The organism is Kineosporia sp. NBRC 101677, from assembly GCF_030269265.1.
Lineage (GTDB): Bacteria > Actinomycetota > Actinomycetes > Actinomycetales > Kineosporiaceae > Kineosporia > Kineosporia rhizophila.
In genome coordinates, this window is record NZ_BSTA01000011.1 from 173015 (window position 1) to 287185 (window position 114171).

Consider the following 114171-nt stretch of genomic DNA (forward strand, 5'->3'; position numbering starts at 1 on the left):
AGGAGCGCCCGGTCGGCCCGGTCGGCGGGTGAGCCCGTCTCGTTGGCGAGGGCGAGCTGCCGAGCCGAGACCATCTCGAAAGCCTGGGCCCGGGCCTTGCCGATGCCTGCGAGGGCCTGCGCGAGCTCCACCCGCAAGGCAACCTTCCCAGCCCGCTTCTTCTCTGCCCCAGCGCCGTCGGCCTTGGTCTGACCATCGTCCCCGCCAACCCTGGCCTTCTCAGCAACCGGGCCACGATCGGCCGCCCTTGCAGCCACCTCTGCCGAACCACCACCCGGGCTCGGTGAACGCAAGAGACGCCACCCCACACCCACGGTCACGGCCCCCACCAGCCCGATAGCGACGAGAAGCACCAGCAATCGCGAGGCCGGAACGGTACGCCGCCTCGGATCCCGCGTCTGGGCAACCGCCGCGTTCTGGACATCACCGCCGTTCAACGAGCCACTCCAGGAGCCGGTCGACGACACCGGAGCAGTTTGCGTAACTCGTTTCGTGGTCTGCATTTCCAGCGACGACAGACGGGAATCGCCGGACCCACCAGGCCCTCGCTCCAGGCGGATCGGGACCGGCCGGGCCGCCCGCCAGGCCAGATCCGCGAACTCGGCCAGATCGGGCCGGTCTTCCACATCGGCCGACAGACTCCGGACCAGCAGGGTCTGCAGCTCGTGCCGCTGCCCCTCGACCTCCGACTGCCCCTCGACCTCTCGCTGCCTCCCGACATCCGGCTGCGCTCCAACCCCCAACTGCCCTTCGACCCCCAACTGCCTTCCGACCTCCGACTGCCTTCCGACCCCCGGCTGCCCTTCGACCTCCGACTGCGTCGGCGCACGACCGGTGAGTGCGAACCAGCAGCAGGCGGCCAGCGCCCACAGGTCCGCGGCCTGCAGCACCTCGGCCGGCACAGGAGGGGCCTGGGCTGCCGTGATCAGTCGGGGATCGGTGAAACCGGGAGTGCTCCAGGCCTCCTCGTGCCGCTCACCGAGGACGCGGGCGACGCCGAGGTCACCCAGTTGTGGACATCCGTCGGCCGCGAAAAGCAGGTTGCCCGGAGAGACGTCGCCGTGGGTAAGACCGCTCATATGCAGATGCTCCAGGGCGGACACGATGGGGATGGCCATCGTCACCACCTCTTGCGGTGTGAGCGGGCCGCGCGCAGCCACTAGGGCGGCCAGACTGCCACCCGCCGCGAGATCCAGGACTAGAGCGAGATTCTCGTCGGGTAGGGCGACGACCCGGCGCAACCGCACGATGTGCGGATGCTCGATCCGGCTGAGCAGCGCCGTCTCCCGATCGGCCCGCTCGCCCACCCCGCCTTCCGAAGCACCACCGTCATAGGGGTTCTCGTCGGGGCCCGGCTCGCAGCGGCGGCCGATCTTCAGGGCCACCTCGTCGCCGGTGATCAGGTCTTCGGCCCGCCAGACCTCGCCGTGGGCGCCGAATCCCAGCAACTCGTACAGCCGGAAGCCCGGCACCTCGGGCGGTGCCGCGGGCGGTCCGGGGAACGGGGTGAGGTCCATGTCCCAACTGTGCCGCGAAGTACCGACAAGCCGTTCTGGTTATCCACAGGCCGGGTTCTCCACAGATCCGGGTCGTCGCTCTTGCCTCACCCGCCGAACCTGACATGCTTTCGAACGGAAGGGCGTCAGAGTTCGACCGCACCGGAGGCAGCCGTGACCGAGCAGGGCCCACCCCAGAGCACGGCTCCCCGTGAGCTCCCCCGGGCGGCCGACGTCGTCGTGGTGGGCGCGGGCCTGGCCGGTCTCGCCTGCGCCCGGCAGCTCGCCCGGCGCGGCATCGACGTGGTGGTTCTCGAGGCTGCGGATGCTCCGGGCGGGCGGGTGCGCAGCGACACGGTGGGCGGTTTCGTCTGCGACCGCGGGTTCCAGTTGCTCAATCCGGCCTACCCGGAGGTCCGGCGGGTGCTCGACGTGGGCGCGCTGCGGCTGCAGCCCTTCCCGGCCGCCGTCGTTGTAGCGGGCGCCCAGGGCCGTCAGGTCCTTGCCGATCCGCGCCGGTCTCCCGGCCTGCTGCCGCTCACCGCCCGCAGCCTGCTGCGGGAGGCCAGCGGATCATGGCGCGAACAGGCCGCTTTCGCCCGGTGGGCGCTGCACGCAGCCCGGGAGAAGCCGGAAGGCATTCTGTCCGAGTCAGATCTGCCCTGGGGTGAGGCGCTCACCCGGCGCGGGGTCGACGGCGCCCTCAGGCAGCGCGTGATCGAGCCGTTCCTGGCCGGGGTTCTCGGAGAAGACGAGGGCGTCAGTTCTCACCAGTTCGTGCAGTTCCTGGTTCGTTCCTTCGTGCGGGGTACGCCTTCGGTGCCGTGGCGGGGGATGCGGGCCGTTCCCGAGCAGCTGGCCGCCAGCTTGCCGGGCATCCACTACGGCGTGCGGGTGGAGTCGGCCGAGCCGGGCCGCGTGCGTTCCGATGCCGGCGAGATCCAGGCCCGCGCGGTGGTGGTGGCCACCGACCCCAAGGGCGCCTCTGCCCTGCTCGGGCTGCCTCCGGTGCAGACCCGGGGGCTGACCACCTACTGGCACGCGAGCCCCGAGCCTCCTACCCGCTCAGGTGCTCTCCACGTGGACGGAGACCGGCGGGGGCCGGTGATCAACACCGTCGTGATCAGCAACCGGGCCCCCAGTTACAGCCCGGACGAGCGAGCCCTGATCGCCACCACCGTGCTGGGCGGCAGCCCCGACCTGGCCACCGAGCGCGCCGTCACGGCCCAGCTCGCCCTGATCTACGAGCAGCCCACGCACTGGTTCGAACTGGTCCGGCGCGACGCCATCCCCGACGCCCTCACCGCCATGCCCGCCCCGCTCGAGATCCGCAAGCCGGTATCGCTGGGCGAGGGCATGTTCGTCGCCGGCGACCACCGGGACACCGCCTCCACCCAGGGCGCCCTCGTCTCCGGCCGCCGCACCGCCGACGCCGTCCTGGCCGAACTGGGTCTGCCCGCCGTGCCCCGGGAACCCATCTCGGCACGGTAGGAGTCGGCCGCAGGCTGGACAACAGGTTGCGATCAGAAGCCGTCAGGTAGCGCCCCTGCCCCGGTCGGGCGCGAGACAGCAGTTGCGCCTTGGCCAGGCACGAGACGACAGCTGCGCCCTTGGCCGGGCCGACCTGCGACGCTGCCCGCGAGCGTGACGTTGACCGAGGTCCCGGCAAGAGACGGGAGCGAGAGCCGACCAGCACAACGTCGGCCTGGCTCCGACTCCAGCCCGGCCCCAACTCCAGCCGACGAGGCACGGAAATGCCGACGGCGTCGAGGCGATGGTCTGGGACCTCGTTTCTGACGTCGGCCCGGCTCTGACTCCGGTCTCGCCGCTCACCTTCGGGCCGTGGGCAGCGCGACCAACCGGGCGGCCAACGCGTCCCACTCGTCTACCTCGGCCTCGGGGTCTCACCTGTGAGCTGGGCAGCGATCGGCCAGCCCGTACCCCCCACCCCCACCCTGCGCCCCACCCCCTGCCCCAAGCCCAGGAAGCCTGAGCTACTCCACCACCATCCGGCGGACCAGGCCGTCCCTGAACGAGTAGCGGTGCCGGACCTCGCGCCGGTCCACCAGCACCTCACCGCCCAGGCCACGCACCTCCTGCTCGACCACGGCCACGATCTCGTCCTCGTCGCTGCCGGGCTCGAAGTCCGTGGGCACCACCTGCGGGTCGGTGATGGCGAACTGGCCGAACCAGTACTCCCGGATCTCGTCCTTGCTCCTCAGCACGGACTGGTTCGGCACGTCGGGCCACTCCACGTCGTCCGTCATCATCGACAGCAGCCCATCGACGTCCCGGCCGTTGAACCGGCGGTACGCGTCGATCAGCAGCGCCTTGCGCGCGTCCATGGTCAACAAGCCTAGAGGGTGTTCTCCGTCTCCTCCCCGACACGTGTGGGACCGCAGACCGCACCTGCGGGTGCCCGCGCTCACAGGCCACGCGCCCGCTGCCCACCCGCATCCGGCGTACGCTCCCAGGCATGGGTTCGCTGCGGATCGAGCATCTGGGATTCGGCGCCGACGCCGTCGAGTACACGGCCGGCTGGGCACGCCAGCGGGAGGTCCACGCCGAGGTGGTGGCGGGCGCTCCGGACACCGTGCTCCTGCTGGAGCACCAGCCCGTCTACACGGCCGGCAAGCGCACCGAACCGCAGGAGCGGCCGGTGGACGGCACGCCGGTGGTCGACGTGGACCGTGGCGGCAAGATCACCTGGCACGGGCCCGGGCAGCTGGTCGGCTACCCGATCGTGCTGCTGGCCAAGCCGGTCGACGTGGTCGCCTACGTCCGCCGGCTGGAGCAGATGCTGATCGACGTGTGTGCGCAGATCGGCATCGAGGGCACCCGGGTGGACGGCCGTAGCGGGGTCTGGATCCCGGCGGGCGGTGGGCGGCCCGAGCGCAAGGTCGCGGCCATCGGGATCCGGGTGGCGCAGGGCATCACCATGCACGGCTTCTCCCTGACCTGCGACTCCGACCTCGGCGCGTTCGGCCAGATCATCCCCTGCGGGATCGCCGACGCCGGGGTCACCACCCTCAGCGCCGAAGCCGGGCGCACCGTGTCCGTCCAGGAGATCCTGCCGCTGGTCGAGGCCGCCCTGCCGGAGTACGACCTGCCCGGCCACCATCACAAGCGCCGGCGTCCGGCGCCGAAGCAAGTGGCAACGGCGCAGCCCCGGCCGATCGAAACGGTCAGCGGCGCGATCCAGGACCTGGCGCGCGAACTCAGCCGCACCAACTAGCAGCAGCAGGGCTCCTGGATGTCACCTCGTCCGCTCGCTATCATCGGCGTGTGGCGATACCAACCGGGCTGACCAATGCCGAGCGCAGGCGCACCGCCGAGGCGAGCACGGCACCCGAGGGCGAGGAGAACGTGGCTGCGGCCGCCATCCTCTTCCGCACCCTCGGCGATCCCACCCGGTTGCTGATCCTGCGCCATCTGGCCCGGGGGGAGCACCGGGTGGTCGATCTGATGTCCCACCTCGGTCTGGCCCAGTCCACGGTCTCCGGCCATCTGGCCTGCCTGCGCGACTGCGGCCTGGTGCGGTCGCGAGCGCAGGGGCGCGCGTCGCTGTACTCCCTCGCCCGGCCGGAACTGCTCGACCTGTTCCACGCCACCGAGTCCTTCCTCGAGGCCACCGGCGAGCGGGTCGTGCTGCACCACACCGGGCACGACCACGGCCTGCCGCACGAGCACGAGAGCCCGCGCCCCCTCACCCACCGCCGCGCCCAGCGGCCCGGCCTGGAACTCACCCACCCGGCCGGCGACACGCACCAGACCAGGGAGCCCCAGGCATGAGCACGCGCCCCCACACCGGGCACGCGCACGAGCACACCGGGCACGACCACGGTGGGCACCCGCAGTCGTCTCCCAAACGCCCGACCTGCGCCCCCACCGAACCCGGTGACCAGGCCGACCCGACCGACCAGACCACCTCGTCCGCCGATTTACAGGCCCCCTGCGCCCCCTTCACCTCCCGCCGCACCACCCAGGAAGACCACGGGCACGGCCACTCCCACGACCTGCCCCAGGGCCCGGGCGCCCGCCGAAGGCTGGCGATCGTGCTGGCCATCACCCTCACCGTGCTCGTGGTGGAGGTGGTCGGCGCCGCCGTCACCGGCAGCCTCGCCCTGCTCGCCGACGCCGGTCACATGTTCACCGACGCGGCCGGTCTCACCCTGAGCCTGGTCGTCGCGATCCTCGCCGACCGCCCGCCCACCGCCCGCCTGACCTGGGGCTGGAAACGCGCCGAGGTGCTCTCCGCCGCCCTCCAGGCCACCGCCCTGCTCGCGATCGGGCTCTACATCCTGGCCGAGGGCGTGCACCGGCTCGTCGACCCGCCCGAGGTGGCCGGCCCGGGCATGATCCTGTTCGGCGCCATCGGCCTGGCCGCCAACGCCGTGGGCATCTGGATCCTCACCCGCGACGGCGGCCACAGCGAGAACATGAACACCCGCGCCGCCTTCCTCGAGGTGGTCAACGACGCGCTCGGCTCGGTCGCCGTGCTGGTCGCGGCCGCCACGATCTGGCTCACCGGCTGGCACCGCGCCGACGCCGTGGCCTCGATCCTGATCGGCGCCCTGATCCTGCCCCGCTGCTGGCTGCTGCTGCGCCAGGCCGTCACCGTCCTGCTCGAGGCCACCCCCGGCACCGTCGACCTGGAAGAGGTGCGCACCCACATCCTGGCCGTCCCGCACGTGGTGGGCCTGCACGACCTGCACGCCTCCACCGTCGCCACCGGTCTGCCCGTCCTGTCCGCGCACGTCGTGGTCGAGGACGGCTGCTTCCTCGACGGCCACCTCACCGTCATGCTCGACCAGCTCCAGGGCTGCCTGGCCGGGCACTTCGACGTCGAGCACTCCACCTTCCAGTTCGAGGCCGCCGGCCACGCCGACCACGAGCACCCCACCCACGCCTGACCCAAGAACTGAAGGGCCGCACGTGATAGCGCCCACGTCCACCCCCTTCCGGAATGAGTCACCCCCACCCGGACGCTTAGAGTGGGCAGGGCGACGGCGGCCGACCGCCGCCGCGGAACCAGGCCGGCGAACCCGCCGGTGCTGCCGACCCGGGCGTGATCCCGGGCCCGGAGAGATCCGGGACCAGCGTGCGGACAGGGAGCACAGGTGACGATCGCACCGGAGGGCAGGCGGTTGCTGCGGGTCGAGGCCCGTAACGCCGAGACGCCGATCGAGCGGAAGCCCTCGTGGATCCGTACCACCGCGAAGATGGGCCCGGAGTACACCTCCCTCACCGGCCTGGTGAAGAAGGAGGGCCTGCACACGGTCTGCCAGGAGGCGGGCTGTCCCAACATCTTCGAGTGCTGGGAAGACCGTGAGGCCACCTTCCTGATCGGCGGCGACCAGTGCAGCCGCCGCTGCGACTTCTGCCAGATCCACTCCGGCAAGCCGCAGCCGCTGGACCGCGACGAGCCCCGCCGGGTCGCCGAGAGCGTGGCCACCATGGGCCTGCGCTACGCCACCGTCACCGGCGTCGCCCGCGACGACCTGGAGGACGAGGGCGCCTGGCTCTACGCCGAGACGATCCGGGCCATCCACCAGGCCTCGCCCGACACCGGCGTCGAGATCCTCACCCCCGACTTCTCCGGGCACCCCGAGCTGCTGCAGCAGGTCTTCGACGCGCAGCCGCAGGTCTTCGCCCACAACCTGGAGACGGTCCCGCGGATCTTCCGGCGCATCCGGCCGGCCTTCAACTACGAGCGCTCGCTCGACGTGCTGCGCCTCGCCCGCAGCAAGGGCCAGGTCACCAAGTCGAACCTGATCCTGGGTATGGGCGAGACCCGCGAGGAGATCTCGCAGGCGCTGGCCGACCTGAACGAGTACGGCTGCGACCTGATCACCATCACCCAGTACCTGCGGCCCTCCCCGCTGCACCACCCGGTCGAGCGCTGGGTCAAGCCGGAGGAGTTCGTGGAGCTGAAGGAGGAGGCCGAGGAGCTCGGCTTCGCCGGCGTGATGTCCGGGCCGCTGGTGCGCTCCTCCTACCGGGCCGGCCGGCTCTGGGCCCAGGCCAAGGCCAAGCGCGGCGAGGAACTGCCGGCCAACATGGCCCACCTCGCCGTGGAGACCAGCGCGCGGCAGGAGGCCACGAGCCTGCTGAGCCGCCCGTCACACTGAGACTCGGCTGGGAAGTATCCTTCGCTCATGGCTCGCAACACTCCCTCACAACCCGTCGACCCGGAAAAGATGGGCCGCTTCGCCCAGTTCCGCGCGGTGTTCAGCATGCTGCGCAAGGCCGACCCGATGGCGGTCGTCTGGATGGTCGTCGCGCTGGTCGGTTCCACCGCGGCCGGCGTCGGTATCGGCCTGGCCGTCGATCACCCGATCTACGTGGGCATTCTCGGCTTCATGGTCGGCCTGCTGATCGCGATCATCATCATGGGCCGGCGGGCCGAGCGAGCCGCCTACACCCAGATCGGTGACCGCAAGGGCGTGGTCGGCTACGCCCTGAAGGGTCTGCGCCGCGGCTGGAACGTCGAGGAGCAGCCGGTCGCCGTCGACCCGCGCACCCAGGACCTGCTGTTCCGCGCGGTGGGCCGTCCGGGTGTCGTCCTGGTCAGCGAGGGTCCGCTGCCCCGGGTGGCCAAGCTCGCCGAGAACGAGCGCAAGCGCACCGCCCGGCTGATGCCCGACGTGCCGGTGCTGGTGGTGCACGCCGGTGACGGGCCCGACCAGGTCCCGGTGCAGAAGCTGGTGCGTCACCTGATGCGCAAGCGCCCGGCGATCACCAAGCAGGAGGTCTCCGAGGTGAGCAAGCGCCTGCGCGCGCTGGGCAACGCCCGCCTGCCGATCCCCAAGGGTGTCGACCCGATGCGGATGCGTCCCGACCGTCGCGCCACCAAGGGTCGCTGACCCCAAGAGCCAAACCACAAATGGTGGACGTTCGTGGGCACCGAGCCCACGGACGTCCACCATTTGGTTTGTACCCCGGCTTCGACAGCGGCCGACCGTTCACCGCAAAGCCATGAGCAAGCGGATCAGGTGCGGACCACCACGGAGCCGGAGAGCAGATCGTGCAGCCCCCGGCGATCGGCGTCCCAGCCCATCGTGATCGGGGGCACGACCAGAATCATCAGAACGGCACGGATCAGGCTGCGGTAGAGCCCGATCGGGCCCCCCACGGAGACCCGCTCGACGCGCAGGCCCAGCACCCGCTGGCCGATCGTGTAGCCCGTCGTACCGGCCAGCAGCAGGTTCTCCACGAAGAGCACACCCAGCGGGATGAGCGCCCCGGCCGTACCCGGATCCATCTGCTCGGGGAAGAAGCTCCGGGCGATGACCAGGCAGATCACCCAGTCGATGAGCAGGCTGAAGAAGCGCCGGCCGGGCCGGGCCAGCGACCCCCGCCCGGTCTCGGGGAACCCGAGCCGCTCCCCCGGGTACCCGGAGACACCCGTTACCGACTCCGGCCCCTGGAGCCACGACCCAACATCACGCCTGTTCACCACACCGTAGAGACTACGGCCCCACCCGACCGGCCCCCGGCGGAGGCGACCGCTGGGCGCTGCGGGCCCACCGACGTCCACCGACGTCCACCGACGTCCACAGGTAATTGGCCGCACTTACCACGCCGGTAGCCGCACAGTAAAAGTGAGAAACCTGCCATCGCCGCGCAATTGTTTCCGGCTTGTCACACAGCCATTTCCTGTCGATGACAACCCTACGGATCCAGCAGGGAAAGTGACCGACAGAGCCCCATTTCGAAGCATTACGCAGCTCGGGCGATCATGCTCCGACCGGTGAACACAACGCACTGCCCGCGGGGTAGGGTCAGCCCCAGTAGCCCCGCGATCAGCGCCGATCGTGGAGTTGGAGACGACGGCGGTCCCGCCCGGAATCATCGGTAAACGTCTGGAACACTCGCGCCCGGACGTTGACCGGCGGTATAAGGCAGTGCACCACCGGCGGTTCCCGCCCGGAATACCCGCGACCGTTCCCGACCGTGGAGGTTGGATGTTCAACAACGCCGAAGAGGTGACCAAGTACATCGCGGAGAACGACGTCAAGTTCGTCGACGTCCGGTTCTGCGACGTTCCCGGTGTGATGCAGCACTTCAACGTGCCGGCGTCCACCGTGAACGAGGACTTCTTCACCGAGGGCCAGATGTTCGACGGAAGCTCGATCCGCGGCTTCCAGGCGATCAACGAGTCCGACATGAAGCTCATCCCGGACCTGACGACGGCCTACATCGACCCGTTCCGCGTTGAGAAGACGCTCAACGTGAACATGGACATCGTCGACCCGTACACGAACGAGCCGTACAGCCGCGACCCGCGTCAGATCGCGAAGAAGGCCGAGGCGTACCTCCAGTCGACCGGGATCGCCGACACCGCGTTCTTCGCCCCCGAGGCCGAGTTCTACATCTTCGACGACGTCCGCTTCATCACGAAGCCGAACACGTCGTTCTACGAGATCGACTCGATCGAGGCCGCCTGGAACACCGCGCGCGCCGAGGACGGCGGCAACCTGGGGCACAAGACCCCGTACAAGGGTGGCTACTTCCCGGTCCCGCCGGTCGACCACTACTCCGACCTGCGTGACCAGATGGTGCTGGCCCTGGACGCGCTCGGCCTCGAGGTCGAGCGCAGCCACCACGAGGTCGGCACCGCCGGTCAGGCCGAGATCAACTACCGCTTCGACAGCCTGGCCAAGTCCGCGGACAAGGTCATGCTGTTCAAGTACGTGATCAAGAACGTGGCCCACGCCGCGGGCAAGACGGTCACGTTCATGCCGAAGCCGATCTTCGGTGACAACGGCTCGGGCATGCACTGCCACCAGTCGCTGTGGAAGGACGGCGAGCCGCTGTTCTACGACGAGAGCGGCTACGGCGGCCTCTCGGACATCGCGCGCTGGTACATCGGCGGTCTGCTGCACCACGCCCCGTCGCTGCTGGCCTTCACCAACCCGACGGTGAACTCGTTCCACCGTCTGGTGCCGGGCTTCGAGGCGCCGGTCAACCTGGTCTACTCGGCCCGTAACCGCTCCGCCTGCGTGCGGATCCCGGTCACCGGCTCGAACCCGAAGGCCAAGCGCGTCGAGTTCCGCGTGCCGGACCCGTCGAGCAACCCGTACCTGGCGTTCTCGGCGATGCTGATGGCCGGCATCGACGGCATCAAGAACCGGATCGAGCCGCCGGCCCCGGTCGACAAGGACCTCTACGAGCTGCCGCCGGAGGAGCACGCGGGCATCGCGCAGCTGCCGGCCTCGCTCGACGAGGCGCTGAACAACCTCGAGAAGGACCACGCGTACCTGGTCGAGGGCGGCGTCTTCACCGAGGACCTGATCGAGACCTGGATCCAGTTCAAGCGCTCGGCCGAGATCGACCCGATCCGGCTGCGCCCGCACCCGCACGAGTTCGAGCTGTACTACGACGTCTGATCGTCGGACCAGCGGCCGCCGCTCTCGCGAAAGCGAGGGCGGCGGTCGTGCTTTGCGGAACACCTAACGGGTGCGACTGATGGCCGCCCTCAGGTCCGCATAGGTGACGCCCTTGCCGGAGGTCAGCGTCCGATCGTCCAGCCAGGCGAGCCCCTCGTAGCCGTGAGCGAGGGCCTGGTGCCGGACCACCCGGTCGAGGTCCGCGAGCGACTGCCCACCGGTGTTCTCCCCCCACAGCCGCCCCGATCGTCCGTGCTTTCGGGCCGCTACCAGCAACGCCCACCAGGGAGCCCCGTTGCCGTCGTGCACCAGCGAATAGCCCGCCTGGGCGCGGAAGTGGTCGGAATCGATCCAGGTGGTGTACGGCCGGACGCCCTCGTCGGGATAGGCCGCGATGGTGGCGTCCCAGTCCAGGCCGGACCCGAGGTTGACCTGGTAGTTGTACGCCTGCCGGGGGGACGTCGGGGTCTGACTGACCGGCCGGATGCCGGCGCCCGGGTGCATCATGTAGACCGGTCCGCTGAAGTGCTCGCGGAACCGGCTGACCAGCCACGTCATCCAGTTGATCAGCGACTGCACGTACCAGGTGGCGAAGGCCTCGTCGCGGTCCGTCCAACCGGCGGCGCCCCCGGTCTGGCGGTTTGCGGGGGTAGGCACATGCCCCGGCACTGGGCAGGGACTCATCTGTGGGGCCAACTCCTGCTTGCCCTGGGCAGCCGCCGAATAGGCCCAGAACTGAGGACGATTGTGCGATGACGGGTACTGGAGCTCACCTTTGGTGAGCCCGCCGGTCTTCACCCGCTCGATCTTCGACCAGTCGAGCCGGCCGAAGAGCTGGTCGAGGAAGTCGGTCACGTAGCCCCGGCCGGGTGCCGACCAGATCCAGTCCCGGATGTTGTCGCCGGACTCCTGGGTGGGCGACCACTGCGTTCCGTACTGGTCTTTCAGCTTCGGCAGGTGGTCGGTCACGAACGGCGGCGGGTACTGCAGACAGACCTCCAGACAGACCTTGAGCCCGGCTGCCCGGACCGCTTCGACCTCGCGCAGCACCGGTTCGGCGTCCACCTCGCCGCCCGCGGCGTTCTGCAACTGGTCCCAGAAAGCCCGGACGTGGCCATGAGTCGCACCGGCCCGCTTCGCCCGGGCCTTGGCGCCCTCCCGCTCGGTGGCCAGGACCATCCAGGCCGGGCCGAAGTGCTCCGGGGCGGCAGTGGGCATCACCGTTTCCGGCCGGACACCGTGCGCAAGGCCTGTCCCACCCGCTCCGACCAGCAGGCCGGCTGCAGTCCCGGTCGCACCGATCAGCAGATCTCTGCGGGTCAGCGGACCCGCCACCGAAGGACTGCCGGTCCAGCCGGGCTTCGGACGTGTCATCGCCCGCTCCTCTCCGAGGGCACCGTGAGTCTATCCAGCCCCTCAGGCCGCAGCCCGGGGCAGATACACGTATTCCTCCAGATGCGGAACGGTTTCGGTACCGAAGAGCGCGGTGACCTGGGTGCCGTACCAGCTGATCAGCTCAGTCTTGACCCCCCGATCCACCTCGTGCACCACGCGTTCGGTGTTCGTGGGGGCCTCCCCGGGGGCACCCGCCCGCAGGACGTACGGCTGGTCGGCGTACCAGCCGATGCTGCGATGGCGGGACAGCCGGGCCCCGAGTTCGTGGGTGAACACGTGGTCGACGTGACCGCCCAGGCCGAGCGGGGCCAGGACAAGGTCGCCCTTCCCGCTGGCCAGCAGGATCCGCTTCTCCAGCGCGTCCAGAAGGGGCCGGTCGTGCGGGGAGACCCGGCCGGCGTCGATGTGGCGGCGGAAAGTCGGGTAGACACAGCTCAGTTCAGGCACCAGGCGGCTGGCGATGCGCAGGAGGCGGGACTTCTCGCGCTGCCGGAACAGGGCGTCGGCCAGGCCCAGATGCACACCGGTCACCCCGATCGAGCGCAGGGCCACGCGGTCCTCGGCGCGCCGCTGCTCGAAGAGCAGTGAGGCGGAACGAGCATTGCACTGCCGCAGAAAGGCTCTTGCGGAGAGTGAGACCCGACCCGCCGTGGAAGAAGTGAACAGAGTCATTACTGTGACCGGTTGGGAAATCGCCGCCCGGGCTATCAGAGAGCCGCAGGAAAGCGCCGCGTCATCCAAGTGCGGGGAAAGGACGATGATGGAGTCGTGATCCTGCAGAGAATCCGATCCGGTCATGTCGGCTTCCTTTCTCGACATTTAGCCATTGTCCATCAGACGCAGAATGCCACCCGCCAGTGGCAACTCGGTCGGTCAATTCTGAGGGCCGGCTGAGAACGGTGATCAAAACCGCAGGCCACGATCGCCTACTGAGGAGTTTCGCAGGTCATCGGGTCAGAAGCGGGCGAAACGGGCTCGGTCCGCAGGCTGCACCCTCAGGGAAATCGATCCGAATCAGGACAGCCTTAAGCTAGTTTAAAGACCTTTTGTCAGGACGGAACAGGTCGACGCCCCCTCGGTCTCGTGGACGACTGCACCGACGGCGAAGCCGACATTACCAGGCGGTTTGCCACCTACGGGTGTCATTGAATAACGGAAAGTCGCTCCGCCGGCTGATAAAACCATCCCTGCCTGCCGGCGACGACGAGGTTCGCCGGGCAGCGCAATTCTGGTTCGCGTATTGGTCAGTCACGCCCCCTGATGACTTCGTGGAGCTTCGCATGCCTGGTTTCACCCCACCACCGGTGCCTGTCGACCTGGTCATTCCCGTACTGAACGAGGAACTCCGGATCGGCCGGACCCTCACGGCGCTGGCCGCCCACGTCGCCGCCGGAGGACTTCCGGTCCGCCTGATCGTGGTCGACAACGGCAGCGTCGACGCCACCGTGTCCGTCGTCGAAAGGCACTGCCGGGGAATGGACATCGAGGTGATCAGCTGCCGCCAGCGGGGCAAGGGCGCCGCGGTCCGGGCCGGCGTGCTGCATTCGCGGGCGCCCCGGGTGGGCTTCTGCGACGCCGACCTGTCCACCCCACTGAGCACTTTTGCCACGGCACTGAGCCTGCTGGACGACGGGTACCAGGCGGTGATCGCCTCGCGCCGGGTGGCCGGGGCGAGCTACCAGGTGCGGCAGCCGATCGTGCGCCGGGCCGGCAGCCAGGCCTTCAGCCTGGTCGCCGGGTCACTGGTCGGGCCGATCCGGGACACCCAGTGCGGTTTCAAGCTCTTCGACGGGGAACTGGCCCGCCCGGTGTTCGCCGACCTGCAGCTGCACGGCTTCGCCTTCGACGTGGAACTGCTCGCCCGTCTGCGGCGCCGCGGTGTGGAGGTGGCCGAGGTGGCGGTGGCCTGGACCGACGACGCCGACTCCACGTTCAGCCCGGTCCGCGACGGCTACGAGGCCTTTCGCGACCTGCGGCAGATCAGGCGGGCCCTGAGGCATGTCTGAGGCACCCGGCCCGACCCACATCGTCGTCACCAACTGGCGCGACCTGAGACATCCCCAGGCCGGGGGCGCCGAACTGGTCTGCCAGGAGTTCGCCGCCCGGGCCGCGGCCTCGGGCCACCGGGTGACCCTGTTGTCCGCGAAAGTGCCGGGCCGACCGCGGCGGGAGGTGATCGACGGCTACACCGTCCGTCGCGCGGGGGGTCGCTTCACCGTCTACCTACATGCCCTGGTCTGGCTGTTCCTGCACCGGCGCGCGGTGGACGCGGTGCTGGACTCGCAGAACGGCATCCCGTTCTTCACTCCCCTGGCAGTCAGCCGTCGCACCCCGGTGATCCTCCTGCTGCACCACATCCACCAGCAGCAGTTCGGCCAGTACTTCCCGGCCCCGGTAGCGGCGGTGGGCCGCTTCCTGGAGTCCCGAGGGTGCCGGTTCGTGTACGGGCGCCGCTCGATCGTGGCAGTCTCGCCGTCCACCCGACAGGGTGCCCGGCGTGAGCTGAAGCTGAGAGGCGAGGTCCGGATCGTGCCTCCCGGCTGGCGGGTCACCCGGCCGGTCACCGACAAGACGACCAGCCCTTCCATCGTCTGTGTCGGCCGTCTGGTCCCGCACAAACGCACGCGGCTGCTGATCGAGGCGCTGCCCAAGATCCTGGTCGAGCATCCGGACACCCAGGTCCACGTGGTCGGCGTCGGGCCGGAGCACGCCCGGCTGGCCGCGCTCGCGGCCGAGCACCAGGTGATGCACGCGGTCACCTTCCACCAGCAGGCCGGCGACGCCGAGCGGGACGCTCTGGTGGCCGCCTCCTGGCTGGCGGTGAGCTGCTCCGCCGGTGAGGGCTGGGGCATCTCGGTGATCGAGGCGAACGCGCTGGGCACCCCGGTACTCGCCTTCGACCGGCCGGGCCTGCGCGACTCGATCAAGGACGGCGAGACCGGCTGGCTGATCCCGGAGGGCAGCGACCTGGGCGCGGCGCTGGCCGAGAAGCTCGATCTGCTCGGCCCCCGGCGGCGCTCCACGACGCTGGCTCAGGTGACCGTGCGCTGGGCCGACCAGTTCACCTGGGAGCGGATGACCGCGAAGCTCCTCACCGTGATCCAGCTGGAGCACCGGCGGCTGGGCCTGACCCGCCCGGAACGCCGGCACCTCAGCGATGTGGCCACGGTGGTCCGGATCCCGGCCGCCGACCTGCCCGTGGGCTGGACACCGGACCGACTGCGCCGCGGTGACTCGGTCAGCCACACCGACCGGGAACTCACCCTGCTGCTCGCCGGGGTCGACATCCCCGGTGCCCAGCAGGTCCTCAACCGCGTCGGGCTCACCCGGGGGGAACCGGTGCTGAGAGTCGCCCGGGGCAGCGACCATCTCTTGCCGTTCGGCCCGTGACCAGCCGCCCGAAGACAGCGACCTACCAGAGCCCAGGAGCCGGGATGCAAGCGACCGTACTGGCCGCGGCGGAGCACCGTGCCCCGTCCGAGGCCGGGGAGCGTCCCCGGCGGGACGCGCTGTGGTGCGCAGGCCTGTTCGTCGTGGCCCTCGGGCTGCGGCTGTTCCACATCGTGCCGGCCTACAACCTGTTCATCGACGAGGTCACCTACGCGGAGATCGCCCGCAACATCGCCGACGGGCGCGGGGTCACCCACCACGGCCAGACATTCGCTCTGCACCCCCCTTTCGTGCTGGGCACTTACGGCCTGGTGATCCGGGGGTTCGGGCTGGACGGCGACCTGGCCACGCTGGCGTTCGCGCTGCGGCCGGTGGCGGCGGTGTTCGGGGCCGGAACGGTGGCCCTCACCTATCTGATCGGCCGCCGGGCCGGCTTCGGCACCGCCTTCGGCGTGGCCGGGGCCGCGCTGGTGGCCCTCGACCCGTTCCAGATCCGCTACGACAGCCAGGTGATGCTGGAGGCCCAGACCCAGTTCTTGGTGGCCCTCACCATCCTGCTCGTGATGGGGCTACGGCCGGCCGGAACGCCCCCGTGGCTGCTGGTCGTGACCGGGCTCAGCGCGGGGGCGGTGTTCTGCAGCAAGGAGACCTTCGGTCTGGTGCTCGGCGTGGCGTTGATCCTGATCGGCCTCTCCGGCCGGCTCGGACGGCGGAAGGAGCTGGCCGCCGTCGTCGGGATCGGGCTCGGCGTATACCTGACCAACGTCGGGCTGACCATCGGCCTGGGCGGGCTGGACGCCTGGCTGCAGGCCCGGGGCAACGGCCTGACCCGACTGATCGGGACGAACCAGGAGACCGGTTTCAACTCCGACGCGGTGAAGGTGTCGCTGGTGTCCCGGCTGACCGCCAACTTCGACCGGCTGGCGGTGACCTACGCGGTGCTGCTGCTCGGTGGTCTGTGTTGTCTCCTGCTCCTGTACCGGCTGCGTCGGCCGCAGAGCCTGCCCCGGCCGCTGACCGCGCTCGTGGCCTGGGCCCTGGCCGCCTGCGGATACCTGGTCTACGCGACCGCCTTCGGGTCGATCGAGGAGCAGATGTACTACATCCCGCTGGTGCCGTGCGTCCTCTGCTTGGTCGCCGTCCTGGCCCAGGCCCGGGGCACCCGGACCGCTTGGGCCGGGATCGCGCTCTTCGTGGTGCTGAACAGCCTGGTGTGGGCGCGGGTCCACACCACCGACAGCAACATCTACCGCCAGTTCTTCACCTGGGCCAGGACCGGTGTGCCGCAGGGCAGCCGGGTGGCGCTGACCGAGGACTCGGCCCAGTTCGTGCTCAGCGGAATGGATCTGGGCCAATGGCACACCGCTCAGGCTCTGCAGAGCAACCACGTCGACTACGTACTGATCAACCCCCGGCTCGTGGAACACGGCTACGGACTGGGTGATCCCGCCTTCCTGGAGCATCTGAGAAGCACCGGCAGACCGGTCTTCAGCGCCTTCTCGTCAACGGACGGCAGCCTGATCCTGTTCGATGTCCGCCCGAGGGGCGAGGAACGATGACGGCAGTCGCGGCGAGCCCGAAGCAGGAACTCGTCGTCGGCGCAGGCTGGCTGACCGTGAGCACCCTGACGGTGGGCGGCCTGAACTACGGCTATGCCCTCGCTCTCACGCATCTGCTGCCCGCCGACCGCTACGCCCAGTTCGCGGCCGCCCAGGCCCTGCTGCTGACTGCCGGAACGGTCGCCTCGGCATCCATCCCCTGGGTACTGGCCCAGCAACTGGCCCGGAACCCGGACCCGGCCGACCGGGCGGCCCTGACCCGGATGGCTCTGCTCGGCAACTGCATTCAGGGCCTGCTCGCAGCCGCCGTGATCCTTGCTGTGGCCCAGTCGTTCGCCGATCCGCAGACCTCCTTCACCCTGGCGGTGTGCGTCTTCCTGATCTTCGTCAGTTCCACCACCCCGGGCTGGCTGCAGGGGCAGCAGCGGTTCGGCGCCCTGGCCGCGGTCAAGGTGGTCGAGGTGCTGGTGAAGTGCGCCGCCGGTCTCGTCCTGGCCCTGGCCACCGCGACCGCCGCCGCTCCGCTCGGCGCGTTCGGGGCGGGCGCGGCGGTCGTGCTGCTGTTCGGTCTCGGCTGGTTCCGGCGCGAGTTGTCCGGCGGCGTAGCCCTGAGCCGGATCGGGAGCCTGTGGCGCGACACCCTCGGTGTGGCCTCCGTGCAGGGCCTGGTCTCGGTGCTGGCCGCGCTGGACGTGGTGTTGGTGGCGGTGCTGCCGATCGCGTCCCCGGCCGCCGCCGGCTACCAGGCCGCCATGATCGTCGCCCGCATACCGCTGTACCTCGCTACAGCGGTGGCCATGGTGGCCCTACCGCTGGCGGTCCGGGCCGCGGCGGGCGAGGCGGCCCGGCAGTACCGGGATGCGCTACGGCTGTATGCAGTGATCGCGGTGCCGTTCGCGGTGATGCTGTCCACTGCTCCGGAAGAGCTGGTGTACCTGGTTCTTCCGTCCCAGTTCGCGGACATCACCGCGATCCTCCCCTACGCCGCGGCCTCCGGCCTGATGCTCGGAGCGGTCGAGCTGATCACCACCTTCTACCAGGGCCGCGGTCTGTACCGGCCCGGCCTGGTCCGTCAGCTGCTGGCCGCCACGCTCTCGGTCGCCGCGGTTCTGGTGGGTTTCCGGATCGGCGGCATCGTCGGGCTCTCGGCCGGTGCCCTCGCCGGAACCGCAGCTACAGCCGGGCTTCTGCTGGCCGACTCCGGAAAGCGTTGGCCCGGCGCGGTGCATCTGCCCCTGGCCGGCCTCGGCCTGAGTCTCGTGCTGGCCGCCGGGCTGGTGCTGGCCGCCGGTAACCCGATCGCCTGGATCGGCGGCTGCCTGGCCACCTCGGTCTGGGTGGCCCGCCAGGTGCTGGTGCTGCGGGCGGCGCCGTGAGAATCCTGCACCTCGGGTTCGAGGACCACCGCCGCCCCGGCAGCGGCGGCGGGTCGCTGCGCAACGCCGAGATCAACCGCCGGCTCGCCGAACGGCATCGGATCACCGTGCTGGTGGCCAACTATCGCGGCGCCCGGCGGCGGGTCGAGGACGGGGTGGAGTACATCCCGGTCGGCCTCCCCCTCGGCTACTTCCCGAGCCTGATCAGCTACTTCCTCCTGGTTCCGCTGGTCGCCCGGGGCTGCCCGGCCGACCTGGTGGTGGAGGAGTTCGCCGCCCCGATGTCCTCGGTGCTGACCCCGCTCTGGACCCGGCGGCCGACCCTGGCCGTGGTGCAGTGGATGAACAGCTGGGAAAAGTCCCGGCAGTACCACCTGCCGTTCTTCCTGTTCGAGATGCTCGGGGTGCGGCTGCACCGCAGGTTCGTCACGGTCTCCGAGGACATGCGCGACCGGATCCGGGCGGCCAGCCCCAGGTCCGTGGTGGACGTCGTCCCGAACGGCGTGGCCGTCCCCGAACTGGCCCCGGGCCTGCGGCGAGGCCGCGACATCGTCTACCTGGGCCGGCTCGAGATCGCCCAGAAGGGCCTGGACCTGTTGCTGGTCGCCTTCGCGCGGATCGCGCTCCGGATCGACGGCAACCTGGTCATCGCCGGCGACGGGCCGGACCGCCGGGCCCTCGAGAAGCAGGCCGCCGGGCTGGGGATCGGCCACCGGGTGCGGTTCGCGGGGCGGGTCGGGGGCGCGGCCAAGTTCGAGCTGCTGGCCCGGGCCCGGGTCACGGTGATGCCCTCGCGCTTCGAGACTTTCGGGATCGTCGCGGTAGAGGCCCTGTCGGTGGGCACCCCGGTGGTCGCGTTCGACATTCCCTGCCTGCGCGCGGTGGTGCCACCGGACTGCGGGCGGCTGGTTCCCCCGTTCGACTCCGGGCGACTGGCCGAGGCGGTACTGGACCTGTACGACGACGAGCCGCGCCGCGCCCGGATGGGCGCGCAGGGAAGAGAATTCGTGCGGCAGTTCGACTGGGACCAGATCGCGGCTCAGCAGGAACAGACCTACGAGGACGTGGTCCGCGAGGGGCGGGCCGCGCGGCCGGAGCCAGGGAGGGCACGATGAAGAGCCGCCGGGTGATCATCTCGATCTACGACGACGAGGAGAACCCGTACTACGCGGGCGGTGGTCCGGCCGTGGTCCGCCGGGTCGCCTCCGCCCTGGCCCAGGACTACGACGTGGTGGTGCTCACTGCGGGGCGGCGCCTGGCCCGCCGCGAGGCCGGTGCCGTCACCTACGTGTACCTGCCGGTGCTGCTCGCCGGGGCCCGGGGCAGCCAGCTGTTGTGGGCCCTGGTTCTGCCCTTCGTCGCCCTCTTCGCCTCGTACGCGCTGTGGCTGGAGAGTTTCACCCCGCCGTTCTCCTCCAACCTGGTGCCCCTGTTCACCCGCCGCCCGGTGATCGGCGTGGCCCAGTCACTGTCCGGCCGGGTGATGGCGGCCCGGTACCGGGTGAACTTCCCGCTCCGGCTGGAACGGCTGCTGCTGCGCCGCTACCGGGATGTCGTGGTGCTCAACGAGTACGATGCCGAAGTGGTGCGGCGCTGCTCTCCCCGGACCGACGTGCACGTGATCACCAACTGGGTGGAGATGCCGACCACCGCGGTCACCGACGCCAAGGACGGCGAGTACGCGGTGTTCCTGGGCCGGATCGACGTCCGGCTGAAGGGCCTGGACCTGCTGCTGGACGCCTACCGCAAGCACCCCGAGGACCTGCTGCCGCTGGTCATCGCGGGCGCCGGGCCGAAACCGCAGGAGCAGTCGCTGGCCCGGCTGATCGAGACGTGCGGCGCACCGGTGCGCTGGGTCGGCAAGGTCGACGACCTGGGCCGGACCGGGCTGCTGGACCGGGCGGCCCTGGTGGTGGTGCCGTCGCGGGAAGAAAGCTTCAGCCTGGCCGCGCTGGAGGCCCTGAGCCACGGCCGGCCGGTGGTGCACTTCGACCTGCCTCAGCTGTCCTGGATGCCGCCCGGCGCCCACCTGAGCGTGCCCAGCTTCGACGTGGGCGCACTCGCCGGGGCGATCGCCGACTACTCGCGCGACCCGGTGCGTCGATCCGCGGCCGGCCACTGCGCCCACGATTTCGCCGAGAACTTCAACCAGCGCAACCGCAGCCGCTACCTCTCGCTGGTCAGAGCCCGGCTGTCCTGACCCGGCAGCATCCCCACCAGCTCGTCCTCCGCCAGCTCACCGGCCCGACGACGGGCCGACGCCAGCAGTTCCGGCTCCAGCGCCTCGATCTCAGCGCGGATGGCCGCGGTGGTGATCGGGTCGGAGTTGTCCAGCCGGATCCCCCGCTGCTGCGCCCGCTGGTAGGCCGCGGTGTGCAGGGTGGCTGCCTCCAGCGGATGCCCGAGGTGCAGCAGGGCCCGCGCGCCGTACACCAGGCAGGCCAGAACCTCGGCTGCGTCGTCCTCCTCGCGGAACAGTTCGATCGCCCGGTGCAGCGGCGCCAGGGCACCGCGCGGGTCGTCGTTCAGCATCGAGCGCGCCAGCGTCAGATTGCCCAGCCCTCCGGCCCAGCCGTAGGCGTTCTGCTGCGCCTCGGCGATCGCGGCCCGCAGCACCCGCTGCCCCTCGGCCAGCGATCCCAGCCCGACCAGGGCTGAGCCGAGCACGATCTGGGGCACCGTGCCGAACCAGGCCCGGCCGATCTGTTCGGCCAGTTCGATCGAGGCCCGGGCACTGTCGGCGGCCCGCTGGAACTCGCCGCGGTAGGTCCAGAACATGCCCTCGTAGTACTGCAGCTGGGCCAGCAGCCGTCGTTCGTCGTCGTCCGTAGGTCGACCGAGCTCAGCCATGGCCCGCTGCACCAGCTCCCAGCCGGTGTCGATGTCTCCCCCGATCCAGTACAGCGTGCCCCAGGCCGAGAATGCGCGAGCGCGGTCGACCGGGGCGGCCTCAGGGGCGCCGTCCAACGCCTGCTCGAGCAGACGCACCCCTTCGGCGACATGGCCCGCCCGGAGCCAGAACCACTCCAGGAGGCCGGCGGTGCGCAGGGCGTGGATCGGGGCGGCGGCCAGGTCGTGCACCAAACCCGCGCGGATATTTGGCAGTTCGCGGTTGAGCACGCGGATGGATCGGGCCGACCGTTTCCCCCTGAGGTCGGGAACGGTCCGGGCGACGAGATCACGGCTCCACGCGGCGTGCGCGGCGCGACTACCGGCCTGGTCTGGATCACGGTCTCGGCAGTAGGCCCGGATGATCTCCAGCATGCGATAACGCGCAGGGGTAAGCGTGGTGTCGGCGCTGACCACCGAACGCGAGACCATCGACGAGAGCGCGTCCAGGTCGCAGCCCAGGGCCTCGGCCGCTTCCAGGGTGAACCCGCCCTCGAAAGGCCACAGCCGCAGCAGAATCTGGCGCTCCCCCGGCGGCAGCAGGTTCACACTCCAGGCCACGGTGGCCTCCAGCGTGGAGTGGGGGTTGAGCGCGTTGCGGGGAACTGGGCCGAGAGCAGGGAAGCGCGATCCGAGCAGCCCCGTCAGATCGGCCAGACTGAGCACCCGGGCCCGTGCGGCGGCCAGCTCCAGTGCCAAGGGGATGCCGTCGAGAGCCTCCGCCAGCCGGGCCAGCTCGCGGCTGTCTGACTCGTCCGGCCGCCAGCCCGGCCGTACGGCGGCGATGCGGTCGCTGAGCAGCACCACCGCATCGGTCTGGGGCAGCGGATCAACGGGCAGCAGGCGTTCGCCGTCTACCCCCAGTGCCTCGCGGCTCGTAGCCAGGATGCGTAGTTCCGGGTTGTCAGCGAGCAGGGTGACCGCCAGATCCGCCACCGCGCTGGTCAGGTGTTCGCAGTTGTCCAGGATGAGCAGCCCACGCAGGCCGGTGAAACGCCCCGGCGTTTCCGCCATACCCAGGGCCTGAGCTATTACGGAGGGCAGATCGAGCGGCGAGTGAACGTCGGCAAGCCGGGCCAGGGGCACTGTTCCGGCCCACTCCAGGGCCAGCCGGGTCTTACCCGCGCCTCCCGGGCCCACAAGCGTCATCAATCGGGTCTCTGCCATTGCTTCTGAGAGCAGGCGTTTTTCGTTCTCCCTGCCGACGAAGTGAGTCAAAGGACGTTGGAGCGCCGGAAGGCGAGCACCGGCGTCCAAAAGCAGTGAGGGGTCTTGGGCGAGCAGGCGCCGCTCGAGGTTCTGCAGTTCCGGGCCGGGGTCTACGCCCAGGTCATCGGCCAGCAGTGCGCGCACCTGCCGCAGCGCCGAGAAAGCTTCCGCCTGGCGGGCACTGCGATACAGCCCCAGGATGAGCAGCTCCCAGCCACGTTCGCGGTAGGGCTCGTCGCGTACGGCCGTACGGAGCTCGGCTACCGCGGCGGGAGCATCGCCCACAGCGAGCAGTGCCGCTGCTTGGTCTTCCAGTGCGGCGGCGTGCTGTTCGATCAATTGATGACGTTCCTGGTCGCCGAACGCCTCCAGGTCGGGATACGGACGTCCCCGCCAGAGTTTCAGAGCACCACGGAAGTCGCGCAGTGCATCAGCTGGCCGCTGGGCTGCGCGAGCCTGGGCGACAAGGGCTTCGAAATTGAGGACGTCCGACTGGGCGATGAGCGCGTAACCGCCGGGTCCGCGGGTGAGGGCTTGGGCGCCCAGCAGCTTGCGCAGCCGGGATACGTAGGCCTGCAGCGATGCGGCGGGATTGGCGGGCGGGGAGTCGCCCCAGATGGCCTCGGCCAGTTGTTCCTCGGTGAGCGCACCGCCCCGGGCCGTGACCAGCGCCTGCACCAGCCGGCGCGGCTGCGGTCCTCCGACCTCGACCCGGGTGCTGCCCAGTACCACTTCCAACGGTCCAAGGACCCGGCAGATCAGCACGACCGGAGAGCATAGGGCCAGTGCCGCAGACAGCCCGCAAGCGGCTGCAAGGGGTCTGCAAGAGGTCGGCAAGGACGCCCGGGCAACCTGGCCGGCATGACGACAAGCACGCAAACCCCGGTGGACACCTGGGAAATGGTGTTCGCCCACCGGATCTACCGCCGCGAGTTCCGGATCCTGCCCGGCATCATCCGGGCCGTGGCCGACGGCGACCGGGCCCGCTCCGAACTGGTCGGCGCCCACCTGCACCGCATCGCCCAGGCCCTGCACCACCACCACGAGGCCGAGGACGACCTGCTCTGGCCGATCATGCTGCAGCGGGTGATCAGCCCGGACGCCGAGATCGTGCTGCGGATGGAGTCGCAGCACGAGCGCCTCGAGGGCCTGCTCAAGCGGGTCGACGAACTGAACACCGACTGGCGGGCGACGGCCGCGGCGCAGGTGCGCGACGACCTCGCGGACGTTCTGGCCCAGGCCTCCTCCGCGCTCGACGAGCACCTCAGCGACGAGGAGCGCGACCTGCTGCCGCTGGTGCCGGGCAACGTCTCCCACGAGGAGTGGGACGCCCTGAACACCCGGGCCCGCAACGGGATGGCCGCGAAGAACCCGAAGACCGCCCTGGTGCTGTTCGGCTTCGCCATCGAGGACGCCACCCCGTTGGAGAAGCAGCGCATCATGGCCGACCTGCCGGCGCCGCTGCGGCTGGTGTGGCGCCTGCTCGGCCGGCGGATGTTCGTGAAGGCCCGCGACGAACTGCGTCACGGGTAAAACCGGTTCACCAGCCGGGGTAGCGCTCGTTCCAGCGGGGATCGTGCGGCGCAGCCTTGGCCGAGCCGCCCGGGTTGGCGGTGAGCTGGCGAACCAGGTCGCGGGCCAGCGTGTCCAGCACCCAGACCAGCTCGTGCCGCGCCAGCACCCCGGCGGGCCAGATCTCCACGCCGTGCAGCGACCCGATCACGGCGCCGGTCATCGCCGACACCCCGTGGGCTTCCGGGGCCGTGGCCGCGAACCGCATCGCTTGGTAGATGCCTTCTCGCCCAGGGAAACTCGTTGCCGCGTACACGCCACCCATCAGTACCGAGGCCGCGCTGTCGTTGGACGCCAGGCTGTACAGCACGTCCCGCTCCCCCGGGCGGGTGCCGGCTGCCCACAACGCTGTGCGCAGCCCGGCGGCCAGCTCCTCGTCCAGCCCGGGGAGGGCCTCGGTGATCACGGCGGGCAGATCTTCCCGCCCGGTACGCGCGGCCAGCACGTTGTTGAGAAGCCGTACCCCCGCCGCGGCCGTGCTCCAGGCCCGGGGATGGCCGTGGGTGAGCGCCGCGCACTCCGTCGCCATCAGGACGTCGGACCAGTGCGCCTGCCCCGACAGCGCTGCGAAGGGCAGCCCCCGCACCAGGGCCTGCCAGTCCATGCTGCCGGTGGTGGGCGCATCCCGGGTGCCCGGCCCGGTGTCCTGGATCGCGGTGACCGTGGCCTCGGCCGCTCCCCTGCGCTCACGCAACGTGGGCACCGTGACCAGCCAGCCGTCGAGCTCGGCCGCGTCTTCCGGCAGCAGCCCCTGCAGCTGACCCCACCGGCAGTAGGCGGCCCACACCACCGAAGGCGGATGGCAGCTGCCCTGCTGCAGCGAGCGCACCGCCGCCCGGACGACGCCCTCCACCGTGAAGGCGGCCAGCTGGGTGGCCGGCCCGGCCTGGATCAGGCCGGAGGGTTCGGAGGGTTCCGAGAGTTCGGTGGGCTGGAAGGCCAGGCTCTCGCCCAGCGCGAGGCCGAGCAGGCATCCGCGGACCCGGCTCTCCCAGACCAGCGGATGTGGATCCAGGGCGTTGGTCACCGGCCGATCTTCTCGCAGAAGCGCCCTGATCAGCGCATCCAGTCGATGACCGAGTCGCTCAGGCCGGGCCGCTCCTGCTCGACCAGCCGGATCAGATCGGCCAGGTGCTCCCGCATCCGGAGCTCGGCCCGGGCCGGGTCACCCGCGCCGATCGTCTCGGCGAGGTCCCGCTGGGCCCGCGTGACCTCGGCCGACTGCAGGAGATCGCCCACCTGCGCCTGGCAGATCTCGTTCAGGGCGACGGTGAACAGACCCAGCACCTCGTTGCCGGCCAGCTCCGCTACCGACGCATGGAACTCGCGAGCCGAACCGGCCAGCGCAAGCAGGCCCATCGCGTCTTCAGATGTGCACCGTTGGGCCGCCGCGGCGGCCGAGATCGGCTCGAGCACCAGCCGGGCCTGCAGGGTCTCGCCCAGCGTGAGCCCGCGGGCCTGCAGGAACAGCGTGAGGGCGCGGGCGAAGTCGGCGGTGGAGGCCTCCCGCACCACCGGCCCCCCACCCGGCCCGGGCCGGATCGCGATCAGCCCGCTGACCTCGAGAATGCGTAGCGCCTCGCGCAGCGTGCCCCGGCCTACCTGGTACTCGGCCAGCATCTGCGCCTCGCCGGGCAGCCGGGTACCCGGCGCCAGACCTTCCTCGGTGATCCGGGTGACCAGGGCGCGCGCCAGCCCGTCACCGACCTTGCCCGCGTGGGACATGCCGCGGATCGTAGGCGAGCAAGCGTTACGGGCACCTGAAGTCCAGCTCCGGAATCCGGGCCCGGCTCTTGACGTGACCTCGGGAATCAGGAGCGTTCCCTTCCTGATGCCGCACTAGCGTCGCGGCATGTCCTCACCGATCAGCACCCGCAGCCTGGGCCGCGCCACGCTCGCCCGCCAGCACCTGCTGGAGCCGGCCCGGATGAGCGCGCTGGAGATGATCGAGCACCTGGTCGGCCTGCAGTCACAGGAACCGCTGAGCGCCTACGGAGGCCTGTGGACGCGTCTGGTGGACTTCCGGCCCAGTGAACTGTCCGACCTGATCGAGTCCCGTCAGGTGGTCCGGATCCTGGCCATGCGGGGCACCGTGCACCTGCTCAGCGCCGCCGACTGCCTGGGCCTGCGGCCCCTGATGCAGCCGGTGCTCGACCGGATCTACCGGCAGACCCGGGTGCGCCGGGCGATCGGCGACCTCGACGGCCTGACCCGCCGGGCCCAGGACCTGCTGCGCGCGGGCCCGATCGCGGCCACCGACCTGTCCCGGGCGTTGCTGGCGCACTACCCCGACGCCGATCTCGAGGTGGTGGGGATGGCCACCCGCGGCTCGCTCGCGCTGGTGCAGGTGCCGCCCCGCGCCCTGTGGGGCCGCAGTGGGCGCACCACCTACGTCCCGGTCGCCGACTGGCTGGGAAAACCTCTGCAGGCCGCCGACATCCGCGACGTGATCCGCCGCTACCTGGCCGCCTACGGTCCCGCCACCGTGGCCGACGTGCAGGCCTGGTGCAAGCTCACGAAGCTGCGCGAGATCACCGACACCATGCCCGGGCTGCTGCGCCTGAAGGGTGAGAACGGCGCCGACCTGCTCGACCTGCCGGACGCTCCCCGCCCGGCGCAGGACGTCATCGCGCCGGTGCGGATGCTGCCCGACTTCGACAACGTGCTGCTCTCGCACGCCGACCGGTCCCGCTTCATGAGTCCCGACGACCAGCGGCGGCTGTCCACCCGGATCGTCGTGGTGCCCAGCATCTTCCTGGTCGACGGCACGGTCGGCGGCTGGTGGCACCTGGACCGTAAACGCCACCTGGTCACCGTCACCCCGTTCCGCCGGTTCTCCGCGCGACAGCGGCAACAGGTGCTGGAGGAGGCCGTCCGCGCCGGGAATCTCTACCTCGAGCACACCCGGCTCGACGTCCGGGAAGCCGATCTGTCTACTTGAGCAGCACTTGCGGTCCAAGTAGACCAGGCGCATGATCGCCACTATGACCACGATCACACTGACCTTCGACCCGGACGACCCGGCCGAGGTGGAGAAGGCCCGGGCCGTGCTCGACCGTCTGGTCCCCCAGCCCGAGGCCCCCGACCCGGAGGTGGTCCGGCAGAAGGTGATCGCCCTGCTGCGGGGCTACGGCGAGAAGCGCACCGAGTACATCCGGCACGTCGCCCAGGCCTCGCCGGGGGCCGCCGAGTACGACGACCTGGTGGCCATCGTCGGCTCGCCCAAGGCGGTCGGCGGCACCCACTCGGCGATCGAGCGGGCCTGGCGGGCCAAGAACATGCCCGGCCCGTTCATCGCCACCGACGACCTGGGCGGCGCCCGCATGGATCAGCCCCTGGCCGACATCGTGCTCTCGGTGCTGCACGACGTCATCGACGAGCCGGATCCGCTGCGGGCGGCCACCCAGTGAGTTGCCGGGACCTCAGCTGTCCTCGCCGGCCAGCGCGGCGCAGCAGGTGGTGATCAGCATCCGCGAGACCACGTACGGGTCGACGTTGGCGTTCGGACGGCGGTCCTCCAGCCAGCCCTTCTTGGCCTTCTCCACGGCCCACGGGATGCGGATCGAGGCCGAGCGGTCCGAGGCGCCCCAGCTGAAGGTCTGGTAGCTGGCGGTCTCGTGCGCGCCGGTCAGGCGGTCCTCGATGCCGGCGCCGTAGGCGGCGACGTGCTCGGCGGCCTTCTTGCCGAGCGCCTCGCAGGCGGTCACGATCGCGTCGTAGCTCTCCATCGTGGCGGCGGTGGAGAAGTTGGTGTGCGCCCCGGCGCCGTTCCAGTCACCCTTCACCGGCTTGGCGTCGAACGAGACCTCGACGTCGTAGTCCTCGGCGATCCGGGCCAGCAGCCAGCGGGCCACCCAGATGTGGTCGCCGATGAGCGGGGCGGGGAGCACGCCGATCTGGAACTCCCACTGGCCCATCATCACCTCGGCGTTGGTGCCCTCGATGGCCAGACCGGCCTTCAGGCACGCCTCGGTGTGCTTCTCCACGATCTCGCGGCCGACCATCTTCCCGCCGCCGACACCGCAGTAGTACGGGCCCTGCGGGGCCGGGTAGCCCACCGCCGGCCAGCCCAGCGGGCGGCCGTCCTGCATGAACGTGTACTCCTGCTCGATGCCGAACATCGGGCTCTGGTCGGCGTACTTCTCGGCCGCGGCGACGTTGGCGGCGCGGGTGTTCGTGGGGTGCGGGGTGAAGTCGGTCAGCTCGACCTCGCAGAGCACCAGCACGTCGTTCTCGCCGCGCAGCGGGTCGGGGCAGGTGAACACCGGGCGCAGCACGCAGTCGGAGTTCTCACCCGGCGCCTGGTTGGTGCTGGAGCCGTCGAAGCCCCAGATCTCCGGCTCGGTGCCGTCGGCGACGATCCGGGTCTTGCTGCGCATCAGCGGCGTCGGCGCGGTGCCGTCGATCCAGATGTACTCGGCGCGGTATGGCATGGGGTTCTCGCTCCTCGAGGACGAAGACCGGCCACCAGGTTCCGCACCTGGTGGCCGGTCGTACAACCGTTCCTGCCAGTACCTTCTGCCGAAGATGCTGCGCAACGGTTGCCGGAGCGTGAAGAACTGATTTCCCCGGTTTCCGGGATGTTTCAGATCAGCTCCGGTCCGGCGGCGAGGAGCTCGAGGTCACACTCTGCAGATCGCGTTCTCCCGAGTTCGCGCGCTCCGGCAGCCACCTCCCGACGGCCTTCTCCAGCCCCCGGGCGAACAGGTCCGAGCGGCTCACCGCCAGCGGGCCGAGGATGGCCAGGATCAGCACGTAGCCGGCCACGAACGAGGTGATCCGCCCGTCCAGCCCGGCGGCGGCCGCCATCGAGGCCAGGATCAGCGCGAACTCACCGCGGGCGAGCACGGTCAGCGACACGAAACTGGCTCTCTCCGGGCCGAATCCGTAGATCCGCGAGGAGAGCGTCCCGGCCAGCAGGTTGCCGAACACGGTGACCAGCACGGCCAGCAGGATCGGCACCCAGACGTCGGCCACGTCGCCCGGGTCGATGGTCAGCCCGAAGGTGAAGAAGAACAGTGCGGCGAACGCGTCGCGCAGCGGGTGCACCAGCTTCTGGATGCGTACCCCGGCCTTCCCCGAGCCCAGGATCAGGCCGATCATGAACGCCCCGATCGCGTCGGAGACCCCGAGCCTCTCGGCCACCCCGGCGCTGAGCACCGCCAGACCCACGAAGGTGACGATCAGCAGCTCGTCGTCGCGGGTCTCGACCAGCCGGCCGACCAGGCCGGCGCCCCAGCGGGCGATCGCGGTGAGGGTGATCAGGAAGGCGAACGCGATGCCGAACTTCTGCGCGGCCTCGGCGAACCCGCTGGCGTCGCTCAGCACCGGCTGGAGCAGGGCCAGGTAGAGCGCCAGGAACACGTCCTCGACCACGATGATGCCGAGCACCAGCTTGCTCTCCGGCCGGCCCAGGCGGCCGGTCTCGACCAGCACCTTGGTCACGATCGCGGAGCTGGAGATGCCGATCACGCCGGCCAGGACGAACGCCTCCCGGCCGCCCCAGCCCAGCAGGTACCCGAAGCCCAGGCCGAGACCGACGTTGATCAGCAGGTAGAGCCCTCCGGCGGCGAGCAGTTTGCGCCCGCCGCCGAGCAGGTCGTCGAGGTGGAACTCCAGGCCCAGGTAGAACAGCAGCAGGATCAGGCCGAGCGAACTCAGCAGGGCGAACTCGGTGGGGTCCTCGACCAGGGCCAGGCCGGGGGTGTTGGGGCCGAGCAGGAGCCCGGCCAGCATGAACAGCGGAATGGTGGGCAGGCCGACCCGCCGCCCCAGCCGGGCGGCCAGCCCGGCGGCCAGAAAGGCGCCGCCGAGCGCCATCAGGATCTCAGCGTGGTGCACTGCTGTCCTCCGACCCCTGCCCGGAGGGAATGTGGGCGTAGGGGTCGACCGAGTCGCGCCGCACCGGCCGGCGCTCGGGGCGGGGGCCGGCGCCGGGGCGCTCCGGTTCGTCCTCGGCGCGGTCCGGGACCGACTCGTCCGGCCAGAACCGCTCCATCAGGATGGCCAGCGGCGAGGCGGTGAAGACGCTGGAGAGCGTGCCCACGACCAGACCGATCAGCAGGGCCAGGGCGAAGTCGGTGAGCGAGTCCCCGCCCAGCAGGGTCAGCGCGGCGAGGATGAACATCGCCCCGAGGCCGGTGTTGATCGTGCGCGGGACCGTCTGCAGGACGGCCCGGTTCACCACCGTGCCGAACTTCGCCTCCGGGTGCTCCCGGCGCATCTCCCGCACCCGGTCGAACACCACCACGGTGTCGTTGACGCTCAGGCCGATCACGGTCAGCGCCGCCGCCAGGAACACGCCGTCGATCGGCTTGCCCAGCCAGGCGAACACCCCGACCACCGCCAGCACGTCGTGGAACATGGTCACGGCGGCCGCGATCCCGAAGGTCCAGCGGAATCGCACCGCCAGATAGAGCATCTGGGCCAGGATCGCCGCGGCCAGCGCGATCAGCGCCTTGGTCCGCAGCTCGTCGCCCAGGCTCGGGCCGATCAGCTCGTCGGTCTCCTTGCTGACCTCTCCGCCGATCTCACCGAGGGCCTGCTCGATCGCCAGCGCCTCGTCGTTGCTCAGTTCCTCGGTGCGCACGCTGATGCTCTCGGCCGCCCCGCCGGTGGGCGAAGAGGTCTGCACCACGGCCCGCGGGAAACCGGCCTCGCTGACCGCCTCCCGGGCCTGGTCGGCCGAGATGGCCTGCGAGGTGCTGAAGGTCAGCAACCGGCCGCCGGTGAACTCGACGCCCAGGTTGAGCCCGCGCACCAGGATGCCGGCCACCGAGACCACCACGATGGCGGCCGACACGGCCAGCCACAGGCGTCCTCTGCTCATCAGGTCCGGGCCGCTCTCGCTGAGCCAGCGCCGCAGCCGGCCGTTCCCGGCCAGACCGCTCAGGGCGGGACGGTTGCGCACGAAGCTGCGCCGGACCGCCCACTCGCTGAGCACCCGGGCGACGATCAGGGCCGAGACCATCGAGGCGATCACACCGATCGACAGCGTCACCCCGAAGCCCCGCACCGGCCCGGTGGCCAGGAAGAACAGCAGGGCGGCGGCCAGCAGGGTGGTGACGTTGGTGTCGATGATCGCGGTCCAGGCCTTGTCGAACCCGATCTTCAGGGCCCCCGGCAGGGTGCCCTTGTTGCGGCGGCGCTCCGGCGCGACCGCGCCGAACTCTTCCCGGGCCCGCTCGAACACCAGCACGTTGGCGTCGATCGCCATACCGATGGCCAGCACGAAACCGGCCAGGCCGGGCAGGGTCAGGGTGGCTCCGAGAGCCACCAGGAAGGCGTAGGCGATCAGGGTGTAGCCGGCCAGGGCGACCGTGGCCAGGAAGCCGACCAGGCGGTAGACCAGGGTGATGAACAGGCCGGTGAGGACCAGGCCGATGATCGCGGCCTGGATCGAGGCGTCGATCGCGTCGGCGCCGAGCGTCGGGCCGACGGTGCGCTGCTCGATCACCTCGACCGGCAGCGGCAGCGCCCCGCCCTTGATCAGGACGGCCAGGTCCTGGGCCTGCTGGGGGCTGAACTGGCCGGTGATCTCGGTGCTGTTGCCGGACATCCCGACACCGCAGCCGATCGAGGGGTCGACCTGCGGAGAGGAGATGACCTCGTCGTCCAGGACGATCGCGATCCGGCGCTGCGGGTCACCGGGGGTGGCGCAGGCCGCGTCGGCGGTGAGCTGACGCCAGGTCTCGCCCCCGGCGTCGCGGAAGTCGATGGTGACGAACCAGGCACCGCCGCGGGCCGGATCGGTGGTGCCGGCCGCGTCGCTGACGCCCTCGCCGGTCATCACCGACGCCCCGATCACCAGCGGCTGGCCGTCCTCGTCGACGAGCCGTTGCTGACCCTCGGCGAGCTTCTCCTCCTCCGGTTCCTCTCCCTCCGCCGCCACCGGTGGCGGGTCGGCCGAAACCACCGGATGGAAGGTCAGCTGGGCGGTCCGTCCGATCACCTCGGCCGCCTCCCGCGGGTCCTGGACCCCGGGGAGCTCGATGATGATCCGGTTCTCACCGGAACGGGTGACGGTCGGATCGGTCACGCCCAGGGCGTCGATCCGGTTGCGCAGTACTCCCAGGGCGCGGTCGGTGGACTCGGCGTTCGCCTCCACCACGTCGGTGCTCTGGGTCTGCAGAACGATCTGGGTACCACCGCGCAGATCGAGCCCCAGTCGGGGGGACATCGTCAACGCCACGTAGAGCGATGCGGCAACGACGACCAAGGCGGCCAGCGCGCGCACCACGGGAACAGCTTTCATGGCTCCTCCGGGCAAAAGGGATGGGGGGAGCAACGCGACGGCTCAGAAAGGCTTCTTCAAACTGTGGACGTCGGCGCTGGGCAGCGTTCGCGGATGCGCCGAACGCTGCAGGCCGGGTTTGAGAAGAACGAACCGCTTTCGCGGATGCTCCGGGAAGAACGAGACCTAGATGTCGTACCCGGACGCCGGAGGCGCGCGGCCCCGGTGCGAGACGCTGACCGTGGTCGCAACGACCTCGGCATAGGCGTCGACGGGCAGGTCAGCCAGGTCTACGAAGAACTGTCGGCCCGGGGGCAGAACGGCGACGGGGAGGTCGGGAGAGCCACCGGGACAGTGGTTCTCGGCGCTCTGACCGAACCCGGCTACGGGGATCCGACGTTCGGCCGAATGCGCAGACGTGCGGTGCGAGGCCGGGGAAGCCGTAGATGTAGGACGCTGGTGGGCACCGGGGCGGGCCTGGTTCGGCGAGGCCGACGGGCCGGGTTGCGGCTGACCGGACCGGGCAGCGAACTGCAGCACCTCGGTACCGCGGCGCAGCGCCAGGCTGCTCACGCCCAGCAGGCTGCCGAGCAGGCTCAGGACGACGGCGACAAACGTGATCAGTGCGGCGGCGGAGGCCGCCGGGCGCAGGCTGATACGTCGCGTCATCGCGGTCACTCTACCTGTGACTCAGCCGTGAACCCTCGCTCTGCGTTCAGACGTCCCAGCCGTAGAACAGCCGCTCCACCACGGTCCGGGCCCTCCGGGTCACCCGCTGGTAGTCCTCGTCCAGCTGCCCGGCCGATCCGGGCGGGTAGCCCATGATCCGCGCGACCCCGTCCAGCGAGGTGTGGTTGGTCGGCGGCACGTCCGAGGCGTTGCCCTTCCAGAGCATGATCGCGTTGCGGAAGCGGGCCGCCAGCCGCCAGGCCTCGGCCAGCACCTCGCCGTCGCCCTCGGTGACCAGGTCCGCCTCCACCGCCGCGGCCAGCGCCTCCATCGTGCCGGTGACCCGCAGGCCGGGAACCTCGTGGGCGTGCTGCAGCTGGTACAGCTGCACCGTCCACTCCACGTCGGCCAGCGCGCCCCGGCCCAGCTTGAGGTGGCGGTGCGGGTCGGCGCCGCGCGGCAGCCGCTCCGACTCCACCCGGGCCTTGATCCGGCGGATCTCCTTGAGCGCGGCGTCGGGCAGACCCCCCTCCCGCCAGCGCAGCGGATCGATCAGCTCGACGAACTGCTCGCCCAGGTCGGTCTCCCCGGCGATCGGCCGGGCGCGGGTCAGGGCCTGTGCCTCCCAGGCCACCGACCAGCGCGCGTAGTAGTCGCGGTAGGAGGCCAGCGAGCGCACCAGCGGGCCGTTGCGCCCCTCCGGCCGCAGGTTCGCGTCCACCGCCAGGGCCGGCTCCGGGCCGGTCATCGACAGCAGGCGGCGTAGCTCGGCGCACAGGTCGGTGGCGGCGGCCTGCGCCTCGTGCGGGTCGGCCCCCGGCAGCGGATCGGCCACGAACAGCACGTCCGCGTCGCTGGAGTAGCTGATCTCCCGCCCGCCGAGCCGGCCCATCGCGATCACCGCCATCCGCACCGGCAGGTCGCCGCGCCGGGCCCGGACCGAGTCGGCCGCGGCCACCAGGGCCCCGTCCAGCGCGGCCACCGCGCAGTCGCTGAGCGCCCGGCCGACCGTGTCGATGTCGCTCAGCCCGACCACGTCGGCCACCCCGGTGCGGATGATCTCGCGCCGGCGCACCGCCCGGGCCGACATCGCCGCGGCCACCGGCTCACCCTCGTGCCGGGCCGCGCCCTTGCGCACCCCGGCGATCATCGACGACAGCGGCTGGGGCCGGAGCACCTCGTCGGTCTCCAGCAGGGCCACCGCCTCCGGCGCCCGCTGCAGCAGGTCGGCGACCAGCTGGCTGGACGACAGCACGTGGGCCAGCCGCTCGGCGGCGGCCCCGGAGTCGCGCAGCATCTTCAGGTACCAGTGGGTGGAGCCGAGGGCCTCGGACAGCCGCCGGAAGTCCAGCAGCCCGGCGTCCGGGTCGGCGCCGTCGGCGAACCAGCCGAGCATCACCGGCAGCAGCTGACGCTGGATCGCCGCCCGGCGGGAGACGCCGAGGGTGAGCGCGGTCAGGTGCCGCATCGCCCCGGCCGGGTCGCGGTAGCCCAGGGCCGCCAGCCGGGCCCGGGCCGCCTCCGGGGTGAGCCGGGCCTCGTCGCTGGTCAGCTCGGCCGCGGCGGCCAGCAGCGGCCGGTAGAAGAGCTTCTCGTGCAGCCGGCGGACCTCCCGGGCCTGCCGCCGCCAGAGCCCGGTCAGGGCCGCCCCGGGATCGGCCCGGTAGCCGAACTCCCTTCCCAGCCGCCGCAGATCGGCCTCACCGCTGGGCACCACGTGGGTGCGCTGCAGCCGGAACAGCTGGATCCGGTGCTCCAGCGCCCGCAGCATGCGGTAGGCCCGGTCCAGCTCGGCCGCGTCGGCCCGGCCGACATAACCGAAGGTGCTCAGCGCCTCCAGGCCCAGCAGGGTGTTGGCGGTGCGCAGCCGGGCGTCGATCCGGCCGTGCACCAACTGCAGCAGCTGCACCGAGAACTCGACGTCGCGCAGGCCCCCGGCGCCCAGCTTCAGCTCGCGGTCGGCGTCCGGGCCCTTCAGGTGCTCCTCCACCCGGCGGCGCATGGCCTGCACGTCGGCCACGAAGTTCTCGCGCTCGGCCGCCTTCCAGACCATCGGCTCGATCCCGGCCAGGTAGCGCGCCCCCAGGTCGGCGTCGCCGGCCACCAGCCGGGCCTTGAGCAGGGCCTGGAACTCCCAGGTCTTGGCCCAGCGCTCGTAGTAGGTGAGATGACTGGCCAGGGTGCGCACCAGCGGGCCCTGCCGGCCCTCGGGGCGCAGGTTCGCGTCGACCGGCCAGAGGGTGCCCTCGGGAGTGGCCTTGGAGCAGACCAGGCCCAGAGTGCTGGCCAGCCGGGTGCCCTCGGTGATCGCCTTCTGCTCGTCGGCCCCCTCGACCGCCTCGACCACGTAGATCACGTCCACGTCGCTGACGTAGTTCAGCTCCCGGCCACCGCACTTACCCATGCCGATCACCGCCAGCCGGCAGTTCTTCCCGTGGCCGGGCAGCGAACCGCGGGCCACCGCCAGGGCGGCCTCCAAGGCGGCGGCGGCCAGGTCGGCCAGGATCGCCGCGACGGTCGGCACGATGGCCAAAGGGTTGTCGGCCGCCAGGTCTCGGGCCGCCAGACCGAGCAGACGACGCCGGTAGGCCACCCGCAGCGCATCGGTCGCCGCGTCCTGCGGGAGCTCGCTGACCGGCACCTGCGCCTGCGGGTCGGCCCCCACCGCGCGCAGCAGCTCGGCCCGCAGCTCGTCGGCGGTGAACGACGAGAAAGGCCGCGGCGGAACACCTTCCAGAAACTTCTGGGCATGGCCGTGATGGTCGGCCTCGTGGTCGCCCGGCCTCCCCGGCGACTGCACGGGCCCGTCGTCCCCACCCAGTTCGCCGTCGATCACCGGCCACTGCCCGGGGTGGCGCACCAGATGGTCGCCCAGGGCACCGGAACCACCGAGCACCGCGAACAGCCGGCGGGCGGTCAGGCCGTCACGGTGCAGGACCTGGCCCAGCTGCGCGACCGGCCCGCCTTCCCCGATCTCGGGCACCTCGGCCGCGGCCAGCGACTCGGTCAGCCGGCCGAGCGTGGCCAGGGCCAGGTCCGGATCGGGGCTGTCGGCCAGCGCGGCCAGCAGCTTCTCCCCCGGCGGGGGCAGCTCGCGGGTGAAGGTGTCCGGCTCCCCCTCCGGCTCGGCCGCCATCAGCTCGGTCATCCCCGGGGTGCTGAGTACGCGTTCGGCGCCGGAAGGGTCGGCGAAACCGAACCGGGCCAGCCGGGCGGTCAAACTTGCCTGACGCGCAGTCGTCACCCGCCCCACCGTAAAGGACGATGCCGGTCAGCCGGAGGCCGCGGCGTACAGCGAGGCGATCTCGGCCGGGGTGAGGACCCGGTTCCACACCGCCACCTCGTCCACCTGCCCCCGGAACGACTCGCTGAACGAAGGGGCCCCGACGGCCACCTTCGTCGCGGTCGAGACCAGCTGGCCGGGCCCGGTCACCGTCGGGCTGGTGCCGCCCACCACGCCGTCCCGGAAGATCCGCACGGTGCTGCCGTCCCAGGTCCCCACGTAGAAGTGCCAGGCGTCGTCGGCCGGAGCCGGGATCGCCGCCGTCGGGCGGGACGGGGTCCCCGCGGTGAGGTCGAACAGGAAGCGCATGTGGGTGGTGCTGGCGTCCAGCGCCAGCAGGTAGCTGACCCCGCCCGCGCCGGAGTACATCAGCTTCGACACCACCCGCCCACTGGCCTGGTTGGTCACGTTCGACGGCAGTTTCACCCAGGCCATGACGCTGATCGGCCCGCGGATGTCGAGCGAGGCCGGACCGGTGGCCACGGTGGCCGCCCCCTGTGCGTTACTGTTCAGGCCGATGGCCCGTTTGACCCCGCCGGTGACGGCCCCGGCCAGGTCCAGGGTGGGCGGTCCGACGAAGGACATCGGGGTCGTACCGGCCACGTCGGCCGCGGTCGGCCCCGAGCTCTCGTCCAGGGGCCAGTAGGCGACCGGGCCCAGCGCCTGGGTCCGGTCGGCAAAGGCCGACCGGTCGGTGGTGGCGATGCTGAACGTGGTGGAACTGGTGGCAGTGAACTGGGCCGAGGTGGCAGACGTGGGCACCAGGACACCGGCCACCAGCGCGCCGCTCACCAGGGTTCCGGCCAGGAGCCCCCGCCTGGCCCGGCGACCGCCCGCGACCCCGAGCCCGACCCCCACACCGACCGCCGCCAGGCAGAGGACGACCCCAGCACCCGGGAGGGGCAGTCTGCCCAGCGGAACCACCATCCGCACCGACCCCACCACTGCCTCGGCCGGCACCGGTACCGGGTCGGCCGCCGGATTGGCGTCGCCCTGAGTGGTGTACTCCCGCCGGACCGGATCGACCCCGACGACGCGATGCGTCACCAGTACTCCGGTGCCCGGCTGTCGGTAGGTGACCACCGTGCCGATCGGGACCCACCGGCGTCCGTCGTTCTTGATCACCACCACGTCACCGGACCTGACCGCCGGCTCCATCGACCCCGAAACGACCGTGTACGACTGCCAGTCCGTCAGCCGGGGCAGCCCTGACCCCAGCCCGACCAGCACCGCGGCGAACCCCAGCACCAGCCCCAGCACGATTCCCGCTGCAACCCGGCCCGCCACCCCGCTCAGCTCCTGGCTTCCCAGGTAAAAGACCCTGATGCGGAGGCATTCTGAGCAGCCGGGGTGCTGCGCACGGTGATCGTGAACCGGTAGCTGCGAGAAGCCGGAGTCGCGGTCGGCGACCATGCCCCGACGCCGGTGGCGAAGGACGCCGCGGCCGTCGCGAAGGCCGCCAAGGTGCCGCTGTACAGGGTGCTGGTGGCGGTGAAGCCTGAGCAGTCGCCGAACGCGCCCCCTGTCCCTTCGGCCACGGTCAGGTCCAGCTGGTCGGCCAGGGCACCGCCCGCGCTCGCGTAGAGCCGCACCTGCGTACCCGACACCAGCGACCCGGTGTAGGTCACGGTGATGCACCGGCTCCGCGTCTGCCCGCTGGCCAGGAGCCCGTCCGAGCCGGTGCTGAACGTCGCCTGGCCGTGGTCGTCGTCCGTCACCGAGACGGTTCCCGCCGACCAGCTGCCGGTGGCCGGGGTGGAGCCGCTGAAGGCCGCACCGGTGGTGTGCCAGACCAGCGAGCCGCACGCCAGGGCCCCGATCAGCGCCCCTCCCCCGACCGCGGGCCAGAACCCACGCGCCGACGCACGGGCAGCGGCGTCGGGCATCGCACGGGCTCCTGGTCGAGGCTGGTTGTTCGTGGAAAGACGGGTCTCTTCCCACGAACAGTCGCCCGCCGGGCGCCGCAGGCACAGCCGCAGCTCCCAGAATCAGCCGATCGCCGGGTGGCGCCGGCTCACAGCAGCGGCAGGTACCGCTTCAGCTCGAACGGGGTGACCTGTGAGCGGTACTCCTGCCACTCCGCCCGCTTGTTGCGCAGGAAGAAGTCGAACACGCCCTCGCCCAGGGTCTCCGCCACCAGCTCGGAGTCCTCCATGATCGAGATCGCCTGGTCGAGGTTGCTGGGCAGCCGGGTGATCCCCATCGCCCGGCGCTCGGCCTCGGTCAGCGACCAGACGTTGTCGTCGGCGCCGTCGGGCAGCTCCAGCCCCTCCTCGATGCCCTTCATGCCTGCGTTCAGCATCAGGGCGAAGGCCAGGTAGGGGTTGGTGGCGCTGTCCAGGCCGCGGTACTCGACCCGGGTGGACTGGCCCTTGCCGGGCTTGTACATCGGCACCCGGATCAGGGCCGAGCGGTTGTTGTGCCCCCAGCACACGTAGGCCGGGGCCTCGGCGCCGCCCCAGATCCGCTTGTACGAGTTCACCCACTGGTTGGTCACCGCGGTGATCTCGGCGGCGTGCTTGAGCAGGCCGGCGATGAACTGCCGGGCGATCTTGCTGAGCTGGTACTCGGCGCCGGCCTCGTGGAAGGCGTTGGTGTCGCCCTCGAACAGCGAGAAGTGCGTGTGCATGCCCGAGCCCGGGTGCGCGTTCAGCGGCTTGGGCATGAAGGTGGCGTAGAGCCCCTGCTCCAGCGCCACCTCCTTGATCACGCTGCGGAACGTCATGATGTTGTCGGCCATGGTCAGCGCGTCGGCGTAACGCAGGTCGATCTCGTTCTGCCCCGGGCCGGCCTCGTGGTGGCTGAACTCGACCGAGATGCCCATCGACTCCAGCACGCCGATCGCGGCCCGGCGGAAGTCGTGGGTGGTGCCGCGCGGCACGTGGTCGAAGTACCCGGCCTGGTCGACCGGCTCGGGCTCCTGGCCCTCGAAGGTCGGCTCCTTGAACAGGTAGAACTCGATCTCGGGGTGGGTGTAGAAGCTCAGCCCGTGCTCGGCGGCCTTGTTCAGGGCGCGCTTGAGCACGTTGCGCGGGTCCATCAGGGCGGGCTCGCGGCCGGGGGTGAAGATGTCGCAGAACATCCGGGCGGTGCCCTGGGACTCCCCGCGCCAGGGCAGCACCTGGAACGTCGAGGGGTCGGGCTTGGCCAGCATGTCGGCCTCGTGCACCCGGGCCAGGCCCTCGATCGCCGAGCCGTCGAACCCGATGCCCTCGGCGAAGGCCCCCTCCAGCTCGGCCGGGGCGATCGAGACGCTCTTCAGTGAACCGAGGATGTCGGTGAACCAGAGCCGGATGAACCGGATGTCCCGCTCCTCGATCGAGCGGAGGATGAACTCCTGCTGCCTGTCCATGCCGGTCCTTTCCTTCTCCCTGCCCACGGACGGTTCCGCCGGTAGTGCCGAGCCTGCCAGATCGCGGGGTGCCCGGTGCACCCGCCGTCCCGCTCCGTCGCGGTTCACCAGGCCAGGGTGTCGCACCTAACACCCCCACGGAGCGGCACAAGGCGCTCCCCTGTGACGGCCCGCACGCCCAGCGCCCGTGGTGGCCCCGAACAACGGGTGGACGATGGGTGGGTGGACATTCGCGAGGAGGCAGGGCGATGAGCCAGCAGCCGGAAGAGACCGCCCCCTACGGCGGCGACCAGGGTGGACCGAAGAAGATCCGGATCCACCATCTGCAGCAGATGAAGGCCCGCGGTGAGCGCTGGGCCATGCTGACCGCCTACGACCAGCTCTCGGCCTCGGTGTTCGACGCCGCCGGGATCCCGGTGCTGCTGGTCGGCGACTCGGCCGCCAACAACGTGCTCGGCCAGGCCACCACGCTGCCGATCACCACCGACGAGATGATCCCGCTGGTGCGGGCGGTGTCCGGGGCCGCGCGGCGCGCCCTGGTGGTGGCCGACCTGCCGTTCGGCAGCTACCAGGCCTCACCCCAGCAGGCGTTCGGCACCGCCGCCCGGATGCTGAAGGAGGGGCTGGCGCACGCGGTGAAGCTCGAGGGCGGCGCGGTGATGGCCCCCACGGTGAAGCTGCTCACCGACTCCGGCGTGCCGGTGATGGCGCACATCGGCTTCACCCCGCAGAGCGAGCACGCGCTGGGCGGCTACCGGGTCCAGGGCCGCGGCGAGGCGGCCGAGCGGCTGCTCGAGGACGCACTTGCGCTGCAGGCCGCCGGGGCCTTCGCGGTGCTCATGGAGATGGTCCCGGCCCCGGCCGCCGCCGCCGTGACCAAGGCGCTCGACGTGCCCACGGTGGGCATCGGCGCCGGCCCCGACTGCGACGCCCAGGTGCTGGTCTGGACCGACATGGCGGGCCTGACCGAGGGCCGCACCCCGCGCTTCGTGAAGAAGTACGCGGACCTGCGCGGGGTACTCACCCAGGCCGCGCAGGAATACGCCCGCGACGTCCGGCACGGCACCTTCCCCGCGCCGGAACACTCGTTCGAGGAGTAGCTCTCAGTCCTCTTTCCAGCGGCGGTCCTCCTCGTCCCAGGCCTCCGTGCGGGCCCGGGCCGACTCGAGGGCCGCCTGGGCGGCCTCCCGGGTGGGGTAGGGGCCCATCACGTCCTTGCCCTGGCCCTTGTGGTCGCTCACCTCGACCTGCCCGGTCGAGAGGTTGTACCAGTACTGTTCGGCACCGTCACTCATGATCACGACGATAGCCCGCACCGCCCGGGCCCGCCCCCGCAGCGGACGACGGTTCAAGGCCAGGCAGACACCGGCCGATGTCAGGTGCGTCACCTTCCCCGCTCTCACCGTTCGAGAGCGCCCTGGAATTCCTGCTCGGGGGCATCAGTCATGGACGTACGCGTCAACACCGCGCCGTCAGCACCGTCTTTCGGCCGGATCCGGCCGGCCTCGCTCGACCCGGACACCGGAGCGGGCGGCTCGGCCGGTTCCGGCTGGTCGCTGGACACCGGCAACCCGGGCCAGAACCGCCAGCCGGGAAAGGGTTTCGGGGCCATCGTCGACGGCTCGGCCGACATCCGGCAGGCCGGTTCGGACGCCTACCTGACCGCGATGTACGTGCAGTACGTCGACTACCGGGGCCCGGGCCGGGGCACCGTGGAGAACCCGCTGGCGCCGCGCGGTGTCCGCGCCGCCCAGACCGTGCCGATGTCCCTGGCCGTGGGCCTCCAGGTCGACTACACAGTCTGAGCTCGCCCCCGGAGCAGTCAGCCCGAGGTCTGGACCGGCTCGTACCGGCACGGGGACCTAAACTGGGCGACCATGAGCACAGGTACCTCCGCACCACTGGGCACGCTGGTGCCCGGAGTGGTGGGCCCCCGCCGGGCCGTCCCTGCCGGCATCGTGCGCCCGGAGTACGTGGACAAGCCCGCCCCCGCCAAGTACACGGGGCCGGAGGTCAAGGACGCGGCCACGATCGAGCTGATGCGCGAGGCCGGGCGGATCGCCGGGTCGGCGCTGGCCGAGGTGGGTAAGCACGTGCAGCCCGGCGTGACCACCGACGAGCTCGACCGGATCGGCCACGAGTACCTGCTCGACCACGGCGTCTACCCCTCCACGCTGGGCTACAAGGGCTTCCCGAAGTCGTTGTGCACCAGCCTGAACGAGGTGGTCTGCCACGGCATCCCGGACTCCACGGTGGTCCGGGACGGCGACATCCTCAACGTCGACATCACCGGCTACCTCACCCGCGACGGCCTCGGCGTGCACGGCGACTGCGACGCCACGTTCCTGGCCGGCGACGTCGACGAGGAGTCCCGGCTGCTGGTGGAGCGCACCCACGAGGCGATGATGCGCGGCATCAAGGCCGTGCGCCCGGGCCGGCAGATCAACGTCATCGGCCGCGTGATCGAGGCCTACGCCAGGCGTTTCGGCTACGGCGTGGTGCGCGACTTCACCGGCCACGGCATCGGCACCGGCTTCCACACCGGCCTGGTGGTGCCGCACTACGACGCCGCCCCCGGTTTCGCCACGGTGATCGAGCCGGGCATGACCTTCACCATCGAGCCGATGCTCACCCTCGGCACGCACGAGTGGGAGATGTGGGACGACGGGTGGACGGTGGTGACCAAGGACCGCCGGCGCACCGCCCAGTTCGAGCACACCGTCCTGGTCACCGAGTCCGGCGCCGAGATCCTCACCCTCCCCTGAGCCCCATTCCTGAACGATCACAACTAGGGACGTGTATGAGCACCGACCAGCCCCCTCTCACCGCTGAGATCTCCGCCCTCACGGGCGGTTTCGGGATCGACATCGGTGGCTCGGGGATCAAGGGCGCCCCGGTCGACCTGACCGAGGGCCGGTTCGCGGCCGAGCGGCTGCGCATCCCCACCCCGCAGCCCTCCACCCCCGGCGCGGTCGCCGACGTGGTGGCCGAGATCGTCGAGAGCTTCGGCGAGGCCGCGGGCACCGGGCCGGTCGGCGTCACCTTCCCCGCGGTGATCCAGCACGGGGTGGCCCGCACCGCCGCCAACGTGGACAAGACCTGGATCGACACCGACGTGGACACGCTGTTCACGGCCCGGCTCAACCGCAGCGTGCACGTGGTCAACGACGCGGACGCGGCCGGGGTGGCCGAGGCCCGGTTCGGCGCCGCCCGCGACACCAAGGGCCTGGTCGTCGTGGTCACCCTGGGCACCGGGATCGGGTCGGCGGTGCTGCTCGACGGCAAGCTGATGCCGAACACCGAGCTGGGGCACCTGGAGATCGATGGTCACGACGCGGAGAGCCGGGCGGCCGACAGCGCCCGCGAGCGGGAAGACCTGTCCTGGGAGAAGTGGGCGCACCGGCTGCAGAACTACTTCTCCACCGTGGAGAACCTGTTCTGGCCCGACCTGTTCGTGGTCGGCGGCGGGGTGAGCAAGAAGAGCAGCAAGTTCCTGCCCCTGCTCGACCTGCGCACCCCGATCGTGCCGGCCCAGCTGCTGAACGACGCGGGCATCATCGGTGCCGCGGTGCTGGCCGCCGAGAGCCCCGACGCTCCCCGGCCGCCCGCCCACTGACCTCCGACGGCGGCCTGGCCGGGCGCCCTCAGTCGAGGGGTTCGGCCAGGCTGGCGCTGGTCTCGGCGACCATCCGGAAGTAGTCCATCGCCTGCTCCTCGCCCATGTGCTTGCTGGCCAGCGTGGCCGACAGCGAGGCGAGGGCGGTCACGAACGTGAGCTGGGCACTGCCCTGCAGGTCGCGCAGGATGAAGCTCATGGCCTCGTGGTCGCCGAGCATCTGGAAGCGGATGAAGGCGGCGGCCCGCTGGTTGGCGAGGGCGGCGGCACGTTGCTCTGCGCTAAACACGAGAACCTTTCTGGTCGACTCCCCCGGTTCTCCCAGTATCCGCGCCGACGACGTCCAGACCTCACTCAAGGTGCACCAAACCCCCGGTGGGGTGAACCGGTTCGGTCACATTCGGTGATCAGTGAGGCGGACGAGCTGGACTGTAAGCCGGATTCTGTGCCGAACGGGTGAACCCGCCCGGCGGCGACCATCCATCTAGGGGCGCCGTTGCCGGCGTCCTCGTGCGGCCTACCCGGATGCTCGGGCGAGCAGCCCTCGAGCGCATCCTGTCTGGCCTTGCTCCGGGTGGGGTTTACCTAGCCGCTCCGGTCACCCGGCGCGCTGGTGGTCTCTTACACCACCGTTTCACCCTTACCCATGGTCCTTGCGGGCCATCGGCGGTCTGTTCTCTGTGGCACTGTCCCGCGGGTTTCCCCGGGTGGGCGTTACCCACCACCCTGCCCTGTGGAGTCCGGACTTTCCTCGGCGGGCGGCAAGCCGCCCGACGCGGTCGCCCGTCCAGCTCGTCCGCGAAAGACATCCTAGGGCCTCGCGGCGTTCACCCGGTGCAGGCCTCGACGTGGCCCCCTGCACCGGGGCAGCACGGGTGGGACAGCAATGCCGCCCCACGCGACCTGTTGCACCCGTCGCCGCACGCGTTCACCAGCCCGCCAGCCACTGGACATCACTCTCCGGGACGTCATTCGTCCGTTTATCACCTCATCCTTCCCTTTGCTTTCCGGTTGCTCACCGCACACGTTCGTTCACCTTCTGCGTAACGGCGTTGGGGAAGCTTGGGCCGTTCAGCGTCTGGAACAGCCCTGGAGGTGCGCGGAGATGAGCGCTGCGAAGAACCCGAGCAGATGGGCCACGCGCGCCCGGATCGGCACGGCGGTGGCGGTGGCCGGCCTGGTCGCCGTCCCCAGTTGGATGGTGACCACCGCCCAGGCGGACTCGCCGACCAAGGCGAGCACCCCTGGGGGCACCTCCCAGCCCCCTTGGGGCTGGGGGACCTCAATTTCCGGCACCACCACCCCGCAGGCCGCCGCCGGGAAAAAGGTGACCGCCCAGCTGCTCGCGTTCAACGACCTGCACGGGCACATGACGTCCGACGGGCTCTCGATCAGCGCCAAGACGTCCACCTCGAAGGGGTCGGGCTACGTGGCCGCAGGGGGCACGCCCTGGCTGGCCGGGAAGATCGCCGCCGCCAAGAAGGACAACCCCAACTCGCTCGTGCTCTCCACCGGTGACCAGATCGGGGGTAGCCCGCTGATCTCGGGGTACTTCCACGACGAGGGCACCATCGAGGCGATGAACAAGTTCGTCGACGTGGCGGTGGTAGGTAACCACGAGTTCGACGAGGGAACGGCCGAACTGCGGCGCCTGATCAACGGCGGCTGCCACCCGGTCGACGGCTGCTCCCCCGCGTCGCCGAAGTTCTCCGGCACTCAGTTCGACATGCTCGCCGCAAACGTCATCGACCGTAAGACAGGTAAGTCGATGCTCCCGGGGTACGTGATCAAGAAGGTCGGGGGTGCCCGGATCGGCATCATCGGCACCGTCACCCCGGACACCGTCGACCTGGTGCCCCTGCAGGGCATTGCCGACGTGAAGTTCGTTCCCGAAGCCCCGGTGATCCGCAAGCTCGCCAAGCAACTGCGTGGTCAGGGGGTGGACGCGGTGATCGCGATGACCCACTCCGGCGCCGACCCCACTCCGCGCAGCCCGATCAACTCCTGCCGCAATCTCGCCGGACCGGCCCGGGACCTCACCGCCCGCATCTCCGGCCACGTCGACGCCGTGCTCAGCGCGCACACCCACCAGGCCTACATCTGCAAGGTCAACGGCACGCTGCTGACCAGCGCGGCCTCGTACGGGCGACTGCTGACCAAGATCAAGATCACGATGGACACCGGCCGGCACGAGGTCACCCGGATCAGCGCCGGCAACGTCGTGGTCACCCACACCGGCCGGCGGGACGCGAGGGTGACGGCCGTGGTCGAGCGTTACCGCGAGGTCACCGACCCGATCGCGGGCAAGAAGGTCACCACCCTGAACCAGGACCTGACCCGCACCCTGACCCGCAACGGCGAGTCCTACCTGGGCCGGGTGATCGCCGACGCCCAGCAGGCCGCGACCCGGCCGAAGAGCAAGGGCGGGGCCCAGCTCACCATCGTCAACCGCGGTCTGGCCCGGATGAACCTGGAGAAGGGCCGGGTCACCTACGGCGACGTCTTCGACGCCCAGCCGATGGGCAACCGCCTGGTCACCATGACGCTGACCGGGCGGCAGATCGATGCCGCCCTGGAGAGCACGTTCTGCCACCCGGGCGCGGTGGACAACGACGGCCGCATGCCGATCGAGGTGAGCCGGAGCTTCTTCTTCAGCTTCGACATGGACAAGAAGTGCGGGCACAAGATCCGGATCCGGGACATGCGGCTGAACGGTGAGCGGATGTCCGCGGACAAGAAGTACCGGGTCACCACCATCGACTTCTTCTCCGACGGGGGCAGCCGGCTGGACGGGTTCCCGGTGGGCAAGAACAAGGTCACCGGCGTGCTGGAGCGCGATGCTCTGGCCCAGTACCTGAAGAAGCACCCCGGGCTGGGGCTGCCGCGGGGTACCCGGATCCGTTCTCTGTAAACGGGGTCGGCGGCAGCGGGACGTACACTCCCGGAGTGCTCGTCCTGCTGCCCCCCTCAGAATCCAAAGCCGCTCCGGCCAAGCGGGGTAAGCCCGTCGAACTGGCGCAGCTGTCGTTCCCCGAACTGGCAGACCTACGCAAGCAGGCTCTGGAGGCGCTGATCGAGGTCAGCGCCCGGCCCGATGCCCTCGAACTGCTCGACGTGGGGGCATCACTCGCCGACGAGGTAGCGCGCAATCTGACGTTGCACACCGCCCCCACCCGCCCGGCGCACCAGGTTTACACAGGGGTGCTTTACGACGCTCTCAGCTGGGATTCGCTGTCCCCGGCGGCTCGGCGACGGGGTAACAACCGAGTGCTCGTCATTTCGGCGTTGTGGGGAGCACTGCGCCCCGGCGACCGGGTTCCCTCCTACCGGCTTTCGATGGACGGGGATCTGCCCGCGCTCGGCCCGCTTGCCAGACACTGGCGTTCGGAACTGCCGAATGTGCTGACCGCCGCCGCAGGCAAGCGCGGCGTTGTCGTGGACTGCCGCTCCGGGCCGTACGTCGCCGCTGCCCCGGTCTCCTCGTTCTCCGACGATGTGGCCGCCCGCACGGTGGCCGTGCGGGTGCTGCGCGAGACCAACGGCAAGCGCTCGGTGGTGAGCCATCTGGCCAAGCACACCCGGGGCGAGGTCACGCGCTATCTGCTGGAACAGGAAGCAGATCCTCGTACCCCCGAAGCCCTTCGTGACCTGGTCGGGGCGCGCTGGCCTGCAGAACTGTCCGCCCCCACCCGCCCCGGCACCGGCTGGATCTTGGATGTGATCCTGCACCAGCAGTAGCAGACTGGGCGGCGTGACCCCCGAAGAGTTCCGTATCGCAGGCCATCAGCTGATCGACTGGATCGCCGACTATCGCGCGGGAATCCCCGACCGCCCCGTGCAGTCCGCGGTCAAGCCCGGTGACGTGGCCGGCGCCCTGCCCAGCACTCCCCCCTCCGAGCCCGAGGAACTGGCCGCGCTGTTGCGCGACCTCGACGAGATCATCGTTCCCGGTCTGATGCAGGTGCAGCACCCCCGGCACACCGGCTGGTTCCCCTCCAACGCCTCGCTGGCGTCGGTGCTCGGCGACATCACCTCCTCCGGCATCGGCGCCCTGGGTATCTCCTGGCAGTCCGCCCCGGCGCTGACCGAGCTGGAAGAGGTGGTGTGCGAGTGGATGCGCCAGCTCACCGGTCTGTCCGAAGGCTGGCACGGAGCCATCCAGGACACGGCCTCCACCGGTTGCCTTGTCGTGATGCTGGCCGCCCGGGAGCGCGCCGCCGACTACGTGAGCGAGCGCGGCGGCCTGCAGTCACTACCGGCCCCCCTCACCGTGTACACCTCCGAACACGCTCACTCCGCTGTGCCGAAAGCCGCGCTGCTGGCCGGTTTCGGGCGTTCCAACATCCGCACGCTGAGCACCGACCCGGTGACCCACGCGCTCGATCCGGCAGCCCTACGGGCGGCGATCGAGAAAGACGTCAATGAAGGACGAGTGCCCGCGGCGATCGTGGTGAGCATAGGTACCACGGCCACCACCGCCGTGGATCCGCTGGCCGAGATCCTGGAAATTGCCGCGGGCTACGGGATCTGGGTGCACGTCGACGCGGCCATGGCCGGCTCCGCCCTGCTCCTGCCCGAATACCGTTGGCTGGTCGAAGGGATCGAAGGATTCACCACGCCGGACGGGGTGCGCGTACCCCCGGCGGACTCGCTGGGCTGGAACCCCCACAAGTGGATGGGCACCATCCTGGACACCTCTCTGCTCTACGTCCGCGAGCCCGAGCGCCTGATCCGGGTGATGTCCACCAACCCCAGCTTCCTGCGCAACGCCGTGTCGGACGCCCGCACGGCAACTGAGTACCGGGACTGGGGCATCCCCCTGGGCCGCCGCTTCCGCGCCCTGAAGCTCTGGTTCCACCTGCGCCTGGACGGCGTGGAGGCGATCCGCGAGCGACTGCGCCGCGACCTGGCCAACGCCCAGCGCCTGGCCCGCCTGGTCGCCGCCGAGCCGGACTGGAACGTGGTCGCCCCCGTGGCCCTGCAGACCGTGTGCATCCGCCACGAGCCGCCCGGCCTGACCGGCGAAGCCCTCGACGCCCACACCCTGGCCTGGGCCGACGCCCTGAACCACAGCGGCGTGGGCACCGTGACGCCGGCCGTGGTGCAGGGACGCTGGCTGGTCCGGATCTCGATCGGCGTGGAGAGCACGGAATGGCCCGACGTGGAAGCCGTCTGGTCGGCCGCGAAGGACCTGGCCGCCCGCGAGGCGAACGAACGCCGCCCGGAGTAGGCCGTCAGGCGCGGGAGCTGAAGGGGTGCCGCCGCAGGAAGGCGGCGGCCACCCTGGCGTTACGCTCGATCCGGATCGCCGCCACCAGGTAGAAGGCGGCCAGCAGGACCACGACGACCTTCATCCAGACCGCCACGTCCTGGAAGAGCCAGCACGCCTGGGTCAGGACACCGGCGATCGTCAGCAGGGCCGTCGGACGACGCGACGCCAGCGACTCGGCCACCATCTGCAGCACGAGAAGCCGCCCACCGTCCAGCTCTTCAGCATCGGCAGACTTGAGCATCTGGATCGTCTGCGCGTCGCCCTCCGGCACGTAGTCGCTCATCCCGGCGTCCCGCCGACGCTCGGCCTCGGCAATCGTCGTGCGGTACAGCCAGATCCCGCCGCCCACCGCGAGCAGGAAGCCGACGCTCTGCACACCGACCAGGATGGGCAGCCACACGCCCGAATCGTCCATGCCAGAACCCTCAGCCCGCTGACCCCGCTCTCGCAACCCGAGAACCGACCCGGCTCAAGAGCCAAGCCAGGCCGACCCGGCGGGGTTCCGCCCAGGGCGCATGTGTACACATGGTCCACAACCGACCCGGCCCACCAAACCCGGTGCGCCACAGTCCTGGGCAAGCGGGTGGGTCCTTACGGATGCGTACACGGGCCGCACAGCGAACCCTGGCCGGCCGGACGCGGCCCCGCCCGTCGGCCCAGGCGAACGGGTCAGTGCCGGCCCCGCGGCACTCAGCCCAGAGCGCTGTCCAGGTCCTCCAGCAGGTCTTCGATGTCTTCCAGGCCGACCGAGATGCGCACGGTGCCGTCGCTGATTCCGGCCGCCGCGCGGGCCTCGGGGGTGAGCCGGCGGTGGGTGGTGGTGGCCGGGTGGGTGACCATCGACTTGGCGTCGCCCAGGTTGTTCGAGATGTCGACCACCCGCAGACCGTCGAGAAGGGCGAAGGCCCGGTCCTTGTCGCCCAGCTCGAAGGTGACCACCGTGCCGCCCGCGCTCATCTGGCGCTTGGCCAGCTCGAACTGGGGGTGGCTGGGCAGGTGCGGGTACTTCACCGCGCCGACCCGGGCGTCGGCCTCGAGGAACTCGGCGATGCGCAGCGCCGAGGCGCACTGGGCGTCGACCCGCAGGCGCAGCGTCTCCAGGCCCTTGAGCAGCACCCAGGCGTTGAACGGGCTCATCGAGGGCCCGGTGTGGCGCATCAGGTTCTGCACCTTCTCGTTGACGAACTCCTCCGGGCCGAGGATCGCCCCGCCGAGCACCCGGCCCTGGCCGTCGATGTGCTTGGTGGCCGAGTAGACCACGATGTCGGCGCCCAGCTCGAGCGGCTTCTGCAGCAGCGGGGTGGCGAACACGTTGTCCACCACGACCTGCGCGCCCGCGGCGTGGGCGAGCTCGCTGACCGCGCGGATGTCGACCAGTTCCTGCGCCGGGTTGGAGGGCGACTCGAAGAACACGGCCTGGGTGGGCTTGCTCAGCGCCTGCTCCCACTGGGCCAGGTCGGCCCCGTCGACGAAGACCGTCTCGACCCCCCAGCGCGGCAGGATCTCGTCGAGGATGACGAAGCAGGAGCCGAACAGGGCCTTGGAGGCCACCACCCGGTCGCCCGCGCCGAGCAGGGCGGCCAGGGCGTTGAACACCGCGGACATGCCGGTGGCGGTGGCGAAGGCGGCCGGGGCGCCCTCGATCAGGCGCAGCCGCTCCTCGAACATCGACACCGTGGGGTTGCCGTAGCGGGAGTAGACGAAGTGCTCCAGCTCGCCCTTGAACGCCGCCTCGGCCTCACCGGCCGACTCGTAGGTGTAGCCCTGGGTGAGGAACAGACCCTCGGACATCTCGGCGAAGTTCGACCGCACGGTGCCACCGCGCACGCTGAGCGTGGCCGGGCGGCGGGTGTCGGGGGTGCCTGCGGGGTCGGGGGTCTCGCTGCTCATGGGGCTCGTTCCTCGAGTGGTGGGGCAGAGGTGGGCGGTGCCGACAGAGGCACTCCTACCAGGGGCGGGGCGACCAGGGGCGGGGCAGCCGGGGAAGGGCCGGCCTCAGCCCTGCTTCCAGGGCAGGCCGCGCACCTTCCAGCCGGCCTTGCGGCCCCGGTGGTTCTGCTCGTCGGGCGGGCCCTCGAAGCCCTCCAGGATGTTGTAGGCGGACGTGTACCCCGCCGCGGTGGCCGCCTCGGCGGCGGCGATCGACCGCACGCCCGAGCGGCAGAGGAACACCACCGGCGCGGACTTGTCGGCCGAGGCAGCGCCGATCTGGTCGAGGAAGGCGGGGTTACGGGCACCGTCGGGGAACGACGTCCACTCGACCAGGGCCACGTCTTTCGCGACCGAGGTCAGGTCGGGCACCCCGACGTACGACCACTCGGCCCGGGTGCGCACATCGACCAGCACCGCCTCGGGGGTGGAACTGATCAGCTCCCACGCCTGCTCGGGGGAAAGGTCTCCGGCGTATGCCACGGCTCAGGCCTCCAGGATTCGGGGAGTGGTGGTCGGCGGCTGCGCGGTGAGCACCTCGGGCAGCACCAGCGCCTGCCCCGCGATCACCCGCTGACCGTCGAAGGTCAGGGTGGGCGGACCGTGCAGCACGTAGCCCTCGGCCAGGGCGGCGCTGACCCGCTCGCAGAAACTGCGGTCGTCGGGACCCGTCAGGAACCTGTAGCGCAGGGGCTGCTCGGTCTCGGCCATGTGATCAGTTCTACCTCAGGCCGCCGACAGTCTTAAGAGCAGGACCACCGCGCTCTCGCGCCGATGCCGGACTTTCACCTGCTTGGCCCGTTCAGGTCCGTTCAGGTGCGATTGACGGTGACCACCTCCACGCCGCCGTCGGCCCAGTAGCGCAGGGTGGTGACACTGGCCGGATCCACCCGCAGCCGCCAGTACGCGGCCGGGCCGGCCGCCAGGGCACCTGCGACCACGGCCCGGACCGGGCCGGTGTGCGTGACCACCACGACCGAACGCCCGGCGAACCGGGCCCGCAATCGGGACCCGGCCTCGTCCGTACGCTCTTGCAGGTCCGAGAGGGACTCGCCGCCCGGAGGCCGGGCCGCCGCGGACTCGCGCCACCGCGCGAACTCCTGCGGCCAGCGGCGGGCGATCTCGCCGTAGCCCAGACCGTCCCACTCCCCCAGCCGCAGCTCGGCCCACTCCGGCGCGACCTCGGGTTCGCACCCCACGGCCTCACGCACCGCCCAGGCCGTCTGCCAGGTGCGCAACAGCGGTGAAGTGATCAGAGCATCGGCCGGTCCCAGACGCGAGGCCAGATCCAGCGCCTCGGCCACGCCCTGGTCGCTCAGCGCCGGACCATGCCGGTCCCCACCGCTGGGCACCGACCCGGTCAGCGCCGTACTGGCGTGCCGGACCAGGTGCAGGGTCAGCGGCGCCCCGAGATCAGCAGGGCCGGTCAGAGCCCGGACTCGGCCGTACGCACCAGGATCCGGCTGCATTCCTCACAGCGCACCACCTGGTTCTCCGGCGCGCTACGGATCCGGGCCAGGTCGTTGGGCGGCAGGGTCATCCGGCAGCCCTCGCAACGCCGCTGGTAGAGCTTGGCCGCGCCGACCCCGTGGTTGCTCTCGCGGATGCGCTCGTACAGAGCCAGCAGCTCCTTCGGGATGCCGCCGGCCGAGGTGTCGCGCTCGCGGCGCACCGACTCGGCCTCCTCGTCGAGCGCCGCGATCTGCTTGTCGCGGGCCTGGGCGGCCTCGGCGATCTCGGCGGTGACCGCGTCCCGCCGGGCGGTGGCGGCCTCGACCAGGGCCTGCGCGGCCTCCTGGCGCTCCATCACCTCGAGCTCGGTGTCCTCCAGCACGCTCTGCCGGGTGGCCAGGCTCTCCAGCTCGTGCTGGATCGCCTGCAGATCCTTCGCGCTGCCCTGACCCGCGTCGAGCCGGGCCTGGTTGCGGGCCGCCCGCTGGCGGACCTGCTCGACGTCGGCCTCGGCCTTGGTCAGCTCCCGCCCCGCGTCGGTGAGCGCGGTCCGGGCCACCACCAGCTCGTCGTCGACACCCTGGAGCTTCTTCTCCAGCTCGACGATCTTCGCGTGCTCGGGCAGCGAGCGCTGCCGGTGCGCGATCTGGGTGAGCCGGATGTCGTGCGCCTGCACGTCCAGCAGCCGCCACTGATCCTGAGCCGCCGCCGTCACCACAGCAATGTCCTCCTAGCTAAGTCCCCCCGTGGGAAACCCCCAGCCTAGGTCATCAGCGAACCTCTCAGCGGACCATGCCGCCGGGGCTGGGCACCCGGAACACCCACGGGTCGGTACTGCGTGCCGAGACCAGGACCTCGACCGCCTGCCCGGCATCGGCCAGGGCCCCCTCCAGCCGGTTGGAAACCCCGTTCAGCCAAGGCCACTCGCTGGCCCAGTGGGCCACGTCGACCAGGAACGGCGGGCCCTCCCCGGCCGCGTCCCGGGCCTCGGAGGCCGGGTGGTGGCGCAGGTCGGCGGTGACGTACACGTCGGCCTCGGAGGCCCGCACCGCGTCGAACAGCGAGTCTCCGGCGCCGCCGCAGACCGCCACCCGGGACACCTCGGCCGTCGGGTCACCGGCCACCCGCACGCCCTGCGCGGTGCTGGGCAGCGCCTCGGCCACCAGCATGGCGAACTCGCGCAGGCTGGTCGGCTGCTCGAGCGTGCCCACCCGGCCGATGCCACGAGGGCCCGACCAGCGGGCCAGCTCGTACACGTCCACCGCGGGCTCCTCGTAGGGGTGCGCGGCCCGCAGCGCAGCCAGGGCCTGGGCCCGGCGCCGGCGCGGCACGACCATCTCGATCCGCCGCTCGGGCACCACCTCACGCTCGCCCGGGGTGCCGATCGCCGGGGTCGCATTCGTGCCAGGGACGAACGTGCCCGAGCCCACCGCCGTCCAGGCGCACCGCTCGTACTCGCCGATCTCGCCCGCCCCGGCCCCCGCCAGCGCGTCCAGCACCTTGTCGACCGCCGCCTCGGGAACGAAGGTGACCAGCTTGTCCACCGGGTCGCAGGGGTCGGCCGACAGCGGCACCAGGTCGGTCAGGCCGAGCATCCGGGCCAGGGCGTCGGAGACACCGGGAGCGGCCGCGTCGGCATTGGTGTGCGCGGTGTAGAGCGCGCAGCCACCGCGGATCAGCTGGTGCACCACCCGGCCCTTGGGGTTGGTGGTGGGCACGCCGTGGACACCGCGCAGCAGCAGGGGGTGGTGGGTGATGAGCAGGTCGGCCCGCCAGGCCAGCGCCTCCTCGACGACCACCGGGGCCGGGTCGATCGCCAGCAGGATCCGGCGCACCTGGGCCCCCGGGTCACCGCAGACCAGTCCCACGGCGTCCCAGTCGCGCGCCCAGGCCGGGTCGTACATCCGCTCCAGGACCGCGATGACGTCGGCGAGCGTGGGCGCAGCGGCTTCGGTGGTCACTCTCAGACTCTATCGGGCACAGCGCGTTCATGTGTCATGACTTGGCGTGGTCTTCGACAAGCGTCCAAAGACAATACTCAGGAGTTCCGGTGGAACGGACGCGGCGCCGCTTCCGCACCCGTCCCACCGGCCTCCTTCCGGAAGGGGCGGATCAGAACTCGGTCTGCCCCAGGCTCAACCCGCCCACGAAGGCGGCGGACTCCTCGGCCACGGACTCCAGTTCGAGCACGACCAGACGGTTGCTCCCGGCCCGGGTCACCGGCGCCGGCACGTAGAGCGTGCGGGTCGGGCCCCGGCGCCAGTAACGGCCCAGGTTGAAGCCGTTCAGCCAGGCCAGGCCCTTGCCCCAGTCACCGGCGTCGAGGAACAGGTCGCTCGCCTCGGCCAGCTCGAACTCGGCCGTGAACACGGTCGGGCCCAGGTCGGTGGCCGCACCGCTCAGGTCGAGCGAGGCCAGCCGGTCCACGTCCAGCGGCCGGGCGGTCCAGTTCAGCACCGGGGTGCCGTTCAGGGTGACCGCGCCGATCAGGCCCTTCGCCTCGCCCAGGCGCTCGCCGTAGTTCACCCGGCCCTGGTCCTCGACCAGGATCGTCAGGGTGGAACCGGCCAGCGGCAGGCGGAGCGTGCGCTCGTGCGAGTCCCGCGACAGGATGCCCACCGGCACCCCGTCGACGTAGACGTAGGCCCGGTCCCGGACCTCTTCGCCGATCTTCAGCACACCCGGCGCCAGGCCCTCCACCGAGGCCTCGTAGAGCACGAAACCGGTGTCCTGGCTCAGCTCCTCGTAGGTCAGCGGGGTCTCGCCGGTGACCGCGGTGCCGAGCGAGCCGGCCACCTCGAGCAGACCGGCCGTGGCGGTCAGGCCCACCGAGAACTCGGGGGCGGCAGCCGCTTCCGCCGGCAGCTCGTCCGGCACTGGCGCGTACTTGGCGATCGTCTTACGGAACGCGTGGTACTTCGCCGTCGGGTTGCCCGCCTCGTCCAGCGGCGCGTCGTAGTCGTACGACGTCACCAGCGGCACGTAGGCGCCCTTGTCGTTGGCCCCGTTGGTCATCCCGAAGTTGGTGCCGCCGTGGAACATGTAGAAGTTCACCGAGCCGCCGGCCGCCAGGATCTCGTCCAGTGCCTGGTCGGAGTCCTCCACCGTGGTGGTGTGGTGGTGGAAGCCCCAGCTGTCGAACCAGCCGTTCCAGAACTCCATGCACATCAGCGGCCCGGTGGGCTGGAACTCGCGCAGGGTCTTGAAGCGCTCGGTGCTGCGGGAGCCGAACGAGGCGGTCAGGTGCAGGCCGGGCAGGCTGCCGTCGGCCAGCATCTGCGGGGTCGGCTGGTCGATCGTGGTGAGCGGCACGGTGATCCCGGCCTCCCGGGTCACCCGGACCAGCTCGGCCAGGTACTCCTTGTCGGAACCGTAGGCCCCGTACTCGTTCTCGATCTGCACCAGGAAAACCGGCCCGCCCCGGTCGATCTGCAGCGGGGCGACGATCTCGTAGACCGACTTCAGGTACTCGCTGACCGCGGCCACGTACTGCGGCTCCGAGCGGCGCAGCCCGATGCCCTCGATCCGCAGCAGCCACGGCGGCAGACCGCCGTTGCTCCACTCGGCGCAGATGTACGGGCCGGGGCGCACGATCGCGTGCATGCCCTCGTCCGCGACCAGCTTCAGGAAGCGCTCGAGATCCAGACCTGAGGACGTGTCGAACTCACCTCGGGTGGGTGAGTGCAGGTTCCACGGGACGTAGGTCTCGATCGTGTTCAGGCCCATCAGCCGGGCCTTGCGGATCCGGTCGGCCCACTGGTCCGGGTGCACCCGGAAGTAGTGCAGCGCACCGGAGATGATCTGGTAGGGCTCGCCGTCGAGAAGGAAGTCCTTCTCACCGATGGACAGCTCAGGCATGAGGGGTTCCCTCCGAGACAGCAGCAGCCGGGCGCAGGGTGAGCACCGACCAGGAGATGGGGGGCAGCGTCACGGAGAGCCGGGTGGCGGTGCCGGCCCCCTCCACGACGACGCCGTCGAGCGCCACCGGGGCGACCGGCTGCGACTCTTGGGTGTTGGTGGTGAACCGGTCACCACCGGCCGGGACGGTCAGGGTCTGGGCGTCCTCGAGAACCAGTTCCGCGCCGTCCAGTTCGACCGACAGAGCGGCCGGGTCGTCAACAGAACGGTTGACCACGAACAGCGAGACGCAACCGTCGTCGGAAACGGTGCTCACCGCGTCCACCAGTTCGACCTCGCCGTACTTCTCGGTGAGCCCGGCGGCCACCTTCACCGACAGCGGGACCACCCGGCCGCGCGCCCGCGCCGAGGTCAGGGCGAACGGGAAGAACGTGGTCTGGCGCCAGGCGGCGCCGTCCGGTTCGCTGCGGATCGGGGCGATCACGTTGACCAGCTGGGCCAGGTTGGCCATCGAGACCCGGTCGCTGTGCCGCAGCAGCGAGATCAGCAGCGAGCCGACCACCACCGCGTCGGTGACGTTGTACTCGTCCTCGATCAGCCGGGGGGCCACCGGCCAGTCGCCGGAGAGCACCGCGTCCTTGTGGTTGTCGTTCCAGTCGCGCTGGTACCAGACGTTCCACTCGTCGACGCTGATGCCGATCTGCTTGGTCAGGCCGAGCTCTTCGCGCACCTCGTCGATGATCCCGGCCACGGTGTCCAGGTACCGGTCCAGCCCGGCGGCGGAGGCGAGGAAGCTCGCCACGTCACCGTCGGACTCCTCGTAGTAGGCGTGCACCGAGATGTGGTCGGCCTGGTCCGCGGTGTGCCGCAGGACGGTCCGCTCCCACTCCCCGAAGGTCGGCATCTCCATGTTCGAGCTGCCGGCCACCACCAGCTCCACCCGGTGGTCGAGAAAGCGCATGTAGCGGGCCGTCTCGGCAGCCAGGCGACCGTACTCGTCGGCCGTCTTGTGCCCGATCTGCCAGGGGCCGTCCATCTCGTTGCCCAGGCACCAGAGGGTGATCCCGAAGGGTTCCTCGGCGCCGTTGGCCCGGCGCCGGTCGCTCAGCGCGGTCCCGCCCGGGTGGTTGGAGTACTCCAGCAGGTCGCCGGCCGCCTCGATCCCGCGGGTACCGAGGTTCACCGCCTGCATGACCTCCACGCCGGCCTGCGCGGCCCACGTGGCGAACTCGTGCAGCCCGACCTGGTTGGTCTCGGTCTGGTGCCAGGCCGCGTCCAGCCGGACCGGCCGCTCCGAACGCGGGCCGACCCCGTCCTCCCAGCGATAGCCGGAGACGAAATTGCCTCCCGGGTAACGCACCACGGTGACCCCGAGCTCACGGACGAGTTCCAGCACGTCGGCGCGGAAGCCGCCTTCGTCGGCACTCGGGTGTTCGGGTTCGTAGATGCCCTGGTAGACGCAGCGGCCCATGTGCTCGACGAAACCGCCGAAGAGCCGCGGGGGCACCGGGGCCACCGTCTCGCCGAGCCGGACCCGCAGGTCTGCCGGAATCATCGTCGTACCTTTCTCGAGCGGTTCTGGGCAAAGAACGGGCCGGGCTGCGAGTCAGCCCGGCCCGCTCTCGCGTGGATCTGGTGTTACTCGACGGTGAAGCCCTGCTGCTTGGCGTACTCGTCGATCTTGGCCTTCCAGGCGGCCAGGCCCTTGTTCAGGTCGCTGCGGTTGACGTAGGACGTCTTGCCCGCGGTGTCACCGAAGATGGTGTTGGCGTAGGCCTGGATCGGCAGGTAGGACCAGTTCGGCTGGACCGCGCCGGCCGCGTCGGCGAGCACCTGGTTGATCTTCTGACCGCCGTAGTACTCGGACTCGGCGTCGGTGAAGCTCGGGTCGCTCAGGTCGGCCGTGGTGGCCGGGAAGCCGCCGCTCTCGATGAAGATCTTGATGCTCTCCGGGTCGTGGTTCAGCCAGCGCACGAACGCGGCGGCCAGAGCCGGGTTCTTGCTCTGCTTGATCACGGCCATCGAGGAACCGCCGCTCTCCGCGGTGGCCGGGGCGCCACCGTCGTAGGTCGGCATCGGGGCCACGCGCCAGTCGCCGGAAGCGGCGGCGGCGTTGGCGATCTGGTTGCCCGGCATCCAGGCGCCGGTCAGCAGGGTGGCGATGGAGCCGTCGGCCTGCGCCCGGAACCACTCATCGGTCCAGCCCGGGGCGTCGGACAGCAGCCCGGCGGTGTGGAGCTGGTTCCACATCGCGGTGTACTTCTTGGTGCCCTCGTCCTCGAAGTTCACGTTGATCGTGTTGCCGTCGACGTTCAGCGGGTGACCGCCGGCCTGCCAGATCATGCTCAGGGTCTGGCCACCGTCACCGTTGTCGTTGGTGATGTACCAGTCCGGGTTGTGCGCGTGGATCTTCTTGGCCGCGTCGATGTACTCGTCCCAGGTGGTCGGCACCTTCTCGATGCCGGCCGCGTCGAACGACTTCTTGTTGTAGAACATCGCCATCGGTCCGGAGTCCTGCGGCAGGCCGAAGAGCTTGCCGTCGACCGAGACCTGGCCCCAGGTGGAGGCGGTGTAGTCGGCCTCCAGGTCGCCCAGACCGTAGCTCTTCAGGTCCACCAGCGACTCGGACAGCGCGTACTGCGGCACCGCGTAGTACTCGACCTGGGCCACGTCGGGGGCGCCGGAGCCGGCCTCGATCGCGTTGGTCAGCTTCGTGTACTCGTCGACGTTGGTGCCGACGTTCGCGTAGTTGACCTTGACGTTCGGGTAGGCCTTCTCGAAGGCCGCGACCTGGTCCTTGGCCGAGGGGGTCCAGCTCCAGAAGGTGAGCTCGCCACCCTTCTCGAGCGCGGCGTCCAGGTCGGCCTGGGAACCGGCGACCGTGTCCGAGCCGGAGTCCGAGTCGGAGTCGCCGCCACCACAGGCGGCCAGGGTCAGGCCGATGGCCATGGCCGCACCGATGGTGAACATCCGGCGGCTCACGGGCTTGTTGAACTTACGGGACATCGAGGGAGCTTCCCTTCACTTCGTCGTGTTGCGGGAGCCCGGCCTGAGTTCCGGCCGGGGTCGTACGGGGACGTGCTGGAGGAACGAGCCAGTGGGGTGAGCGGGGGTGCTGCTCACTTGACGCTTCCGGCGGACAGGCCGGACTGCCACTGGCGCTGCAGGACGAGGAACGCGGCCACGATCGGGACGATCGAGAGCAGCGAGCCCGTCAGGACGAGGTTGAACACCGGCTGCGAACCGGCACTCTGGGCCTGGGCGTTCCACTGGTTCAGGCCCACGGTCAGCGGGTACCAGTCGGGGTCGCTCAGCATGATCAGCGGCAGGAAGTAGTTGTTCCAGGTGGCCACCGTGGTGAACAGCAGCACGGTGACGATACCGGGAGCCAGCAGCCGCATCGAGATGGTGAAGAAGGTGCGCAGCTCGCCCGCGCCGTCCATCCGGGCGGCCTCGAGGATCTCGGTGGGGATCGCCTCGGTGGCGAACACCCACATCAGGTACAGACCGAACGGGCTGATCAGCGACGGGATGATCACGGCCCACGGGGTGTTGGTGAGCTCGAGCTTGCTGAACATCAGGAAGGTCGGCACGGCCAGCGCGGTACCGGGCACCGCCACCGCGCCGAGCACGATCGCGAAGACCGCGCCGCGGCCGGGGAACCGGAACTTCGCCATACCGTAACCGGCCAGCGTGGCCAGCAGGGTGGCGCCGCCGGCGCCGACCACCACGTACAGCAGCGTGTTGCCGATCCAGCGGACGAAGATGCCGTCCTGGTAGTTCAGCGTGTCGCCGATGTTGGAGAACAACGCGAAACCGTCGGCGAACCAGAGCCCGAAGGAGTCGAACAGCTGCTCCTGGGTCTTGGAGGCGTTGATCACCAGCCAGACCAGCGGCAGCACGGTGTAGATCAGGAAGGCGCCCATCAGGACGGTCATCGCGATCGACTTCTGGGTGCCGGGACGGCCCCGTTCCTTGGCCGGCCGGGAGCGGCGGGGAGCCTTGCCCTCGGACTCCGGCCGGGACAGCGTGGACGAACTCATCTCAGCGGTCCTCCGTCCGCGAACCGCGCAGCTGCACCACGTACGCGATGATCGCGGTGACGACACCCATCACGATCGCGACGGTCGCCGAGTAGTTCTGCTGCTGGCCACTGAAGGCCAGGTTGTAGGCGTACATGTTGGGCGTGTAGTCGGTGGTGATGATGCTCTTCACCAGCGGGCGCAGGATGTTCGGCTCGTTGAACAGCTGGAAGCTGCCGATGATCGAGAAGATCGTGGCGATCACCAGCGACCCGCGCAGGGCCGGCAGCTTGATCGCCCGGATGATCCAGAACTGGCCCGCACCGTCGAGTTCCGCGGCCTCGTACAGCTCGGCCGGGATGGTCTTCAGCGTGGTGTAGAAGATCAGCATGTTGTAGCCGACGAACGACCACGTGACGATGTTACCGATCGAGACCAGGATCCAGCTTCGGTCGAACGGGTTCAGTCCGGTGCCGATCGCGTCGTTCAGCTGGCCGACCAGACCGAACTGGTCGCCGTAGATGAAGCCCCACATCAGCACGGCCACCACGGCCGGCACCGCGTAGGGCAGGAAGAGGGCGATCCGGAACAGGTTCGCACCGTAGATCCGGGCGCTGTCGATGGCCATCGCCGCGGCGAGCGCGATGATCAGCATGATCGGGACCTGGATGACCAGGAAGAGCAGGACCCGGGTCAGCGAGCTCCAGAACGCCTGGTCCTGCAGCAGCTGGGTGTAGTTGTCCAGGCCGACGAAGCTGTTGCCGCCGATCAGCTGACGCCGGAACAGGCTCAGGTAGATCGCATAGACCAGCGGCGCGATGAAGACCAGGGCGAAGACGGCCATGAACGGGCCGACGAAGATCCAGCCCCGCCAGTCCTTTCGCGTCTTGCGCCGGATCGGCGGCCGCGCGGGCGAGACCGGTGGAACGGTCCCCGACGCCATCGTCATCCTCTTTACCTCTCTGGAAAGAACCCGAGATGTTTACGTCAACATCTCGGTCTTCGGAAGCTAGCATGTTTACGTGAACATGACCACGGGCGTCCGGCAGTGAATCACCCGGACGGTACGGCGGAGGCCCCAGAAACCCTCGCTGTACAGGCAAAATCGCGAAGGCGCGGTCCCTCTATGGCAGACGTTGCCCGAATTGCGGGGGTTTCTGGACAGACGGTTTCCCGGGTCGTCAACGGACATAACAATGTGGACGAGAGCACGCGCAGTCGCGTCCTCGCCGCAATGCGCAACATCGGTTACCGGCCGAACAACGCTGCGCGCGCTCTGCGACTGGGGCGCTTCGGCAACATCGGCGTGATCATGTTCACCCTTTCGTCGTTCGGCAACATGCGCACGCTCGACGAGATCGCCATGGCCGCCTCGGACGCGAACTACTCGATCACCCTGATCCCGGTGCGGCGGCCCTCCCAGACCGACGTGACCAAGGCCTTCGCCCGGCTGAACAAGCAGGCGGTGGACGGGGTGATCATCGTGATGGAGACCAGCTCGATCGACACCACCGCGGTGCACTGGCCGGCCGGGCTGCCGGTGGTGGTGATCGACGCGGGGGCCGACCTGCCGCACCCGATCGTCGACACCGACCAGGCCGAGGGCGCCCGGCTGGCCACCGAGCACCTGCTCGGCCTGGGCCACCGCACCGTCTGGCACGTCTCCGGGCCGCTGAACTCCTACTCGGCGAACCGGCGCCGGCACTCCTGGCGCGACACGCTCCAGCGGCACGACTGCCCGGTGCCGCCGGTGATCCACGGCAACTGGTCGTCCGACTCGGGCTACCAGGCCGGCCTGGAGCTGGCCGACAATCCCGACGTGACGGCCATTTTCACCGCCAACGACCAGATGGCGCTGGGGCTGCTGCGGGCGATGCACGAGAAGGGCCGGCGGGTACCGGCCGAGATCAGCGTGGTGGGCTTCGACGACATGGAGGAGTCGCGCAACTTCTGGCCGCCGCTGACCACCGTGCGGCAGAACTTCGAGGGCGTGGGGCGGCGCAGCGTGGACATGCTGATCCACGGCATCCGCGACAGCCACGGCCAGACGCCGGCCCCCGCCGAGCCGGCGTCCGAGAACGTGCTGATCTCAACCCATCTGGTGCTGCGGGACAGTTCCGCCGCGCCGGCGGTGGACTAGTTCTTGTCCTTGTCCTTGCGGGCCGCCGCCGCGTCGAGGGCCAGCACGGAGGCGAGGATCAGCAGGTGGTCCTCGCCTTCGGCGATCCGCACGGCGTAGGTGTCACGCATCGAGAAGAACCGTTTGGACACGATTCCCACCTCGCGGCCGCCGCGCGAGACCGAGTACTCGTGGTCGAACAGGTCGCCCCGCATCTCCAGGTCGTCCGGGCCGGGGACGTCGATGGTGAAGCGGTCGCCGAACGGGGTGAAGAACTTCTTGCTCACCTCGGCGGCCTTCTGGTTCCCGACGGTGATCGTGTACTTCTCCCGCAGCGAGACCAGCTGACGGTGCACCGAGGCCAGTTCCTGACCGGAGGGGTCCTTGATCACCAGGCGGCCGCGCGGGCTGAGCACCTTGCCGTCGACGTGCAGCACCAGGCGCCCGTCCTCGTCCGTGATGTCGAAGTCGTCACCGAGGTCGAAGAAGCGTTCCTTGATCAGGTACATGCCCACCATTCTGGGCGCGCCCGCAGAAGTCGCGACCTCAGTCAGGCCCGCGGGCCCAGGCACTCCGGCAGCACGGCGGTGGGCAGCCAGGCGGTGAAGGCGTCGGAGCCGGGCAGCGGTTTGGAGATCAGCCAGCCCTGCAGGGTGTCGCAGCCCATGTCGGCCAGGCGCTCGGCCTGCTCGTTGGTCTCCACCCCCTCGGCGCAGACCCCCATGCCCAGCGAGTGCGCGGTCTCGATCACCAGCCGGGCCAGCACGCTGTCGGTGGAGGTCTCGTCGGCGATCTTGTCGATGAACGACTTGTCGATCTTGACCACGTCGGCCGGCAGGTCGCGCAGCATGGTCAGCGACGAGTAGCCGGTCCCGAAGTCGTCCAGCGCGATCGTCACCCCCAGGTCGCGGATGTCCTGCAGGATCCGGGCGGTGGCCTCCATGTCGCCGATCACCGCGGTCTCGGTGATCTCCAGGCACAGGGTGCGCGGCAGCAGGCCGGACTCGACCAGGGCCCGGGAGACGTCCTGCACGAACGAGGGCTGCGACAGCTGCACGGCGGAGACGTTGACGGTCACCTTCATCCGCCGCCGGATGCCGTCCGAGGACTCGAACATCGGCCAGGTCGCCGCCTCCTGGCAGGCGCTGTGCAGCGCCCAGCGGCCGAGGTCGATGATCAGCCCGGTCTCCTCGGCGATCCGGATGAAGTCGGCCGGTGAGACCGGCCCGAGCTCGTCGTCGGCCCAGCGGGCCAGCGCCTCGGCACCGACGATCCGGTTGCTGGCCACCTCGGCCAGCGGCTGGTAGTGCAGGCGCAGGTCGCCGTTGGCGATCGCCAGCCGCAGCCGGCGCTCCATGTGGTGCCGGGCCCGCAGCTCGGCCTGCGAGCCCCGGGTGGCCAGCACCTCGGCGTCGAAGTGGGTGACCCGGCCCCGGCCGTGCGACTTGGACTGGAACATCGCCAGGTCGGCCTGCGAGACCAGGTCCTCCAGGCTGACCCCGGACATCACCGAGTCGGCGCCGGCCACCCCGACGCTGGCGCCGATGCTGGCCACCGCCTCGACCTGCTGGCCGTCGCCGTGGTCGACGGTGACGCTGAACGGCATCGAGGCCTCGTGCACGATCCGCTCGGCCACCGAGCGTGACTCGTCCGGGGTGAGCGCCCCGGCCAGCACCATCGCGAACTCGTCACCGCCGAGCCGGGCCACCCGGTCGTCCGGGCGGGCGATGTTCTGCAGCCGCTCGGCGAACAGCTGCAGCACCTGGTCGCCGACCGCGTGCCCGAGGCTGTCGTTGACGTCCTTGAACCGGTCCAGGTCGATGTAGAGCACGGTCAGGTCGCCCGACTGGGCGTCGTGCCCGCGCATCCACTCCATCAGCGAGGCCCGGTTGGGCAGGCCGGTGAGCACGTCGTGCCGGGCCTGGTAGGCGTAGCTGTACGACAGCGCCCGGAACAGTGTGGTCACCGAGACGGTCATCAGGGTGCCGTCGGCGGCGACCACGCCGACGGTGCTCACCGAGGCCTCCTCGCTGGGGGCCTCGTCGGTGACCACCGCGGCGGCCGCGTCGATCGTGGTGTCGGCGGTCAGGAAGATGCTCGGCACGTCGTCCAGGTCGGCCAGGGTCATCCGCTTGAACACCGAGCGCCCGTAGCCCAGGGCCCCGGCCACCCAGCGGTCGAACCAGGCCCGGTCCACCACGATCGGCCCGGCTGCCAGCGGCACCACCACGGTGGTGGCCCGGGGGTTGCCGCGGAACCAGTCGTCCAGTTCCGCGACCCGCATCTCCGGGGGCATGGTGACGGCCGGGACGGCGATGTCGGCCAGGATCGCCTTGGCCCAGCCGGACAGCGGCTGGGGCTTGGTGGCCTGGGCGTCGGGCAGCCGGTGCCGGCCACGGCGGGGCCGGCCCGAGGACTGGGCCCACGGCATGGCTGGCGCCACCGCCACGTCGTTACCCCTTCCGGACCGGACCGAAGTGCTCCCTTATCCGTCGTCTGGTCACCCGGGCCCGATGATCCGCCAGGAGTGTGACGACCGATCGTGTGACGGTAACGGTCGGGAGGGGGTTCTGGGCATGGTCTGCGCCCCGACTGAGGCGCAGACCACCAGCAGAACACCAGCCGGGCGCCGGCAAAGCGCCGACCGGCTACAGCATCGTCACCTCGGCCGGGGTGTCCAGCACCCGGTCGTGTCCGACCGGCCGCACCGGACCGGTGAGCGTGACCGAGCCCTCGAAGGGCAGGTCGCGCGAGGAGGTGCCCACGCTCACCCCGATCACCCCCGGCTCCACCAGCCGCTGCAGGTCGCGCCCGACCAGAGCCGTACGGTCGGCGTGCACCTCTAGCACCACGCGGGCGGACTGCCCCGGCTCGAGCCGGACCCGGGCGAAACCGGCCAGCCAGTGCACCGGCCGCACCACCGAGGCCACCGGGTCGCTCAGGTAGAGCTGGACCACCTCGCTACCGGGCCGCTCCCCCGTGTTCCGGACGGTCAGACCAACCCGGAAACGACCGTCCGTAGGCATTTCGGTCTGATCGATCTCGAAGCCGGACATCTCGAAACTCGTGTATGAGCGTCCGTAGCCGAAGGGGTAGAGCGGCCTGACGTCCACGCTGCTGATCGAGCTGGGCTCACCCAGCGGCGGCTGTAGGTAGGTGTACGGCTGACCGCCGGGGCGGCGGGGAATCTGGACCGGCAGTCGCCCGCCCGGCTCCACCCGTCCGGAGAGCACACCGGCCAGCGCAGCCCCGCCCTCCTCCCCCGGCATGAACGCCTGCACCAGACCCGCCGCCCGGGGAGCCACATCCCCCAAGGCGTAGGGCCGACCCGAGACCAGCACGACCACCAGCGGGGTACCGGTGGCGCTCAGCGCCTCCAGCAGTTCGGCCTGTACCCCCGGCAGCGTCAGGTCGTCCACGTCGCAGCCCTCGCCCGAGGAGCCCAGCCCGAACATCCCGGCCAGGTCGCCCACGAACGCGATGCAGAGGTCGGCAGCCTCGGCGGCGGCGACCGCGGCCGGGATGCCGGAGCGGTCCTGCCCCATCACCGAACAGCCGGTCTCATGGACGATCCGGGTTCCCGACAGTTCGGCCCGCAGCGCCTCCAGCACGGTCGGGATCTCGATGCCGAGCCCGTCCTGGTGCCCGGGGAACTTGGGCAGTACGTGGTTGGGGAAGGCGTAGCAGCCCATGAACGTGCGCGGGTCGTCGGCGCACGGCCCCACCACGGCGATCTCGGTGTGGTCACCGAGGGGCAGCGCGGTGCCCGGTTCGAGCAGAATGATGGACGTCTCGGCGAGCCGGCGCGCGATGGCCCGGTTCTGCGGTGGGTCGAGTCGGATGTCTTCCGGCGCATCCACCTTCGGGTTCCAGCCCGGGTCCAGCAGGCCGAGCCCGGCCTTCTGGGTGAGCACCCGGCGGGCGGCCCGGTCGAGGAACTCCTCGGGCAGGGAACCGTTGCGCACCAGCTCGGGCAGATGCGAGAAGCAGATCGTGTCGGGCAGTTCCACGTCCATCCCGGCGCGGATCGTCTGCTCCGCGGCCCCGGCCTCGTCCTCGACGATCCGGTGCATGCTGGCCAGGAACGGCGTGGCCCAGTAGTCGGAGACCACCGTGCCGGTGAAACCCCACTCTTCCCGCAGGATCTCGTGCAACAGCCAGGAGTCCACCCCGGCCGGCACCGAGTCGATGTCCGAGTAGGAGTGCATCACCGAGCCGGCCCCGGCGGCGACCGCGGCCTCGAAAGGCGGCAGCAGCACGTCGATCACCTCACGCCGGCCCATCGAGACCGGACCGTGGTTACGGCCGGACCGGGAGGCCGAGTAGCCGACGAAATGCTTGAGCGTGGCGATGATCCCGGCGTCCTGCAGCCCCCGCACGTAGGCCGAGCCGAGCTGGGCCACCAGGTACGGGTCCTCACCCAGCGTCTCCTCCACCCGCCCCCAGCGATAGTCGCGGACCACGTCCATCAGCGGCGAAAGCCCCTGATGCACGCCCAGTTGCGCCAGATCCCGGCCGATCGCGGCGGCCATCTCGCCGATCAGCTCCGGGTCGAAGGTGGCCCCCCAGGCGATGGCGGCCGGATACACCGTTGCGCCGTAGGTGGTGACGCCGGTCAGACACTCCTCGTGGGCGATCGCCGGGATCCCCAGACGCGAGGCCTCGACCACCACCGCCTGCTGCCGGGCCAGCTCCGCCGCCCCCTCGGCCGGGCTGACCGGGGCACTGCCGTAGACCCGCGTGAGGTGCCCGAGACCGGCCGCGGCCGCCTCTTCCAGGCCAAGACCGGCCTTCTGGGCGAAAGCGTCTTCCATCGGGGCGCTCTGCGCGCCGGGGCCCTCGTCCGGAGCCGGAGCGGCCGGCCGGGGCTGATTGCCGATCCAGCGGCTGCCCAGCTGGCCGGCCTTCTCCTCGATGCTCATCCGGCCGAGAAGGTCGTTCACCCGTTCGGCGACGGTACGCGCGGGGTCGCGCCAGGGTTCGATACTTTCGGGCGCAACTGCCACGGCCCACTCCTTCGTGAGACTTCGAAAAACTTTCGCCGCCACGGCCCCGGCGAACACGGTCAAAAACGTGTCCGGACAGGGCAAGTCCGTTCGGCGACGGATTCACTCTCACCGAGATACCGAGAAGTTCGCAAGGCTTGACAGCATCGTCCGGCGAAACTACTTTTCGAGAACTTCCGACATATCCGGCGACAGTTCACGACGAACCAGCGCCGATCTGACCGACAGTTGTTGCCGCGTTCTGCTCTTCCCAGCAGTTGTTCCAGCGTTCAGTTCCGAGCCAGACCTTTTCCAGCGCAGCGGGGCGCTGTTCCCGCCCGCTGCGTCCGTGTGGCCGCGGGTCCTCCGCGGCCGGTACCCGATGGAGATCACCGTGGATCCCATGAAGACGTCCCGCCGCAACTTCCTGAGCCTGGCCATCGGCCTGCCGATCGCCGGTGCCACCCTGGCCGCCTGCGGCAGCTCCGGCCCCGGCACCGAGAGCAGTGGCGGCGACGGCGGTGGCGACGGTTCGGGCGGTACCTACTGGTACCTGTCCGTGGACCCGAACGAGACCATCCGCCGCACCTCGCTGGACCGGTTCAACAAGGCCAACGCGAACCAGGCGATCAAGGGCACGGCGTTCCAGAACGACGCCTACAAGGAGAAGATCAAGGTCGCGATCGGCGCCGGGCAGGCCCCGACGGTGATCTGGGGCTGGGGCGGCGGCGGCCTGGCCAGCTGGGTCGACGCCGGCGCGGTGGACGACCTGACGTCGTGGTTCGACGAGAACCCCGACCAGAAGGAGCGGCGCTTCCCGGCCTCGTTCGCGGCCGCCACGGTCGACGGCAAGATCTACGCGGTGCCGGCCGAGACGGTCACCCCGATCGTGCTGTTCTACAACAAGAAGGTGTTCTCGGAGGCCGGCCTGCAGCCGCCCACCAGCTGGGAGGACATCCTCGCGCTGGTGCCGAAGTTCAAGGAGAAGGACATCGCCCCGTTCGCCCTGGCCGGCCAGTCGCGCTGGACGAACATGATGTGGCTGGAGTTCCTCTTCGACCGGATCGGCGGTCCGGAGATCTTCCAGGCCGTGTTCGAGGGCAAGGCGGACGCCTGGTCCGACCCGGCCGCGATCAAGGCCCTGGGCGAGGTGCAGAAGCTGGTCGAGGCCGGTGGTTTCGTCAAGGGCTTCTCCTCGATCACCGCCGACACCAACGCCGACCAGGCCCTGCTCACCTCGGGCAAGGCCGCGATGATGCTGCACGGCGCCTGGACCTACGGCTCGATGAAGGAAGAGGGGGGCGACTTCGTCTCCGGCGGCGACCTCGGCTTCATGAACTTCCCGCCGGTCTCCGGCGGCACCGGCGACCCGAGCAACACCTACGGCAACCCCGGCCAGTACTACTCGCTCTCGTCCAAGGCCACCCCCGAGCAGAAGGAGGCGGCCAAGAACTTCTTCAAGACCCAGGTGCTCTCCGACGCCGAGCAGACCGACTGGGTCAACGACGCCGGCCAGGTCCCGATCGTGGTCGGTGTGGACAAGAAGTTCAGCGGCCTCGAGGACGCCGAGTGGCTGCAGTTCGTCTACGACACCGCCAGCAAGGCCAAGACCTTCTCGCAGTCGTGGGACCAGGCCCTCAGCCCGGCCGCCGCCGAGGAGCTGCTGAACAACATCGCCAAGCTGTTCGCGCTCGACATCACGCCCGAGGAGTTCGCGAAGAACATGAACGCGGTCATCGGCAAATGACCGTCCCTGTTCAGGTTCCACCCGATCGTGTAGCACCTGTCCGGACCGCGTCGCACGCGGTCCGGCAGGGCTCGATCGCCTGGATGGTCCTGCCCGCGCTGCTCATGTTCCTCACCTTCGCGGTGATCCCGCTGATCGGTGTGCTGGGTCTGAGCTTCACCACCTGGGACGGGATCGGCGACATCCGCCCGTCCGGCTTCGACAGCTGGCGCGAGGTGCTCACCGACCCCGGTCTGCCCGACGCGCTCTGGGTGACGTTCAAGATCATGTTCCTGTCCTGGCTGTTCCAGACCCCGCTGAGTCTGCTCCTGGGCGTCTTCCTGGCCGGCAGGCAGCGCTACCGCGGGGTCCTGGCGGTGATCTTCTTCGTGCCGCTGCTGCTCAGCCAGGCGGCCATCGCGATCACCTTCAAGGCCCTGCTCGACCCGAACTTCGGCCTCGGCGCCGGCCTGGGCATCGACCTGCTGGTGCAGGACTGGCTCGGCGACCCGGTCCTCGCCCTGGCCACCGTGGTGTTCGTGGTGTCCTGGCAGTTCATCCCGTTCCACACGTTGATCTACCAGGGTGCGGTGCGGCAGATCCCGGCCTCGCTGTACGAGGCGGCCCAGCTCGACGGGGCCGGCCGGCTGCGGCAGTTCTGGAACATCACCCTGCCCCAGCTGCGCAACACCATCATCGCCTCCTCCACCCTGATGGTGGTCGGGTCGCTGACCTTCTTCGACCTGATCTGGGTGCTCACCGCCGGCGGCCCCAGCGACGCCACCCGGGCCCTGGCCCTGGACATGTACATCCGCGGTTTCCGGGCCTCACTGATGGGCCCGGCCAGCGCGATCGCCGTCATCCTGGTCGTCGTCGGCCTGCTGCTCGCCCTCGCCCTGCGGCGTCTGGGCGGCGGACGCGACGCCGGCAGCCAACTCGAGGGGATGTGACGGCATGGCCGTGACCACACCCACCCGCCCGCCCCGGGCGACCGCAGCCCCGGCCCCACGCAACTACCGCCGGCTCCTGGAGATCAACTGGATCGGCGGCCTGGGCGGCTGGGTCTGGCTGATCGTGGTGATCCTGCCGATCTACTGGATCGTGCTCACCAGCGTGAAGAGCCGGGCGAACTACTACACCACCAACCCGCTCGCCCCGCCGCCCGAGATCTCCTTCGAGAACTACAGTTTCGTGATGGACGCGGGCTTCATGCGGTTCTTCACCAACACCGCGATCGTCACCCTGGGGTCGGTGATCCCGGCCATCCTGATCTCGTTCATGGCCGCGTTCGCGATCATCCGGGCCGGCGACGGGCGGTTCGTCCGCTCGGTGAACCTGCTGTTCCTGGCCGGGCTGGCGATCCCGCTGCAGGCGGTGATCATCCCGGTGTACCTGATCATCATCCGGCTGCAGCTGTACGACACCCTGCTGGCGATCATCCTGCCCTCGATCGCCTTCGCCATCCCGCTGACCGTGCTGATCCTCACGAACTTCATCCGGGACGTCCCGAAGGAGCTGTTCGAGTCGATGCGGATGGACGGGGCCAGCGAGTGGCGTACCGCCTGGTCGCTGGCCTTCCCGCTGACCCGGCCGGCCCTGGTCACGGTGGGCATCTACAACGCCCTGACGATCTGGAACGGGTTCCTGCTGCCGCTGGTGCTCACCACCGACCCGAACCAGCGCACGCTGCCCCTGGCGTTGTGGTCGTTCCAGGGACAGTACGGCGTGAACGTCCCGGCCGTGGCGGCCGCGGTTGTACTGACCACGCTGCCGATCCTGGCGCTGTACGCAATCGGGCGACGCCAGCTGCTGAGCGGTCTCACTGCCGGGTTCGGTAAGTGACCGTCCGGCCTGGAGCCCCTACGGAGGTACCCATGAGCTCCAGGCCCGGACGGGCGACGCTGGCGACCATCGCCGAGGCGGCCGGTGTCTCCATCGCAACGGTGTCCAAGGTGGTGAACGGGCGCGACGACGTCTCCCCCGGCACCCGCGCGATGGTCGAGGAACTGTTGCGGGCGCACTACTACACCGGCCGCGGCGGTAGCCGGCAGACCACCATCGAGGTGGTCTTCGCCGGCCCGCTCGCGGCCTACAGCAACGAGGTCATGGAAGGGGTGCTCTCGGCCGCGGGCGAACCGGGCGTGGCGGTGATGCTCAGCAAGGGCCGCGGCCTGTCCACGGCCACCGCCTGGGCTCTGGCCGTGGCCAAGGCCGGGCGCAGTGCGGTGATCAGTGTCAGCAACGAGATGACGGTCGAGGACGCCACCGCCCTGGCCCGGGCCAAGGTGCCGCTGGTGGTGGTCGACCCGCTCACCCCGGCCGGCAACGAGGTCACCAGCGTCGGCTCGACCAACTACGCCGGCGGGGTCAGCGCGGCCGAGCACCTGCTCTCGCTGGGCCACACCCGCATGGCCTACCTGGGCGGCGAGGCCGAGGCGGGCTGCAACCAGGCGAGGTGGCAGGGTTTTCGCTCCACGCTCGAGGCGGCCGGGCACCCCGTCCCGCACGAACACGCCCTGCACAAGACTTTTCGCTATGCCGCCGGAGTGGCCGGGGGCGACTTCCTGCTCGACTCCCCCACGCCCCCGACCGCGGTCTTCGCCGGCAGCGACGAGATCGCGGTCGGCCTGATCGAGGCCTGCCGCCGCCGCGGACTCCGGGTGCCCGAGGACCTGAGCGTGATCGGGTTCGACGACACCCAGCTCGCCGAGTTCTGCTCACCTCCGCTGACCGTGGTGCGTCAGCCGCTGCGGGAGATGGGCCGGGTGGCGGTGCGCACCGCACTCCAGCTGGCCGCCGGGGCCACGGTCGACTCGCACCACGTGGAGCTGGCCACCAGCCTGGTCGTGCGGGCCTCCACGGCGCCACCCCGGCGCTGACGATGTACCCGCCAGTTCCTGCACTCCCACTGCAATCTCCGCTGGGGATACCTCCGGCGGCCACCGAAAAGCCGCGCCCTGTGACGTAATCTCCGGCGGGTGAAGACGACCCGTCTGAAAGTGACACTGCGCGACGTCGAACCGAGGGTGCTCCGGGTCCTCGACGTGCCGTCCGACAGCACGCTGGGCGAGCTTCACGACCTGCTCCAGATCGGCCTCGGCTGGCTGGGGCTGGAGCGCGGCCGGTTCGTCCGCGGCCCGGCCACCTACCTGCCCGGCAACCCGGAGGCCACCCTGGCCGACCTGGTCGACCGGGCCGACCGGGCCGACGGGGGTGGCCACTTCGGCTACTTCTACGACCCCCGGGCCCGCTGGGAGCACGACGTGGTGGTGCTGGGGCCCGGCGGCGAGCAGGCGGGCTGCGTCTACGGTGAGGGGCCCTGCCCACCTGAGAGCACCGAGGGCCCGCGCGACTACGCGAACCGGCGGCGCACCCTGGGCGAAGACATGCTCGAGCTGTTCTGGGCCCCGCACGGCCCGGAGTTCGACCAGGCCCTCACCGACCTGCGGGTGCGCCAGATGGCCGGACTGGTGCCGGAGTCGGTCCGGCACCTGATGCGGCTCACCGAGGGCGGCGGCCTGGCCGAACCGGTGGTCGAGGCCATGCACGAACTGCGGCCGCGCTGGCCCCGGGCCGCCGGTGGTTCGCCGGTGACGGTGCTGCACGGCATCCTGCGCAGCACCGGCCTGCTCGGCCCGGCCGGCCGGGATCAGCTGCTGGTGGTGCGCCGGCTGCGTTCCTGGTTCGCCCCCGGCACCTTCACCGCCAGCGTCGCCGGGCTCGGCGTCGGCGCGCTGGCCGCCCGGGGCGCCCTCGACGAGGAGACCCTGGTCGGCATCGTGTTCAGCGAGACCGACCGGCGCAAGCCGGTGGCCCCCGAAGACGTACGGCACACGCTGGTGCACCTGCTGCCCGCGCTCACCGGTCTCGACCTGGCCGAGCGCACCGCCCAGGGCTGGTTCCCCGGTCCGTCCGCCCGCAGCCTGCTGCCCCAGGCCACCGCCCTGTCCGTGTACGCCAGCGACCCGGCCCCGCTCCCCCCGTCGGCCCCACCCACCGCGGTGCCGGCCGGAACTGAGGATTTCCACACCCCGCCCGGGGGCTGACACCAGTGCCCCGGCCGGTCCGGCCTTCGTAGCGTCGCTGCCATGCAGACCGAAAACCTCGACGGCGTCGCCCAGTGGGCGGTCTCCCTGATGGAGAACCTCGGCAGCCCGGGCGCGGGCCTGGCCATCGCCCTGGAGAACCTCTTCCCTCCCCTGCCCAGCGAGATCATCCTGCCGCTGGCCGGTTTCACCGCCAGCCAGGGCACCTTCGGCCTGGCCGAGGTGCTGTTCTGGACCACCCTGGGTTCCGTCGCCGGGGCCCTGGCGCTGTACGGCCTCGGGGCCGGGCTGGGCCGGGACCGGCTGCGCCGGGTGGTGGCCCGGATGCCGCTGATGAACCTGCACGACGTGGACCGGGCCGAGGCCTGGTTCGCCCGGCACGGCGACAAGGCGGTGTTCTTCGGCCGGATGATCCCGCTCTTCCGCAGCCTGATCTCGGTACCGGCCGGGGTCGAGCGGATGCCGGTGCTGCGCTTCACCCTGCTCACCACCGTCGGCAGCGCGATCTGGAACACCGGGTTCGTCCTGGCCGGCTACCAGCTCGGCGAACGCTGGGACGAGGTCGAGCAGTACGCGGGCCTCTTGCAGAAGGCCGTGATCGCTGTGGTCGGGGTGGCCGTCGCCGTGTTCCTGATCCACCGGGTACGGCAGCGCACCCGCGGGACAATGGCATCGTGACCAGGCTGCCGGCGGGTGCCCAGAGCAGGTCGGCCGATTCGGCGCTGCGGAACGGGCTGCGCACTGTGCTGCAGGCCGTGGGCGGGGCGGCCATCGGCACCCTGCTGCTCCCGGCCTACCTGCTCGGCCTGGTCGCGGCCGGGTTCAGCGCCCGCCCGGCCCAACTCGTGGCCACCCTCGAAGCCCGGCGCCTCTCCCGGTTCGACACCGCCGCCCGGAGCCCGCAGCCGCACGGCCGGCGGCTGTACCTGTACCTGCTCCTGCGCGCGGTACTGGCGGTGGCCACCGGGTACCTGCTCGTGCTGGTCGCCGCCGGTGCGGTGTTCGCGGTGGTGATGGTGGTCGGGGCCGCGACCCGTGGCCCGGTCGGGATGATCGACAGCGCGGCCGGCGAGGTCAGCTGGGGCACCGTCGCCTACTTCTTCCTGCCCGGGGTGCTGGTGCTGTTCCTGGTGCTCAGCGGTCTGGTCGCCACGGTCTGGGTCGACCGCACCAGCTGGGCCGCCCTGGCCCGGCCCGGTGCCGGTGAGCTGGAACGCCAGGTGGACCGGCTGAACACGACTCTCACCGACGTGGTCGCGGCGGTGGACGCCGAACGCCGCCGGATCGAGCGCGACCTGCACGACGGGGTGCAGCAACGGGTGGTGGCCCTGTCCATCCTGCTGGCCCGGGCCGAGCGCACCGCCGACCCGGACCGGCAGGCCGAACTGCACGCCCGGGCCCGGGCCGAGACGCAGGGTGTCCTCGACGACCTGCGCGACGTGGCCTGGCGCATCCATCCCGCCATGCTGGCCCGCGACGGGCTGGTGGTGGCGCTGGAGGCGCTGCGCGACCGCACCCCGGTACCGGTCCGGCTGCTCACCGACATCACTCATGAACTTGAGGGGGCCACCCAGGCCGCCGCGTACTTCGTGGCCAGTGAGGCGGTGACCAACGTGATCAAGCACGCCCGGGCGTCCTCGATCGAGATCCAGGTCCGCCGCACGCGCGGCGACCTGCTGCTCTCCGTGCAGGACGACGGCGTCGGCGGCGCGGACGCGTCCGGGCCGGGGCTGAGCGGCATCGCCGCGCGGATCGCCGCCCGGGGTGGGCAGTTGCGCATCCTCAGCCCCGCCGGCGGCCCGACCCGGATCGAGGCGGCGATCCCGTGCGGCTGACCTTGGCCGAGGACTCGACCCTGTTGCGGGAGGGCATCGCCCAGCTGCTCACCGCCGAGGGGCACCAGATCGTCGACGCGGTGGGCACCGCCGCCGATCTGCTCGCCTCGGTCGCCCGCACGGCCCCGGACCTGGTCGTGGTGGACGTCCGGATGCCGCCCGACTTCGTCGACGAGGGGGTCCGGGCCGCCCTGCGGATCCGCCGTGAGCATCCCGCCGTGGCCGTGCTGGTGCTCTCGCAGTACGTCGAAAGTCGTCACACCAGCGAACTTCTCGACGGCCGGGGCGGGGTCGGCTACCTGCTCAAGGACCGGGTCTCGGACATCGGCGGATTCCTCGACGCGATCGAGCGGGTGGCGGCCGGTGGTACCGCCTTCGACCCGGAGGTGGTGCGCCAGCTCCTGGCCGCCCGGCGCCCGGACGAGACCGGTCTCACCGAGCGCGAACTCGCGGTCCTGGCCGCCCTGGCCGAGGGGCTGAGCAACGCCGCGGTGGCCGCCCGGCTGTTCATCAGCCAGAGCGCGGTGGAGAAGCACATCAACACGATCTTCACCAAGCTCGGCATCCCGCCGGACGCCTCGTACAACCGGCGCGTGCTGGCGGTGCTGGAACACCTACGCCGGCAGTGAGAACAGCGAGGAGGGCAGTGCACGGTGGGCCCGGCCGGTCTCGAACCGACGACACCCGCGGTGTAAACGCGGTGCTCTACCAACTGAGCTACAGGCCCGATCCGGAACTGCCGCAGGGCAGTCCGGAAGGAGATTTCTATCAGAGCGCGGCGATGGCCTCGCGGTAGCCCTCGAGCGAGCGGGGCTCGCCCATGCCGTTCACCACGCTCCAGCGCAGCACGCCCTCCTTGTCGATCAGGAAGGTACCGCGCACGGCGCTGCCGGTGCTCTCGTTGAACACCCCGTACTCCTTGGCCACCGCCCCGTGCGGCCAGAAGTCGGACAGCAGCGGGAAGGCGAACTTCTCGATGTCGGCCCAGTTGCGCAGCGAGAACATCGGGTCGCAGGACACGGCCAGCACCTGCACCGCGCCGTCCTCGAAGGCCGCCAGGTTGTCGCGGATCTCGCACAGCTCACCGCTGCACAACCCGGAGAACGCGAACGGGTAGAAGACCAGGGCGACGTTCTTCTCCCCCTGGAACGCGGACAACTCCACCACCTCGCCGTGCTCGCTCTTCAGGGCGAACCCGGGGGCGGCCTGGCCGATCTCCAGTGCCATCTGCGCGTTTCCTCTCTGGCGGAGCAGGACTGGTCCGCACACCGGTTCACCCGGCGTGCGGAACCCAGTCTGTCAGGAACCGGCCGGTGCGTGGGGCCCCCGGCCGGCCGGGCTCAGCGCCGGCCCGCCTTGGGGGTGGCCAGCCGTGTCCCGGTCCAGTCCTGGCACACGCTGATCGTGCTGGTCGCGTGGAGGCCGGCGGTCGGGGCGGCCTCTTCGATCTCGCTGTGCTCCACATGGCCGGAACGCCCGGCCTTGGGGGTCAGCAGCCAGATCACGCCACCCTCGGCGAGGTTCGTCAGGCCGTCGACGAGCGCGTCGACCAGGTCGCCGTCGCCGTCCCGCCACCAGAACAGAGCGGCATCCACGACGTCCTGTGCGTCCTCGTCGGCCAGTTCGTTGCCCGTCAGCGTCTCGATTGCGAGACGAAGATCATCGTCCACGTCGTCGTCGTACCCGAACTCCTGTACGAACTGACCGGGCTTGAGTCCGAGCCGGCCGGCCATGGACTGCTCAGCCGCGGGCTCCGCGGTCGCGCCCACCTCACTGACCTCCTCCGCTGCCTACGCTCCCGCGCGGCGGCACTGGCGGCCCTCGACGGGCCGCTCAATCATCGGGCGGGTCTCACGACCCGCTCGTTCGTCAATTCATCGCTCCGGCGACGATGCAACCATCACCAGGCTGGTCAGGCTAGTGGACTCCATCCCCTCAGTGCCGCGCAACCGCCCCGTCACCTCGTACTACTTGTTTTTGCCGGAACAATCGGCGGTCGGCACCACCTCACCACGCCTCCGGCGCCACCCGGTCGGGTGAGAACCGCTCCCCGCAACGCCTGCGACACACCCCCGACACGCCTGCGACACGCCGCCGACACGCCCGGGGCAGACCGACATCTGGTGATCAAGAGCGCCCCGCCGTACCCGCCGCCGCACCCAAGGGGCACACTGGAGGGTGGAAGGGCACGGCCGCCCCGGCACCCCGCTCAACTGGGGTACCTGTGACGCCCGGACAGCCCGTCAGCCAAGATAGAGGCCCGAACCGGTCGCGATCCGGCCGATTCGGCGTGTTTTCACAATCGTTGTCCTAAATCCAGGAGGGACGTCGTGGTCGGACGAGAATCATCAGGCCCGATCCTGAACGGGCTGCCGAGCCGGCTGCCCGACATCGATCCTGAGGAGACGGCCGAGTGGATCGCGTCTCTCGACGCGGCCATCGACGGCCAGGGCCGCCAGCGCGCCCGGTACCTGATGCAGTCGTTGCTGCAGCGGGCCCGTGAGCGGGGCGTCGGTGTGCCGAGTCTCACGGCCACCGACTACGTCAACACCATCCCGCCGGAGGCCGAGCCCTGGTTCCCGGGTGACGAAGAGGCCGAGCGCACCGCCCGCCGCTGGATCCGCTGGAACGCCGCGGTCATGGTGCACCGCGCCCAGCGCCCGGACATCGGTGTCGGCGGTCACATCTCCTCCTACGCCTCCTCGGCCTCGCTCTACGAAGTGGGCTTCAACCACTTCTTCCGGGGCAAGGACCACCCGGGCGGCGGTGACCAGATCTTCTTCCAGGGCCACGCCTCCCCCGGCGTCTACGCCCGCGCCTTCCTGGAGGGCCGGCTCTCCGCCGACCAGCTCGACGGCTTCCGGCAGGAGCGCTCGCACCCGGCCGGCGGGCTGTCCTCGTACCCGCACCCCCGGCTGATGCCGGACTTCTGGGAGTTCCCGACCGTCTCGATGGGCCTCGGCCCGATGAACGCGGTCTACCAGGCCTCCTTCAACAAGTACCTGCACAACCGCGGCATCAAGGACACCTCCCAGCAGCACGTCTGGGCGTTCCTCGGCGACGGCGAGATGGACGAGCCCGAGAGCCGCGGCTTCCTCCAGGTCGCCGCCCAGGAGGAGCTCGACAACCTGACCTTCGTGGTGAACTGCAACCTGCAGCGCCTCGACGGCCCGGTCCGCGGCAACGGCAAGATCATCCAGGAGCTGGAGGCGCAGTTCCGCGGCGCCGGCTGGAACGTCATCAAGGTGGTCTGGGGTCGCGACTGGGACCCGCTGCTGGCCGCCGACCGGGACAACGCCCTGGTCAACCTGATGAACATCACCCCCGACGGTGACTACCAGACCTTCCGCGCAGAAGACGGCGCCTACATCCGCGAGCACTTCTTCGGGCGCGACCCGCGCACGCTGAAGCTGGTCGAGAAGCTGTCCGACGACGACATCTGGTGGAACCTCAAGCGCGGTGGTCACGACTACCGCAAGGTCTACGCCGCCTACCGCGCCGCGGTCGAGCACAACGGCCAGCCCACGGTGATCCTGGCCAAGACGATCAAGGGCTACGGCCTGGGCACGCACTTCGCCGGCCGTAACGCGACCCACCAGATGAAGAAGCTCACGCTGGACGACCTCAAGGCGTTCCGCGACGGCCTGCGCATCCCGATCAGCGACGCCCAGCTCGAGGCCGACAAGTACCTCCCGCCCTACTACCACCCGGGCGAGGACGACGAGACCCTGCAGTACATCAAGGACCGTCGCCGCAAGCTCGGTGGCGCGGTGCCGCAGCGCCGGCACAGCGCGGGCACCCTGAAGCTGCCGGACGACAAGGCCTACGCGGGCGCCAACAAGGGCTCGGGCAAGCAGCAGGTCGCCACCACCATGGCGTTCGTCCGGATCCTGCGCGACCTGATGCGCGACAAGGACTTCGGCCACCGCGTGGTGCCGATCATCCCGGACGAGGCGCGCACCTTCGGGATGGACTCGTTCTTCCCGACCGCGAAGATCTACAACCCGCACGGCCAGCAGTACACCTCGGTCGACCGTGAGCTGATGCTCGCCTACACCGAGTCGGTCAAGGGCCAGATCCTGCACGTCGGCATCAACGAGGCCGGCTCGGTCGGGGCGTTCCAGGCGGCCGGCACGTCGTACGCCACGCACGGCGAGCCGATGATCCCGGTCTACGTCTTCTACTCGATGTTCGGCTTCCAGCGCACCGGCGACAGCCTGTGGGCGGCGATGGACCAGATGGCCCGGGGCTTCCTGATCGGCGCCACGGCCGGGCGCACCACGCTCACCGGTGAGGGCCTGCAGCACGCCGACGGGCACTCGCCGCTGCTGGCCTCGACCAACCCGGCGGCGGTGATCTACGACCCGGCCTACGGGTACGAGATCGGCCAGATCATGAAGGACGGCCTGCGGAGGATGTACGGCGAGTCGCCGGAGGACATCTTCTACTACCTGACCGTCTACAACGAGCCGATCGTGCAGCCGCCGGCCCCCGCGGACGTCGACGTCGAGGGCATCCTCAAGGGCATCTACAAGCTGCGCACGTCCGAGCAGGCGTCCGGGCCGAAGGCCCAGATCCTGGCCTCGGGGGTCTCGGTGCCGTGGGCCCTGGAGGCCCAGCGGCTCCTGGCCGAGGACTGGGGCGTGTCCGCCGACGTGTGGAGCGTCACCAGCTGGACCGAGCTGCGCCGCGACGCCCTCGCGGTCGAGGAGCACGCGTTCAAGCACCCGTCCGAGCCGGCCCGCAAGCCGTTCGTGACGCAGCGGCTGGAGAGCGCCCAGGGTCCGGTGGTCGCGGTCAGCGACTACATGCGCGCGGTCCCCGACCAGATCCGCCAGTGGGTGCCGCAGGAGTTCGTCTCCCTCGGCGCCGAGGGCTACGGCATCTCGGACACCCGCCCGGCGGCCCGGCGCTACTTCGGCATCGACAGCCCGTCGGTGGTCGTGCGGGTGCTGGAGATGCTGGCCGGCCGCGGTGAGGTCGCCGCCGACGTGCCGCAGAAGGCGATCGACAAGTACGACCTGCTGAACGTGCGCGCCGGTACCACCGGCACCGCGGGCGGCGACGCCTAGCAGTCAGGGCAGAGGCGAGGGGCCGTCGGGGAGACTTCCCGGCGGCCCCTCGGCTTCTGCGGTTTTTGTTTGAGGACGGATGTCCGCCTCACCAGGGCGCGGAGCGTCGGCTTCCGTGGTGGCGAGGGGACACGACGAAGGGGCCGTCGGAGGAGTCCCTCCGACGGCCCCTTCGTGGTGCTGCTGAGAAGTGCTGCTGAGAAGTGCTGCTGAGAAGTGCTGCTGAGAAGTGCTGCTCAGAACATCGTGGAGATACCGTTCGCGCCGCCCATCGGGATCGACCCGGTGGGCGGGCCCAGCCGGTCGCCGATCTCCTGGCGCAGCGCCTGCACGGCGTTCTGGTCCGGGTGCTCGGCCAGTGCGGCCAGGTGCCGCCGGGCCTCGCTCAGCCGTTCGGCCTCGATCGCCGCCAGGACGAGTTCCCGGCCGGCCGGGAGCACGTGCTCCTTCGGCCGCCAGTGCCCCACCCCGAGGTTCAGGGCGTCGTTCGCGTGCCCGGCCTCGCGCAGCATCTGCAGCCCCTGGGCCAGCGCGTCCCCGGTGTGGTCGCGGTCGGCCGCGGTGCTCAGCCGGCGCAGCGCCATCTCCCGGTCGTCGTCGATGGACAGCCGGGCCAGCTGGATCAGCGGGTACCAGGCCCGGTTGTTCTGGGCGACCTCCTCGGCCAGCGCCCACACCGAGTCCTGGGCGGCCCGCTGCGGGTCGCCGCCCTCGTGGCTCTCGGCGCCCATCGCCCGGACGATCTCGGCGAGCCGGTCGAAGGCCACCACGTCGTTGGGGTCCTCACCCAGCCGGGCCCGCAGTGACTCCTCCTCGCTGCGGTCCTCGTCGGTGGCGTGCAGATCGCCGCCCCCGAGCTCGACGGGGGTTTCCACGGAGTGCGCGGCCAGCGTCTCGATGCGGTCGCCGCCACCTGCGACGGTGTCGTCCGCCGAGCGCTGCTTCAGCCGGTCCAGCGCTGACATATCGCCCCTTTCGGCAACCTGCGGTGCAGTCCTGGTGCTACGTGTGTCTTACGTGCTGGCTGTATTTCGTGCTGCCTTCCGTGCAGAATCGATCCTGGCCGTCCCACCCGTGATACCCGCCTGTCAGGTGACGGCAGTGTGACGTAAGACCATCTCGACCCTAACGGGTAGGCCCCGCCCTCGGCGACCGCGGCGGTCCACCGCGCCCCCACGGCGATCAGGTGCCCTAACCTCGGAACGTGGTCACCGCGGACGAGGCAACCGTCGCCAATCTGAGGGCGGCCCGGGGCACCCTCGCCGGTGAGGCCGTCCGCCGGATGGAAGAGGCACTGCCCTGGTACCGGGCGATGAGCGCCCAGGACCGCTCCTGGGTCGGGCTGATCGCGCACGCCGCGATCTCCGCCTTCATCGCCTGGTACCAGGAGCCGACCGGCAAGGTCGCGATCACCGCCGACGTGTTCGGCACCGCCCCGCGCGAGCTGACCCGCTCGATCTCGCTGCAGCGCGCCCTGGAGATGGTGCGCACCGTGGTCGACTCGATCGAGGAGCAGGTGCCCTCGATCGCCGGGCCCGGCGCCGAACAGCACCTGCGCGAGGCCGTCCTGCGGTACTCCCGCGACGTCGCCTTCGCCGCCGCGGAGATCTACGCCCGGGCGGCCGAGTCCCGCGGCTCGTGGGACGCCCGGCTGGAGGCCCTGGTCGTCGACGCGGTGCTGCGCGGCGCCGAGAGCGAGGACCTGCGGTCCCGGGCGGCCGCGCTGAACTGGGGGGCGTCCACCAAGGTGCTGGTGGTCGCCGGTGCGGCCCCGCCGGCTCCGGTGGAGGAGAGCCTGGAGGGCCTGCGCCGCAGCACCCGGGGCGCGGGCGGCGACCTGCTGATCGGGGTCCAGGGCGAGCGGCTGGTGGCCATCCTCGGCCACGCCGACGACCCGGGCGCCCTGGTCGGCGACCTGGTCCAGTTCTTCGGGCCCGGCCCGGTGGTGGTCGGCCCGGCCGTGAACGGGCTGATGGCCGCCTCGGAGTCGGCCCGGGCGGCGATCTCCGGCCTGAGCTCGGCCCGGGCCTGGCCCGGGGCGCCGCGGCCGGTGCAGAGCGAGGACCTGCTGCCCGAGCGGCTGCTCACCGGCGACGCCGAGGCCCGGCGCACCCTGATCGAGCAGGCCTACCGGCCGCTCACCGAGGGCGCGGCGCACCTGCTGGAGACGGTCTGGACCTACGTGGAGCTCGGCGGATCGCTGGAGGGCGCGGCCCGGGCGCTGTTCGTGCACCCGAACACGGTTCGCTACCGATTGCGTCGAGTGAGTGACATCACTAGGTGGGACCCTACTGACGCACGCGGAGCCTTTGTGTTACGCATAGCCATCATCGCAGGTCGGGTCAGTGATCCACAGACGTGACCAGAAATCGTCCCTAGGCTCTTTGTAGGAACCTCACAAAGGGATGGGGAAAGCTTCGTACCCTCCACGCCGTCCGGGATTCCCCCGCCCGGCGCATCGTTGAGTCCGTGCTCGTCATCGTTGCGCCCGGACAGGGCTCCCAGACTCCTGGCTTCCTCCAGCCCTGGCTGGAGGACCCCGCGGCCGCGGACCGGATGAACTGGCTGTCCGCCGTGGCCGACATCGACCTGGTGGCGCACGGCACCACCTCGGACGCCGAGACCATCCAGGACACCGCCGTCGCGCAGCCGCTGATCGTCGCGGCCGGGCTGGTCTCCCTGCTCTCCCTGTTCCCCCGGCCGGCCGACGCCTACCGCCGGATCGGGGTGGGCGCCGGTCACTCGGTCGGCGAGATCACTGCGGCCGCCGCGGCCGGTGTGATCACCGCCGAGCAGGCGATGGTGCTGGTCCGGGTGCGCGGCCGGGCGATGGCCCAGGCCGCCGCGGCCACCCCGACCGGGATGAGCGCCCTGCTGGGCGGCGACCCGGACGAGGTCCTGGCGACGCTGGAGCGCCTGAACCTGACCCCGGCGAACATGAACATGGCCGGCCAGGTGGTCGCCGCCGGCACGCTGGAAGACCTGGAGCGGCTGAAGGCCGAACCGCCGGCCAAGGCCCGGGTCCGTCCGCTGAAGGTGGCCGGTGCGTTCCACACCGAGCACATGGCCCCGGCCGTGCAGGTGCTCGAGGGCTACGCCCGCGCGATCAGCACCCACGACGCCCGGGTGCGCCTAGTCTCCAACGCCGACGGCGCCGTGGTCGACGACGGCCGCGAGGTGCTGCAGCGGATCGTCCACCAGATCAGCCGCCCGGTGCGCTGGGACCTGTGCCTGGAGACGTTCCGCGAGCTCGGTGTGACCGGCCTGCTCGAGCTGCCGCCGGCCGGCACCCTGACCGGGATCGCCAAGCGCGCCCTGCCCGGGGTCGAGCTGGTCTCGCTGAAGACGCCGGACGACCTGCCCGCCGCCCGCGAGCTGATCGAGAAGCACGCCGAGCCGGCCCGGTCACTGCTGAGCGAGGAGTCATGAGCCGCATCGGCAGCCGGCGCGGGCCCGAGTTCGCGCGGATCCTGTCCACCGGTGCCCGCCGGCCCGACCGGATCGTCACCAACGAAGAGATCTGCGAGGTGCTCGACTCCTCGGACCAGTGGATCCGGGAGCGCACCGGCATCGTCACCCGGCGCTTCGCCGCCCCCGGCGAGACCGTCGTCGACCTGGCCGTCCCGGCGGCCGAGCAGGCGATCGAGCGGGCCGGGCTGACCCCCGCCGAGATCGACGCGGTCCTGGTCGCCACCAGCACCCACATGGTCTCGATGCCGTCGGCCGCCGCCCTGACCGCCGCCCGGATCGGCGCCGGCCCGGCCGCCACGTTCGACCTGTCCACCGCGTGCGCCGGCTTCACCCACGGGGTGGCGGTGGCCAACGACCTGGTCCGCGGCGGTACCGCCCGTAACGTCCTGCTGGTCGGGGTCGACCGGATGACCGACGTGGTCGACCCGCGCGACCGCGGCAGCGCGATGATCTTCGGGGACGGCGCCGGAGCGGCCGTCATCGGCCCGAGCGACACCCCCGGCATCGGTCCCACCGTCTGGGGCGGCGACGCCGACCAGTGGGAGGCGCTGTACCAGACCGCTTCCTGGACGGAGTACCGCGACGGCATCGCGGCCGGCGGGCAGCCCGACTGGCCGACGCTGACCATGATGGGCCCGAAGATCTTCCGCTGGGCGGTCTGGCAGATGGCCGACGTGGCCCGCAAGGCGCTGGAGGCCGCCGAGGTCGACGTGGCCGACCTGGCCGCCTTCGTCCCGCACCAGGCCAACATCCGGATCATCGACCAGATGGCCAAGCAGCTCAAGGTGCCCGACCACGTGGTGGTCGCCCGCGACGTGATCGACAGCGGCAACACCACCGGCGCGAGCATCCCGCTGGCTCTGGACCGCATCATCGCCGAGGGCCAGGTACCCTCCGGAGGGCTCGCGCTCCTGATCGGCTTCGGAGCCGGCCTCAGCTACTCGGCCCAGGTCGTCGAGCTGCCCTGAAAATCTGCCCACCCGGTCCCCCTGGCCGGGCGGAGCGCTCCGTATCCCACGGACTGCACCATCACACCAACGAATTGGAGAACAACCATGGCGCACACCCAGGACGAGATCCTCGCCGGACTCGCCGAGCTCGTCGCTGAGGAGACCGGCATCCCGGCCGGCGACGTGCAGCTGGACAAGTCCTTCACCGACGACCTGGACATCGACTCGCTGTCGATGATGACCATCGTCGTCAACGCGCAGGACAAGTTCGACGTGGAGATCCCGGACGAGGCCGTGGGCGGCCTGAAGACCGTCCAGGACGCCGTCTCCTACATCAGCAACGCCGAGTCGGCGAAGGCCTGACTCTTATGCCGGGTTCAGACGACAGGCAGATCGCCGTCACCGGGCTGGGTGCCACCAGCCCGCTCGGCGGCGACGTACAGAGCACCTGGGAGGCGTTGCTCGCGGGTCGCTCCGGCGCCCGCCCGCTTGAGGCGCACTGGATCGAGCGGTATCCCACGCTTCCGGTCTCGTTCGCCTGCAGCCTGGCCCAGCCGGCCTCGGAGGTCCTCACCCCGCAGGAGATCCGCAGGCTCGACCCGAGCGGTCAGTACGCGATGATCTCGACCCGGGAGGCGTGGGCCCACGCCGGCGCCCCCGAGGTCGAGAAGGAGCGTCTGGCGGTGTGCATGGCCTCCGGCATCGGCGGCCTGCACACCGTGCTCAACGCGTACGACACGCTGAACGAGAAGGGCGCGCGTCGGATGCTCCCGATGACCGTGCCCATGCTCATGCCCAACGGCCCGGCCGCCGCGGTCGGTCTCGACCTGCAGGCCCGCGCCGGGGTGCACACCCCGGTGTCAGCCTGCGCGTCCGGCGCCGAGGCGATCGCCCAGGGCGCCGACCTGATCCGCCGCGGTCTGGCCGACGTGGTGGTGGCCGGGGGCACCGAGGGGTGCATCCACCCGGTGACCATCGGGGCCTTCGCCGCCATGCAGGCGCTGTCGAAGTGGAACGACGACATGGAGCGGGCCTCCCGCCCCTACGACGTCGACCGCAACGGCTTCGTCATGGGTGAGGGTTCCGGCGCGGTGGTGCTGGAGTCGATGGCTCACGCCAAGGCCCGCGGCGCCACGATCCACGCGGTGCTGGCCGGCGTCGGCGTCACCTCCGACGGCTACCACATGTCGGCCCCGCACCCGGAGGGCCAGGGCGCGGCCCGGGCCATGCGGGCGGCGCTGGCCGACGGTGACCTGGCCGCCTCGGACATCGTGCACCTGAACGCCCACGCCACCTCCACCGGCGTCGGGGACATCGCCGAGGCCCAGGCCATCCGCCTGGCGCTGGGCGAGGCGACCGACGGCGTGGCGGTCTCGGCGACCAAGTCGATGACCGGGCACCTGCTCGGCGCGGCCGGGGCGCTGGAGGCGATCTTCACCGTGCTGGCCGTGCGGGAGGGCATCGCCCCGCCGACCATCAACCTGGACAGCCAGGACCCGAAGATCACCCTGGACGTGGTGAACAAGGATCCGCGCAAGCTGCCCGACGGCGACCGGGCCGCGGTGAACAACGCGTTCGGTTTCGGCGGGCACAACGTCGGCCTGGTGTTCCGCTCCGCCTAGGAGCGGGCCGCACACGACGTAGGGCCGGTCCCCCCGGGTGGGGACCGGCCCTACGCGTTTGCCTGAAGTTCTTGTCTAGAACACGTTCTGACCGACGTCCTAGCCGACCCGGTGCAGCCAGCGCACCGGGGCTCCGTCACCGGCGTACCGGAACGGTTCCAGCTCGTCGTCCCAGGCCCGGCCCAGGGCCAGGTCCAGCTCGCGCTGCATCAGCAGGGGATCGGCGTGACCGATCTCCATGGCGGCGCGGATCCGGTCCTCGGGGATCATCACGTTGCCGTGCACGTCGGTCACGGCGTGGAAGATCCCCAGCTCGGGGGTGTGGCTCCACCGGCCCCCGTCGACTCCCGGACTGGCCTCCTCGGTCACCTCGAACCTCAGATGGGCCCAGCCGCGCAGGGCAGACGTCAGCCGCGCGCCCATCCCCTGCGGTGCCTGCCAGGACAGCTCTGTCCGGAACAGGCCTGGTGCCGCCGGCTGTTCGATCCAGTCCAGCGACAAACGCAGCCCTAACACGCCGCCCGCTGCCCATTCCACATGTGGGCACAACGCGCTCGGCGCGGAATGCACGAACAGCACGCCTCGCGTGATGGCACCCGACATCTGGCCCTCCTCGACCCGGTTTGAGGTTCGTCTTCCCCAACGACCTCAACTCAGGACATGAGCCACAGGCACCGTCCACACACGGACGCGTGTCGCCGATCATTGTGCCCGAGTCGGTCCCTCGCCGCCAGGGTCGCCCCCTCCACCGATCAGCGGAGATCGGCAGACTCAGGGGGTGCGCCCGGCGGAGACCGCCATCCGTGGCTCGGATCCCGGGGGCGCAACTCGGCGCACGACCCGGGGGCGCCTCTGCCGCCCCGCCCTCCGGAGCGCATAGGGTCGGTGTGCCCGGAGAGTCAGAACGGAAACAGGAGGCCGGACGAGTATGTCGCAGCAGGTGCGCGGAGTTGTGTCACTGGCGAAGGGCGCGCCGGTGTCGATCGAGACGGTCATCGTCCCCGACCCGGGCCCCGGCGAGGCCGTGGTGAAGGTCCAGGCCTGCGGGGTCTGCCACACCGACCTGCACTACCGCGAGGGCGGCATCAACGACGAGTACCCGTTCCTCCTGGGCCACGAGGCCGCCGGGATCGTGGAGAGCGTCGGCGAGGGGGTCACCGACGTGGCCCCGGGCGACTTCGTCATCCTGAACTGGCGCGCGGTCTGCGGCCAGTGCCGGGCCTGCCTGCGCGGCCGCCCGCACCTGTGCTTCAACACGCACAACGCCAAGCAGAAGATGACGCTCGAAGACGGCACCGAGCTCTCCCCGGCCCTGGGCATCGGCGCGTTCATCGAGAAGACGCTGGTCGCCGCCGGCCAGTGCACCAAGGTCGACCCGGCGGTCCGGCCCGAGGTGGCCGGCCTGCTCGGCTGCGGTGTGATGGCCGGCCTGGGCGCGGCGCTGAACACCGGCAACGTGAACCGGGACGACACCGTCGCGGTGATCGGCTGCGGCGGCGTGGGCAACGCGGCCATCGCCGGGGCCCGGCTGGCCGGCGCCAAGACGATCATCGCCGTCGACCTGGACGACCGGAAGCTGGAGTGGGCCCGCGAGTTCGGCGCCACCCACACGGTCAACAGCAAGGCGTCCGACCCGGTCGAGGCCGTGCAGGCGCTCACCGGCGGTTTCGGCGCCGACCTGGTGATCGACGCGGTCGGCCGGCCGGAGACCTGGAAGACCGCGTTCTACGCCCGCGACCTGGCCGGCACCGTGGTCCTGGTCGGGGTGCCGGACCCGAGCATGCAGCTCGAGATCCCGCTGATCGACGTGTTCGGCCGGGGCGGCTCGCTGAAGTCGTCCTGGTACGGCGACTGCCTGCCCAGCCGCGACTTCCCGACCATGGTCGACCTGCACCTGCAGGGCCGGCTGCCGCTGGAGAAGTTCGTCTCCGAGACGATCGGCCTGGACGACGTCGAGGCCTCGTTCGCCAAGATGAAGACCGGCGAGGTGCTGCGCTCGGTGGTCGTGCTGTGAGCGGCCCGCTGCGCATCGACAAGGTCGTCACCAGCGGGGTGTTCTCGCTCGACGGCCAGGACTTCGACGTGGACAACAACGTCTGGCTGATCGGCGACGACGACGAGGTGCTGGTGGTCGACGCGGCCCACCAGGCCGCCCCGGTGGTCGAGGCGATCGGCTCGCGCTCGCTGCTGGGCGTGGTCTGCACCCACGGCCACAACGACCACATCAACGCCGCTCTCGAGGTGGCCTCCGGCGCCCCGGTCCACCTGCACCCGGAAGACCGGATGCTGTGGGACGTGGTGCACCCCGGCTACGAGCCGAAGGCCCTGGCCGACGGCCAGACCTTCACCGTGGCCGGCGCCGAGGTGCAGGTGCTGCACACGCCGGGGCACTCCCCCGGCGCGGTGTGCCTGTACGTGCCGGCGCTGGAGAAGCTGCTCAGCGGAGACACGTTGTTCTGCGGTGGGCCGGGGGCGACCGGTCGCTCGTTCAGCAGCTTCCCCACGATCCTGGACTCGATCCGGACGCGGCTCCTGGCCCTGCCCGAGACCACCGAGGTGCTCACCGGGCACGGCGACTCCACCTCGATCGGCGCCGAGGCCAAGGACTACGACGCCTGGGTGGCCCGCGGCCACTGAGGCCGAGGACCCTCCCGTTCGGTCCCGTACTCTCAGGTCATGGTGGACCAGGATCAGCCGGTATGGGGCACACCAGAACCCCCGCCGGGGCCGGCCGGGCCGTGGGGCACACCAGCTCCTCCCCCGCCCACGTCGGTTCCGGCCTGGGGTTCTCCCGGCCCAGGCACCCAACCGCCGCCCACACCCGTCCATAGATCTGTCGGGCACTTCACCGACGAGCTGGAGGCCGGGCTCAGCAGCCGGCCCCAGCTCGAGGTGGTCGAGAACGCGGCGATGTTCGGCGAGGGCGGCTACGACGTGCACGGCACCGACGGCACGCCGATCGCCGCGCTCGGCGCCGACAACTCGGCGGCCAGCCTGGTCTTCGGCGACCTGGCCACCCACCGGCACGTCCTGCACGACGCCCACGGCCAGGTCTGCGCCCAGCTCACCCGCACCGGCTCGTTCCTCGACAACGGCACCTACGAGGTGTTCGGCCGGACCGGCACCTCACTGGCCGTGATCCGCCGGGAGAACGCCTTCGGCTCGCCACGGCTGCAGGTACTCGGCAGCAACGGGCAGGTGCTGCGCATGATCGGCGGCTCGTGGGGCAGCAGCGACTTCGCGGTGGTCGACGGCGCCGACGAATCGCTCGTCCGGGCCACCGCGCACCGCAGCAGCAACGGGTTCTTCAGCAGCACCCACCGCTACCGCATCGACTTCGGCGCGGGACTGCCGGTGCTGGAACGCTTCCTGGCCGTCGTCGCCACCATCTGCATGGACCAGGTGCGCAACAAGGACTGAAGGTCACCACCAGGCGACCGCGGTCTGGGTCCCCGGAGCAACCTCGGTGAAACCGCCGTCGTGCACGGCCACCCGGGCCCGCTGCACCGCCTCGGCCCAGCCCGCCTCCCCCGGGGCGACCACCCGCACCGCCCAGCCACTCTCCTCCCAACGCAAGCGGGCCTCGTCCTCCATCGACATCAAGGCCAACTGGGCCGCGTGCCCGCTCTGCGCCGCCGCCTTGCCCGTCGTCATCGGGGTCAGCGCCGTGAGCGCGATGGTCAGGCCACCGGCGACGGGTTCGGACGACTTCCCCTCCTCGGGCATCTCCGTACCGCCGACCTGCATCTTGGTCAGCGCCGCGGGCACCTGGTCGACCGGCCCGGGCACGAACGCCCGCACCTGAGCCCCCGCATGCTCGACCTCTACCCCGGCCAGCTCCTGCACCTGTGTGAAGCGAATGCCCCTACCCCGGCGAACCACCTTACGGATCGGCCCCGAGGCCCAGTGGTGCACCAGCGGATACCACTCCCCGTCCGGCGCGCTGCGGGGGTCGGTCAGCAACTTCACCACCGCTTGGGCAGCCGCCTCGCAGACCGCCAGATGGGTTGGGCGAGAGGCCCGTTCATCACGTATGGCCAGTTGCATGGCCCAGGGCTGGGTGGAGGCGAACGGATCCGGTGCTTCCAAAACGCTGTCAGACACCGTGGCAGTATCCCCGACCCCCCTCGACACCTTAGACCCGTGCGCCGGGGGACGTGTCGTGTTGCCGCTCCGGCGCAGGGGGATAGAACGGTTGCGGGTGCAAACTGTCGCCCCTTCAGCCCGCAACACATCCGGGATGACATGTTTCCCACCTCTGCCTCCGCAGCCGCGGTTGCCGGGTCCGGCCCGATCCGGTTGCGTCTGATCGGCGACTTCGACGTGCTCGCCGGTTCACAGGCCCTGCCGGTGCGCCGGTGCGGCCAGAAGCTGCTCGCCTTCCTGGCCATCACCCGGGGTTCGGTGGGAAGACCGACCCTGGCCGGCACCCTCTGGCCGGAGAGCCCGGGAGCTCGGGCCGCCGCCAATCTGCGTGCCTCGATCAGCCGGCTGCCCCGGCCCGGCGGCCGTCAACTGGTCCGCAGCAACGGCGGCCGGCTCGCCCTCGCCGAAGACGTCCGGGTCGACCTGCACGAGGCCTCGGACCTGATCACCAGCCCCGACGCCCAGCGGGATCCGCCGCCGGAGAACTGGTACGCCGATCTGCTGCCGTTCTGGGAAGAGGACTGGGTGCTGCTGGAGCGCGAGCGGTTCCGGCAGTCCCGTCTGCACGCCCTCGAGCACAGCAGCCAACAGCTGCGGGAACAGCGCCGTTTCGGTGAGGCCCTGCAGGCCGCACTGCGCGCCCTGGCCGGAGAACCGTTGCGGGAGAGCGCTCATCGGCTGGTTATCGAGGCCCACCTGGCCGAGGGCAACGCCGCCGAGGCGCTCCGGCAGTACCACCAGTACCGGGCGCTGCTGCGCACCGAGCTGGGGATCGCGCCCTCCGGCGAGATCCGCCAGCTGGTCCGCCCCCTGCTGGAGCGCCCGGAAGACTAGGGTCCGGTCAGCCAGCGCTCCACCTCGGCACAGATCGCCTGCACCCCCTGGGCGACCACCACGCGTTCGTCCGAGACCAGCCGGGCCCGCGGGCCTCCGGCTTCCGGCCAGACCCGCAGAACCAGTACTCGGCCCGCCTGTTCCTCAGAGGTGGGTTCCCCTGCCCCCGGCGCCCGGGAACCCACCTCGGCGGAACAAGCCCTACAGACCGCCATCACCGGCCACGGTCGAGACGATCAGCCACACGTTCAGTGCCACGATCAGCGCCATCACCATCGACGCGCACACGGTGGTGCGCGTCCGGTTGACGTAGTCGCCCATCACCGACCGACGGGCGGTGAACCAGACCAGCGGCCCCAGCGTGAACGGGATACCGAACGAGAGCACCACCTGGCTGAGCACCAAGGCGGTGCCGGTGTCGGTGCCACTGCCCAGCAGCCACAGCGCCGGCAGCATGGTGATCGCCCGCCGCAGCGCCGAAGGTATGCGGCGGGAAAGGTATCCGGCCATCACCACATCGCCCGCGCAGGTACCCACCGCCGCAGAAGAAAGCCCGGAAGACAGCAGAGCGACGGCGAACACCATCGCGGCCGTACCCCCGGCAACGATCCCGAGCGCGGCGTGCGCGTCTTCCAGCCCGACAATGTCGGTTCCGGTGCCGTGCAGCAGAGCCGCCGCGGCCACCATCATCGACAGATTGACCAGACCGGCGATCCCCAGCGCGGTCAGCACGTCGAAACGCTGGGCCCGCAGCAACTGAAGACGACCGGGGCCACTTTCTCCCGCCCTCTCCTGCCCCAGTTGCGCGGTCATCGAGGAGTGGATGTACACCGCGTGCGGCATCACCGTCGCCCCGATGATCCCGCTGGCCAGCAGCAGGCTCTCGGTGCCCTCGAGACGCGGCACCAGACCGGCCGTGAAGGCGCCGGCGTCCGGCCCGGCCAGCAGCACCTGGTAGGCGAAGGCCAGCACGACCACGGCCAGGAAGGCCACGATCGCGATCTCGAACGGGCGCCGGCCCCGGCGCCGCAGGGCCAGGACGGCGAACGAGACCACCGCGGTGATCCCTCCGGCCGCCAGCGGCTCGATACCGAAGAGCAGGTGCAGGGCCACCGCGGCCCCGACGAACTCGGCCAGGTCGGTGGCCATCGCCACCAGTTCGGCCTGGCCCCAGAGGAACCAGCGGGCCGGGCCGCGGGTGCGCTCCCCGCACAGCTGGGCCAGGTCGCGGCCGGTGGCCAGGCCGAGCTTGGCCGAGAGGTACTGCACCAGCATGGCCATCACGTTGGCCAGGACGACCACCCAGATCAGGGTGTAGCCGAAGGTCGCGCCGCCGCTGATGTTGGTGGCGAAGTTCCCCGGGTCGATGTAGGCGATCGATGCGACGAACGCCGGGCCGAGCAGCGGAAGCATCCGCTTGCTGGGCAGTTTCACCCGCGGCGGCGGCTTGGGCTCGGCGGTGCGCAGGTCCACGACCGGGTGGTGCGGGCTCGGGTCCAGCCCGGACCGGGGGGCGTAGAGACTGGGGTGGAGATCGGCCGTGAGCACCGGCGGGCCGGCATCACGGTCGGGGCGGATCAGCATCGGACCTCCGGGGATCTGGAAACGCCGGTGGGGCCCCGCCAGTCACTGGCGGGGCCCTGGCCCGGATGTCAGCTGCTCTTGGGGTGAGTACCGGGCTCCGCCCCGGTCAGCGCCTCCTTGGCCTTGTCGAGCAGGCCGCCGCCCCCGGTGGAGGGAGCCGTGCCCCCGGCCACCTCACGGCTGCCTTCGCCGGTGGTGGCGTACAGCAGCGGGTCGGCCGCGGGGACGCCCGGGTTCGGGCCCAGCGGCTGCGGGTCCTGCAGGTAGTTGAACTCGCTGCGGCCGTCCGGGGTGGTCGCGGGCAGCGCGGCCGGGCCCTCGGTGCCGTCGGACAGGCCCCACACCTCGTAGCTGTGCTCGGTGTACTCGGTGTCCAGGCCGAACTTGATCGGCACCGGCAGGTCCTCCAGCCCGTCCTCCTTCAGCCGCTCGATCGCGGCCAGCCACTGGTTCTGGTGCGCGGTGTCCCGGGCCAGGTTGAACCGGAGCATGTCGCGCACCCCCTTGTCCTCGGTCATGTTGTAGAGGCGGGCGGTCTGCAGCCGGCCCTGCATCTCGGCGGCAGCGTTGGCGTGGAAGTCGGCGAGCAGGTTGCCGCTGGCCACGATGTACTTGCCGTTCCAGGGGTAACCGGCGCTGTCGGCCGGCAGCGCCCCGCCGCCCCCCACGATCGCGTGCTGCGGGTTCTGCCCGCCGAGCACCGCGGCGAGCGCCGGGTTGGCCGCGGCCGCCGCCGAGATCTGCTCCGCCGGAGCGCCTTCCAGCAACCGGGCGATCATGATCGAGATCATCTCGACGTGACCGAGCTCCTCGGTCGCGGTGTCCAGGATCAGGTCCTTGTACTTGCCCGGGATCCGGGTGTTCCAGCCCTGGAACAGGTACTGCATGGCCACCGTCAGCTCGCCGTAGGCGCCACCGATCAGCTCCTGCAGCTTCATCGCGTACAGCGGGTCCGGCTGGTCGGGCGTGCAGTTGTACTGGGTCTGCTGCGTGTGCCTGAACATCGGGTGAAGCCTCCAAAGCTGTTGGCGATCGGTGAGCTTCACTCTGGTCCAGGCCCCGTTGCGCGACTGTGCGCCCGAACGTCTCCGATCGCGTCCCCACAGCGCGACAACAACGCGACCACAGCGCTACCGCCGCGTGACAGAAGCGTCTCCACGGGCGTCCCCAAAAGCGGTCACCGCACCGGAAAGGCCCTTCTCACCAGCGTTTCTTCACCTCGCCGGAGACGGTGTGCGGCGGCAGCACCACGTCGTCGGCCAGATCGGGCAGGTCGATCTCGCGGGTGACGTCGGTGGCCGCGATCCAGTCGGTGCGCAGCCCGGCCCCGATCTCCGGTTCCCAGGTGATCTCCACGGCGTCCCGGGTCCAGGCCGTGGCGGTGGCCGGGACCGTGCGGTTGATCCCGTGGTGCCAGCGGATCAGGGCCACGACGGGCAGGCCCTCTCCGCGTTCGCGACGGAAGACTGCACCGTGCGGCGTGGCACGACGAATCCGAGGGACGCTGGGCATGGCCTTCTCCAATTACGACATCACCGACATTACGACCCCGACCCGGACTCCACGGTAGCTGATCTCGAACACATGTTCGAGTGCCCTACGGGGGCGGTCCGGCGGGTTCACCCGAACGGCGGACGACTACCGGCAGTGACCCGGAACCCCTCACAGCAGACCCTCAGTCGAGGTGCATCCACGTGCCAGCGACGGCCGCCAGGGTTGCCACCATGACGGCGATCCCCACGTCCTCCCAGACCGGCCACCTCGACCAGCAGATCGACTCCCCTCACCGGCAGGGCGACGACTCCTGGCAACCGCACGACTCCCGGCAACTGCCTGTGCCCGCCCTGGACGTCGTCGTGCCCGTCTACAACGAGGAGGCCGGCCTCGGACCCTGCGTCGAACGGCTGCACGCCTACCTGTCCGGCAGCTTCCCCTACCGGTTCCGCATCACCATCGCCGACAACGCCAGCGTCGACCGCACTTTCGCGATCGCCTCCCAGCTCGCCGCCCGCTACCCCGAGGTCGAGGTGGTGCACCTGGAGCAGAAGGGCCGCGGCCGGGCCCTGCGCGCGGTCTGGTCGGCCTCGGACGCCGTCGTCCTGGCCTACATGGACGTCGACCTCTCCACCGACCTCACCGCCCTGCTCCCCCTGGTCGCCCCGCTGCTGTCCGGGCACTCGGAACTCGCCATCGGCAGCCGGCTGGCCCGGGGCTCGCGGGTGGTCCGGGGCACCCGCCGGGAACTGATCTCACGCTGCTACAACCTGATCCTGCGGGGCACCCTGGCCGCCGGGTTCTCCGACGCCCAGTGCGGTTTCAAGGCGATCCGGGGCGACGTCGCCCAGCGCCTGCTGCCCCTGGTGGAGGACACCGGCTGGTTCTTCGACACCGAACTGCTGGTCCTGGCCGAGCGCAGCGGCCTGCGCATCCACGAGGTCCCGGTCGACTGGGTGGACGACCCCGACACCTCCGTCGACATCGTCGCCACGGCGATGGCCGACCTGCGCGGCGTCGTCCGGGTGGGCAAGGCCCTCACCACCGGCCGGCTCCCCCTCGCCGGGATCCGGGCCGAACTGGGTCTCAAGCCGATTGAGGACGCCGGTGAGCCTCAGGTGCCGATCGGCACCTTCGGGAGCCCGGCGGCCGGGGCGACGACGACCATCTCGCCCACCGGCCGCACCGTCGACCCGGACGGCGTGCCCCCGGGCCTGACCGGGCAGCTCATCCGGTTCGCCACCGTCGGCCTGGTCAGCACCGTGGCCTACGTGATCCTGTACGCTCTGTTGCGGTACGGGCTCGGCGCCCAGGCCGCGAACCTGGTGGCCCTGCTGGTGACCACGATCGGCAACACCGCCGCCAACCGCAGCCTGACGTTCGGCGTGCACGGCCCGCACCGCTGGTGGCGCCACCAGTTCCAGGGACTCGCCGTCTTCGCCCTCACCCTGGCCCTGACCAGCGGCTCGCTCACCCTGCTGGACTCCGCCACCGGCACCGCGCACCACCTGGTCGAGGTCACCGTCCTGGTCCTGGCCAGCCTGCTCGCCACCACCCTGCGCTTCACCCTGTTGCGCAGCTGGGTGTTCCAGGCCCACCGGCGGCATCCCGGGCACCGCTGAGTCGGCACCGATCACCCAGCGTCGAGATTTTGGCACTTGCCCGGTCCTGCCCGTTACCGTGATCGGTTGTGATCGTTGGAACGATAAGGAGCCGGACCCTTGGGTGAGCGGGACCTCGAGCAGGCAAGAACCCTGGAGGAGCGCTTCGCCGAGCTCGCCGAGACGGGTGACACACAGGGCGCTCTGGCGGCCATCGACGAGGCCGTGAACCTGCGCCGCGCGCACGGCACGCCCGACAGCGCCTCCCGCAACGCCCTGGCGAACGCGCTCTACAGCCGCAGCCTGGTGCTGGCGGCCACCGGCTCGGGCGAGGCCGCGCTGGCCGCGATCACCGAGGCCACCCAGCTGTGGCGCCAGGTGACCGAGGAGGACCAGGCGGTCGGCATGCCCAACCTAGGGCTGGCCCTGACCGCGATGTCGGACCAGTACGCCGCCGCCGGCGACGACGTGGCCGCGCTGAAGGCGGTCGACGAGGCGGTGAAGATCTACACGCTGCTGCAGACCGTGGTGCCGGAACAGGCCATGCTCCCCACCGCCACGGCCCTCAGCGGGGTGGCCACCATCCGCTTCCGCACCGGCGACCAGGAGGGCGGCCTGGCTGCGATGGGCGAGGCCGCGCGGATCGTGCGCCAGCTGGCCGCGCAGAACCCGCAGCAGTACCGCGAGCCGCTCGCCGTGGCCCTGAACAACCTGGCCACCCTGCAGGTCCGGGCCGGGGCGCTACAGCCCGCGGTGGGCTCCCTGGAAGAGGTGGCCACCATCGTCAGCACCCTGGCCGACACCGACCCGGACACCTACAAGCCGGTCCTGGACACCGTCCTGACCAACCTGGAGAAAGCCCGGGCCCAGGCAGCCGAGGCACCCCAGGCAGCCCAGCCGGCATAGACAACACAGGCAGCCCAGCCAGCCCGGACGACCCCCGTCGCCTGACCGCAGCCCGTCTCTGCCGAGGTCTTCCCGGCCGTTCCTGGAGTTTCCCCGACCGGGCAACTCCAGGAACGCCGGGTCACCCGGGCACAAAGACTCCGGGCCCGAACGACAGACCCCAGCGAGCTCGTGAGCGAGGGACCTCCGCCACCTCGCACCGCGAAAAGGTCTCAGCCATCTCACACGCGACCGGCCCCAACGACCTCCGCGCGGCAGATCCCAGCGACCTCACACGCGGCAGACCCCAGCCACCTCCGCGTGACGGATCCCAGCCACCTCGCACGCGGCAGGCCTAAGCCACCCCGTACGCGACCGGCCCCAACGGCCTCACACCCGACCAGCCTCAGCCACCCCGTAGGCGACCAGCCCCAACGACCTCGTACGCGACCAGCCTCAGCTACCTCGCGCGCAACCGGCCTCAGCCACCTCACACGCGACAGGACCCCAAGGACCTCCACGCGACCGGCCTCAGCCACCCCTCACGTGACAGATCCCGGCAACCTCACACGCGGCACACCTCAGCCACGTCGCACGCAACCGGCCCAGCCACCTCGCGCGCAACCGGCCCCAGCCACCTCGCGCGTGACAGATCCCAGCGACCTCACACGCGACCAGCCTCAGCCACCCCGCACGCGCCCGGCCCCAACGACCTCGTACGCGACCGGCCTCAACCACCACCCACGCGAAAAGGTCTCAGCGAGGCGCGTTCTGACTGAGGTAATCGGCCAGCTCGGGCAGCGACACCAGCCCGTCGCCGTCTGCGTCGATCGCCGCGAGCGCAGCCACCGCGGCCTCGTCGGTCACCTCGGCCGCGCCCAGCGCCACCATCAGGTTCTTCAGCTCGGCGGCCGAGATCAGCCCGTCGGAGTCGACGTCGATCAGGTCGAAAGTGGCCTGGTACTCGTTGATCTCGCTCATCGTCAGATCCCGTCCGTGGTCCGAAGCCGGTGCGCCCCGACAGCGACGCCCGGCGAACGTACCGCGCCGACGCATGATCCGCTAGCGCATGACCTGCCAGCACCCGATCCGACACCCCCACGAAGCGGCCGGCACCCGAGGCCCCATCTGAGCGGCCAGCGCCAGCCCGCACACCCCACCCACCACAACGTCCACCCGTTCGTTCCCGCGAACGTGCCCACCCCCGTCCTTTATTGGCTCGAATCACCCTCCAGCACGAACGAAACCGTAACCATCCCCTCAACGCGTACCGGTTCTGTACTGCTCAGGTCGAGCTGCGGCCGATCCCCCGCCTCACCCTTGGCCCGGGCCGCGAACGACTGGCGAACGCCCATCGGATGCACACCACCGGAGCCCGGATCGCTCACCCCGACCACCGGGCCGAGCCGCAGACCCAGCGCCGCCGCATAGTCTTTCGCGGCCTCCCGGGCCTCGGCGATCGCCTTCACCCGGGCCTCGCGGCGCAGCTCGCGCAGGTTGCTCACCTCCCACTCCAGATGATCCACCCCGAGCCGCTCGGTCTCCAGCACCCGCTCGGTCAGCCTGGGCAGCAGGTCCAGATCGGTGACCGTGACCACGATCTGACTCCAGACCTGGTGCCGGGAGCGCTTTTCCTGCTCCCTGCCGCCGTCCCAGGAAGACACCGAGCCCACCGTGTAGGTGCAGCCCAGCTCGTCGAGCAGGCTTCGGGCCCCGGCCAGGGCGTGGGCGAACGCATCGGTCGCCGCCTTCTCCGAAGGTCCGGCCACCTGCACCCGCAGATGCAGACGGGCGCGGTCGGGCATCGCCTCGGCGTAGGCCGAGCCGGTGACGGTGGCCACCGCCTCCCGCCCAGGGCCGGACAGCCGGCCTTGGCCGGGGTCGGACAACTGGCCTTGGCCGGGGCCGGAGCTCACGGCGCGTCCTGCGCGATCTGCTGCTGCAGCCGGTCGAGCTTCTCGCCGTAGATGCGCTTCAGGCCACCGGGGGCGAAAGTACGCTCGAAGAAGCCCTTCACACCGCCCGCCCCCTGCCAGGTGATCTTCACCGTTACCCGGCTGCCGCTCGGGGCGGCCGCCACGTCCCACAGCACCCGCAGCGTGGACCGGGTGTCGGACTCCAGCAACTGCTGCCCGGCCGGCGGCTCGGTGACCACGGCTTCGACGTGCCGCACCCGCTTCTTCGTGGCGTGCAGGTCGTAGGTGACGTGGGTGCCCTCGCCGGTACCCCCGGCCGTGACCTCGTAACCGGTGAACTGCTCCGGCAGGATCTTCGGCCGCATGATCGTGTAGTCGGCCAGGGCGTCGAAAGTGACATCGGGCGGGGCCACGATCTCGCGCTCCAGAACGACCAGGATCTCACTCACCACTGTGTCCCATCTGCAGGAAGAACAAAGCCACACGATCTGGGCTTCTTTCTTCACCCTATGCCCTGGGTACGACAGTCTCAGGCGGACACCCGGTACTCGCTGGGACTCATCCCCCGCACTCGTTTGAACGCCGCGCTGAGCGCGAACGGCGTGCTGTACCCGACCTGCCGGGCCACCGCACTCAACGTCATGTCCGGCGAGCGCAGCAGGTCGGCCGCCAGGTCGAGCCGCCAGCTGGTCAGGAACGTCATCGGCGGCTCACCCACCAGTTCGCGGAACCGCCGGGCCAGCCCGGCCCGCGAGACCCCGACCTCGGCGGCCAGCGAGTCCACCGTCCACGGGCGGGCCACCTCGTCCTGCATGAGCCGCAGCGCCGGTCCCACCACCGGATCGCCGTAGGCCAGGTACCACCCCGGCGCAGCCCCGTCGGCCCGGGCGAACCAGGCCCGCAGCGCACTGATCAGGGTGAGGTCGAGCAGCCGGTCGAGCATCGCGCTCTGCCCCGGCTCGTCCTTCACGATCTCCTCGTTCAGCAGCGCGGGCAACGGGCTGCCCCACTCCTCGCCGGTGAGCACGATCAGCTCAGGCAGGGCGTCCAGCAGCCGGCGACTGGTCTCACCGGGCAGCTGGTAGGAACCGGTGACGATCACCGTCTCGCCGTTCGGGTCGTTGCCCCAGCTGCGGGTGCCGAGAGTGGAGATCAGCACCGGCAGCCCGTCGGGCGTGACACACACCTGCCCCGGAAGGACGATCGCCTGAGGCGGGGTGGCCGGATCGTCGGCGACCACGTACGGCCGCGGCCCCTTGAACAGGGAGACGTCACCCGGCCCGAGCCACCGCACTCCCCCTTCGGCCGGCATCACGCAGCCCCGGCCGGAGACCACCGAGCAGAGTGTCAGTGCGGCCTCGTCGGCGATCTTCATCGACCAGGGCGCGGTCAGGGTGGAGCGCAGCAGGAACGCCTCGCGGGCCCGAGGCCCGTCGAGCAGTGCCGACATCCCGTCCATGGTGATCAACTGTAAATCACTCCACCCCGAGCTGAGCTGGGGTTTCGACCGCCGGATCCGGGCTTGGGCGGTTTTGTCGGTGGTCGGGCCTAGTCTGGTTGCTGTCGCGATGGGGGTCGCGAAAAGTAATTGAGGACGGGGGTGTTGGGCATGGGTGCGCTGGCTGAAGGACGCGTCGGGGCTGGGTCGCCAGGGCCGGTCAGGGAAGTCTTCGAGTGGCTGCTGCAGGAGCTGGACGCGCTCGGCGGCGTGAACTGCCCGACCAGCCCGAGCGGCCCGAGCGGCACGAGCGGCCCGAGCGGCCCGAGCGGCACAGCATCCGGGGCGGCGTACGCCTGGCACCGTGCAGTGGTGGCCCGCGAACTGGTGATCCGGCAGTTGCAGGCTGCTCAGCTGCACGCCCTGACTCAGGCCGTCAAGGTGGTGCCCCCAGCCCGGCGCCGAGGCACCGAATCCCCCGATCCTCTTGACGCAGAACAGAATTCGGCCTGGTCGATCTCGTCGCAGAAACTGGTTGCCTCACGCCTGGCGCCCGAGTTCACCTGTCACCCCCGTTCCATGGCGGCCGAGATCGCCGTCGCGGTCGGGCTCACCCAGGATCTGCCGCGCATCATGTCCCTGCTGGACCAGGGGCGCCTGGACCTGCGCCGTGCCTCTCTGATTACCCGCAAGCTGCACGAGGCCTGTGACGAACTTCCGGATCTGGAACCAGGAGACGAGTCCTGGCTCCTGCTCGAAGCACTGCTGGCCGGTCAGGCTCCCGGGCTGACCTACGGGCAGCTGGAGCGGCTGATCGAGCAACTGCTGCTCCAGCTCGAGCCGGACGGTGGCGCCGCTCGCCACACCGAGGCCCTGCGCGGCCGGCACGTAGATATAGAGGCCCGACCAGACGGCATGGCTCTGGTCACGGCACTGATCTCGGCCGAGACAGGCCAGTTGCTGGACGGTTTCCTCGACGCAGCAGCCGATGCGGCTCGCGACCAGGCCGAGGCCGACGGCGTGCCCGACGGTCGCACCCATGCGCAGCGGCGGGCCGATGTGCTGGCTGCCCTCGTACAGGCCCTGTCCGAGGGGGTGGACATTCCGCTGGTGCCTGACCCCCGCAACGAGGTCCGTGACGACCCTTGCGAGGACCCTGGCAGCGAAGACGAGTCCAGCGGCGAACGCGTCAACAGCGAACGCGATCGCGCACACAGCGACGGCGAAGACAGGGACGGCGAAGACAGCGACCGCGGAAACAGCGACCGCGCACACAGCGACCGCGGAAACAGCGACCGCGGCGACCAGCACAGCGAAGAACGCGACAGCGCAGAAGGCGACAGCAGCTCTGAGTCCTCCACCGGCCCGAATGCGCACCGCTCGAGCGGGACCAACGCTGACGCATCTGCGAAGCAGCAGACAGAGCAAACCTCGAACCGAAAGACCACCGAAGACGATCCCGCCGCTTCCTCCGCCCCGACTTCAGACTCCCCCCACCGCCGGCCCGAAGAGCAGCAGGATGCTGACGAGGTCCGTAGACAGGAAAGTTTCACCAGGTTGGGCTTTCCACCGGTGCCGTCGGGCCTGGTTCCGGCCTGGTGGCGTCTTCGAGATCTGCCGCGCTCCGGAAGACGTGGCCCTCACCTGGTAGTGACGATCACCGACACCACGCTGCTGGGCCTCGACAACATCCCGGGTCTGCTGCAGGGCCATGGCGTCATCACGGCTGAGCAAGCCCGCCGACTCGCTGTGGCACCGGGGCAAGTGACCCTCATGGTCCTGCCCGGCGCCTGCACGCATGATCACGCAGGCACGGCCGTTGGCAATGCCGACAGCGACGTGGCCACTGACCAAGACCCCGGCGCATCCCCAGGCACTGAACCCGCCTGCCCCATAGGTCTCGACCACAACCAGGCACAGGTTGATCGATACCGCCCCGGCCGCACCCTGTTCAACCAGGTCACCGCCCGCTATCCCGTGTGCACCTTCCCCGGCTGCACAACCCCGGCCAGCAAGTGTGATCTGGACCATCTCAAGCCTTTTCAGCAGGGCGGCCTGTCCTGCGCCTGCAATCTTCATCCGGCTTGCCGTGGCCATCATCGCCTCAAGACCTTCGCCGAATGGCACGCTCGCCTGGCTCGGCCGGAAGATCTCTGTCCGCCCGGCACGATCATCTGGACCACCCCGGACGGCGCCGAGCACAGCAGTCCACCACCGCGTCTGCCTGGCATGCCGGGGTGGAGCCTGCCCACTCGCGCCCCCTCGTTGCCTGACGCCGACGGGACGTTCTCGCGGACCGACCTGATGTCCTCGGCCGAGCGCACTGCCCGCCGCACCCGCAGCTGGCTGCGGCAACTGCAGTGGCAGGCCGACCAGAAGGACCGGTCCCGGCGAGCCGCAGCCAGGCAGGCCAAGCAAGCCGCTCAAGCCCTCCAAGCCGCCGAGACAGCCAAGACAGCCAAGACAGCGCAGGCCGCCACAGGTCCCCACGCCACGCAGACCCGAACCACCCAAGCCACCACAAGTGCCCAACCCACCCAAGCCGACACAGCCACGCAGACCCTGCAGGCCGCCACAGCCGCACAGGCCGTCCCGACCACGCCAGCCGCCGCGAGACCAGCGTTGGCCCGACCACCCCACGCTCCTTGGGGTGAGCCGACCGGAACCTACCCCGAATACGGTGAACCCCCCTTCTGACCGGCCGGCGACGAGTGGCTTGGACGCATGCGTATGCACCTGCGCCGATCAAGGATGGGAAGTTTCCAGCAACCCGGGCTCAATGGACTCATGAGCGAATTGAGCCGCACCTCAGAGCTTGTCGTCGTGTTCACCGCAGTCGGCTGCGGCCTGGTCGCCGGTGTCCTGTTCGCCTTCTCCGGCTTCGTGATGGCCGGGCTGAACCGGGTGGCACCGGGCCAGGCGGTCGCGGCCATGCAGGGGATCAACGTCACCGCGCTGCGCCCACCCCTGATGATCGCCGTCTTCGCCACGGGGGCGGGCGCTGTGGCGGTCGCCGTGATCGCGCTGCGCAGCACGGAAGGGTCGCTCCGGGCACTGCTCCTGGCCGGGGCCGCGTTGTACCTGCTGGGCGGCGTGGGTGTGACCGGCGCTTTCAACGTGCCGATGAACAACGCCCTGGACGCCCTGAACCCCAGCAGCGCCGACATCGCCCAGCACTGGCAGCACTACCTGACCCGCTGGACTGCCTGGAACCACGTGCGCACCGCCGCCTGCCTGACCGCCGCCCTCAGCCTGACGCTCGGCCTCACAAAGGCCGCCTGACCAAAGCCCGACCAAAGCCCGACCAAAGCCCGACCAAAGCCCGACGAAGGCCCCACCTGAGCCTGACGAAGGCCCGTCCAAAGCCTGACGAAGGGCCCGACCAGAGCCTGACGAAGGCCCGTCCAAAGCCTGGCGAAGGCCCGACCAGAGCCCGACGAAGGCCCGACTCGAGCCCGACGAAGGCCCGACCAGAACCCCATGAAGGCCTGACTTTCCGGCTCAGCAGAACTCGTCCCCACTCCCGCCCCACCCGCGAGCAACCATCCCGAAAGGAAATACCCATGTCCATCGTCATCACCGGCGCCACCGGCAAACTCGGCCGGCTCGCACTCCCGGCCTTGCTGAAAAAGGGCATTCCCGCCCATGAAATCGTAGCCGGAGGGCGAAACCTGGAGCTGCTCAGGCAGTTCGCCGAGCAGGGCGTCCATCTGAAGGTGATCGACTACGACCGGCCTGAGACCCTGACCGCAGCCTTCACCGGCGCCGAGCGGGTGCTGTTCATCTCCGGCACCGACATCGGCCAGCGGGTCCGGCAGCACCAGAACGTGATCGACGCGGCCCGTGCCGCCGGCGTGGAGCTGATCGCCTACACCAGCGTCGCCCACTGCGACCGCACCACGGTGCGACTGGCCGACGAGGACAAGCCGACCGAGCTCGCACTGAAAACCTCTGGCATCCCCTCGGTTCTGCTCCGCCACGCGTGGTACACCGAGAACTACACCGACCAGATCCCAACTGCACTCGAACAAGGGACGATCGTGGGCTCGGCGGGCGCGGGCCGCGTGAGCGCGGCCACCCGGGCCGACCTGGCCGAGGCCGACATCGCGGCGCTGCTCGGCGCCCAGGGCGGCGAGATCTACGAGATGGGCGGGGACGAGGCGTTCACTCTCACGGAACTGGCGGCCGAGGTGAGCCGGCAGTCGGGCAAAGACATTGCCTACGCTGACCTTCCGACCGGCGAATACCGCGAGCTGCTGAACAGCTTCGGGATCCCGGCTCCGATGGACGGGCTGCTGGCCGACGCCGACCGGGGCGTACGCGACGGCGAGATGCTGGTCGAGACCGGTGACCTCTCCCGCCTGCTGGGCCGCCCCACCACCTCGCTCGCCGAGGCTGTGAGAACCGCCCTGAGCTGAGCCTCAGTCGCGAGCCAGCATTGTGTCGGCGTTGTTCGCAGCCCAGACCAGCAAGGGCTGCAACAACGCCACCAGTTCTTGGCCCAGCGGGGTGAGGCTGTACTCCACGTGCGGCGGGATCACCGGACGGGCGTGGCGCACCACGAGACCGTCGGCTTCGAACGTCTTCAAGGTCTGGGCCAGCATCTTCTCGCTGATGCCCTGCACCGCCCGGCGCAGCTCACCCCAGCGCAGCGTGCGCCCGTCCAGGGCGATCACCACCAGCACACCCCACTTGCTGGTCACGTGGTCGAGCACCACCCGACTGGGACAGTCCTGCGCGAGGGCGCCGCCGGCGAAGATCTGCTTGAGCCCGACCGTCATCTGCTTCACCCCATCACGCTGGATACTTTCCAGCCGGACAGTACCTTACCTGAAAGTGGGTACTTTCGACTGGGAAGTCTCCTGGCCAGGCTGGCCTTGACCATCAGGCAAGCAGACCGCAGCACCACCGGAAGGAACTCCCATGACCATCGTCGTCACCGCCGCCACCGGCCAGCTCGGCCGTCTCGCCCTCGAGGCCCTGCTCCGCAAGGGCGTCCCGGCCGGGGAGATCGTGGCCGGCGGACGGGACCTGTCCAAGCTCGCCGACCTGGCCGACACCGGTATCCAGCTCAAGGTGATCGACTACGACCGGCCGGACACCCTGGCCGAGGCCTTCCGGGGCGCCGACAAGGTGCTCTTCATCTCGGCCAGCGAGCCCGGCCGCCGCATCCCGCAGCACAAGAACGTGATCGACGCCGCCAAGGCCGCGAACGTGGGCCTGATCGCCTACACCAGCATCGCCAACGCCGGCACCACCACCATGAAGCTGGCCTCCGACCACCTGGCCACCGAGGCCGCACTCATGGCCTCGGGCCTGCCCGTGGTGCTGCTGCGCCACGGCTGGTACCTGGAGGTCTACACCGCACAGATCCCCGGCTACCTCGAGCGCGGCTCGATCGCGGGCGCCGCCGGTGGCGGCCGGGTCAGCGGGGCGAGCCGGGCCGACCTGGCCGAGGCCGACGTCGAGGCGCTGCTGAACGCCGAGGGGGGCGAGGTCTACGAGATGGGTGGCGACGAGTCGTTCACGCTGTCCGAGCTGGCCGCCGAGATCAGCCGTCAGTCCGGCCGTGAGGTGGCCTACAACGACCTGCCCACCGACGAGTTCCGGCAGGTGCTGAGCAGCATCGGCCTGCCCGCCCCGTTGGACGAGATCCTGGCCGACTGCGACCGCGGCATCCGCGACGGTGAACTGCACGTGGGCACCGGCAACCTGTCCCGCCTGCTCGGTCGGCCCACCCGTTCGCTGGAAGAAGCCGTGAAGGCCGCCCTGGCCTGATCCGAGCCCCAGCACCAGCCCCAGCACCAGGCAGGAGCCGAGCGGCCCGCGACCAGACGGTCGCGGGCCGCAGGCATATCCTCGGACACAACCCGAGAACAAGACCCGAGAACAAGACCAGCGGACACAACCAGCGAACACGGTCAGCGGACACGACCGGGGAACAAGACCAGAACCAGGCGCTTCAGGCCTTGACGGCGTTTTATAAAGACGCTTCACTAAAAAAATGCCAGCCACCCCCGGGAGGGCCCTCCGCCCGACCACCAAGGTCATGCCTGGCCAGGCCCGCGTCTACAACCGGTCCCTGGTCCTGCAGTCGCTGTACAGCGACGGTCCGCAGAGCCGGGCCGACCTGGCGCGGGTCACGTCCCTCACCCCGGTGACGATCGGCGCCCTGGTCAGCGAGCTGATCACGGAAGGGCTGGCGGTCGAGCTGGGCACCCGGGCCGGCACCGCCCGGGTCGGGAAACCGGCCACGCTGGTGGGTTTCGAGCCCGCGGCGGCGCACATCGTCAGTCTCGACCTCTCCCCCGACGTGTTCTTCCGCGGCGCGGTGCTCGACCTGGCCGGCAACATCCTGGTCACCCGCCAGGTGCCGCGCGAGGGCCGCACCGGCGAGGCGGCGGCCACCGCCGTCACCGAACTGGCCCGCGAACTCACCGAGCTGGCCGAGCGACCGGTGCTCGGCATCGGGGTCGGCAGCCCCGGCGTGGTGGACCATCACGGCACCGTGGTCAGCGCCCCCAACCTCGGCTGGGCGGGCATGCCCCTGGCCGAGGTGCTCAGCAAGGCCCTGGAACGGCCGGTGCACGTGGCCAACGACGCGAACGCCGCCGCCCTGGCCGAACACAGCTTCGGCGCCTCCGAGACCGAGGCTGCGACTGGAACCAACGAGAACAACCGGGCCAGTGGCGTTCTCGTCCTCACGGTGGGGATGGGTGTGGGCGCCGGGATCCTGCTCGACGGGGCTCTGGTGCGCGGCGACCGGTTCGCCGCCGGTGAGATCGGGCACCTGATCGTCGAGGAGCCCGGGCTGCCCTGCGCCTGCGGCCGCTCCGGCTGCCTGGAGCGCCTGCTGTCGGTCACCCATCTCCGCGAAAGACTCGCCGGTCTGCCCGATCCCGAGCAGCAGGAGGTACTGGCCCAGGCCGGGACCAGCCTCGGGATCGCGCTCGCCCCGGTGATCAGCACGCTCGACCTCGGCGAGGTCGTGCTCACCGGCCCGCCGGACCTGCTCGGCGGCGCTCTCCTCGATGCGGCCCGCACGGCGATCCGGCGGCGCGTGCTGCCGGTGGTCGGGCAGGCCCTCGAGATCCGGTTGTCCACGCTCCACGAGAACAGCATCCTGCTCGGCTCGGCCGTCCTCGTTCTGTCCGGCGAACTCGGCGTCTCCTAGAGATCAGGCACTCCGAAAACCGCTCCAGCCGAAAAACCCGAACCAGCCGCAAAAACCGAACCAGCACCGAAACGGAACGGCACGAAGCCGTTCCGTAGATCCCGCACACCCATTTTCGCTCTCGTTCCAACGGAGGAACCCCGTGAAGATCCGTGCTCTGGCCGCGGTGGGCATCGCCACCGCCCTCGCCCTGTCCGCCTGTGGTGGGGACAGCGACGACACGTCCGGCGGCAGCAACGAAGGCGAGGCCAAGACCGGCACCGTCCGGCTGTGGCTGAACGGCGAGGACACCCCGCAGGAGCTGGTCGACTACGCCAAGGCCGAGTTCGAGAAGGCGAACCCCGGCTCCAAGCTGGAGTTCGAGCGGCAGCAGTGGACCGGCATCGTGGAGAAGCTGACCACCTCGCTGTCCAGCAGCGACAGCCCGGACGTGGTGGAGCTGGGCAACACCCAGGCGCAGGCCTTCGAGGCCGCCGGCGCGCTGTACGACATCTCCGACAAGAAGGCCGAGCTCGGCGGCGACGACCTGGTGCAGAGCCTGGTCGAGTCGGGCAGCTACGACGGCAAGTTCTACGGCGTGCCCTACTACGGCGGCGCCCGGATCGTGGTCTACCGCAAGGACCTGTTCGAGAAGGCCGGCCTGGAGATCCCCACCTCCACCCAGGAGTTCGTGGACGCCGGGATCAAGCTCAAGCAGGAGAACGCCGCCGAGGCCGACTTCTCCGGGATCTACTACCCGGGCAAGTACTGGTACGCCGCACTGCCCTTCATCTGGGACGAGGGTGGCGACATCGCGGTCAAGGAGGGCGACGCGTGGGTGGGCAAGCTGTCCAGCCCGCAGTCGGTGGCCGGCCTGACCACGGTCAAGAAGATCATGGACGAGGCGTCCGCGGCGCCCAAGGACGCCGACGAGGCCAAGGACTACCTGGACTTCTGCAAGGGCAAGATCGGCATGCTGATGGGCCCGGGCTGGAAGGTCGGCCAGATCCTGAACGAGGACGACGGCTGCCCCAAGATGGAGAAGAACATCGGCGCGTTCGCCCTGCCGGGCAAGGCGCCGGGCACCACCGCCCCGGCCTTCCTGGGTGGCTCCAACCTGGCCATCTCGGCCAAGTCGGCGAACCCGGAGCTCGCCTACAGCCTGCTCAAGATCATGGCCAGTGAGGGCTACCAGACCAAGCTGGCCGACCTCGGCCTGCTGCCGGTGAAGAAGTCGCTGCTGGGTCAGGTCACCGGCGACGAGGCCGCGGAGGCCCAGGCCAAGGCGGCCGAGAACACCCGCTTCACCCCGGCCAGCGAGAACTGGGCCGGTGTCGAGGCCGGTTCCGTGCTGCCGGACATGCTGGTCGCGATCGCCCAGGGCAAGGACGTGGCCGCCGAGGCCAAGACCGCCGACGAAGCCATCGCCTCGGCCCTGAACCAGTAAGCACCATGACCACTCTCCCCCCGATGACCCCGGCACAGGCCGAAAAGCCTGTGCCGGGGGCACCCCCCAAGAAGCTGGCCGTACGAGCTCTGCCCTACGGCCTGCTGCTGCCGGCCACCCTGGTGCTGGTTCTGGTGCTGGGTTACCCGTTCGGCCGGCTGTTCGTGCTGTCGATGCAGAAGTTCGGCCTCAAGCAGCAGTTCGGCGCCCCGCCGGACTGGGTCGGCCTGGACAACTACACCGGTATCTTCAAGGATCAGCAGTTCTGGGTGGTGCTCGCCCGGACCATCGGATTCTGCGCCACCGCAGTCGTTCTCACCATGGTGCTGGGCATGCTGGTGGCCCTGCTCACCCGCCGGGTGGGCCGGGTGCTGCGGATGGCCCTGATCGTCTCGCTGCTGTTCGCCTGGGCCATGCCCCCGCTGTCGGCCACGGTGGTCTGGCAGTGGCTCTTCGACACCCGCTACGGTCTGGTCAACTGGCTGCTCTCGCAGTTCGGCGGCGACTTCCACGGCCATTCCTGGCTGAGCAACCCCTGGTCGTTCTTCGGCGTCGCGCTGATCATCGTGGTCTGGATGGGCATCCCGTTCGTCGCCTTCACCCTCTACGCCGGCCTGACCCAGGTGCCCGGTGAGGTGCTGGAGGCCGCAGAGCTCGACGGCGCCGGGGTCTGGCAGCGCTTCCGCTACGTGATCCTGCCCTTCCTGCGCCCGGTGATCCTGATCCTCACCGCCCTGTCGGTGCTCTGGGACCTGCGCGTGTTCACCCAGTTCTACGTGCTGCAGAAGGCCGGCGGCATCGCCCGCGACACCAATGTGCTCGGGGTGTACGCGTACCGGCTGGCCTTCGGCGAGAACAAGTTCGACGTGGGCGCCGCCGTGGCCGTGGTGATGCTCCTGATCACTCTGCTGTTCACCGTGTTCTACCTGCGCCAGATCACCCGTCAGGAGGAGCTGTGAGCCTCACCAGCCCACCCAAGGTGAGCCGGCCGCCCGAGGCGGCACCGACGTCCGTCGTTCGAGCCAACAAGCGCCGGCGCAAGCCCGGAGACCTGGCCGCCAACCTCGCCGCCGTCGTCGTGGTCCTGGTCGCCATGTTCCCGGTGTACTGGATGATCAACACCTCGTTCCAGCGCGGTGTGGACATCCAGAGCGACACCCCGAACTTCCTGCCCTGGAACGCGACCCTGGGCAACTACCGCAAGGCGTTCGACCAGGGTGACTTCGTCAGCGCCCTGCGCAACAGCCTGACCGTCACGCTGATCACCGTGGTCGTGGCGATCGTGTTCGCTCTGCTGGCGGCCGTGGCGGTGAGCCGCTTCCGGTTCCGCGGCCGCACCAGCTTCATCGTGGCCGTGCTGGTGGTGCAGATGATCCCGGCCGAGGCCATGGTGATCTCGCTGTTCAAGGTGCTGGACGGCTGGCAGCTGGTGAACACCGTGTTCGGCCTGACCCTGGTGTACCTGGTGGTGGTGCTGCCGTTCACGATCTGGACGCTGCGCGGGTTCGTCGCCGGGGTGCCGCTGGAGCTGGAGGAGGCGGCCATGGTCGACGGCTGCAGTCGCTTCCAGGCCTTCACCAAGGTCACGTTCCCGCTGATGGCGCCGGGGCTGGTGGCCACCGGCACGTTCGCCTTCATCCAGGCCTGGAACGAGTTCACCTTCGCCCTGGTGCTGATGAACAAGCCGGAGAACCAGACCCTGCCGGTGTGGCTGCAGACGTTCAACGAGGGCGCCAAGGGCACCGACTGGGGCGGCGTGATGGCCGGTTCGACGCTGATGGCGATTCCGGTCATCGTGTTCTTCATGATCGTGCAGGGACGGATGACCGAGGGGCTCGTGGCAGGGGCGGTCAAGGGATGAGCAGCACCGAAGAACAGGTCGTACGACAGGCCCACCGCGTCCTCATGCCGTCGTTCCACGGCACCACGCTGCCGGGGTGGATGCAGGAGAGGATCGCCCAGGGCCTGGGCTCGGTGTGCCTGTTCGGGACCAACCTGACCGGTTCCGACGATCAGGCCCGGCACCTGGTGCAGGAGATCCACAAGAGTTCTCCGGACGGCTGTCTGGTCACCCTGGACGAGGAGGGCGGGGACGTGACCCGCCTGGACGCTCGCAGCGGCAGCCGTACGGCCGGGCATGCGGTGCTCGGAGCGGTGAACGACGTGGCGCTCACCCGGGCGGTCGGCGCCGGTATCGGTAAACGCTTGCGGGACATCGGGATCGGCCTGGATCTGGGACCGGTGGCCGACGTCAACTGCGAGCCCGACAACCCGGTGATCGGGGTGCGCAGCTTCGGGGCGACTCCGGAGCTGGCGGGACGGCACGTGGTCGCCTTCGCTTCCGGGCTGCACTCGGCCGGGGTCGCCTCGTGCATCAAGCACTTCCCGGGACACGGTGCCACGGTGGAGGATTCGCACCTGTCGATGCCCCGGCTGGACATCGACGAAGAGACGGCACGTAAGCGCGAACTGGCCCCCTTCGCGACGGCGGTGGCCGCCGGGGTGCCCGCGGTGATGACGTCGCACGTGGTGCTGGCCGCGGTCGATCCGGTGAACCCGGCCACGACGAGTCCCGCGGTTCTCGGGATCCTTCGTGAAGAAATGGGTTTCGAAGGGGTGATCGTCACCGACGCCCTCGACATGGTGGGCGTGGCCCGGCCCTACGGGGGCACCGGGCGGGCGGCGGTGGCGGCCCTGGCGGCCGGAGCCGACCTGCTGTGCATCGGTCCCGAGCGCGAGCCCGGCCAGATGGAACCCATCGTGAGCTGGATCGTGGACGACATCGTGGCCGCGGTCGCGGACGGCCGGCTTCCGGCCGAACGGCTCGCGGACGCGGCCGGGCGGGTGGATGCCCTGGTCAGGGCGGTGCAGTCGGGTTCTCTGGCGCCTGAACCGCCGATTGAGGACGCTCGTGGGCCTGTCTCCGGGAACGGAGACTCGGGTGGGGGCGGCTACCAGGACGGGGAGGCCGACCTGGAGGCCGCCCGCAGAGCCCTGTTCCTGCGCGCTCCGGACGAACTTCCGGTGCTGAAACACGCTCTGCTACTTGAGTTTCACGTCACGCCGGGAATCGCCGCGGGTGAGGTACCGTGGACGCTGCCGCTCGAGGGAGCGGTGAAGCGTTCTCTGTCCCCGGCCGACGATCTGGAGTCGGTCCTGGCCGAGGCGGAGGGCAGGCCCCTGGTCGCACTGGTGCGGGATGCTCATCGGCACACGTGGGTGGCAGACCGGTTGGCGCGGATCGCCGGGGCACGCCCGGATCTGGTCACGGTCGAGACCGGGTGGCCGGTCGTGAATGCTGAGGGTGAACCCACCGGGTTGCCCGGCGCGGTGGCGGTATGGACGTACGGAGGATCATCGGTGAGTCTGCGAGCAGCCGCGGAAAGGCTTGGCCCACGGTGATCGAACGCAAGTTGCTGGCCGGGCTCGACATCGGCGGTTCCAAGGTGCTGGCCGTCGCGGTCGACACCGGGACCCCGGACGGGCGGGCCCGGGTGGTCGAGTCGGTCCGGCTGAACACCGGCCTGGGCCCCGAGGGGGTGGTCGACACCGCCGCCCGAGCGCTCACCGCGCTGGCCCGCAAGCTGGCCGCCCGGTTCGACGGCCGGCTCGATGCCGACCCCGACGGGCGCCTCGACAACGGTGCGCCGGCCCTGCCCCGGCAGCTGTTCAGCGGCGTCGGCATCGGGATCCCCGGGCTGGTCGACGCAGCCCGTGGTCGCATCACCCACGCGGTCAACCTGGGCGTGGGCCCCGGCGGGCTGGCCCTGGCCGAGCTCCTGGGCCGGCGGCTCGACCTGCCCGTGGTGGTCGAGAACGACGTCAACGCGGCGGCCCTGGGCGCGGCCTCGCACCTGCGGCTGGGCCGGGTGGACATGGCCTACCTCAGCATCGGCACCGGCATCGCGGCGGGCATCGTGCTCGACGGCGAACTGCGCCGCGGGCCGCACAACGCGGCCGGCGAGATCGGGCACATCCCGGTCGACTCGGCCGGTCCGCTGTGCAGCTGCGGTCAGCGCGGCTGCCTGGAGTCGGTGGCCTCGGGCAGCGCCATCGCCGCCCGCTGGAGCACCCGCGAGGGCAGCGACCTGCCCTCCGGACAGGACCTGTTCGACGCGGCCGCCGCCGGTGACCTGGCGGCGCGGGCGCTGCGCGACGAGGTGGCCGACTCGCTGGCCGCCGGGGTGCGCATGCTGGCCCTCACGGTCGATGTCGACCTGATCGTGCTGGGTGGCGGCGTGGCCGAGATCGGTGAGCCGCTGCGGCACGCCGTGGCCAAGGCCCTCGACCGGCAGGCGGCCGGATCGGACTTCCTGCGGGGTCTCGACCTGGCCGCCCGGCTCACCGTGGTGCCGCGTGACCAGCCGGTCGCGGCGATCGGCGCCGCCCTGCTGGCGATCGACCCGCCGCTGTCGCAGATCGACCCCGACGCAGAGCTGGTGCCGGGTGTGCTCGCCGGGGACCTTCCCGCATGAACAGCCCGGCGGTAGCGCGGGTGGTGTCGCCGTGAGCGGCACCCGGGTCGCCGCCGTCACCGGAGCCTCGGTGCTCGACCCGGTCACCGGGCAGAGCCGGCGAGCCGATGTGGTGCTCGCCGAGGGCCGGGTGGTCTCGGTCGGTTCGGTCTCCTCACCCGTGACCCACTCCGGTGAGGTCCTCGACGCAACCGGCCTGACCCTCGTCCCCGGTCTGATCGATCTGCAGGTCAACGGCGCCGCCGGGGTGGACATCACCGCCGATCCGGAAGGCCTGTGGCGGGTCGCGGCCGCCCTCCCCCGCTACGGCGTCACCTCGTTCCTTCCCACTTTGGTGACCACCGACGTCCGTACGCGGTTGAGGGCCATGGAGGTACTGGCCGACGGCCGCCCCGATGCGGTTCCCGCCGGCGCGCGCCCCCTGGGCCTGCACTTCGAGGGCCCGATGCTCGCCCCGGCCGGCAAGGGCGCCCACGACGAGCGCTTCCTGCGCTCTCCCAGCCTCGACCTGATCGAGGGCTGGGATCCCGAGTCGGGCGTTCTGATGGCCACTCTCGCGCCCGAACTGCCCGGCGCCCTCGAAGTGATCCGTGAGCTGGCCGATCGGGGCGTGCTGGTCTCGATGGGCCACACTGCCGCCACGCTCGAGCAGTTCGAGGCCGGGGCAGCGGCGGGCGCCCGCGCGGTGACTCACCTGTACAACGCCATGACCCCGTTTCACCATCAGCAGCCCGGGCCGGCCGGGGCCGTGCTCGACGGGGGCGGTCTGGTGGCCGGGGTCATCGTCGACGGCCTGCACGTTCATCCGCGCACGGTGTCGCTGACCTGGAACGCACTCGGCTCCCAGCGTTTCCTGGCCGTCAGCGACACCACCGCAGCCCTGGGCCAGCCCGACGGCGAGGCCCGGCTCGGCTCCCGCCGGGTGATCATCCGCAACGGCTCGGTCCGCCTGGCCGACGACGGCACGACCCTGGCCGGTAGCGCCGTCTCGCTCGACCAGTGCCTGCGCCTGCTCGCTACTTTCACCGGGCGCGAGCTCGGTGAGGTACTGCCCGCCGCCACCACCGTGCCGGCGGCCCTGCTCGGTCGCGACGATCTGGGCCGGATCCGGCCCGGCAGCGTCGCCGACCTGGTTCTGCTCAATGACGACCAGTTCCCCGTGGCCACCCTGGTCGAGGGGAACCTGGTCTACGACTGGTATTTCGCACCCGCGCCGGAATGGACCGAAGGACTGCTGGGCTGATGGAAGTCATTGTCCTACCTACTGCCACCGAGACCGCCGCCCTGGCGGCCGACATCATCGAGACCCTGTTGCGCACCGGCGCCGAGCCGGTGATCGGCCTGGCCACCGGCTCCACCCCGCAACCGCTCTACCAGGAGCTCACCCGCCGGCACAAGGAAGCGGGCC

General features: G+C 70.5%; 102 protein-coding genes, 1 tRNA gene, 1 other RNA gene and 1 pseudogene (2 of these 105 only partly in view). 56 read left to right on the forward strand and 49 right to left on the reverse strand.

Features of this window, described 5'->3' with window-relative positions:
* Positions 1-1517, reverse strand: partial view of a serine/threonine-protein kinase gene (locus QSK18_RS28060; RefSeq protein WP_285625168.1) — the 5' portion only. The gene continues 268 nt to the left of window position 1, outside the view; only the first 1517 of its 1785 coding nucleotides appear in the window; it begins with the start codon at positions 1515-1517; the stop codon falls past the left edge of the window.
* 153 nt (positions 1518-1670) lie between these two features.
* Between QSK18_RS28060 and QSK18_RS28065 the strand changes: the two genes are divergently transcribed.
* Positions 1671-2987, forward strand: a complete 1317-nt coding sequence (locus tag QSK18_RS28065) for an NAD(P)/FAD-dependent oxidoreductase (protein ID WP_285625171.1) — start codon at positions 1671-1673, stop codon at positions 2985-2987.
* Between the two features lie 503 nt (positions 2988-3490).
* Here QSK18_RS28065 and QSK18_RS28070 read toward each other — a convergent pair.
* Complete coding sequence (locus tag QSK18_RS28070; RefSeq protein ID WP_232812869.1) at positions 3491-3841, reverse strand: nuclear transport factor 2 family protein; 351 nt, start codon at positions 3839-3841, stop codon at positions 3491-3493.
* A 131-nt stretch (positions 3842-3972) separates the two neighbouring features.
* Between QSK18_RS28070 and lipB the strand changes: the two genes are divergently transcribed.
* From lipB to QSK18_RS28095, 5 genes are all read left to right on the forward strand, one after another.
* Positions 3973-4731, forward strand: a complete 759-nt coding sequence (gene lipB, locus QSK18_RS28075) for a lipoyl(octanoyl) transferase LipB (protein WP_232812868.1) — start codon at positions 3973-3975, stop codon at positions 4729-4731.
* Between the two features lie 68 nt (positions 4732-4799).
* Positions 4800-5288 carry an ArsR/SmtB family transcription factor gene (locus QSK18_RS28080; RefSeq protein WP_269810668.1) on the forward strand — a complete coding sequence of 163 codons (489 nt, stop codon included), beginning with the start codon at positions 4800-4802 and terminating at the stop codon, positions 5286-5288.
* Positions 5285-6409: a cation diffusion facilitator family transporter gene (locus tag QSK18_RS28085; protein WP_285625178.1), complete on the forward strand. Its 1125-nt coding sequence runs from the start codon at positions 5285-5287 to the stop codon at positions 6407-6409. Before QSK18_RS28080 ends, QSK18_RS28085 begins: the two co-directional genes overlap by 4 nt.
* A gap of 207 nt (positions 6410-6616) precedes the next feature.
* Positions 6617-7627: a lipoyl synthase gene (gene lipA / locus QSK18_RS28090; protein ID WP_232812865.1), complete on the forward strand. Its 1011-nt coding sequence runs from the start codon at positions 6617-6619 to the stop codon at positions 7625-7627.
* A 27-nt stretch (positions 7628-7654) separates the two neighbouring features.
* The gene (locus QSK18_RS28095) at positions 7655-8362 is read left to right on the forward strand and encodes a DUF4191 domain-containing protein (RefSeq protein ID WP_232812864.1); all 708 of its coding nucleotides are present in this window, start codon (positions 7655-7657) and stop codon (positions 8360-8362) included.
* A gap of 125 nt (positions 8363-8487) precedes the next feature.
* On the opposite strand, the gene QSK18_RS28100 is transcribed toward QSK18_RS28095, so the two are convergent.
* Entirely contained in the window at positions 8488-8958 is a 471-nt protein-coding gene (locus QSK18_RS28100; RefSeq protein WP_232812863.1) for an RDD family protein, read from the reverse strand.
* Between the two features lie 505 nt (positions 8959-9463).
* On the opposite strand from QSK18_RS28100, the gene glnA (QSK18_RS28105) reads away from it, so the two are divergent.
* Positions 9464-10888, forward strand: coding sequence for a type I glutamate--ammonia ligase (glnA, locus tag QSK18_RS28105; RefSeq protein WP_232812862.1), 1425 nt, complete (start codon positions 9464-9466; stop codon positions 10886-10888).
* 63 nt (positions 10889-10951) lie between these two features.
* On the opposite strand, the gene QSK18_RS28110 is transcribed toward glnA (QSK18_RS28105), so the two are convergent.
* Positions 10952-12262, reverse strand: a complete 1311-nt coding sequence (locus QSK18_RS28110; RefSeq protein WP_232812861.1) for a hypothetical protein — start codon at positions 12260-12262, stop codon at positions 10952-10954.
* A gap of 42 nt (positions 12263-12304) precedes the next feature.
* Entirely contained in the window at positions 12305-13102 is a 798-nt protein-coding gene (locus QSK18_RS28115) for a PIG-L deacetylase family protein (RefSeq protein ID WP_352396665.1), read from the reverse strand.
* Positions 13103-13563: 461 nt separating this feature from the next.
* On the opposite strand from QSK18_RS28115, the gene QSK18_RS28120 reads away from it, so the two are divergent.
* The 6 genes from QSK18_RS28120 to QSK18_RS28145 are packed head-to-tail and all read left to right on the forward strand — an operon-like array spanning position 13564 to position 20808.
* Positions 13564-14289 (forward strand): glycosyltransferase, encoded by a 726-nt coding sequence (locus tag QSK18_RS28120; RefSeq protein WP_232812859.1) that lies wholly within the window; start codon positions 13564-13566, stop codon positions 14287-14289.
* Positions 14282-15673: a glycosyltransferase family 4 protein gene (locus tag QSK18_RS28125; protein ID WP_232812858.1), complete on the forward strand. Its 1392-nt coding sequence runs from the start codon at positions 14282-14284 to the stop codon at positions 15671-15673. Before QSK18_RS28120 ends, QSK18_RS28125 begins: the two co-directional genes overlap by 8 nt.
* 44 nt (positions 15674-15717) lie before the next feature.
* Positions 15718-17232: an ArnT family glycosyltransferase gene (locus QSK18_RS28130; RefSeq protein ID WP_232812857.1), complete on the forward strand. Its 1515-nt coding sequence runs from the start codon at positions 15718-15720 to the stop codon at positions 17230-17232.
* A complete protein-coding gene (locus tag QSK18_RS28135; protein WP_285625190.1) occupies positions 17229-18608 on the forward strand; it encodes a lipopolysaccharide biosynthesis protein in 1380 nt (459 codons plus the stop codon). Before QSK18_RS28130 ends, QSK18_RS28135 begins: the two co-directional genes overlap by 4 nt.
* Complete coding sequence (locus tag QSK18_RS28140; protein WP_232813383.1) at positions 18605-19723, forward strand: glycosyltransferase family 4 protein; 1119 nt, start codon at positions 18605-18607, stop codon at positions 19721-19723. The genes QSK18_RS28135 and QSK18_RS28140 overlap by 4 nt, the downstream gene beginning before the upstream one ends.
* Positions 19720-20808, forward strand: a complete 1089-nt coding sequence (locus QSK18_RS28145) for a glycosyltransferase family 4 protein (RefSeq protein ID WP_285625194.1) — start codon at positions 19720-19722, stop codon at positions 20806-20808. The genes QSK18_RS28140 and QSK18_RS28145 overlap by 4 nt, the downstream gene beginning before the upstream one ends.
* On the opposite strand, the gene QSK18_RS28150 is transcribed toward QSK18_RS28145, so the two are convergent.
* Positions 20775-23438 (reverse strand): AfsR/SARP family transcriptional regulator, encoded by a 2664-nt coding sequence (locus tag QSK18_RS28150; protein WP_285625382.1) that lies wholly within the window; start codon positions 23436-23438, stop codon positions 20775-20777. The two genes, QSK18_RS28145 and QSK18_RS28150, sit on opposite strands and share 34 nt — an antisense overlap.
* Before the next feature lie 129 nt (positions 23439-23567).
* On the opposite strand from QSK18_RS28150, the gene QSK18_RS28155 reads away from it, so the two are divergent.
* Positions 23568-24239 (forward strand): hemerythrin domain-containing protein, encoded by a 672-nt coding sequence (locus tag QSK18_RS28155; RefSeq protein ID WP_232813386.1) that lies wholly within the window; start codon positions 23568-23570, stop codon positions 24237-24239.
* Positions 24240-24246: 7 nt separating this feature from the next.
* Here the strand turns inward: QSK18_RS28155 and QSK18_RS28160 are convergent, their stop codons facing one another.
* A complete protein-coding gene (locus QSK18_RS28160) occupies positions 24247-25305 on the reverse strand; it encodes an ADP-ribosylglycohydrolase family protein (RefSeq protein WP_285625199.1) in 1059 nt (352 codons plus the stop codon).
* Between the two features lie 29 nt (positions 25306-25334).
* A complete protein-coding gene (locus QSK18_RS28165) occupies positions 25335-26003 on the reverse strand; it encodes a FadR/GntR family transcriptional regulator (RefSeq protein WP_232813388.1) in 669 nt (222 codons plus the stop codon).
* 127 nt (positions 26004-26130) lie between these two features.
* Between QSK18_RS28165 and QSK18_RS28170 the strand changes: the two genes are divergently transcribed.
* Together QSK18_RS28170 and QSK18_RS28175 are read left to right on the forward strand one after the other, a co-directional pair.
* The gene (locus tag QSK18_RS28170; protein ID WP_285625204.1) at positions 26131-27219 is read left to right on the forward strand and encodes a winged helix DNA-binding domain-containing protein; all 1089 of its coding nucleotides are present in this window, start codon (positions 26131-26133) and stop codon (positions 27217-27219) included.
* Positions 27220-27262: 43 nt separating this feature from the next.
* Positions 27263-27688, forward strand: coding sequence for a hypothetical protein (locus QSK18_RS28175; RefSeq protein WP_232813390.1), 426 nt, complete (start codon positions 27263-27265; stop codon positions 27686-27688).
* A gap of 12 nt (positions 27689-27700) precedes the next feature.
* On the opposite strand, the gene glnII is transcribed toward QSK18_RS28175, so the two are convergent.
* The 8 genes from glnII to glnA (QSK18_RS28215) form a co-directional block, all read right to left on the reverse strand.
* Positions 27701-28711, reverse strand: a complete 1011-nt coding sequence (glnII, locus tag QSK18_RS28180; RefSeq protein WP_285625212.1) for a glutamine synthetase GlnII — start codon at positions 28709-28711, stop codon at positions 27701-27703.
* 157 nt (positions 28712-28868) lie between these two features.
* Entirely contained in the window at positions 28869-30119 is a 1251-nt protein-coding gene (locus QSK18_RS28185) for a cation:proton antiporter (protein WP_285625215.1), read from the reverse strand.
* A complete protein-coding gene (secD, locus tag QSK18_RS28190; protein WP_285625219.1) occupies positions 30106-32532 on the reverse strand; it encodes a protein translocase subunit SecD in 2427 nt (808 codons plus the stop codon). The genes QSK18_RS28185 and secD overlap by 14 nt, the downstream gene beginning before the upstream one ends.
* 165 nt (positions 32533-32697) lie before the next feature.
* Complete coding sequence (locus QSK18_RS28195) at positions 32698-33180, reverse strand: hypothetical protein (protein WP_285625222.1); 483 nt, start codon at positions 33178-33180, stop codon at positions 32698-32700.
* Between the two features lie 46 nt (positions 33181-33226).
* Positions 33227-36424 (reverse strand): bifunctional [glutamine synthetase] adenylyltransferase/[glutamine synthetase]-adenylyl-L-tyrosine phosphorylase, encoded by a 3198-nt coding sequence (locus QSK18_RS28200; RefSeq protein ID WP_232813395.1) that lies wholly within the window; start codon positions 36422-36424, stop codon positions 33227-33229.
* A gap of 27 nt (positions 36425-36451) precedes the next feature.
* Complete coding sequence (locus QSK18_RS28205; protein WP_285625231.1) at positions 36452-37750, reverse strand: signal peptidase I; 1299 nt, start codon at positions 37748-37750, stop codon at positions 36452-36454.
* A 5-nt stretch (positions 37751-37755) separates the two neighbouring features.
* Positions 37756-38349, reverse strand: coding sequence for a hypothetical protein (locus tag QSK18_RS28210; RefSeq protein WP_232813397.1), 594 nt, complete (start codon positions 38347-38349; stop codon positions 37756-37758).
* Positions 38350-38477: 128 nt separating this feature from the next.
* Positions 38478-39815 (reverse strand): type I glutamate--ammonia ligase, encoded by a 1338-nt coding sequence (gene glnA / locus QSK18_RS28215; protein WP_232813398.1) that lies wholly within the window; start codon positions 39813-39815, stop codon positions 38478-38480.
* A gap of 248 nt (positions 39816-40063) precedes the next feature.
* On the opposite strand from glnA (QSK18_RS28215), the gene panB reads away from it, so the two are divergent.
* Complete coding sequence (panB, locus tag QSK18_RS28220; protein WP_232813399.1) at positions 40064-40915, forward strand: 3-methyl-2-oxobutanoate hydroxymethyltransferase; 852 nt, start codon at positions 40064-40066, stop codon at positions 40913-40915.
* Between the two features lie 3 nt (positions 40916-40918).
* Here the strand turns inward: panB and QSK18_RS28225 are convergent, their stop codons facing one another.
* Positions 40919-41110, reverse strand: coding sequence for a hypothetical protein (locus tag QSK18_RS28225; RefSeq protein WP_232813400.1), 192 nt, complete (start codon positions 41108-41110; stop codon positions 40919-40921).
* A 150-nt stretch (positions 41111-41260) separates the two neighbouring features.
* Here QSK18_RS28225 and QSK18_RS28230 point away from each other — a divergent pair, with 150 nt between their 5' ends.
* The 3 genes from QSK18_RS28230 (at position 41261) to ppgK (ending at position 43431) form a co-directional block, all read left to right on the forward strand.
* Positions 41261-41620: a hypothetical protein gene (locus QSK18_RS28230; RefSeq protein WP_232813401.1), complete on the forward strand. Its 360-nt coding sequence runs from the start codon at positions 41261-41263 to the stop codon at positions 41618-41620.
* Between the two features lie 72 nt (positions 41621-41692).
* Positions 41693-42580 carry a type I methionyl aminopeptidase gene (gene map / locus QSK18_RS28235; protein ID WP_232813402.1) on the forward strand — a complete coding sequence of 296 codons (888 nt, stop codon included), beginning with the start codon at positions 41693-41695 and terminating at the stop codon, positions 42578-42580.
* Positions 42581-42615: 35 nt separating this feature from the next.
* A complete protein-coding gene (gene ppgK, locus QSK18_RS28240; protein ID WP_232813403.1) occupies positions 42616-43431 on the forward strand; it encodes a polyphosphate--glucose phosphotransferase in 816 nt (271 codons plus the stop codon).
* Between the two features lie 28 nt (positions 43432-43459).
* Here ppgK and QSK18_RS28245 read toward each other — a convergent pair whose 3' ends face one another.
* Together QSK18_RS28245 and rnpB are read right to left on the reverse strand one after the other, a co-directional pair.
* Positions 43460-43720, reverse strand: coding sequence for a hypothetical protein (locus QSK18_RS28245; RefSeq protein ID WP_232813404.1), 261 nt, complete (start codon positions 43718-43720; stop codon positions 43460-43462).
* Positions 43721-43847: 127 nt separating this feature from the next.
* Positions 43848-44226, reverse strand: an RNA gene (gene rnpB / locus QSK18_RS28250) — RNase P RNA component class A.
* A 310-nt stretch (positions 44227-44536) separates the two neighbouring features.
* On the opposite strand from rnpB, the gene QSK18_RS28255 reads away from it, so the two are divergent.
* From QSK18_RS28255 to QSK18_RS28265, 3 genes are read left to right on the forward strand one after another with little or no spacing between them, the layout of a single operon-like run.
* Positions 44537-46342 (forward strand): bifunctional metallophosphatase/5'-nucleotidase, encoded by a 1806-nt coding sequence (locus tag QSK18_RS28255; protein WP_232813405.1) that lies wholly within the window; start codon positions 44537-44539, stop codon positions 46340-46342.
* A 35-nt stretch (positions 46343-46377) separates the two neighbouring features.
* A complete protein-coding gene (locus QSK18_RS28260) occupies positions 46378-47169 on the forward strand; it encodes a YaaA family protein (protein WP_285625243.1) in 792 nt (263 codons plus the stop codon).
* Positions 47170-47182: 13 nt separating this feature from the next.
* Entirely contained in the window at positions 47183-48661 is a 1479-nt protein-coding gene (locus tag QSK18_RS28265) for a pyridoxal phosphate-dependent decarboxylase family protein (protein WP_285625247.1), read from the forward strand.
* Between the two features lie 4 nt (positions 48662-48665).
* On the opposite strand, the gene QSK18_RS28270 is transcribed toward QSK18_RS28265, so the two are convergent.
* The 12 genes from QSK18_RS28270 to QSK18_RS28325 all read right to left on the reverse strand — a co-directional run bounded on the left by QSK18_RS28270 (position 48666) and on the right by QSK18_RS28325 (position 60913).
* On the reverse strand, positions 48666-49118 hold the full coding sequence (locus QSK18_RS28270) for a hypothetical protein (RefSeq protein WP_285625250.1): 453 nt from the start codon (positions 49116-49118) through the stop codon (positions 48666-48668).
* A 275-nt stretch (positions 49119-49393) separates the two neighbouring features.
* Positions 49394-50593 (reverse strand): O-succinylhomoserine sulfhydrylase, encoded by a 1200-nt coding sequence (locus QSK18_RS28275; RefSeq protein ID WP_232813409.1) that lies wholly within the window; start codon positions 50591-50593, stop codon positions 49394-49396.
* A 105-nt stretch (positions 50594-50698) separates the two neighbouring features.
* Entirely contained in the window at positions 50699-51115 is a 417-nt protein-coding gene (locus QSK18_RS28280; RefSeq protein WP_232813410.1) for a rhodanese-like domain-containing protein, read from the reverse strand.
* Positions 51116-51118: 3 nt separating this feature from the next.
* Entirely contained in the window at positions 51119-51343 is a 225-nt protein-coding gene (locus QSK18_RS28285) for a DUF1737 domain-containing protein (RefSeq protein WP_285625255.1), read from the reverse strand.
* A 101-nt stretch (positions 51344-51444) separates the two neighbouring features.
* A complete protein-coding gene (locus QSK18_RS28290; RefSeq protein WP_232813412.1) occupies positions 51445-52101 on the reverse strand; it encodes a histidine phosphatase family protein in 657 nt (218 codons plus the stop codon).
* Positions 52059-52799 carry a zinc ribbon domain-containing protein gene (locus QSK18_RS28295; protein WP_232813413.1) on the reverse strand — a complete coding sequence of 247 codons (741 nt, stop codon included), beginning with the start codon at positions 52797-52799 and terminating at the stop codon, positions 52059-52061. Before QSK18_RS28295 ends, QSK18_RS28290 begins: the two co-directional genes overlap by 43 nt.
* 67 nt (positions 52800-52866) lie before the next feature.
* Entirely contained in the window at positions 52867-54045 is a 1179-nt protein-coding gene (locus QSK18_RS28300; protein WP_232813414.1) for a Nif3-like dinuclear metal center hexameric protein, read from the reverse strand.
* A 151-nt stretch (positions 54046-54196) separates the two neighbouring features.
* Positions 54197-55942 carry a glycoside hydrolase family 35 protein gene (locus QSK18_RS28305; protein WP_285625262.1) on the reverse strand — a complete coding sequence of 582 codons (1746 nt, stop codon included), beginning with the start codon at positions 55940-55942 and terminating at the stop codon, positions 54197-54199.
* A complete protein-coding gene (arfA, locus tag QSK18_RS28310; protein ID WP_285625267.1) occupies positions 55935-57497 on the reverse strand; it encodes an arabinosylfuranosidase ArfA in 1563 nt (520 codons plus the stop codon). The genes QSK18_RS28305 and arfA overlap by 8 nt, the downstream gene beginning before the upstream one ends.
* Positions 57498-57580: 83 nt before the next feature.
* Positions 57581-58948: an ABC transporter substrate-binding protein gene (locus tag QSK18_RS28315; RefSeq protein WP_232813417.1), complete on the reverse strand. Its 1368-nt coding sequence runs from the start codon at positions 58946-58948 to the stop codon at positions 57581-57583.
* Positions 58949-59061: 113 nt separating this feature from the next.
* On the reverse strand, positions 59062-59985 hold the full coding sequence (locus QSK18_RS28320; RefSeq protein ID WP_232813418.1) for a carbohydrate ABC transporter permease: 924 nt from the start codon (positions 59983-59985) through the stop codon (positions 59062-59064).
* A gap of 1 nt (position 59986) precedes the next feature.
* Entirely contained in the window at positions 59987-60913 is a 927-nt protein-coding gene (locus tag QSK18_RS28325) for a carbohydrate ABC transporter permease (RefSeq protein WP_232813419.1), read from the reverse strand.
* A 177-nt stretch (positions 60914-61090) separates the two neighbouring features.
* Between QSK18_RS28325 and QSK18_RS28330 the strand changes: the two genes are divergently transcribed.
* Positions 61091-62104: a LacI family DNA-binding transcriptional regulator gene (locus QSK18_RS28330; protein ID WP_232813420.1), complete on the forward strand. Its 1014-nt coding sequence runs from the start codon at positions 61091-61093 to the stop codon at positions 62102-62104.
* Here QSK18_RS28330 and QSK18_RS28335 read toward each other — a convergent pair.
* The 3 genes from QSK18_RS28335 to QSK18_RS28345 form a co-directional block, all read right to left on the reverse strand.
* Positions 62101-62592: an LURP-one-related/scramblase family protein gene (locus tag QSK18_RS28335; RefSeq protein WP_232813421.1), complete on the reverse strand. Its 492-nt coding sequence runs from the start codon at positions 62590-62592 to the stop codon at positions 62101-62103. The genes QSK18_RS28330 and QSK18_RS28335 overlap by 4 nt on opposite strands.
* 41 nt (positions 62593-62633) lie before the next feature.
* Positions 62634-64532: a putative bifunctional diguanylate cyclase/phosphodiesterase gene (locus QSK18_RS28340; RefSeq protein WP_232813422.1), complete on the reverse strand. Its 1899-nt coding sequence runs from the start codon at positions 64530-64532 to the stop codon at positions 62634-62636.
* Positions 64533-64731: 199 nt separating this feature from the next.
* Positions 64732-67089 carry a glycoside hydrolase family 3 N-terminal domain-containing protein gene (locus QSK18_RS28345; protein WP_285625274.1) on the reverse strand — a complete coding sequence of 786 codons (2358 nt, stop codon included), beginning with the start codon at positions 67087-67089 and terminating at the stop codon, positions 64732-64734.
* A gap of 382 nt (positions 67090-67471) precedes the next feature.
* On the opposite strand from QSK18_RS28345, the gene QSK18_RS28350 reads away from it, so the two are divergent.
* The 8 genes from QSK18_RS28350 to QSK18_RS28385 all read left to right on the forward strand — a co-directional run bounded on the left by QSK18_RS28350 (position 67472) and on the right by QSK18_RS28385 (position 75304).
* Complete coding sequence (locus QSK18_RS28350) at positions 67472-68815, forward strand: extracellular solute-binding protein (protein WP_232813424.1); 1344 nt, start codon at positions 67472-67474, stop codon at positions 68813-68815.
* A gap of 83 nt (positions 68816-68898) precedes the next feature.
* Entirely contained in the window at positions 68899-69744 is an 846-nt protein-coding gene (locus tag QSK18_RS28355; RefSeq protein ID WP_232813425.1) for a carbohydrate ABC transporter permease, read from the forward strand.
* Positions 69745-69748: 4 nt separating this feature from the next.
* Positions 69749-70636 carry a carbohydrate ABC transporter permease gene (locus tag QSK18_RS28360; protein ID WP_285625282.1) on the forward strand — a complete coding sequence of 296 codons (888 nt, stop codon included), beginning with the start codon at positions 69749-69751 and terminating at the stop codon, positions 70634-70636.
* 32 nt (positions 70637-70668) lie between these two features.
* A complete protein-coding gene (locus tag QSK18_RS28365; protein ID WP_232813427.1) occupies positions 70669-71673 on the forward strand; it encodes a LacI family DNA-binding transcriptional regulator in 1005 nt (334 codons plus the stop codon).
* A gap of 99 nt (positions 71674-71772) precedes the next feature.
* Positions 71773-72840 (forward strand): IS1096 element passenger TnpR family protein, encoded by a 1068-nt coding sequence (locus tag QSK18_RS28370; protein WP_285625286.1) that lies wholly within the window; start codon positions 71773-71775, stop codon positions 72838-72840.
* Positions 72841-72882: 42 nt separating this feature from the next.
* Positions 72883-73518, forward strand: a complete 636-nt coding sequence (locus QSK18_RS28375; protein ID WP_285625289.1) for a DedA family protein — start codon at positions 72883-72885, stop codon at positions 73516-73518.
* On the forward strand, positions 73515-74675 hold the full coding sequence (locus tag QSK18_RS28380; protein WP_285625292.1) for a sensor histidine kinase: 1161 nt from the start codon (positions 73515-73517) through the stop codon (positions 74673-74675). The genes QSK18_RS28375 and QSK18_RS28380 overlap by 4 nt, the downstream gene beginning before the upstream one ends.
* Entirely contained in the window at positions 74666-75304 is a 639-nt protein-coding gene (locus tag QSK18_RS28385) for a response regulator transcription factor (protein WP_232813431.1), read from the forward strand. Before QSK18_RS28380 ends, QSK18_RS28385 begins: the two co-directional genes overlap by 10 nt.
* Before the next feature lie 25 nt (positions 75305-75329).
* On the opposite strand, the gene QSK18_RS28390 is transcribed toward QSK18_RS28385, so the two are convergent.
* The 3 genes from QSK18_RS28390 to QSK18_RS28400 form a co-directional block, all read right to left on the reverse strand.
* Positions 75330-75402, reverse strand: a tRNA-Val gene (locus QSK18_RS28390).
* A 41-nt stretch (positions 75403-75443) separates the two neighbouring features.
* On the reverse strand, positions 75444-75902 hold the full coding sequence (locus QSK18_RS28395; RefSeq protein WP_232813432.1) for a peroxiredoxin: 459 nt from the start codon (positions 75900-75902) through the stop codon (positions 75444-75446).
* Between the two features lie 113 nt (positions 75903-76015).
* Positions 76016-76444 (reverse strand): DUF3052 domain-containing protein, encoded by a 429-nt coding sequence (locus QSK18_RS28400; RefSeq protein ID WP_232813433.1) that lies wholly within the window; start codon positions 76442-76444, stop codon positions 76016-76018.
* Positions 76445-77005: 561 nt separating this feature from the next.
* Between QSK18_RS28400 and aceE the strand changes: the two genes are divergently transcribed.
* Positions 77006-79747, forward strand: a complete 2742-nt coding sequence (aceE, locus tag QSK18_RS28405) for a pyruvate dehydrogenase (acetyl-transferring), homodimeric type (RefSeq protein ID WP_352396666.1) — start codon at positions 77006-77008, stop codon at positions 79745-79747.
* Between the two features lie 236 nt (positions 79748-79983).
* Here aceE and QSK18_RS28410 read toward each other — a convergent pair whose 3' ends face one another.
* On the reverse strand, positions 79984-80712 hold the full coding sequence (locus QSK18_RS28410) for a hypothetical protein (protein WP_232813434.1): 729 nt from the start codon (positions 80710-80712) through the stop codon (positions 79984-79986).
* A 239-nt stretch (positions 80713-80951) separates the two neighbouring features.
* Here QSK18_RS28410 and QSK18_RS28415 point away from each other — a divergent pair, with 239 nt between their 5' ends.
* From QSK18_RS28415 to QSK18_RS28435, 5 genes and pseudogenes are all read left to right on the forward strand, one after another.
* On the forward strand, positions 80952-82109 hold the full coding sequence (locus tag QSK18_RS28415; protein ID WP_232813435.1) for a PucR family transcriptional regulator: 1158 nt from the start codon (positions 80952-80954) through the stop codon (positions 82107-82109).
* 107 nt (positions 82110-82216) lie between these two features.
* Positions 82217-83143 (forward strand): annotated as a pseudogene (locus QSK18_RS28420) (ACP S-malonyltransferase); the annotation flags it as partial.
* A 29-nt stretch (positions 83144-83172) separates the two neighbouring features.
* A complete protein-coding gene (locus QSK18_RS28425) occupies positions 83173-84186 on the forward strand; it encodes a beta-ketoacyl-ACP synthase III (protein ID WP_232813437.1) in 1014 nt (337 codons plus the stop codon).
* Positions 84187-84273: 87 nt separating this feature from the next.
* A complete protein-coding gene (locus tag QSK18_RS28430) occupies positions 84274-84531 on the forward strand; it encodes an acyl carrier protein (RefSeq protein WP_232813438.1) in 258 nt (85 codons plus the stop codon).
* A gap of 5 nt (positions 84532-84536) precedes the next feature.
* Positions 84537-85790, forward strand: coding sequence for a beta-ketoacyl-[acyl-carrier-protein] synthase family protein (locus QSK18_RS28435; RefSeq protein ID WP_232813439.1), 1254 nt, complete (start codon positions 84537-84539; stop codon positions 85788-85790).
* A gap of 99 nt (positions 85791-85889) precedes the next feature.
* On the opposite strand, the gene QSK18_RS28440 is transcribed toward QSK18_RS28435, so the two are convergent.
* On the reverse strand, positions 85890-86393 hold the full coding sequence (locus QSK18_RS28440) for a DUF3145 domain-containing protein (protein ID WP_232813440.1): 504 nt from the start codon (positions 86391-86393) through the stop codon (positions 85890-85892).
* 325 nt (positions 86394-86718) lie between these two features.
* On the opposite strand from QSK18_RS28440, the gene QSK18_RS28445 reads away from it, so the two are divergent.
* The 3 genes from QSK18_RS28445 to QSK18_RS28455 all read left to right on the forward strand — a co-directional run bounded on the left by QSK18_RS28445 (position 86719) and on the right by QSK18_RS28455 (position 89210).
* On the forward strand, positions 86719-87804 hold the full coding sequence (locus QSK18_RS28445) for an S-(hydroxymethyl)mycothiol dehydrogenase (RefSeq protein WP_269810793.1): 1086 nt from the start codon (positions 86719-86721) through the stop codon (positions 87802-87804).
* Positions 87801-88427 (forward strand): MBL fold metallo-hydrolase, encoded by a 627-nt coding sequence (locus tag QSK18_RS28450; protein WP_232813442.1) that lies wholly within the window; start codon positions 87801-87803, stop codon positions 88425-88427. The genes QSK18_RS28445 and QSK18_RS28450 overlap by 4 nt, the downstream gene beginning before the upstream one ends.
* A 255-nt stretch (positions 88428-88682) precedes the next feature.
* Positions 88683-89210, forward strand: coding sequence for an LURP-one-related family protein (locus tag QSK18_RS28455; RefSeq protein ID WP_285625312.1), 528 nt, complete (start codon positions 88683-88685; stop codon positions 89208-89210).
* A 3-nt stretch (positions 89211-89213) separates the two neighbouring features.
* Here QSK18_RS28455 and QSK18_RS28460 read toward each other — a convergent pair whose 3' ends face one another.
* A complete protein-coding gene (locus QSK18_RS28460; protein WP_285625315.1) occupies positions 89214-89894 on the reverse strand; it encodes an aminoacyl-tRNA hydrolase in 681 nt (226 codons plus the stop codon).
* 141 nt (positions 89895-90035) lie between these two features.
* Here QSK18_RS28460 and QSK18_RS28465 point away from each other — a divergent pair, with 141 nt between their 5' ends.
* A complete protein-coding gene (locus tag QSK18_RS28465; RefSeq protein WP_285625318.1) occupies positions 90036-90770 on the forward strand; it encodes an AfsR/SARP family transcriptional regulator in 735 nt (244 codons plus the stop codon).
* Here the strand turns inward: QSK18_RS28465 and QSK18_RS28470 are convergent.
* From QSK18_RS28470 to QSK18_RS28485, 4 genes are all read right to left on the reverse strand, one after another.
* Positions 90767-90985, reverse strand: a complete 219-nt coding sequence (locus tag QSK18_RS28470; RefSeq protein WP_232813446.1) for a hypothetical protein — start codon at positions 90983-90985, stop codon at positions 90767-90769. The genes QSK18_RS28465 and QSK18_RS28470 overlap by 4 nt on opposite strands.
* Positions 90972-92354 (reverse strand): Nramp family divalent metal transporter, encoded by a 1383-nt coding sequence (locus QSK18_RS28475; RefSeq protein WP_285625323.1) that lies wholly within the window; start codon positions 92352-92354, stop codon positions 90972-90974. Before QSK18_RS28475 ends, QSK18_RS28470 begins: the two co-directional genes overlap by 14 nt.
* 68 nt (positions 92355-92422) lie before the next feature.
* Positions 92423-93358: a manganese catalase gene (locus QSK18_RS28480; RefSeq protein ID WP_285625326.1), complete on the reverse strand. Its 936-nt coding sequence runs from the start codon at positions 93356-93358 to the stop codon at positions 92423-92425.
* Between the two features lie 196 nt (positions 93359-93554).
* Complete coding sequence (locus QSK18_RS28485; RefSeq protein ID WP_232813449.1) at positions 93555-93866, reverse strand: hypothetical protein; 312 nt, start codon at positions 93864-93866, stop codon at positions 93555-93557.
* 212 nt (positions 93867-94078) lie between these two features.
* On the opposite strand from QSK18_RS28485, the gene QSK18_RS28490 reads away from it, so the two are divergent.
* Both QSK18_RS28490 and QSK18_RS28495 read left to right on the forward strand, forming a co-directional pair.
* Positions 94079-95470 carry a bifunctional glycosyltransferase family 2/GtrA family protein gene (locus QSK18_RS28490; RefSeq protein ID WP_285625329.1) on the forward strand — a complete coding sequence of 464 codons (1392 nt, stop codon included), beginning with the start codon at positions 94079-94081 and terminating at the stop codon, positions 95468-95470.
* 99 nt (positions 95471-95569) lie between these two features.
* Positions 95570-96355 carry a hypothetical protein gene (locus QSK18_RS28495; RefSeq protein WP_232813451.1) on the forward strand — a complete coding sequence of 262 codons (786 nt, stop codon included), beginning with the start codon at positions 95570-95572 and terminating at the stop codon, positions 96353-96355.
* Positions 96356-97090: 735 nt separating this feature from the next.
* On the opposite strand, the gene QSK18_RS28500 is transcribed toward QSK18_RS28495, so the two are convergent.
* From QSK18_RS28500 to QSK18_RS28515, 4 genes are all read right to left on the reverse strand, one after another.
* On the reverse strand, positions 97091-97315 hold the full coding sequence (locus QSK18_RS28500; RefSeq protein ID WP_232813452.1) for an EF-hand domain-containing protein: 225 nt from the start codon (positions 97313-97315) through the stop codon (positions 97091-97093).
* Between the two features lie 230 nt (positions 97316-97545).
* A complete protein-coding gene (locus QSK18_RS28505; protein WP_232813453.1) occupies positions 97546-98250 on the reverse strand; it encodes an SIMPL domain-containing protein in 705 nt (234 codons plus the stop codon).
* Positions 98247-98699 (reverse strand): SRPBCC family protein, encoded by a 453-nt coding sequence (locus tag QSK18_RS28510; protein WP_285625335.1) that lies wholly within the window; start codon positions 98697-98699, stop codon positions 98247-98249. The genes QSK18_RS28505 and QSK18_RS28510 overlap by 4 nt, the downstream gene beginning before the upstream one ends.
* An 80-nt stretch (positions 98700-98779) precedes the next feature.
* Entirely contained in the window at positions 98780-99709 is a 930-nt protein-coding gene (locus QSK18_RS28515) for an AraC family transcriptional regulator (protein ID WP_232813455.1), read from the reverse strand.
* 351 nt (positions 99710-100060) lie between these two features.
* Between QSK18_RS28515 and QSK18_RS28520 the strand changes: the two genes are divergently transcribed.
* The 3 genes from QSK18_RS28520 to QSK18_RS28530 all read left to right on the forward strand — a co-directional run bounded on the left by QSK18_RS28520 (position 100061) and on the right by QSK18_RS28530 (position 104106).
* Positions 100061-102385, forward strand: coding sequence for an HNH endonuclease signature motif containing protein (locus QSK18_RS28520; protein ID WP_285625339.1), 2325 nt, complete (start codon positions 100061-100063; stop codon positions 102383-102385).
* A gap of 90 nt (positions 102386-102475) precedes the next feature.
* On the forward strand, positions 102476-102970 hold the full coding sequence (locus QSK18_RS28525) for an anthrone oxygenase family protein (protein ID WP_285625342.1): 495 nt from the start codon (positions 102476-102478) through the stop codon (positions 102968-102970).
* A gap of 281 nt (positions 102971-103251) precedes the next feature.
* The gene (locus QSK18_RS28530; protein WP_285625345.1) at positions 103252-104106 is read left to right on the forward strand and encodes an SDR family oxidoreductase; all 855 of its coding nucleotides are present in this window, start codon (positions 103252-103254) and stop codon (positions 104104-104106) included.
* A gap of 3 nt (positions 104107-104109) precedes the next feature.
* Here QSK18_RS28530 and QSK18_RS28535 read toward each other — a convergent pair whose 3' ends face one another.
* Positions 104110-104469 (reverse strand): winged helix-turn-helix transcriptional regulator, encoded by a 360-nt coding sequence (locus tag QSK18_RS28535; protein WP_232813497.1) that lies wholly within the window; start codon positions 104467-104469, stop codon positions 104110-104112.
* A 142-nt stretch (positions 104470-104611) separates the two neighbouring features.
* Here QSK18_RS28535 and QSK18_RS28540 point away from each other — a divergent pair, with 142 nt between their 5' ends.
* From QSK18_RS28540 to nagB, 9 genes are all read left to right on the forward strand, one after another.
* A complete protein-coding gene (locus QSK18_RS28540; protein ID WP_285625348.1) occupies positions 104612-105466 on the forward strand; it encodes an SDR family oxidoreductase in 855 nt (284 codons plus the stop codon).
* Between the two features lie 226 nt (positions 105467-105692).
* A complete protein-coding gene (locus QSK18_RS28545; protein WP_285625351.1) occupies positions 105693-106862 on the forward strand; it encodes an ROK family protein in 1170 nt (389 codons plus the stop codon).
* 142 nt (positions 106863-107004) lie between these two features.
* Complete coding sequence (locus QSK18_RS28550; protein WP_232813461.1) at positions 107005-108288, forward strand: extracellular solute-binding protein; 1284 nt, start codon at positions 107005-107007, stop codon at positions 108286-108288.
* 23 nt (positions 108289-108311) lie between these two features.
* A complete protein-coding gene (locus QSK18_RS28555) occupies positions 108312-109247 on the forward strand; it encodes a carbohydrate ABC transporter permease (RefSeq protein ID WP_285625356.1) in 936 nt (311 codons plus the stop codon).
* Positions 109244-110149 (forward strand): carbohydrate ABC transporter permease, encoded by a 906-nt coding sequence (locus QSK18_RS28560; RefSeq protein ID WP_232813463.1) that lies wholly within the window; start codon positions 109244-109246, stop codon positions 110147-110149. The genes QSK18_RS28555 and QSK18_RS28560 overlap by 4 nt, the downstream gene beginning before the upstream one ends.
* Positions 110146-111690 (forward strand): glycoside hydrolase family 3 N-terminal domain-containing protein, encoded by a 1545-nt coding sequence (locus tag QSK18_RS28565; protein ID WP_285625360.1) that lies wholly within the window; start codon positions 110146-110148, stop codon positions 111688-111690. The genes QSK18_RS28560 and QSK18_RS28565 overlap by 4 nt, the downstream gene beginning before the upstream one ends.
* Positions 111687-112763, forward strand: coding sequence for an ROK family protein (locus QSK18_RS28570; RefSeq protein WP_285625363.1), 1077 nt, complete (start codon positions 111687-111689; stop codon positions 112761-112763). Before QSK18_RS28565 ends, QSK18_RS28570 begins: the two co-directional genes overlap by 4 nt.
* A 31-nt stretch (positions 112764-112794) precedes the next feature.
* On the forward strand, positions 112795-114006 hold the full coding sequence (gene nagA / locus QSK18_RS28575) for an N-acetylglucosamine-6-phosphate deacetylase (RefSeq protein WP_285625366.1): 1212 nt from the start codon (positions 112795-112797) through the stop codon (positions 114004-114006).
* Positions 114006-114171, forward strand: partial view of a glucosamine-6-phosphate deaminase gene (gene nagB / locus QSK18_RS28580; RefSeq protein ID WP_232813467.1) — the start only. 617 nt of this gene lie beyond the right edge of the window; 166 of the gene's 783 nt are visible here — the first part of the coding sequence; the start codon lies at positions 114006-114008; its stop codon lies beyond the right edge, outside the window. Before nagA ends, nagB begins: the two co-directional genes overlap by 1 nt.

Coding starts and splice junctions, on each gene's coding strand:
- QSK18_RS28320 (WP_232813418.1), bottom strand. CDS start 59,985: ATGAGTTCGTCCACGCTGTCCCGGCCGGAGTCCGAGGGCAAGGCTCCC.
- QSK18_RS28115 (WP_352396665.1), bottom strand. CDS start 13,102: ATGTCGAGAAAGGAAGCCGACATGACCGGATCGGATTCTCTGCAGGAT.
- QSK18_RS28350 (WP_232813424.1), top strand. CDS start 67,472: ATGAAGACGTCCCGCCGCAACTTCCTGAGCCTGGCCATCGGCCTGCCG.
- QSK18_RS28515 (WP_232813455.1), bottom strand. CDS start 99,709: ATGGACGGGATGTCGGCACTGCTCGACGGGCCTCGGGCCCGCGAGGCG.
- glnA (WP_232813398.1), bottom strand. CDS start 39,815: ATGGACAGGCAGCAGGAGTTCATCCTCCGCTCGATCGAGGAGCGGGAC.
- QSK18_RS28470 (WP_232813446.1), bottom strand. CDS start 90,985: ATGGCGGTCTGTAGGGCTTGTTCCGCCGAGGTGGGTTCCCGGGCGCCG.
- lipB (WP_232812868.1), top strand. CDS start 3,973: ATGGGTTCGCTGCGGATCGAGCATCTGGGATTCGGCGCCGACGCCGTC.
- QSK18_RS28155 (WP_232813386.1), top strand. CDS start 23,568: ATGACGACAAGCACGCAAACCCCGGTGGACACCTGGGAAATGGTGTTC.
- QSK18_RS28230 (WP_232813401.1), top strand. CDS start 41,261: ATGGACGTACGCGTCAACACCGCGCCGTCAGCACCGTCTTTCGGCCGG.
- QSK18_RS28275 (WP_232813409.1), bottom strand. CDS start 50,593: ATGAGCAGCGAGACCCCCGACCCCGCAGGCACCCCCGACACCCGCCGC.
- QSK18_RS28365 (WP_232813427.1), top strand. CDS start 70,669: ATGAGCTCCAGGCCCGGACGGGCGACGCTGGCGACCATCGCCGAGGCG.
- QSK18_RS28480 (WP_285625326.1), bottom strand. CDS start 93,358: ATGTTCAGGCACACGCAGCAGACCCAGTACAACTGCACGCCCGACCAG.
- QSK18_RS28095 (WP_232812864.1), top strand. CDS start 7,655: ATGGCTCGCAACACTCCCTCACAACCCGTCGACCCGGAAAAGATGGGC.
- QSK18_RS28325 (WP_232813419.1), bottom strand. CDS start 60,913: ATGACGATGGCGTCGGGGACCGTTCCACCGGTCTCGCCCGCGCGGCCG.
- QSK18_RS28485 (WP_232813449.1), bottom strand. CDS start 93,866: ATGCCCAGCGTCCCTCGGATTCGTCGTGCCACGCCGCACGGTGCAGTC.
- QSK18_RS28175 (WP_232813390.1), top strand. CDS start 27,263: ATGACCACGATCACACTGACCTTCGACCCGGACGACCCGGCCGAGGTG.
- QSK18_RS28120 (WP_232812859.1), top strand. CDS start 13,564: ATGCCTGGTTTCACCCCACCACCGGTGCCTGTCGACCTGGTCATTCCC.
- QSK18_RS28490 (WP_285625329.1), top strand. CDS start 94,079: ATGACGGCGATCCCCACGTCCTCCCAGACCGGCCACCTCGACCAGCAG.
- QSK18_RS28475 (WP_285625323.1), bottom strand. CDS start 92,354: ATGCTGATCCGCCCCGACCGTGATGCCGGCCCGCCGGTGCTCACGGCC.
- QSK18_RS28500 (WP_232813452.1), bottom strand. CDS start 97,315: ATGAGCGAGATCAACGAGTACCAGGCCACTTTCGACCTGATCGACGTC.
- QSK18_RS28125 (WP_232812858.1), top strand. CDS start 14,282: ATGTCTGAGGCACCCGGCCCGACCCACATCGTCGTCACCAACTGGCGC.
- QSK18_RS28270 (WP_285625250.1), bottom strand. CDS start 49,118: ATGGACGATTCGGGCGTGTGGCTGCCCATCCTGGTCGGTGTGCAGAGC.
- map (WP_232813402.1), top strand. CDS start 41,693: ATGAGCACAGGTACCTCCGCACCACTGGGCACGCTGGTGCCCGGAGTG.
- QSK18_RS28335 (WP_232813421.1), bottom strand. CDS start 62,592: ATGTACCTGATCAAGGAACGCTTCTTCGACCTCGGTGACGACTTCGAC.
- QSK18_RS28305 (WP_285625262.1), bottom strand. CDS start 55,942: ATGCCTGAGCTGTCCATCGGTGAGAAGGACTTCCTTCTCGACGGCGAG.
- QSK18_RS28330 (WP_232813420.1), top strand. CDS start 61,091: ATGGCAGACGTTGCCCGAATTGCGGGGGTTTCTGGACAGACGGTTTCC.
- QSK18_RS28435 (WP_232813439.1), top strand. CDS start 84,537: ATGCCGGGTTCAGACGACAGGCAGATCGCCGTCACCGGGCTGGGTGCC.
- QSK18_RS28425 (WP_232813437.1), top strand. CDS start 83,173: ATGAGCCGCATCGGCAGCCGGCGCGGGCCCGAGTTCGCGCGGATCCTG.
- QSK18_RS28165 (WP_232813388.1), bottom strand. CDS start 26,003: ATGTCCCACGCGGGCAAGGTCGGTGACGGGCTGGCGCGCGCCCTGGTC.
- QSK18_RS28130 (WP_232812857.1), top strand. CDS start 15,718: ATGCAAGCGACCGTACTGGCCGCGGCGGAGCACCGTGCCCCGTCCGAG.
- QSK18_RS28395 (WP_232813432.1), bottom strand. CDS start 75,902: ATGGCACTGGAGATCGGCCAGGCCGCCCCCGGGTTCGCCCTGAAGAGC.
- QSK18_RS28360 (WP_285625282.1), top strand. CDS start 69,749: ATGGCCGTGACCACACCCACCCGCCCGCCCCGGGCGACCGCAGCCCCG.
- QSK18_RS28430 (WP_232813438.1), top strand. CDS start 84,274: ATGGCGCACACCCAGGACGAGATCCTCGCCGGACTCGCCGAGCTCGTC.
- QSK18_RS28255 (WP_232813405.1), top strand. CDS start 44,537: ATGAGCGCTGCGAAGAACCCGAGCAGATGGGCCACGCGCGCCCGGATC.
- QSK18_RS28545 (WP_285625351.1), top strand. CDS start 105,693: ATGCCAGCCACCCCCGGGAGGGCCCTCCGCCCGACCACCAAGGTCATG.
- QSK18_RS28225 (WP_232813400.1), bottom strand. CDS start 41,110: ATGAGTGACGGTGCCGAACAGTACTGGTACAACCTCTCGACCGGGCAG.
- glnII (WP_285625212.1), bottom strand. CDS start 28,711: ATGCCATACCGCGCCGAGTACATCTGGATCGACGGCACCGCGCCGACG.
- panB (WP_232813399.1), top strand. CDS start 40,064: ATGAGCCAGCAGCCGGAAGAGACCGCCCCCTACGGCGGCGACCAGGGT.
- QSK18_RS28145 (WP_285625194.1), top strand. CDS start 19,720: ATGAAGAGCCGCCGGGTGATCATCTCGATCTACGACGACGAGGAGAAC.
- QSK18_RS28440 (WP_232813440.1), bottom strand. CDS start 86,393: ATGTCGGGTGCCATCACGCGAGGCGTGCTGTTCGTGCATTCCGCGCCG.
- QSK18_RS28195 (WP_285625222.1), bottom strand. CDS start 33,180: ATGACGCGACGTATCAGCCTGCGCCCGGCGGCCTCCGCCGCCGCACTG.
- QSK18_RS28465 (WP_285625318.1), top strand. CDS start 90,036: ATGTTTCCCACCTCTGCCTCCGCAGCCGCGGTTGCCGGGTCCGGCCCG.
- glnA (WP_232812862.1), top strand. CDS start 9,464: ATGTTCAACAACGCCGAAGAGGTGACCAAGTACATCGCGGAGAACGAC.
- QSK18_RS28445 (WP_269810793.1), top strand. CDS start 86,719: ATGTCGCAGCAGGTGCGCGGAGTTGTGTCACTGGCGAAGGGCGCGCCG.
- ppgK (WP_232813403.1), top strand. CDS start 42,616: ATGAGCACCGACCAGCCCCCTCTCACCGCTGAGATCTCCGCCCTCACG.
- QSK18_RS28530 (WP_285625345.1), top strand. CDS start 103,252: ATGTCCATCGTCATCACCGGCGCCACCGGCAAACTCGGCCGGCTCGCA.
- QSK18_RS28375 (WP_285625289.1), top strand. CDS start 72,883: ATGCAGACCGAAAACCTCGACGGCGTCGCCCAGTGGGCGGTCTCCCTG.
- QSK18_RS28555 (WP_285625356.1), top strand. CDS start 108,312: ATGACCCCGGCACAGGCCGAAAAGCCTGTGCCGGGGGCACCCCCCAAG.
- QSK18_RS28540 (WP_285625348.1), top strand. CDS start 104,612: ATGACCATCGTCGTCACCGCCGCCACCGGCCAGCTCGGCCGTCTCGCC.
- QSK18_RS28285 (WP_285625255.1), bottom strand. CDS start 51,343: ATGGCCGAGACCGAGCAGCCCCTGCGCTACAGGTTCCTGACGGGTCCC.
- QSK18_RS28525 (WP_285625342.1), top strand. CDS start 102,476: ATGAGCGAATTGAGCCGCACCTCAGAGCTTGTCGTCGTGTTCACCGCA.
- QSK18_RS28410 (WP_232813434.1), bottom strand. CDS start 80,712: ATGTCAGCGCTGGACCGGCTGAAGCAGCGCTCGGCGGACGACACCGTC.
- QSK18_RS28565 (WP_285625360.1), top strand. CDS start 110,146: ATGAGCAGCACCGAAGAACAGGTCGTACGACAGGCCCACCGCGTCCTC.
- secD (WP_285625219.1), bottom strand. CDS start 32,532: ATGAAAGCTGTTCCCGTGGTGCGCGCGCTGGCCGCCTTGGTCGTCGTT.
- QSK18_RS28170 (WP_285625204.1), top strand. CDS start 26,131: ATGTCCTCACCGATCAGCACCCGCAGCCTGGGCCGCGCCACGCTCGCC.
- QSK18_RS28315 (WP_232813417.1), bottom strand. CDS start 58,948: ATGTCCCGTAAGTTCAACAAGCCCGTGAGCCGCCGGATGTTCACCATC.
- QSK18_RS28135 (WP_285625190.1), top strand. CDS start 17,229: ATGACGGCAGTCGCGGCGAGCCCGAAGCAGGAACTCGTCGTCGGCGCA.
- QSK18_RS28210 (WP_232813397.1), bottom strand. CDS start 38,349: ATGCCCGACGCCGCTGCCCGTGCGTCGGCGCGTGGGTTCTGGCCCGCG.
- arfA (WP_285625267.1), bottom strand. CDS start 57,497: ATGATTCCGGCAGACCTGCGGGTCCGGCTCGGCGAGACGGTGGCCCCG.
- QSK18_RS28085 (WP_285625178.1), top strand. CDS start 5,285: ATGAGCACGCGCCCCCACACCGGGCACGCGCACGAGCACACCGGGCAC.
- QSK18_RS28110 (WP_232812861.1), bottom strand. CDS start 12,262: ATGACACGTCCGAAGCCCGGCTGGACCGGCAGTCCTTCGGTGGCGGGT.
- QSK18_RS28290 (WP_232813412.1), bottom strand. CDS start 52,101: ATGCAGCCGGATCCTGGTGCGTACGGCCGAGTCCGGGCTCTGACCGGC.
- QSK18_RS28070 (WP_232812869.1), bottom strand. CDS start 3,841: ATGGACGCGCGCAAGGCGCTGCTGATCGACGCGTACCGCCGGTTCAAC.
- QSK18_RS28535 (WP_232813497.1), bottom strand. CDS start 104,469: ATGACGGTCGGGCTCAAGCAGATCTTCGCCGGCGGCGCCCTCGCGCAG.
- QSK18_RS28355 (WP_232813425.1), top strand. CDS start 68,899: ATGGTCCTGCCCGCGCTGCTCATGTTCCTCACCTTCGCGGTGATCCCG.